The sequence below is a fragment of the Neobacillus cucumis genome, assembly GCF_023715505.1.
This window is the reverse complement of sequence record NZ_JAMBOH010000001.1, coordinates 288,358-403,700: the sequence shown is the minus strand read 5'-3', so window position 1 is coordinate 403,700 and position 115,343 is coordinate 288,358. Positions and strand designations below refer to the sequence as shown.

General features: G+C 38.7%; 129 protein-coding genes, 1 pseudogene and 1 riboswitch (2 of these 131 only partly in view). Of the genes and pseudogenes, 112 read left to right on the top strand and 18 right to left on the bottom strand.

Annotated elements, in window-relative coordinates; genetic code table 11:
• A protein-coding gene (locus M3226_RS02130; protein ID WP_251562109.1) for a tripeptidase T crosses the window boundary here: on the top strand, nucleotides 1-593 show its 3' portion. The gene continues 529 nt to the left of window position 1, outside the view; only the last 593 of its 1,122 coding nucleotides appear in the window; its start codon lies beyond the left edge, outside the window; the stop codon is at nucleotides 591-593.
• Between the two features lie 245 nt (nucleotides 594-838).
• A complete protein-coding gene (locus M3226_RS02125; RefSeq protein WP_251562107.1) occupies nucleotides 839-2,116 on the top strand; it encodes a DNA polymerase IV in 1,278 nt (425 codons plus the stop codon).
• A 229-nt stretch (nucleotides 2,117-2,345) separates the two neighbouring features.
• Here the strand turns inward: M3226_RS02125 and zwf are convergent, their stop codons facing one another.
• A complete protein-coding gene (zwf, locus tag M3226_RS02120; RefSeq protein ID WP_251562357.1) occupies nucleotides 2,346-3,812 on the bottom strand; it encodes a glucose-6-phosphate dehydrogenase in 1,467 nt (488 codons plus the stop codon).
• 235 nt (nucleotides 3,813-4,047) lie between these two features.
• Here zwf and rnz point away from each other — a divergent pair, with 235 nt between their 5' ends.
• The 3 genes and pseudogenes from rnz to M3226_RS02105 all read left to right on the top strand — a co-directional run.
• On the top strand, nucleotides 4,048-4,971 hold the full coding sequence (gene rnz / locus M3226_RS02115) for a ribonuclease Z (protein ID WP_251562106.1): 924 nt from the start codon (nucleotides 4,048-4,050) through the stop codon (nucleotides 4,969-4,971).
• A 152-nt stretch (nucleotides 4,972-5,123) separates the two neighbouring features.
• Nucleotides 5,124-5,324, top strand: coding sequence for a helix-turn-helix domain-containing protein (locus M3226_RS02110; RefSeq protein WP_251562104.1), 201 nt, complete (start codon nucleotides 5,124-5,126; stop codon nucleotides 5,322-5,324).
• A gap of 188 nt (nucleotides 5,325-5,512) precedes the next feature.
• Nucleotides 5,513-5,632, top strand: a pseudogene (locus tag M3226_RS02105) (IS3 family transposase); the annotation flags it as partial.
• 78 nt (nucleotides 5,633-5,710) lie between these two features.
• Here the strand turns inward: M3226_RS02105 and proC are convergent.
• Nucleotides 5,711-6,553: a pyrroline-5-carboxylate reductase gene (gene proC / locus M3226_RS02100; protein ID WP_251562102.1), complete on the bottom strand. Its 843-nt coding sequence runs from the start codon at nucleotides 6,551-6,553 to the stop codon at nucleotides 5,711-5,713.
• A gap of 209 nt (nucleotides 6,554-6,762) precedes the next feature.
• Here proC and M3226_RS02095 point away from each other — a divergent pair, with 209 nt between their 5' ends.
• The 3 genes from M3226_RS02095 (at nucleotide 6,763) to M3226_RS02085 (ending at nucleotide 12,109) form a co-directional block, all read left to right on the top strand.
• A complete protein-coding gene (locus M3226_RS02095; protein WP_251562100.1) occupies nucleotides 6,763-7,725 on the top strand; it encodes an MBL fold metallo-hydrolase in 963 nt (320 codons plus the stop codon).
• Nucleotides 7,726-7,759: 34 nt separating this feature from the next.
• Nucleotides 7,760-8,557: an SDR family NAD(P)-dependent oxidoreductase gene (locus M3226_RS02090; RefSeq protein ID WP_251562099.1), complete on the top strand. Its 798-nt coding sequence runs from the start codon at nucleotides 7,760-7,762 to the stop codon at nucleotides 8,555-8,557.
• A gap of 369 nt (nucleotides 8,558-8,926) precedes the next feature.
• Entirely contained in the window at nucleotides 8,927-12,109 is a 3,183-nt protein-coding gene (locus M3226_RS02085; RefSeq protein ID WP_251562097.1) for a DEAD/DEAH box helicase, read from the top strand.
• 42 nt (nucleotides 12,110-12,151) lie between these two features.
• On the opposite strand, the gene M3226_RS02080 is transcribed toward M3226_RS02085, so the two are convergent.
• Complete coding sequence (locus M3226_RS02080) at nucleotides 12,152-12,343, bottom strand: YqzH family protein (protein ID WP_251562095.1); 192 nt, start codon at nucleotides 12,341-12,343, stop codon at nucleotides 12,152-12,154.
• A 141-nt stretch (nucleotides 12,344-12,484) separates the two neighbouring features.
• On the opposite strand from M3226_RS02080, the gene M3226_RS02075 reads away from it, so the two are divergent.
• Nucleotides 12,485-13,744, top strand: coding sequence for a Y-family DNA polymerase (locus M3226_RS02075; RefSeq protein WP_251562093.1), 1,260 nt, complete (start codon nucleotides 12,485-12,487; stop codon nucleotides 13,742-13,744).
• 17 nt (nucleotides 13,745-13,761) lie between these two features.
• Entirely contained in the window at nucleotides 13,762-14,097 is a 336-nt protein-coding gene (locus M3226_RS02070) for a YolD-like family protein (RefSeq protein WP_251562354.1), read from the top strand.
• A gap of 164 nt (nucleotides 14,098-14,261) precedes the next feature.
• Here the strand turns inward: M3226_RS02070 and M3226_RS02065 are convergent, their stop codons facing one another.
• The 4 genes from M3226_RS02065 to M3226_RS02050 form a co-directional block, all read right to left on the bottom strand.
• Nucleotides 14,262-14,468: a CDGSH iron-sulfur domain-containing protein gene (locus M3226_RS02065; protein ID WP_251562091.1), complete on the bottom strand. Its 207-nt coding sequence runs from the start codon at nucleotides 14,466-14,468 to the stop codon at nucleotides 14,262-14,264.
• 86 nt (nucleotides 14,469-14,554) lie between these two features.
• Nucleotides 14,555-15,475 carry an alpha/beta hydrolase gene (locus M3226_RS02060; protein ID WP_251562089.1) on the bottom strand — a complete coding sequence of 307 codons (921 nt, stop codon included), beginning with the start codon at nucleotides 15,473-15,475 and terminating at the stop codon, nucleotides 14,555-14,557.
• Between the two features lie 222 nt (nucleotides 15,476-15,697).
• On the bottom strand, nucleotides 15,698-15,838 hold the full coding sequence (locus M3226_RS02055; RefSeq protein ID WP_176541399.1) for a hypothetical protein: 141 nt from the start codon (nucleotides 15,836-15,838) through the stop codon (nucleotides 15,698-15,700).
• A 75-nt stretch (nucleotides 15,839-15,913) separates the two neighbouring features.
• Nucleotides 15,914-16,819, bottom strand: coding sequence for a hydroxymethylglutaryl-CoA lyase (locus M3226_RS02050; protein WP_251562087.1), 906 nt, complete (start codon nucleotides 16,817-16,819; stop codon nucleotides 15,914-15,916).
• 179 nt (nucleotides 16,820-16,998) lie between these two features.
• Between M3226_RS02050 and M3226_RS02045 the strand changes: the two genes are divergently transcribed.
• From M3226_RS02045 to M3226_RS02035, 3 genes are all read left to right on the top strand, one after another.
• On the top strand, nucleotides 16,999-17,688 hold the full coding sequence (locus M3226_RS02045) for a CoA transferase subunit A (protein WP_098532460.1): 690 nt from the start codon (nucleotides 16,999-17,001) through the stop codon (nucleotides 17,686-17,688).
• A 24-nt stretch (nucleotides 17,689-17,712) separates the two neighbouring features.
• Nucleotides 17,713-18,381, top strand: coding sequence for a CoA transferase subunit B (locus tag M3226_RS02040; RefSeq protein ID WP_251562085.1), 669 nt, complete (start codon nucleotides 17,713-17,715; stop codon nucleotides 18,379-18,381).
• Nucleotides 18,382-18,482: 101 nt separating this feature from the next.
• Nucleotides 18,483-18,737: a YqkE family protein gene (locus M3226_RS02035; RefSeq protein WP_251562083.1), complete on the top strand. Its 255-nt coding sequence runs from the start codon at nucleotides 18,483-18,485 to the stop codon at nucleotides 18,735-18,737.
• A 24-nt stretch (nucleotides 18,738-18,761) separates the two neighbouring features.
• Here M3226_RS02035 and M3226_RS02030 read toward each other — a convergent pair whose 3' ends face one another.
• Both M3226_RS02030 and mciZ read right to left on the bottom strand, forming a co-directional pair.
• Entirely contained in the window at nucleotides 18,762-19,673 is a 912-nt protein-coding gene (locus M3226_RS02030; protein ID WP_251562081.1) for an aldo/keto reductase, read from the bottom strand.
• A gap of 63 nt (nucleotides 19,674-19,736) precedes the next feature.
• Nucleotides 19,737-19,871 carry a Z-ring formation inhibitor MciZ gene (gene mciZ / locus M3226_RS02025; RefSeq protein WP_251562079.1) on the bottom strand — a complete coding sequence of 45 codons (135 nt, stop codon included), beginning with the start codon at nucleotides 19,869-19,871 and terminating at the stop codon, nucleotides 19,737-19,739.
• A gap of 75 nt (nucleotides 19,872-19,946) precedes the next feature.
• Here mciZ and M3226_RS02020 point away from each other — a divergent pair, with 75 nt between their 5' ends.
• From M3226_RS02020 to lysA, 18 genes are all read left to right on the top strand, one after another.
• A complete protein-coding gene (locus M3226_RS02020; RefSeq protein WP_251562077.1) occupies nucleotides 19,947-20,501 on the top strand; it encodes an NUDIX hydrolase in 555 nt (184 codons plus the stop codon).
• Nucleotides 20,498-21,661, top strand: coding sequence for an endonuclease Q family protein (locus M3226_RS02015; protein WP_251562075.1), 1,164 nt, complete (start codon nucleotides 20,498-20,500; stop codon nucleotides 21,659-21,661). Before M3226_RS02020 ends, M3226_RS02015 begins: the two co-directional genes overlap by 4 nt.
• A gap of 153 nt (nucleotides 21,662-21,814) precedes the next feature.
• Nucleotides 21,815-22,462 (top strand): stage II sporulation protein M, encoded by a 648-nt coding sequence (gene spoIIM, locus M3226_RS02010; RefSeq protein WP_251562073.1) that lies wholly within the window; start codon nucleotides 21,815-21,817, stop codon nucleotides 22,460-22,462.
• A gap of 108 nt (nucleotides 22,463-22,570) precedes the next feature.
• A complete protein-coding gene (gene fur / locus M3226_RS02005) occupies nucleotides 22,571-23,032 on the top strand; it encodes a ferric iron uptake transcriptional regulator (protein WP_251562071.1) in 462 nt (153 codons plus the stop codon).
• Between the two features lie 121 nt (nucleotides 23,033-23,153).
• Complete coding sequence (locus M3226_RS02000; RefSeq protein ID WP_098533086.1) at nucleotides 23,154-23,381, top strand: YqzK family protein; 228 nt, start codon at nucleotides 23,154-23,156, stop codon at nucleotides 23,379-23,381.
• Nucleotides 23,382-23,386: 5 nt separating this feature from the next.
• The gene (gene xerD / locus M3226_RS01995; protein ID WP_251562069.1) at nucleotides 23,387-24,280 is read left to right on the top strand and encodes a site-specific tyrosine recombinase XerD; all 894 of its coding nucleotides are present in this window, start codon (nucleotides 23,387-23,389) and stop codon (nucleotides 24,278-24,280) included.
• A gap of 221 nt (nucleotides 24,281-24,501) precedes the next feature.
• Complete coding sequence (deoB, locus tag M3226_RS01990) at nucleotides 24,502-25,686, top strand: phosphopentomutase (RefSeq protein WP_251562067.1); 1,185 nt, start codon at nucleotides 24,502-24,504, stop codon at nucleotides 25,684-25,686.
• A 13-nt stretch (nucleotides 25,687-25,699) separates the two neighbouring features.
• Nucleotides 25,700-26,521: a purine-nucleoside phosphorylase gene (locus M3226_RS01985; RefSeq protein ID WP_251562065.1), complete on the top strand. Its 822-nt coding sequence runs from the start codon at nucleotides 25,700-25,702 to the stop codon at nucleotides 26,519-26,521.
• Between the two features lie 61 nt (nucleotides 26,522-26,582).
• Nucleotides 26,583-27,887: a pyrimidine-nucleoside phosphorylase gene (locus M3226_RS01980; RefSeq protein WP_251562063.1), complete on the top strand. Its 1,305-nt coding sequence runs from the start codon at nucleotides 26,583-26,585 to the stop codon at nucleotides 27,885-27,887.
• A gap of 157 nt (nucleotides 27,888-28,044) precedes the next feature.
• Nucleotides 28,045-29,217 carry a D-alanyl-D-alanine carboxypeptidase family protein gene (locus M3226_RS01975; protein ID WP_251562061.1) on the top strand — a complete coding sequence of 391 codons (1,173 nt, stop codon included), beginning with the start codon at nucleotides 28,045-28,047 and terminating at the stop codon, nucleotides 29,215-29,217.
• A 163-nt stretch (nucleotides 29,218-29,380) separates the two neighbouring features.
• Nucleotides 29,381-29,731: an anti-sigma F factor antagonist gene (spoIIAA, locus tag M3226_RS01970; protein ID WP_098533076.1), complete on the top strand. Its 351-nt coding sequence runs from the start codon at nucleotides 29,381-29,383 to the stop codon at nucleotides 29,729-29,731.
• The gene (gene spoIIAB, locus M3226_RS01965) at nucleotides 29,732-30,172 is read left to right on the top strand and encodes an anti-sigma F factor (protein WP_144563045.1); all 441 of its coding nucleotides are present in this window, start codon (nucleotides 29,732-29,734) and stop codon (nucleotides 30,170-30,172) included. It abuts the gene before it with no gap.
• A 12-nt stretch (nucleotides 30,173-30,184) separates the two neighbouring features.
• The gene (sigF, locus tag M3226_RS01960; RefSeq protein ID WP_098533072.1) at nucleotides 30,185-30,943 is read left to right on the top strand and encodes an RNA polymerase sporulation sigma factor SigF; all 759 of its coding nucleotides are present in this window, start codon (nucleotides 30,185-30,187) and stop codon (nucleotides 30,941-30,943) included.
• 88 nt (nucleotides 30,944-31,031) lie between these two features.
• Nucleotides 31,032-31,652, top strand: coding sequence for a stage V sporulation protein AA (locus tag M3226_RS01955; RefSeq protein ID WP_251562058.1), 621 nt, complete (start codon nucleotides 31,032-31,034; stop codon nucleotides 31,650-31,652).
• Nucleotides 31,642-32,064, top strand: a complete 423-nt coding sequence (locus tag M3226_RS01950) for a stage V sporulation protein AB (RefSeq protein WP_144563043.1) — start codon at nucleotides 31,642-31,644, stop codon at nucleotides 32,062-32,064. Before M3226_RS01955 ends, M3226_RS01950 begins: the two co-directional genes overlap by 11 nt.
• A gap of 105 nt (nucleotides 32,065-32,169) precedes the next feature.
• Entirely contained in the window at nucleotides 32,170-32,748 is a 579-nt protein-coding gene (locus M3226_RS01945; protein ID WP_251562056.1) for a stage V sporulation protein AE, read from the top strand.
• Nucleotides 32,732-34,222 (top strand): spore germination protein, encoded by a 1,491-nt coding sequence (locus M3226_RS01940; protein ID WP_251562054.1) that lies wholly within the window; start codon nucleotides 32,732-32,734, stop codon nucleotides 34,220-34,222. The genes M3226_RS01945 and M3226_RS01940 overlap by 17 nt, the downstream gene beginning before the upstream one ends.
• Before the next feature lie 171 nt (nucleotides 34,223-34,393).
• Nucleotides 34,394-35,698, top strand: coding sequence for a diaminopimelate decarboxylase (lysA, locus tag M3226_RS01935; protein WP_251562052.1), 1,305 nt, complete (start codon nucleotides 34,394-34,396; stop codon nucleotides 35,696-35,698).
• Between the two features lie 87 nt (nucleotides 35,699-35,785).
• Here lysA and M3226_RS01930 read toward each other — a convergent pair whose 3' ends face one another.
• Entirely contained in the window at nucleotides 35,786-36,649 is an 864-nt protein-coding gene (locus tag M3226_RS01930) for a DUF1002 domain-containing protein (protein ID WP_251562049.1), read from the bottom strand.
• A gap of 484 nt (nucleotides 36,650-37,133) precedes the next feature.
• Here M3226_RS01930 and M3226_RS01925 point away from each other — a divergent pair, with 484 nt between their 5' ends.
• Nucleotides 37,134-37,484: a GNAT family N-acetyltransferase gene (locus M3226_RS01925; RefSeq protein WP_251562047.1), complete on the top strand. Its 351-nt coding sequence runs from the start codon at nucleotides 37,134-37,136 to the stop codon at nucleotides 37,482-37,484.
• Nucleotides 37,485-37,504: 20 nt separating this feature from the next.
• On the opposite strand, the gene M3226_RS01920 is transcribed toward M3226_RS01925, so the two are convergent.
• Together M3226_RS01920 and M3226_RS01915 are read right to left on the bottom strand one after the other, a co-directional pair.
• Nucleotides 37,505-38,026, bottom strand: coding sequence for a DUF309 domain-containing protein (locus M3226_RS01920; RefSeq protein WP_251562045.1), 522 nt, complete (start codon nucleotides 38,024-38,026; stop codon nucleotides 37,505-37,507).
• A 151-nt stretch (nucleotides 38,027-38,177) separates the two neighbouring features.
• On the bottom strand, nucleotides 38,178-38,264 hold the full coding sequence (locus tag M3226_RS01915; protein WP_101650965.1) for a YjcZ family sporulation protein: 87 nt from the start codon (nucleotides 38,262-38,264) through the stop codon (nucleotides 38,178-38,180).
• A 208-nt stretch (nucleotides 38,265-38,472) separates the two neighbouring features.
• Here M3226_RS01915 and M3226_RS01910 point away from each other — a divergent pair, with 208 nt between their 5' ends.
• From M3226_RS01910 to M3226_RS01825, 18 genes are all read left to right on the top strand, one after another.
• Nucleotides 38,473-39,228 carry a segregation/condensation protein A gene (locus M3226_RS01910; protein ID WP_251562043.1) on the top strand — a complete coding sequence of 252 codons (756 nt, stop codon included), beginning with the start codon at nucleotides 38,473-38,475 and terminating at the stop codon, nucleotides 39,226-39,228.
• Nucleotides 39,229-39,816: an SMC-Scp complex subunit ScpB gene (gene scpB, locus M3226_RS01905; protein ID WP_251562041.1), complete on the top strand. Its 588-nt coding sequence runs from the start codon at nucleotides 39,229-39,231 to the stop codon at nucleotides 39,814-39,816. It begins immediately after the preceding gene.
• A gap of 102 nt (nucleotides 39,817-39,918) precedes the next feature.
• Entirely contained in the window at nucleotides 39,919-40,338 is a 420-nt protein-coding gene (locus M3226_RS01900) for a hypothetical protein (RefSeq protein WP_251562039.1), read from the top strand.
• 28 nt (nucleotides 40,339-40,366) lie between these two features.
• Nucleotides 40,367-40,855, top strand: coding sequence for a YpuI family protein (locus M3226_RS01895; RefSeq protein ID WP_251562037.1), 489 nt, complete (start codon nucleotides 40,367-40,369; stop codon nucleotides 40,853-40,855).
• A gap of 121 nt (nucleotides 40,856-40,976) precedes the next feature.
• The gene (locus M3226_RS01890) at nucleotides 40,977-41,867 is read left to right on the top strand and encodes a superoxide dismutase (protein ID WP_251562035.1); all 891 of its coding nucleotides are present in this window, start codon (nucleotides 40,977-40,979) and stop codon (nucleotides 41,865-41,867) included.
• 703 nt (nucleotides 41,868-42,570) lie between these two features.
• A complete protein-coding gene (locus M3226_RS01885; protein ID WP_251562033.1) occupies nucleotides 42,571-43,716 on the top strand; it encodes a D-alanyl-D-alanine carboxypeptidase family protein in 1,146 nt (381 codons plus the stop codon).
• Nucleotides 43,709-44,296, top strand: coding sequence for a nucleoside recognition domain-containing protein (locus tag M3226_RS01880; protein ID WP_251562031.1), 588 nt, complete (start codon nucleotides 43,709-43,711; stop codon nucleotides 44,294-44,296). Before M3226_RS01885 ends, M3226_RS01880 begins: the two co-directional genes overlap by 8 nt.
• A gap of 7 nt (nucleotides 44,297-44,303) precedes the next feature.
• Nucleotides 44,304-44,840, top strand: coding sequence for a spore maturation protein (locus M3226_RS01875; protein ID WP_251562352.1), 537 nt, complete (start codon nucleotides 44,304-44,306; stop codon nucleotides 44,838-44,840).
• 196 nt (nucleotides 44,841-45,036) lie between these two features.
• Nucleotides 45,037-45,774, top strand: coding sequence for a 23S rRNA pseudouridine(2605) synthase RluB (rluB, locus tag M3226_RS01870; protein ID WP_251562350.1), 738 nt, complete (start codon nucleotides 45,037-45,039; stop codon nucleotides 45,772-45,774).
• 98 nt (nucleotides 45,775-45,872) lie between these two features.
• Nucleotides 45,873-46,397 carry a thiol-disulfide oxidoreductase ResA gene (gene resA, locus M3226_RS01865; RefSeq protein WP_251562029.1) on the top strand — a complete coding sequence of 175 codons (525 nt, stop codon included), beginning with the start codon at nucleotides 45,873-45,875 and terminating at the stop codon, nucleotides 46,395-46,397.
• A 22-nt stretch (nucleotides 46,398-46,419) separates the two neighbouring features.
• Nucleotides 46,420-48,045: a cytochrome c biogenesis protein ResB gene (gene resB, locus M3226_RS01860; RefSeq protein WP_251562027.1), complete on the top strand. Its 1,626-nt coding sequence runs from the start codon at nucleotides 46,420-46,422 to the stop codon at nucleotides 48,043-48,045.
• On the top strand, nucleotides 48,046-49,230 hold the full coding sequence (gene ccsB, locus M3226_RS01855) for a c-type cytochrome biogenesis protein CcsB (RefSeq protein WP_251562025.1): 1,185 nt from the start codon (nucleotides 48,046-48,048) through the stop codon (nucleotides 49,228-49,230).
• Nucleotides 49,231-49,413: 183 nt separating this feature from the next.
• Nucleotides 49,414-50,130: a response regulator transcription factor gene (locus tag M3226_RS01850; RefSeq protein WP_251562023.1), complete on the top strand. Its 717-nt coding sequence runs from the start codon at nucleotides 49,414-49,416 to the stop codon at nucleotides 50,128-50,130.
• On the top strand, nucleotides 50,127-51,905 hold the full coding sequence (locus tag M3226_RS01845) for an ATP-binding protein (protein WP_251562021.1): 1,779 nt from the start codon (nucleotides 50,127-50,129) through the stop codon (nucleotides 51,903-51,905). The genes M3226_RS01850 and M3226_RS01845 overlap by 4 nt, the downstream gene beginning before the upstream one ends.
• A gap of 269 nt (nucleotides 51,906-52,174) precedes the next feature.
• Entirely contained in the window at nucleotides 52,175-52,726 is a 552-nt protein-coding gene (gene sigX / locus M3226_RS01840; protein WP_251562019.1) for an RNA polymerase sigma factor SigX, read from the top strand.
• Nucleotides 52,701-53,873: a negative regulator of sigma-X activity gene (locus M3226_RS01835; RefSeq protein ID WP_251562017.1), complete on the top strand. Its 1,173-nt coding sequence runs from the start codon at nucleotides 52,701-52,703 to the stop codon at nucleotides 53,871-53,873. Before sigX ends, M3226_RS01835 begins: the two co-directional genes overlap by 26 nt.
• Before the next feature lie 170 nt (nucleotides 53,874-54,043).
• Complete coding sequence (locus tag M3226_RS01830; RefSeq protein WP_251562016.1) at nucleotides 54,044-54,799, top strand: peptidoglycan DD-metalloendopeptidase family protein; 756 nt, start codon at nucleotides 54,044-54,046, stop codon at nucleotides 54,797-54,799.
• A gap of 129 nt (nucleotides 54,800-54,928) precedes the next feature.
• A riboswitch (FMN riboswitch) is annotated at nucleotides 54,929-55,061 on the top strand.
• A gap of 164 nt (nucleotides 55,062-55,225) precedes the next feature.
• Nucleotides 55,226-55,801 carry an ECF transporter S component gene (locus tag M3226_RS01825; RefSeq protein ID WP_251562014.1) on the top strand — a complete coding sequence of 192 codons (576 nt, stop codon included), beginning with the start codon at nucleotides 55,226-55,228 and terminating at the stop codon, nucleotides 55,799-55,801.
• Nucleotides 55,802-55,916: 115 nt separating this feature from the next.
• On the opposite strand, the gene M3226_RS01820 is transcribed toward M3226_RS01825, so the two are convergent.
• The gene (locus tag M3226_RS01820) at nucleotides 55,917-56,165 is read right to left on the bottom strand and encodes a ferredoxin (protein WP_144563023.1); all 249 of its coding nucleotides are present in this window, start codon (nucleotides 56,163-56,165) and stop codon (nucleotides 55,917-55,919) included.
• 265 nt (nucleotides 56,166-56,430) lie between these two features.
• Here M3226_RS01820 and M3226_RS01815 point away from each other — a divergent pair, with 265 nt between their 5' ends.
• The 5 genes from M3226_RS01815 to M3226_RS01795 all read left to right on the top strand — a co-directional run bounded on the left by M3226_RS01815 (nucleotide 56,431) and on the right by M3226_RS01795 (nucleotide 60,838).
• Entirely contained in the window at nucleotides 56,431-57,477 is a 1,047-nt protein-coding gene (locus tag M3226_RS01815; protein ID WP_251562012.1) for a helix-turn-helix domain-containing protein, read from the top strand.
• Entirely contained in the window at nucleotides 57,468-58,982 is a 1,515-nt protein-coding gene (locus M3226_RS01810; RefSeq protein ID WP_251562010.1) for a RecQ family ATP-dependent DNA helicase, read from the top strand. The genes M3226_RS01815 and M3226_RS01810 overlap by 10 nt, the downstream gene beginning before the upstream one ends.
• Complete coding sequence (locus M3226_RS01805; RefSeq protein WP_251562008.1) at nucleotides 58,979-59,587, top strand: CPBP family intramembrane glutamic endopeptidase; 609 nt, start codon at nucleotides 58,979-58,981, stop codon at nucleotides 59,585-59,587. Before M3226_RS01810 ends, M3226_RS01805 begins: the two co-directional genes overlap by 4 nt.
• Nucleotides 59,580-60,293 carry a LysM peptidoglycan-binding domain-containing protein gene (locus tag M3226_RS01800; RefSeq protein WP_251562006.1) on the top strand — a complete coding sequence of 238 codons (714 nt, stop codon included), beginning with the start codon at nucleotides 59,580-59,582 and terminating at the stop codon, nucleotides 60,291-60,293. Before M3226_RS01805 ends, M3226_RS01800 begins: the two co-directional genes overlap by 8 nt.
• A gap of 89 nt (nucleotides 60,294-60,382) precedes the next feature.
• A complete protein-coding gene (locus tag M3226_RS01795) occupies nucleotides 60,383-60,838 on the top strand; it encodes a DUF2663 family protein (RefSeq protein WP_144563018.1) in 456 nt (151 codons plus the stop codon).
• A gap of 32 nt (nucleotides 60,839-60,870) precedes the next feature.
• Here M3226_RS01795 and M3226_RS01790 read toward each other — a convergent pair whose 3' ends face one another.
• Genes M3226_RS01790 through M3226_RS01780 form a run of 3 tightly spaced genes read right to left on the bottom strand, consistent with a single transcriptional unit; the run spans nucleotide 60,871 to nucleotide 61,966 of the window.
• Nucleotides 60,871-61,440, bottom strand: coding sequence for a manganese catalase family protein (locus M3226_RS01790; RefSeq protein ID WP_235740302.1), 570 nt, complete (start codon nucleotides 61,438-61,440; stop codon nucleotides 60,871-60,873).
• A gap of 38 nt (nucleotides 61,441-61,478) precedes the next feature.
• On the bottom strand, nucleotides 61,479-61,739 hold the full coding sequence (locus M3226_RS01785; RefSeq protein ID WP_144563016.1) for a spore coat protein CotJB: 261 nt from the start codon (nucleotides 61,737-61,739) through the stop codon (nucleotides 61,479-61,481).
• Entirely contained in the window at nucleotides 61,736-61,966 is a 231-nt protein-coding gene (locus M3226_RS01780) for a spore coat associated protein CotJA (RefSeq protein ID WP_251562004.1), read from the bottom strand. The genes M3226_RS01785 and M3226_RS01780 overlap by 4 nt, the downstream gene beginning before the upstream one ends.
• Nucleotides 61,967-62,146: 180 nt before the next feature.
• Between M3226_RS01780 and M3226_RS01775 the strand changes: the two genes are divergently transcribed.
• The 14 genes from M3226_RS01775 to fni all read left to right on the top strand — a co-directional run bounded on the left by M3226_RS01775 (nucleotide 62,147) and on the right by fni (nucleotide 74,716).
• A complete protein-coding gene (locus M3226_RS01775; RefSeq protein ID WP_251562002.1) occupies nucleotides 62,147-62,515 on the top strand; it encodes a hypothetical protein in 369 nt (122 codons plus the stop codon).
• A gap of 74 nt (nucleotides 62,516-62,589) precedes the next feature.
• On the top strand, nucleotides 62,590-63,312 hold the full coding sequence (locus M3226_RS01770; RefSeq protein WP_251562348.1) for a metallophosphoesterase: 723 nt from the start codon (nucleotides 62,590-62,592) through the stop codon (nucleotides 63,310-63,312).
• 79 nt (nucleotides 63,313-63,391) lie between these two features.
• Nucleotides 63,392-63,973, top strand: coding sequence for a genetic competence negative regulator (locus tag M3226_RS01765; RefSeq protein WP_251562000.1), 582 nt, complete (start codon nucleotides 63,392-63,394; stop codon nucleotides 63,971-63,973).
• Nucleotides 63,974-64,172: 199 nt separating this feature from the next.
• Entirely contained in the window at nucleotides 64,173-65,453 is a 1,281-nt protein-coding gene (locus M3226_RS01760) for a Glu/Leu/Phe/Val family dehydrogenase (protein WP_251561998.1), read from the top strand.
• Between the two features lie 133 nt (nucleotides 65,454-65,586).
• Nucleotides 65,587-66,564: a YpdA family putative bacillithiol disulfide reductase gene (locus M3226_RS01755; RefSeq protein ID WP_251561996.1), complete on the top strand. Its 978-nt coding sequence runs from the start codon at nucleotides 65,587-65,589 to the stop codon at nucleotides 66,562-66,564.
• Between the two features lie 6 nt (nucleotides 66,565-66,570).
• Nucleotides 66,571-67,527, top strand: coding sequence for an asparaginase (locus M3226_RS01750; RefSeq protein WP_251562346.1), 957 nt, complete (start codon nucleotides 66,571-66,573; stop codon nucleotides 67,525-67,527).
• A gap of 96 nt (nucleotides 67,528-67,623) precedes the next feature.
• Complete coding sequence (prsW, locus tag M3226_RS01745) at nucleotides 67,624-68,316, top strand: glutamic-type intramembrane protease PrsW (RefSeq protein ID WP_251561995.1); 693 nt, start codon at nucleotides 67,624-67,626, stop codon at nucleotides 68,314-68,316.
• A 133-nt stretch (nucleotides 68,317-68,449) separates the two neighbouring features.
• The gene (gene sleB / locus M3226_RS01740) at nucleotides 68,450-69,196 is read left to right on the top strand and encodes a spore cortex-lytic enzyme (RefSeq protein ID WP_251561993.1); all 747 of its coding nucleotides are present in this window, start codon (nucleotides 68,450-68,452) and stop codon (nucleotides 69,194-69,196) included.
• A gap of 14 nt (nucleotides 69,197-69,210) precedes the next feature.
• Nucleotides 69,211-70,560 (top strand): germination protein YpeB, encoded by a 1,350-nt coding sequence (gene ypeB / locus M3226_RS01735; RefSeq protein ID WP_251561990.1) that lies wholly within the window; start codon nucleotides 69,211-69,213, stop codon nucleotides 70,558-70,560.
• 108 nt (nucleotides 70,561-70,668) lie between these two features.
• On the top strand, nucleotides 70,669-70,851 hold the full coding sequence (locus tag M3226_RS01730) for a DUF5359 family protein (protein WP_251561989.1): 183 nt from the start codon (nucleotides 70,669-70,671) through the stop codon (nucleotides 70,849-70,851).
• Between the two features lie 234 nt (nucleotides 70,852-71,085).
• Nucleotides 71,086-71,760: a (d)CMP kinase gene (gene cmk / locus M3226_RS01725; protein ID WP_251561986.1), complete on the top strand. Its 675-nt coding sequence runs from the start codon at nucleotides 71,086-71,088 to the stop codon at nucleotides 71,758-71,760.
• Between the two features lie 2 nt (nucleotides 71,761-71,762).
• The gene (locus tag M3226_RS01720) at nucleotides 71,763-72,344 is read left to right on the top strand and encodes a lysophospholipid acyltransferase family protein (protein WP_251561984.1); all 582 of its coding nucleotides are present in this window, start codon (nucleotides 71,763-71,765) and stop codon (nucleotides 72,342-72,344) included.
• 162 nt (nucleotides 72,345-72,506) lie between these two features.
• Nucleotides 72,507-73,646, top strand: coding sequence for a 30S ribosomal protein S1 (gene rpsA, locus M3226_RS01715; RefSeq protein WP_251561982.1), 1,140 nt, complete (start codon nucleotides 72,507-72,509; stop codon nucleotides 73,644-73,646).
• 11 nt (nucleotides 73,647-73,657) lie between these two features.
• Nucleotides 73,658-74,716 (top strand): type 2 isopentenyl-diphosphate Delta-isomerase, encoded by a 1,059-nt coding sequence (fni, locus tag M3226_RS01710; RefSeq protein ID WP_251561980.1) that lies wholly within the window; start codon nucleotides 73,658-73,660, stop codon nucleotides 74,714-74,716.
• 30 nt (nucleotides 74,717-74,746) lie between these two features.
• Here fni and M3226_RS01705 read toward each other — a convergent pair whose 3' ends face one another.
• The gene (locus M3226_RS01705) at nucleotides 74,747-74,893 is read right to left on the bottom strand and encodes a YpzI family protein (protein WP_215043164.1); all 147 of its coding nucleotides are present in this window, start codon (nucleotides 74,891-74,893) and stop codon (nucleotides 74,747-74,749) included.
• Between the two features lie 110 nt (nucleotides 74,894-75,003).
• On the opposite strand from M3226_RS01705, the gene M3226_RS01700 reads away from it, so the two are divergent.
• The 29 genes from M3226_RS01700 (at nucleotide 75,004) to M3226_RS01560 (ending at nucleotide 101,282) form a co-directional block, all read left to right on the top strand.
• A complete protein-coding gene (locus M3226_RS01700; protein WP_251561978.1) occupies nucleotides 75,004-75,612 on the top strand; it encodes a YphA family membrane protein in 609 nt (202 codons plus the stop codon).
• A gap of 177 nt (nucleotides 75,613-75,789) precedes the next feature.
• Nucleotides 75,790-77,100 (top strand): ribosome biogenesis GTPase Der, encoded by a 1,311-nt coding sequence (der, locus tag M3226_RS01695; RefSeq protein WP_251561977.1) that lies wholly within the window; start codon nucleotides 75,790-75,792, stop codon nucleotides 77,098-77,100.
• A gap of 20 nt (nucleotides 77,101-77,120) precedes the next feature.
• On the top strand, nucleotides 77,121-78,173 hold the full coding sequence (locus tag M3226_RS01690) for an NAD(P)H-dependent glycerol-3-phosphate dehydrogenase (protein WP_251561975.1): 1,053 nt from the start codon (nucleotides 77,121-77,123) through the stop codon (nucleotides 78,171-78,173).
• 759 nt (nucleotides 78,174-78,932) lie between these two features.
• Complete coding sequence (locus M3226_RS01685) at nucleotides 78,933-79,118, top strand: DUF2768 domain-containing protein (protein ID WP_098532975.1); 186 nt, start codon at nucleotides 78,933-78,935, stop codon at nucleotides 79,116-79,118.
• A 34-nt stretch (nucleotides 79,119-79,152) separates the two neighbouring features.
• Nucleotides 79,153-79,863: a hypothetical protein gene (locus M3226_RS01680; protein ID WP_251561973.1), complete on the top strand. Its 711-nt coding sequence runs from the start codon at nucleotides 79,153-79,155 to the stop codon at nucleotides 79,861-79,863.
• A gap of 356 nt (nucleotides 79,864-80,219) precedes the next feature.
• On the top strand, nucleotides 80,220-81,698 hold the full coding sequence (gene spoIVA, locus M3226_RS01675) for a stage IV sporulation protein A (RefSeq protein WP_251561971.1): 1,479 nt from the start codon (nucleotides 80,220-80,222) through the stop codon (nucleotides 81,696-81,698).
• A gap of 731 nt (nucleotides 81,699-82,429) precedes the next feature.
• Complete coding sequence (locus M3226_RS01670) at nucleotides 82,430-82,702, top strand: HU family DNA-binding protein (RefSeq protein WP_007084878.1); 273 nt, start codon at nucleotides 82,430-82,432, stop codon at nucleotides 82,700-82,702.
• Nucleotides 82,703-82,888: 186 nt separating this feature from the next.
• Nucleotides 82,889-83,455, top strand: coding sequence for a GTP cyclohydrolase I FolE (gene folE, locus M3226_RS01665; protein ID WP_251561969.1), 567 nt, complete (start codon nucleotides 82,889-82,891; stop codon nucleotides 83,453-83,455).
• A 34-nt stretch (nucleotides 83,456-83,489) separates the two neighbouring features.
• The gene (mtrB, locus tag M3226_RS01660) at nucleotides 83,490-83,726 is read left to right on the top strand and encodes a trp RNA-binding attenuation protein MtrB (protein WP_098533695.1); all 237 of its coding nucleotides are present in this window, start codon (nucleotides 83,490-83,492) and stop codon (nucleotides 83,724-83,726) included.
• 171 nt (nucleotides 83,727-83,897) lie between these two features.
• Nucleotides 83,898-84,674 carry a heptaprenyl diphosphate synthase component 1 gene (locus M3226_RS01655; protein WP_251561968.1) on the top strand — a complete coding sequence of 259 codons (777 nt, stop codon included), beginning with the start codon at nucleotides 83,898-83,900 and terminating at the stop codon, nucleotides 84,672-84,674.
• 30 nt (nucleotides 84,675-84,704) lie between these two features.
• Entirely contained in the window at nucleotides 84,705-85,409 is a 705-nt protein-coding gene (locus M3226_RS01650; protein ID WP_251561967.1) for a demethylmenaquinone methyltransferase, read from the top strand.
• 43 nt (nucleotides 85,410-85,452) lie between these two features.
• On the top strand, nucleotides 85,453-86,415 hold the full coding sequence (gene hepT, locus M3226_RS01645; RefSeq protein WP_251561966.1) for a heptaprenyl diphosphate synthase component II: 963 nt from the start codon (nucleotides 85,453-85,455) through the stop codon (nucleotides 86,413-86,415).
• 109 nt (nucleotides 86,416-86,524) lie between these two features.
• Nucleotides 86,525-86,971, top strand: a complete 447-nt coding sequence (gene ndk / locus M3226_RS01640) for a nucleoside-diphosphate kinase (protein WP_251561965.1) — start codon at nucleotides 86,525-86,527, stop codon at nucleotides 86,969-86,971.
• A gap of 165 nt (nucleotides 86,972-87,136) precedes the next feature.
• Nucleotides 87,137-88,309 (top strand): chorismate synthase, encoded by a 1,173-nt coding sequence (gene aroC, locus M3226_RS01635; protein ID WP_251562344.1) that lies wholly within the window; start codon nucleotides 87,137-87,139, stop codon nucleotides 88,307-88,309.
• A complete protein-coding gene (gene aroB, locus M3226_RS01630) occupies nucleotides 88,309-89,379 on the top strand; it encodes a 3-dehydroquinate synthase (protein ID WP_251561964.1) in 1,071 nt (356 codons plus the stop codon). Before aroC ends, aroB begins: the two co-directional genes overlap by 1 nt.
• Before the next feature lie 18 nt (nucleotides 89,380-89,397).
• Nucleotides 89,398-89,772: a chorismate mutase gene (gene aroH / locus M3226_RS01625; protein WP_098533685.1), complete on the top strand. Its 375-nt coding sequence runs from the start codon at nucleotides 89,398-89,400 to the stop codon at nucleotides 89,770-89,772.
• Nucleotides 89,773-89,809: 37 nt separating this feature from the next.
• Entirely contained in the window at nucleotides 89,810-90,898 is a 1,089-nt protein-coding gene (gene hisC / locus M3226_RS01620; protein ID WP_251561963.1) for a histidinol-phosphate transaminase, read from the top strand.
• A gap of 31 nt (nucleotides 90,899-90,929) precedes the next feature.
• A complete protein-coding gene (locus M3226_RS01615) occupies nucleotides 90,930-92,036 on the top strand; it encodes a prephenate dehydrogenase (RefSeq protein WP_251561962.1) in 1,107 nt (368 codons plus the stop codon).
• Nucleotides 92,037-92,098: 62 nt separating this feature from the next.
• Nucleotides 92,099-93,388: a 3-phosphoshikimate 1-carboxyvinyltransferase gene (aroA, locus tag M3226_RS01610; protein ID WP_251561961.1), complete on the top strand. Its 1,290-nt coding sequence runs from the start codon at nucleotides 92,099-92,101 to the stop codon at nucleotides 93,386-93,388.
• Nucleotides 93,389-93,492: 104 nt separating this feature from the next.
• Nucleotides 93,493-94,389 (top strand): hypothetical protein, encoded by an 897-nt coding sequence (locus M3226_RS01605; protein ID WP_251561959.1) that lies wholly within the window; start codon nucleotides 93,493-93,495, stop codon nucleotides 94,387-94,389.
• 26 nt (nucleotides 94,390-94,415) lie between these two features.
• Nucleotides 94,416-95,681 carry a tetratricopeptide repeat protein gene (locus M3226_RS01600; RefSeq protein WP_251561957.1) on the top strand — a complete coding sequence of 422 codons (1,266 nt, stop codon included), beginning with the start codon at nucleotides 94,416-94,418 and terminating at the stop codon, nucleotides 95,679-95,681.
• 36 nt (nucleotides 95,682-95,717) lie between these two features.
• A complete protein-coding gene (locus tag M3226_RS01595) occupies nucleotides 95,718-96,284 on the top strand; it encodes a ReoY family proteolytic degradation factor (RefSeq protein WP_251561955.1) in 567 nt (188 codons plus the stop codon).
• 112 nt (nucleotides 96,285-96,396) lie between these two features.
• The gene (locus tag M3226_RS01590) at nucleotides 96,397-96,861 is read left to right on the top strand and encodes a YpiF family protein (RefSeq protein WP_251561953.1); all 465 of its coding nucleotides are present in this window, start codon (nucleotides 96,397-96,399) and stop codon (nucleotides 96,859-96,861) included.
• Nucleotides 96,862-96,980: 119 nt separating this feature from the next.
• On the top strand, nucleotides 96,981-97,505 hold the full coding sequence (locus M3226_RS01585; RefSeq protein ID WP_285857686.1) for a QcrA and Rieske domain-containing protein: 525 nt from the start codon (nucleotides 96,981-96,983) through the stop codon (nucleotides 97,503-97,505).
• A gap of 3 nt (nucleotides 97,506-97,508) precedes the next feature.
• Complete coding sequence (qcrB, locus tag M3226_RS01580) at nucleotides 97,509-98,183, top strand: menaquinol-cytochrome c reductase cytochrome b subunit (RefSeq protein ID WP_098530418.1); 675 nt, start codon at nucleotides 97,509-97,511, stop codon at nucleotides 98,181-98,183.
• A gap of 58 nt (nucleotides 98,184-98,241) precedes the next feature.
• A complete protein-coding gene (locus M3226_RS01575) occupies nucleotides 98,242-99,018 on the top strand; it encodes a menaquinol-cytochrome c reductase cytochrome b/c subunit (protein ID WP_251561951.1) in 777 nt (258 codons plus the stop codon).
• Nucleotides 99,019-99,093: 75 nt separating this feature from the next.
• The gene (locus M3226_RS01570; protein WP_251561949.1) at nucleotides 99,094-99,690 is read left to right on the top strand and encodes a DUF1405 domain-containing protein; all 597 of its coding nucleotides are present in this window, start codon (nucleotides 99,094-99,096) and stop codon (nucleotides 99,688-99,690) included.
• Nucleotides 99,691-99,752: 62 nt separating this feature from the next.
• Complete coding sequence (gene ypjB, locus M3226_RS01565; protein WP_251561947.1) at nucleotides 99,753-100,547, top strand: sporulation protein YpjB; 795 nt, start codon at nucleotides 99,753-99,755, stop codon at nucleotides 100,545-100,547.
• A gap of 57 nt (nucleotides 100,548-100,604) precedes the next feature.
• Nucleotides 100,605-101,282: a zinc metallopeptidase gene (locus tag M3226_RS01560; protein WP_251561945.1), complete on the top strand. Its 678-nt coding sequence runs from the start codon at nucleotides 100,605-100,607 to the stop codon at nucleotides 101,280-101,282.
• A 264-nt stretch (nucleotides 101,283-101,546) separates the two neighbouring features.
• On the opposite strand, the gene M3226_RS01555 is transcribed toward M3226_RS01560, so the two are convergent.
• Nucleotides 101,547-102,431, bottom strand: a complete 885-nt coding sequence (locus M3226_RS01555) for a YitT family protein (protein ID WP_308211918.1) — start codon at nucleotides 102,429-102,431, stop codon at nucleotides 101,547-101,549.
• A 182-nt stretch (nucleotides 102,432-102,613) separates the two neighbouring features.
• On the opposite strand from M3226_RS01555, the gene M3226_RS01550 reads away from it, so the two are divergent.
• From M3226_RS01550 to M3226_RS01485, 14 genes are all read left to right on the top strand, one after another.
• Nucleotides 102,614-102,958 carry a nucleotide pyrophosphohydrolase gene (locus M3226_RS01550; protein WP_251561943.1) on the top strand — a complete coding sequence of 115 codons (345 nt, stop codon included), beginning with the start codon at nucleotides 102,614-102,616 and terminating at the stop codon, nucleotides 102,956-102,958.
• Nucleotides 102,959-102,962: 4 nt separating this feature from the next.
• Nucleotides 102,963-103,766: a 4-hydroxy-tetrahydrodipicolinate reductase gene (gene dapB / locus M3226_RS01545; protein ID WP_251561940.1), complete on the top strand. Its 804-nt coding sequence runs from the start codon at nucleotides 102,963-102,965 to the stop codon at nucleotides 103,764-103,766.
• 10 nt (nucleotides 103,767-103,776) lie between these two features.
• Nucleotides 103,777-104,199 carry a methylglyoxal synthase gene (gene mgsA / locus M3226_RS01540; RefSeq protein WP_144562980.1) on the top strand — a complete coding sequence of 141 codons (423 nt, stop codon included), beginning with the start codon at nucleotides 103,777-103,779 and terminating at the stop codon, nucleotides 104,197-104,199.
• On the top strand, nucleotides 104,186-104,911 hold the full coding sequence (bshB1, locus tag M3226_RS01535; RefSeq protein WP_251562339.1) for a bacillithiol biosynthesis deacetylase BshB1: 726 nt from the start codon (nucleotides 104,186-104,188) through the stop codon (nucleotides 104,909-104,911). Before mgsA ends, bshB1 begins: the two co-directional genes overlap by 14 nt.
• Nucleotides 104,899-106,026: an N-acetyl-alpha-D-glucosaminyl L-malate synthase BshA gene (bshA, locus tag M3226_RS01530; RefSeq protein ID WP_251561939.1), complete on the top strand. Its 1,128-nt coding sequence runs from the start codon at nucleotides 104,899-104,901 to the stop codon at nucleotides 106,024-106,026. Before bshB1 ends, bshA begins: the two co-directional genes overlap by 13 nt.
• A gap of 10 nt (nucleotides 106,027-106,036) precedes the next feature.
• Nucleotides 106,037-107,236 carry a CCA tRNA nucleotidyltransferase gene (locus M3226_RS01525; RefSeq protein ID WP_251561937.1) on the top strand — a complete coding sequence of 400 codons (1,200 nt, stop codon included), beginning with the start codon at nucleotides 106,037-106,039 and terminating at the stop codon, nucleotides 107,234-107,236.
• Nucleotides 107,221-108,198, top strand: a complete 978-nt coding sequence (locus tag M3226_RS01520; RefSeq protein ID WP_251561935.1) for a biotin--[acetyl-CoA-carboxylase] ligase — start codon at nucleotides 107,221-107,223, stop codon at nucleotides 108,196-108,198. The genes M3226_RS01525 and M3226_RS01520 overlap by 16 nt, the downstream gene beginning before the upstream one ends.
• A gap of 523 nt (nucleotides 108,199-108,721) precedes the next feature.
• Nucleotides 108,722-109,558 carry a 3-methyl-2-oxobutanoate hydroxymethyltransferase gene (panB, locus tag M3226_RS01515; protein WP_251562337.1) on the top strand — a complete coding sequence of 279 codons (837 nt, stop codon included), beginning with the start codon at nucleotides 108,722-108,724 and terminating at the stop codon, nucleotides 109,556-109,558.
• Nucleotides 109,555-110,403: a pantoate--beta-alanine ligase gene (gene panC / locus M3226_RS01510; RefSeq protein WP_251561933.1), complete on the top strand. Its 849-nt coding sequence runs from the start codon at nucleotides 109,555-109,557 to the stop codon at nucleotides 110,401-110,403. Before panB ends, panC begins: the two co-directional genes overlap by 4 nt.
• 27 nt (nucleotides 110,404-110,430) lie before the next feature.
• Nucleotides 110,431-110,814, top strand: a complete 384-nt coding sequence (panD, locus tag M3226_RS01505) for an aspartate 1-decarboxylase (RefSeq protein ID WP_251561931.1) — start codon at nucleotides 110,431-110,433, stop codon at nucleotides 110,812-110,814.
• 120 nt (nucleotides 110,815-110,934) lie between these two features.
• Entirely contained in the window at nucleotides 110,935-113,733 is a 2,799-nt protein-coding gene (gene dinG / locus M3226_RS01500) for an ATP-dependent DNA helicase DinG (RefSeq protein ID WP_251561929.1), read from the top strand.
• A gap of 48 nt (nucleotides 113,734-113,781) precedes the next feature.
• Nucleotides 113,782-114,627: a hypothetical protein gene (locus tag M3226_RS01495; protein WP_251561927.1), complete on the top strand. Its 846-nt coding sequence runs from the start codon at nucleotides 113,782-113,784 to the stop codon at nucleotides 114,625-114,627.
• Nucleotides 114,628-114,767: 140 nt separating this feature from the next.
• Nucleotides 114,768-115,241, top strand: coding sequence for a cell wall elongation regulator TseB-like domain-containing protein (locus M3226_RS01490; protein ID WP_251561925.1), 474 nt, complete (start codon nucleotides 114,768-114,770; stop codon nucleotides 115,239-115,241).
• A 31-nt stretch (nucleotides 115,242-115,272) separates the two neighbouring features.
• Nucleotides 115,273-115,343, top strand: partial view of a pyridoxal phosphate-dependent aminotransferase gene (locus tag M3226_RS01485; RefSeq protein ID WP_251562335.1) — the 5' end (the start) only. The gene runs 1,117 nt beyond the window's last position; only the first 71 of its 1,188 coding nucleotides appear in the window; its start codon is at nucleotides 115,273-115,275; the stop codon falls past the right edge of the window.

Below are 115,343 nucleotides of genomic sequence, written 5' to 3'. Positions count from 1 at the left end.
CTACACAAGCAAAAGTAAAAGCTGTCATCTACGGAAAAACAGCTCATGCCGGTGTAGCTCCTGAAAAAGGAGTTTCTGCGATTACAATTGCTGCGAAATCGATTTCGAGGATGCCATTAGGAAGAATCGATCAAGAAACCACTGCAAATATTGGCCGTTTTGAAGGTGGTCAAGCTACTAATATCGTTGCCGACCGTGTGGATATTTTAGCGGAAGCTCGTTCGCTTATCCCTGAAAAGATGCAGGCCCAAGTCAATAAAATGAAGGAAGCATTCGAAACCGTTGCCGAGGAAATGGGCGGCAGGGCAGAGGTCGATATCGAAGTTATGTATCCAGGTTTCAAATTTGGCGAAGGCGACCCAGTGGTAGAAATCGCGCGCAAGGCGGCGGCAAAGATTGGCCGCAGCTGTGAACTTCAACATAGCGGCGGGGGTAGTGATGCCAACGTATTTAATGGCTTTAATATTCCAACCGTAAACTTGGCTGTGGGTTATGAGGAAATTCATACCACAAATGAGCGTATGCCGGTTGAAGAATTATATAAGCTTGCTGAAATGACGATTGCCATTATCGACGTAGTAACGAATCAATAATCAAGCTATCTGAAGGAGAGCCAACTGGCCTCCTTTTTTGTGGGATAAGAAAGTATTAAAGTTTTTTCTTTGAGAATTGTCTAGCTCCAGCGCCTAGCCCCTCGAGGTCACAAGCCAATCCGTCCAAAAGGTTAAAAAGCAACCTTTCGGCCGGCTCGTCTTATGCTTGTCGGGGCTGATCAAGGCGCTTGCGCTTTTCGTAGTATAATAAAAAAGAGAACAAATGTTTTAAGGGTGTGTTCGTCATGAAGGAAATGTATCCGAAAAACGGACGAGTCATTTTACATGTAGATATGAATAGCTTTTACGCTTCTGTTGAAATGGCTTATGATCCTAAACTGAAGGGAAAGCCTCTTGCCATTGCGGGAAACGTTGAGGAGCGAAGAGGAATTATTGTCACCTGCAGCTACGAAGCGAGGAAGTTTGGTGTAAAAACAACCATGCCGCTTTGGGAAGCGAAAAAGCTTTGCCCGCAGTTAGTGGTGATGAAACCGAATTTCGAACGATACCGGGCTGCATCGACCGCCATGTTTGAAATACTTAGACAATATACGGAGCTTGTTGAACCTGTCTCGATTGATGAAGGTTACTTGGATATTACCGAAAGCTTTTCATTAGGAAGTCCAATCGAAATTGCTGAAAGTATCCAAAAAAGAATCTTACAGCAACTGGATTTACCGTGCAGTATCGGGATTGCCCCGAATAAATTTTTAGCAAAAACCGGTTCTGATATGAAAAAACCGCTGGGAATAACCATCATGCGCAAACGTGATATTCCTTCAGTACTGTGGCCCTTGAATACGAATGAAATGCATGGGGTTGGTAAAAAGACTGCGGAAAAATTACAAACAATTGGAATCCATACGATTGGCGACCTAGCTAAAGGAAATGAACTCCAACTAAAATCACTACTCGGAATTAATGGTTTACGGATAAAAGAAAGGGCAAATGGAATTGACTTTCGACTCGTTGATCCTGAATCAGTATCAGAATTTAAAAGTATCGGAAATTCCACGACGCTGCCTAGAGATATTAGCAAACAACAAGAACTGTTCCAAGTGCTTGATGGATTGGCGGAGACCGTTTCGACGAGATTAAGGCGCAAAACAGTTATGGCATCCGCTTTGGCGATTACAATCCGTTATAAAGACCGGAAGACAATTAGCAAAAGTATGAAACTTCTTAACCCGATTAATCATCACAGTGATATTTCCACGTTTGCGAAGCAGCTGTTTTTAAAGGCTTGGAATGGCGACCCTGTCCGTTTGTTAGGAATAACGGGGAATGACCTGGTTGAACAGGATCATGCCTATAAACAGCTCGATTTATTTTCTTTTGAAAAAGATGCTAAAAAAGAGCCGCTCTTAAAAACCCTTTCCAGCCTGCGTGAAAAATACGGAAAAGATATTATTGAAAGTGCCAGCACTCATAATCATGACCAGGCTGAAAATGTTGGTACGGGGACTAGCTTTAATAAGGATTTTTTACGCTCGTTTCCTGAAAATAAGAAGGAAGAGCACTAAAAAGCTCCACTTTGTTCAAAACAAAGGGAGCTTTTTCCGTTTAGAAAATTATAAAATTTTCGCTTGTGGATAACTGTTAATAAAAGGACTGTCGACGTCCAGCTCCAGCGCCTAGCCCTTCGAGGTCATAAGCCACTCAGGGAATAAAGGCAAAGAACGCCTTCTTTCCCTGAGCGTCTTATGCTTGTCAGGGCTGTTCAAGGCGCTTGCGCTTTTGTTCTATCCTGCATTATTTACAAATATCAACCTCTAAATCAGTAACAGGCCACCAGAAGAAGCCGTCTTTCTCGAGTAGTTCGTCTGCTGCCTTAGGACCCATCGTTCCGGATTCATAATTAGGAAATTCTGCTTTTGTTTTTTCCCAGACAGCTGAAATCTTATCTACAAAAGCCCAAGAGTATGCTACTTCATCCCAATGTGTGAAATTGGTAGCATCCCCTCTCATACAATCGTACAAGAGTTTCTCATATCCTTCCGGAGTATTCATTGCATGAATGCCCGTATTGGCAAAGCTTAATTTTACTTCTTGGGCATCAAGATGTCCACCCGCTTTTTTAGCGTTTAGATGCAGCGTGATACCTTCTTCCGGCTGGATGTGGATAACAAGGAGGTTCGGATTCAACATTTTTTCAGGTTGATAATATAAATTCATCGGGATGTCTTTAAATTGTACGACAATTTTCGTTGATTTAGCAGCCATCCTTTTACCCGTACGGATATAAAATGGTACACCCGCCCAACGGAAGTTATCAATCATAATCTTTCCAGCTACAAAGGTTTCGGTATTGGATTCTTTATCAACCATTGTCTCATCGCGGTATTTAGGAACTTTAACATCATCAATGGTTCCTTCACCATATTGGCCGCGGACAAAATACTGCTTTACTTCCTCACCCTCGACGGTTCTTAGGGATCTAAACACTCTAACCTTTTCAGACCTTACTTCGTCGGTGGTAAGACTGATTGGCGGTTCCATTGCAAGCAATGCCACCATTTGCATCATATGATTTTGCAGCATATCCCGAAGAGCACCACTTGTTTCATAATAACGTCCGCGCTCTTCGACCCCAAGTGTTTCACTTGAAGTAATTTGAATATTCGAAATATATCGGTTATTCCAAAGTGGTTCAAAAATAGCGTTGGCAAAACGAATTACCTCTATGTTCCGTACCATTTCTTTTCCTAAATAATGGTCAATTCGGTAGACCTCTTTTTCGGAAAAGGCACTTCTAATTTGTTTATTTAACGTCTTGGCTGATTCTAAGTCATGTCCAAATGGTTTTTCAATCACAAGGCGCTTATAACCTTTTACATCTGTGAGCCCATCTGATTTTAAGTGCAAGGCAATTGGACCAAAGAATTCCGGAGCCATCGCCAAGTAAAAGATTCGATTCCCCTCAAGGTCATAATTCTCATCAATTTGATCAGCAAACTTTTTCAATGATACGTATGAATTTGAATCTGCAACATCATGTGATTGGTAGTAAAAATGGGAAGCAAACTCATCTAGGTTCTCTTTGTTCCCTAAAGCCGAAATTACCGATTCCCTGACAGATTTCTGAAATTCGTCATTTGAAAGTGATCTTCTAGCAACACCAATCACGGCAAATTTGTCTAGCTTGTTCCGTGAAAACAATCGGTAAAGTGAAGGAAATAATTTTCGTTTGGCCAAATCTCCAGTTGCCCCAAATATCATTATTAATGAAGTCATGTTTTGCTCCACGTTTTATAACCTCTTTTCTAATAGCCTATTATGTATGGTTTGCTTTTATATAATTTATCTGTTTTTTTTAGGTTTCGCAAATATATTGAATTGCATGTAACAAAAATATTTTGTTTCGAATAATGAAGTTAGTCCTGAGTAAGCATAAAAAAAGAGTTTGTGATATAGTTATTCATAATGATATATGGAGAAGAGAGGAGCTTTTTATTTGGATTTATTTTTCTTAGGAACAGGCGCTGGGATGCCGGCAAAACTACGAAATGTTACGTCCATAGCCCTCAAATTACTTGAAGAGCGGGGGGCGGTCTGGCTATTTGATGTTGGCGAAGCAACACAGCATCAAATATTACATACCGCCATTAAACCACGGCGGATTGAAAAAATATTTATTACCCACCTTCACGGCGATCATATCTATGGGCTTCCTGGGTTGTTATCCAGCCGCTCCTTCCAAGGTGGAGAAACGGAAGTTACTGTTTATGGACCAAAAGGCATTAAAGAATATATTCAGGTTAGTCTTTCTTTAAGTCAAACGTATTTGAAATACCCATTATCTGTAATTGAAATTTCCGAAGGTATTATTTTCGAGGATGAGCAATTCACAGTGGAAGCACGGCGGTTGGACCACGGAATTCCTTCCTACGGCTATCGGATTGTTGAGAGGGACAGACCAGGTACACTGCTTGCAGACAAATTGAAGGCAGCGGGGGTACAGCCAGGACCCATTTTTAGAAAAATAAAAAATGGTGAATCGGTCACACTTGAAGACGGCAGGGTCATTGAACCGGACAAGTTTCTTGGACCTTCTCAAAAGGGGCGTATCGTCACCATCCTTGGTGACACCCGATATTGTGAAAATTCGCGGTGGCTGGCTCAGGATGCTGATTTCTTAGTACACGAAGCTACCTTTGCAAAAGGGGAGGAGCAGCTAGCATTTGACTATTTTCATTCGACAACAAGACAGGCAGCAGAGATTGCCAACCAAGCTGACTGCAAACGATTGTGTCTCACCCATATAAGCTCCAGGTATGACCGGCAGGCATGGCTGGAACTTGTTGACGAAGCACGAGAGGTTTTTCCGGAGACGGACATTGCCGAAGATTTTAAAGAATTTAATATCCCATCTAAGTAATAAAAAGTACTACCGAAAAATGTACTGCACCCCGAAAGTTAGAGTAAAATCTAACTTTTGGGGTGCATTTTTATATAGTGAAAAATTTAAGCTAATGTTAGTCCAATTAAGAGATGGGTTAAAGTTTATGAGAAATTTGGTGCCCAGGGTTAATGAGGAAGAAACATAAGGAAACTTATTCCACTCATTTCAAGCTGGATGTATTAAGATACATGGAGAGAACAGGTTCTTCAGAAACGGAAACAGCCCTTAAATGTGGGCTAACAAACCCTCCTATGATAGCTGCATGGAAGAAAGCTTATTTAGAAGGTGGTGCTGAGGCCCTCGACGAAAGGACAAACTCCCATGTCTGATAAAGCAAAGAATGGAAAAAGTAAAAACCTGCAGAAGAGAAGAAAATGACGTACGAACAAAAGTTGGAAAGAGAAAACGAACTTTTTACGGTTAGAGGTAGAACATTTAAAAAGTTGCGAGCTTTTGCAGTTGGATCCGGAAGGCTATCTCGAAAAGCACAAGAAATGTATTATGGGAAGCACTGTGCTCTTTTGAGGAATTAAAAAAGAGAATTGAAGAATATATCAATTTTTATAATAACAAGCGCATAAAGCAAAAATTGGCAGGCATGAGTCCGGTTCAATACCTCTCCATACCAGCCAATTAGCTGCTTAATATAAAACTCTAACTTTCGGGGGTCACCTCAAATTTCGGCCAGTGCTTTTCATATTAATAAATCCCCTTTTTATAGGGATTTTCCTACATTTAGTTCCGAGCTTAATGCTTTTCCCATTTTTTTTGATTGCTCAGTAGCAGCCCTTATACAAGAAATAAATGCTTGCTGTACCCCGTATTCCTCTAGAACATGGATTCCCGCTTCAGTTGTTCCGCCAGGGCTTGTCACTTCGCGCCGCAGCTGTTCAGGTGATTTTGAGGAATTCTTCACCATTTCAGCCGCACCGATAAGAGTTTGAACGATCAGTTCTTGGGCTATTTGTTTATCGAGGCCAATCTCATCTGCGCTATTTTCCATTGCTTCAATAAGATAATAAATATAGGCCGGACCACTTCCGGACAATCCGGTCACCGCATCGAGCTGCTCTTCTTCAACCAATTTTGCTAAACCAACCGTTTCAAAAAGACTCTGAATGGTTTCTAACTGCTCAGTTGTTACCCGTTCATTTACGGCAATAGCAGTAGCTGATTTTCCGACTGCTGCCGATGTGTTAGGCATCGACCGGGCTATAGAAAGTGGTTTTCTTGCTAGTGTTTCAATTGTACTCATTGATACACCTGCTAAAACCGAAACAATAAGCATGTCCTCTGTTAAATATTCGCGAATTTTGTCAACCGCACTATCTGCATCCTTTGGCTTCATCGCAAGCATAACGATATCTGCGCCTTCAAAAAGAGTATTCAACTCATACGTACTAGAGATGCCATATCGTTCCTCAAGGAGCTGCAATCTATTTTTATTGCCATGATTTGTCACCCAAATGTGTTTCTTATCAATTAGTTCATTCTCAATGATGCCTGAGATAAGGGCTTCCGCCATGGATCCAGCACCTATAATCGCAATCTTTTTCATTGTTACTCCTCCTATTGAAATGAAGTGATTATGCTTGAAGACAGCCTGTTTGTCAAGGTTAATTATAAGAATTTTTCATTTTTTCAATAAAGGTTCTTTAAAAATGACAATAAGTAAAAAAATGGCTAAAATTTAATTAATAAACTAAATAACATAATGTTCATTATTTTAAAATACATTTTTTTATCCAAGATAAGGAGTTTATTTAAATGACAGAATGGAAAGATGGAATTGCGAAGATCACATTGCCAACGCCGTTTCCAGTGGGAGATGTTAATGTCTATTTGATAAAGGGTGAGCGCTTAACACTTGTGGATGCCGGAGTAAAAACAGATGAGTGCTGGAATTCCTTTAAAAAGCAGCTTGCTGAATTAGGATTAAGCCCCAGTGATATTGAGCAAGTTGTCCTTACCCATCATCATCCTGATCATGTTGGGATGCTTGAATTTCTTTCTGATTCATTGGAGGTATTCGGACACCCCCTAAATGAACGATGGATCCATCCAACCGAAGATTTTTTTCAATTACAAGAAGAATTTTTTATAGAAACATACAGAGAGTTTGGTTTACCTGATGAATTTTTACCTTTTCTATCTAAGCTGCGTCATACTTTTAAATATTCGTGTAACCGCTCGTTGACAGGCCATTTAGTCGAGGGAATGAATCCTATCGGACTTAGTGAATGGAAGGTTTTGGAGACACCAGGTCATGCGCAAAGTCAAATTGCGCTCTTTCGAGAAAAGGATGGAATCCTGATTGCTGGTGATTTGATTTTAGCTCATATTTCACCTAATCCCTTACTAGAGCCCCCTCTGCCTGGTGAAACAGAAAGGCCGAAACCGCAGCTCCAGCATAATGATTCTATGAAAAAACTGTTATCCTACCCAATTCAATGTGTTTATACAGGTCATGGGGAGGAGGTCACTCAATTAGCTGAGCTAATTGAAAAGAGACTCACCCGGCAGCATGAACGTGCAATGACAGTGTATAGCTGGCTAAAGGAAGAACCGCTCACAGTCTTTGAAATCTGTAAACGTCTTTTTCCAACGGTCTATCAGCGTGAATTGATGTTAACGATATCGGAAAGTGTGGCCCAGCTTGACTATTTATCATCTATCGGGGAAATTATTAGTAGTACTAGTAAGCCTGTTTTCTATCAAGCAAGGGTTTAGGTAGTTAGGGCTGTAACTCTGATGGGGTGTTAAAATGGTGAGGGAACAATTGAAAGGTAAAAATATTGTCATTACAGGTGCTTCCGGCGGAATTGGCGCAGAAATTGCCAAGCTTTGTGCTGAGAGTGGCGCTAATCTTGTTTTGTTGGCACGGAGTGTGGATAAACTCGAGCAGCTTCAAATAAACTTAGAGGAATACCATCACATACGAGTTGATGTGTTCAAGCTTGATGTATCAGATACAGATCAAATTAAAGAGGTCTTTGAACAAATCTTTGAACAAATAGGCGACATTGATATTCTCGTTAATAATGCGGGATTTGGGGTGTTTCGTGAAGCCCATGAAGCCACGCTGGACGAAATGAAAGGGATGTTTAATGTTAATGTCATTGGCTTAATGGCATGCACCAGCATGGTCTTGCCGAAGATGAGGGAACGCCGCTTTGGCCATATTATTAATATTGCCTCTCAGGCAGGAAAGCTGGCGACGCCAAAGTCGAGTGTTTATTCGGCTACAAAGCATGCTGTTCTCGGCTATACAAATGCCCTAAGAATGGAGCTTGATGACTATAATGTCCAAGTGACATCGGTAAACCCGGGACCGATTGCGACTAACTTTTTTAATATTGCTGATGAACAAGGCACTTACGTGAAAAATGTGCAGAAGTTTATGCTGGAGCCTGGATATGTGGCTCAAAAAGTAGTTGATAGCATGCTGACTAAAACAAGGGAAATCAATCTACCGCGTTGGATGAACATGGGAAGCGTTGTTTATGTTCTATTCCCACGGCTGTTTGAGCGAATCGGAAAACGAGTGCTTAATTCTAAATAGCGTTGTATTAAGCTGCTTTTTCAAAAGAAGGCAGCTTTTTCATGAGATAAGAAAGTATAAAAGTTTTTGACTTTGAGAAATGTCTAGCTCCAGCGCCTAGCCCCTCGAGGTCATAAGTCAATCCGTCCAAAAGGTTAAAAAGCAACCTTTCGGCCGGCTCGTCTTATGCTTGGCTAGAGAAAGCTACTCGCTTACTGTACGCATTAAGGGCGACTAGTCTTTGACCCTGCTTTCGCCGGTCAGTCGACAAGTCGCTCTATATCGGGGCTGACCAAGGCGCTTGCGCTTTTCTTATTTCTCTTTTTTAGAAATGGTATAATGGATTAATTCTTAGATAGATAGAACTGTCTTCGGGAAGGAGTCAGGGATTTGAGTATTAAAATAAATCAAAAAATGATTAAAGATTTGTGCGGGACTGTCTCCTTTAAAAGAGGGGAGGCATTTTTTCGCTCTAATAAAGTATTGTTTGAACAATATGGACCTGAGCGGTATAAGGCAACCGTCTCCGGAACAGAGAATTTTTACGTGGTGATTGAAAAGGAAAACGATGAGCATTTTCTTTCCAGATGCAGCTGCCCTAAACTCGCATCTTTTCAAAAGGATTGTCAGCATATTGCCGCGGTTTTGTTAGCCATTCATGATTTTCAAATAAAAGGAACCAGCCCGGTTAGTTCTGCTGAGGTGAAACAAGGGGAATTGGCTGAAGGTATGCTGAATATTTTTCAAAGCAAACAAAGACGACCGAGCGGTCATCAGCTTCATTTTGAAAATAGAGCAGTTCTTGATTTGGAGTTTATTATTCAACCTATCATCGATAATATGGGATATCCTTCACTTGGAATTGAGCTGTTCATTGAACGGACTAAAGTACAGCATATCAGGAGTTTCCTTGAAGGAGTCCAATCAGGTCATTCCTGCCAGCTTTCTAGCGTGTTATTGTATGATCCCAGCCTGCATTGTTTTCAATCAGAGGCAGATTCGGTTATTCAGCATCTCATTCAGCTAATCCATGACGGGGCAGATTCTTCTGTTTTTAACAACACAGAACTGCTGCCGATTCCACCGTCTTCTTGGAAGCAGTTGCAAACTCTGTTAACGAGGGCGCCCCTCGTCAAGTTAGAACATGACGGGTTTACTTTTAATCCTCTACAAATAACAGAAGAACTGCCGCCCTTACAGTTTGAATTTTTGGAGGCTGAAACCACTGGCTATTGGTTAAAAGTAAAAGGGCTATCGCGTATGGTTGTTTTAAATGCCTATGGTTCCGTATTGTCTGCTGGTAAAATAATTAACTTAAATGCTGAGGATTGTCAGCATTTGGAAGAGATTAAACAGATGCTGGATATCTCAGGAACGAACCAAATTTTTATTCACCAAGAGCAAATAGCGCCCTTTTTCGAAAAGGTAGTTCCAGGTCTGAGAAGATTAGGTCATGTCCAGTTATCAACTACCCTTGCTAGAAAGTTTATGAAAACGCCGTTGACAGCGAAACTATACTTAGATCGGGTAAAAAATCGTCTGCTGGCCGGGCTGGAGTTTCATTATGAAAATCTCGTGATTAATCCTTTGGAAGATAACACTGTCTTTGCAGGCGTTCGGATGATCAGGGATAAAGAAAAGGAAGAGCAAATTTTAGAAGTAATGGAGGAAAGCTCTTTTGTTAAAACGGACAGCGGTTATTTTTTACACAATGAAGAATTAGAATATGAATTTCTTTACCATGTTGTCCCAAAGCTCCAAAAGCAGGTACAAATTTATGCGACGACTGCAGTAAGAAATCGAATCTTTAGAGGACCTGCCCCCCCGGCTCTCAGGGTAAGCTTGAAAAAAGAACGAACGAATTGGCTGGAATTTAAATTCGAGCTCGATGGTATTTCTCAGCAGCAAATCAAAGACGTATTAATCGCTTTAGAAGAAAAGCGTAAGTATTACCGTCTGCCGAGCGGCAGTCTTCTTTCGTTGGAGACAAGAGAGTTTGAAGAAATTCAGCGTTTCTTAAAAGAACTTCCCGTCCAGAGGGCTGAGATTGAAAACGTCTTTGAGGTTTCCATCATGCAGGGACTATCGCTGTTCGATTCGGTGGATGACAATAAGCTGCTAAGGCTGGAGGAATCATTTCAACAGTTTCTTGAAACATTAAGAAATCCCAACAGTCTAAGCTTTGAGGTGCCGGCTAGTTTGGAGGCTATTCTGCGTGACTATCAAAAACACGGTTATCGATGGATGAAGACCCTTGCCCATTATGGTTTTGGCGGAATTCTGGCGGATGATATGGGGCTTGGGAAAACACTGCAGAGTATTACGTTTATTTTATCGGAGCTTATCTCTATTCGGCAGCGAAAACAGCCGGTTCTAATCGTTTGCCCGTCCTCTTTATCCTATAACTGGTTAAATGAAATAATGAAATTTGCTCCGGAACTGCAAGCCATTGTTGTGGACGGAAATCAGCGGGAAAGGTACAGGATTCAAAGTGAGGCCATGGAAATGGATGTGGTCATCACCTCCTATCCACTGCTGCGGCGGGATATTCAATGGTATGAGAAACAATCCTTTCATACCATCTTTTTTGATGAGGCACAGGCCTTTAAAAACCCAATTACGCAAACGGCAAGGAGTGCAAAAAGACTTAGGTCCGACTATCGTTTTGCCCTCACCGGCACACCGGTTGAGAATGCACCAGAAGAATTGTGGTCGATTTTCCATGTTGTCTTTCCTGAATTATTTAAGGGATTAAGAGAATTTAGTCATCTTTCCAAGAAGAAGATCGCTCGTAGAGTGCGCCCCTTTTTGCTGCGGAGAATGAAAGAGGATGTAGCTTCTGAGCTTCCTGAAAAGCTCGAATCCCTAGAAATGGCAGAGCTTCTTCCCGACCAAAAGAAGCTGTATGCCGCTTATTTGGCGAAATTAAGGGAGGATACGTTGAAGCATCTTGATAAGGAGACGATTAGGAAAAATCGGATAAAAATTCTCGCAGGTTTAACCCGTTTGCGGCAGATTTGTTGCCATCCAGGCCTTTTTGTTGACGGTTATAAAGGGAGTTCTGCAAAATTGGATATGCTGCTCAGAATTGTGGAAGAGTCCAGGATGTCCGGGCGCAGGGTCCTGATTTTTTCACAGTTTACTAAAATGCTTGGATTAATCGGGCGAAATTTGAGCATGATGGGACTGCCTTTTTTCTACCTGGATGGTCAAACTCCCTCTCAAGAAAGAGTAGAAATCTGCCGCCGCTTTAATCAAGGTGAACGGGACTTTTTCTTGATTTCATTGAAAGCCGGCGGGACAGGCCTTAATTTGACAGGAGCTGATACCGTCATCCTGTATGATATATGGTGGAATCCTGCCGTTGAGGACCAAGCAGCCGACCGGGCCCATCGCATTGGTCAAAAAAATGTTGTCCAAGTGATTAAACTTGTTACTCGCGGGACAATTGAAGAGAAGATTAGCGAGCTCCAGGATAAAAAGCGTCACCTGATTGAAGAAATTATTCATTCTTCTGACGAAAAGGAAACTTCTCTTTTAACCGAGGAGGATATCCGTGAAATCCTTTCTTAATATACAAATGATTTGAAGCCCTTTTTTTAAAGAGGCTTCATTTTAATTCGTTAAAAATTCATAAACCACATCATTTACAACCTCATATAAATCCGCTTTGGGCTCTCCCTCTTTCAATTGAAGGATCCGTTTTGTTAACAGCTCCATATCCTGTTCGCTAATCGGGAGGGAATCCGTTTCGTAATATTGCTTAAAACAATTTTTTATCATTTTGACGACTAATTTTTTCTCCATCAACGACACCTCACCTCATTATAACGCTTTTCCCTATTGGAAACCGCTCAAAAATTTCCATTGAATACGAACGCATATTCGCTTAAAATATGAATAGACTAAAGAACGAGTGTTCGATACTTAAATTGTGAGGGAAAAGTCATGATTGATTACAGCGCAATGCCGAAAAATAAAATTTTATGTGTGGACATGAAGAGTTTTTATGCAAGCTGTTCCGCTGTTATGGAAGGTCTTGACCCTTTGAATTGTTATTTAGCCGTTGTGGGTGAGAAAAAGCGGCAAGGGAGTATCGTGCTTGCGGCTTCGCCTCGCTTAAAAAAGGAATTTGGCATCAAGACGGGTTCACGTCTGTTTGAAATACCAGATGACCCCAAGATTAAAATTGTCGAGCCCAAAATGGCCACTTATTTACGGATTTCAACTGAAATTACCCGTGTATTTAACCGCTATGTTCCAAAAGAAGCCATCCACGTCTATAGTGTTGATGAAAGCTTTATTAGAGTGGATGGTGCCGCTCATTTGTGGGGCGATGCCTGTACCATTGCCGAAAAAATAAAAAAAGATATTGAGCGGGAATTCCAGCTGCCATCTGCCATTGGAATTGGACCGAATATGTTATTAGCAAAGCTTTGCCTTGACCTTGATGCTAAGAAAAAAGGGGTGGCGGAATGGACATATGAGGATGTTCAGACAAAACTTTGGAACGTGTCACCACTGCGAGAAATGTGGGGGATCGGCAGACGTGTTGAAAAAACGTTAAATAGCATGGGCATTTTCACCGTTGGCCAATTAGCCCGTTATGATTTAAAAAAGCTGGAAAAGAAATTCGGGATTATGGGAAACCAGCTTTATTATCATGCTTGGGGAGTAGATCTATCTGATTTAGGAGCACCCATTATCGAAGGGCAAATCAGCTTTGGAAAAAGTCAAATTTTGTTAAGAGATTATAAAGAGGAAGAAGAGATTAAGTCTGTCATGTTAGAAATATGTGAAGAGGTCGCCAGAAGAGCACGTACCCATCGGAAAGCGGGAAGAACGATTAGTCTTGGAGTGGGTTATAGCCAAGATGAATTTGGCGGCGGCTTTCATCGTTCCCGAACCATCGGACAGCCAACAAATGTAACAATGGAGCTTTACCGTATCTGTCTCGAATTATTTAACGAACATTATAGTGGAAAAACGGTAAGGCAAATTTCAATCGCGATTGGAAATATGGTCGACGACCGGGAACTGCAGCTTGATTTGTTTGACATGGGGGCGTCTAAGCGGCGGGAGCTCGGGTATGTGGTGGATTCAATCCGCAGGCGTTTTGGGTCAGGTTCTTTGCTCCGGGCTGTTTCCTATACGGCTGCCGGAACGGCTAAACATCGAGCGAGATTGGTTGGGGGACATAAAATGTAATGAAAGAAGGAATACCTATGATTCGTGACCGCGGGAAAATCAAATGGACGTCCATGATGCTTCCTGAACACGTCAAATTACTTAGGGATTGGGTAAAAGAAGATCGATACGAGCAGAAAAGGGAAATGGATGAGCAGCAGCTGGAGCTTATGAACGAAACCTTGTCCGAAGCAATTGAGTTTAACCAGTTTGTTACGATTACCCATTATCGGAATCAAAACTATGAAATGGTAATTGGTAAAATCCATTATTGGGATCCATTAACGCAAAAGCTTCATGTGGTAGACAGTTTTGAAGAGGTACACCGAATACGGATTCCCGATATTGCTGATATTCGGTTAACTGATATGTAACATATAAGAAAAGCGCAAGCGCCTTGGTCAGCCCCGATATAGGGCGGCTTGTCTTGTGACCTCGAGGGCTAGACGCTGGAGCTAGACAATTCTCAAAGTCAAAAACTTTTATACTTGCTTATCTAATAAAAAGAGCGGCTTAGCAAAAAAGCCGCTCCAATTATCTATTCTTCCTTATTCACTCTAACTTGTGATTCAAACTTTCCCTTGTGAGAGCCGTCGCAGAATGGTTTATTATTAGATAAACAACAGCGGCAAAGAGAAAAGGATGGCTTAATAGAATAAACATTGCCTTCGCCATCAAGTAATTCCACATCACCGGTAATTCTCAGTGAACCATTATCATTGACCTTTATTTGAACCTTTGACATGTTAAACACCCCTTATAAAAATGTCGCCTTAACAATGAGAATAAATGGAATTACAAGGAAAGGCAACCAGAATATAGTCAGAAGTTTTAACTTGGAAGTGCATGGTCAACATATTTTTGCAAAAATTCATCAATTGCACGTTCATAATCCGCGCGATTTTCATTGAAAGACTGGGCATGACGTCCATTTTCCGCAATATAAAGCATTTTTGGACCTTTTTTTTGCTCAAATAAATCTTTTGACATAGAAGGCAAAATAAAATCATCTTTTTTACTATGGATAAACAATACGGGGTGTTTAATATTTTCAATCACCGCAATCGGAGAAACATGCCGTATCGAATATTTGTCGCGCAGGCGTAAAAATGCATCCCCAATTGGCAGCAAGAGGCCCGGGATGATTTTAAAGTCTTTTTTTATAAGATAGGCAAGCTGATCCTTGAAATCAGAAAATGGACAATCAACAATGTAAAAATCTGCCCCATCCTCTAATAGTCCGGCATACAAAAGCACTGTTGCCGCACCCATGGATTCACCGTGAATTCCAAGTTCAAGGCGAGGGCCTATCTCTGTTTTTAGCCAATCCACAACGGTTTTTAAATCGAACTTTTCATAGTGGCCAAAACTAGTTGTTTTTCCACCCGATTCACCGTGGCGGCGGTGGTCGTATATTAAGGTGTTAAAGCCGCGCTCTAAGAAAAGGTTTGCATATTTAATCGAGTTAATTTTGGTCTCCGTTACACCATGGGAAATAATCACATAACGATTCGTATCGTGCGGTTCAACAAGCAGTGCTTTAATCGTATATCCAAATGGAGAGGGAATGTCGACATCACGCTTTGGAAGTGACTCAAATTCTTTGGGATTATATCTTCCAGCTTCCTTTTCCCGCCTTAAAATTAATTCCTCGTCCTTCTTTTTCATATACATCAGACGGTTTGTAAAATACAAACCGAGAGATACCCAGAAAAACAACAAAACAAACAAAGCCCGGAATGCCTTTTTCATATTGGCACCTCCCACAGGAATAAAGATAGTGTTAAAATATGTAAAAAACTATACAGTGCCCATAAATTAACAGATTTAATTTTAACATAGAAAAAGCCGCTGACACCAAAACGCGGCTTTAGGTATTAAATTAGGAGTCCACTTTTCTATTTTTCTATTGTCCAGCTCCAGTACCAAGGGGCTCGTAGGTCTAAGCCCCTGTTCAAGGTGATTCCGCTATTCCTATTGTTCAGAATTTTGTCTTTTGGTAGGGTGAAGGGCTTTTTCAAGCTCTTCAGCAGCAATCATCCGTTTGCCGCCGCCAGCTGTATCCGCATAGTTTTTCCCGCTTTGACTGTTACCTTTCTCACGCTTCTGGCTCATGTTCAGTCCCCCTTCATGGTAGTCTCAATTATTAAGATGGTTGATGAGGTGACTGATTATTCATAGGAAAAGAATCTAAACAGTATGGGCGTGAAGGCGGTAATAGCCGGTTTCAATTTTTCTTGATAAATAAGGGATGACAACTTCAATGGCAGCGATTAATTTATCAAGGTCAACACCTGTTGCAATTCCCATTCTTTCAAGCATGTAAACAACGTCCTCGGTAGCAGCGTTTCCTGCAGCACCCGGAGCAAACGGGCAGCCGCCCAAACCGCCAGCAGATGTGTCAAACCGGTCAATTCCTGCTTGGAGGGCAGCTAGAATATTGGCAAGGGCAAGCTTGCGCGTATCATGAAAATGGGCGGTAATAAGAATTTCAGGGAAATTAGCTTTTAATTGGGAAAACAGAGAAAAAGATTCATTAGGTGCTGCCATACCAATCGTATCGGCTACACTTAATTCATCGACACCGGCAAGAACAAATTCACGGCAAAGCTCTAGGGTGTTTTTCTCACCGATTTTTCCTTCGTAGGGGCAATAGAAGGCCGTAGAAATACAGGCCCGGACAAAATAATTCTTTTCTTTTAATTCACGAATAATCGGCTTTAATTCCGTCATACTGTCCCGTGTTGTTTTATTGATATTTTTTAAATTAAAAGTATTGCTAACGCCAACAAACACGGCAACTGCTTGGCATTCGGTCGAGTAAACCCGATCAACTCCTCTCCGATTAGGGGCGAGAACGATGTTTCGCGTTTTCTCATCAAGACAATCGGCTGTAATTTCAGGAGCATCTCCCATTTGCGGCACCCATTTCGGTGATACGAACGAAGTCAGCTCCATTTCCTTTAGTCCGGCACTCTTCAAATTAGCAATAAATTGTTTTTTGATGTCAGTTGGGACTATTAACTTCTCATTTTGAAGCCCATCACGAGGTCCTACTTCGATGATCGTCACGTTTTTAGGTAAATTAAACATCATTTTCATCCTCCAATCTTCATACTTTCATTGTAGAGGTGTTATTTTCAGAAAAGCAACAGTTAATGGAATTTTGACAAAATTAGAGGAATTTCTTTCGAAAAGTAGAATTAATAAAAGGTCAAGGGGCAGCAAAAATATTTGGCCAATTTGAAACCTAAATCAAAGGGAGAGAGAAAAGGATGAAGAAAATTTGTACTTCCTTCCAGGAGGCGGTTGCTGATATCCAGGATGGGGCAACATTAATGGTCGGTGGATTTGGTTTATGCGGCATCCCAGAAAATTTAATTTTAGCCTTAGCTGAAAAAGGTGTTAAGGATTTAACCGTCATTTCCAATAACTGTGGGATTGATGAATGGGGCTTAGGATTACTATTAAATAATAAACAAATAAAAAAGATGATAGGCTCCTATGTTGGTGAAAATAAAGAATTTGAGAGACAGGTTCTAACAGGGGAACTGGAAGTAGAATTAACCCCTCAAGGAACATTGGCAGAAAAAATACGAGCCGGCGGTGCCGGGATTCCAGCCTTTTATACGCCTGCAGGGGTAGGAACACCAATTGCCGAGGGGAAAGATACAAAGTTGTTTAATGGCCGTGAATATCTGTTAGAAGAGGCGCTGACAGCTGATTTTAGCCTTGTAAGGGCATGGAAAGGCGATAAGATGGGAAACCTTGTTTATCACAAAACAGCCCGAAACTTTAATCCCATGATTGCAGCAGCTGGAAAAGTAACGATCGCAGAAGTGGAAGCGCTTTACGAAATAGGTGAATTAGATCCTAATTTTATTCATACACCAAGTATTTATGTTCAAACAATTATTGAAGGGAAACAGGAAAAACGGATTGAAAGATTAACCGTACAAAAATAAAGTGGGGGAAGGGAGCAACTAGCTATGGCAAATGATAAAGCCAACGTCAGAGAAAGAATTGCAATTAGAGCAGAAAAGGAAATAGAGAATGGCTTTTATGTCAATCTTGGTATCGGTATGCCAACCCTCGTTGCAAACTATATTTCAGACAATAAGCAAGTGGTATTACAATCAGAAAATGGTCTTCTCGGCATAGGCCCTTATCCTCGTAAAGAAGATGTGGACCCTGATTTAATCAATGCTGGGAAAGAGACCGTCACCGCGATTAGCGGGGCAGCTTATTTTGATAGTGCTGAATCGTTTGCAATGATTCGCGGGGGACATGTCAATTTGGCGATTCTCGGCGGGATGGAAGTTTCGGAACAAGGGGATTTAGCCAACTGGATGATTCCAGGAAAAATGATTAAAGGGATGGGTGGTGCAATGGACCTAGTCCATGGAGCCCGGAAAATCATCGTCATTATGGAGCACGTCAATAAAAAAGGCGAATCAAAAATATTAAAACAATGCACATTGCCGCTAACCGGAAAAGGGGTTGTGAATCGAATTATCACGGAGCGTGCGGTGATGGATGTTACAGATTCTGGATTAAGACTTGTGGAAGTGGCAAGCGGGTATACAGTTGAGGAGGTTGTTAATTCAACAGAGGCCGTCTTGTTGGTAGATGAAAATGTTAAATTAGAGGCTTATTAATTGTCAAAGCAGGCTGAGAAAACTCAGCCTGTTTTTTATACAATGTGTGTTTTTGTGAAGTGGTATAATAGAATAGGATTTTAATTATGGAGGAGTTTAGAATGAAAAAACTAAAAAGACAACTCAATCAATCTAAACCAAAAAAGGAAGATACCGCAGTAACACTCAAAGATTGGATTAATCCGGACTTAATGAAGCAGCTTAAAGAGCAGCAAGATCAGTTAAAGGCTGAAGAAGATAGAAAAAAAGCAGAGGAAGAACAACGGAAACGGGAAGAACGAAGATTAAAAGAAAAGAACAAATCATTTGAGGAACTACTAAACGAAAGTGGTATGAACTGGAAGGAATTTAAATAGACGGGAGAGCGAAAGCTCCCCTGTTTATCTGTGTTCCCTATAAACACTAGGCTTTGTAACCTCTTTAATGAACAATACTTCCTCTTTGGTCAGAGGGTTACTACTTATCGCAGCAGAATTACTCCTAATCTGTTCTGGGTTGCTCGCTCCAACAACAACCGAAGCCACGGCAGGGTTTGCCAAATTATATTGTAGAGCGACCTCTGTAAATGACCGAGCAGAAGCGACTTTTTCTTTTAAACTAGGCAAAATTTCTGATAAGTCTTCGTAACTGTAATCCAGATAGCCTTTTTCGGTTGCCTTGCTTAGCAGCTTGTCGCTTAACAGCCCTTTAGCAAGCGGCCCGCGTGTCACAACGCTTATCCCATGTTCATGTAAAAGTGGTAAAGTTTCTTCTTCTGGTCGTCGGTCTAATATGCTGTATTGCATCATAACCGACACGATACTAGATTTTTTTATATATTCGCGGATGACATTAGGTCGAATAGATGAGATGCCATAGCAGCGAATAAATCCTTCTGCTTTTAATTCTTCAAAAGCTTCAATGGTTTCTTCAATGGGGTCTTCAATTGTACCGCCATGTAGTTGATATAAATCGATATAGTCAGTTCCTAGACGCTTTAAACTGTTTTTTACTTCTTCCTTAATATAAGCTTTAGATGGATCCCAGGTCCAGCCAGTTTGATCCCAGTTCGGGCGGTTTCCTACCTTTGTTGCAAGAACGACCTGCTCACGGACAGGTTTTAAAGCCTGGCCGACAATTCTTTCATTTTCACCAAAATCATAGAGATCAGCGGTATCAAAATAATTAATCCCTTCTTCAAGTGCCGCCTCGATAATCTTTCTGGCTGCTTTTTCCTCTGTGCCGATGGACATACAGCCGAGCCCCAATTCCGTAACATACAAATCTGAATGACCTAGTTTTCTTTTTTTCAAAAGTAGCCCCCCTGTCCTTTCTCTACTATTTTATTAAAGAAAAGGGCAGACTACAAATCGAAGCTACTTTTTTTGTGAAATATCCTGAACCCATTCACTGACTAATACATAATCCTTGTTATATTCCTTTAACTTCTGCAGAATTTCCCAGGTCTTGCCGACAAGAATAATTCCTTGCTCATGGATATAGACTTTCATTACCTAACTCCCCCAATTAAAGTATGGTAAAATGTATGCGTATGTCTTTACGGAATAGAACAGGAGTTGACGGTAATGGACAACCTAACAGAAAAAACAATTAAGAGTGAAGAAATATTTTCAGGGAAGATTATCAGTCTTCATTTGCAAGATGTAGAGCTGCCAAATGGAAAGCATTCAAAGCGTGAAATCATCAAACACCCGGGTGCTGTAGCGGTTATAGCTGTTACCGATGAAAATAAAGTGGTAATGGTGGAACAATATCGGAAAGCATTAGAAAGAACGATTGTGGAAATCCCCGCTGGTAAACTCGAAAAAGGAGAAGAGCCTGAAATCTGTGCGCGGAGAGAATTAGAGGAAGAAACTGGCTATGAGTGCAGCAGTTTGGAACTATTAACATCTTTCTATACATCCCCGGGTTTTGCAGATGAAATTGTCCATGTGTATGTAGCAAAAGGGCTGACAAAAAAAGAGGATGCGGCAGGTCTTGACGAAGATGAGTTTGTTAATCTTGAAGAATTAACTCTTGAAGAAGCATTAAAATATGTAAAAGAACAAAAGATTTTTGATGCAAAAACAATATTCGCTGTTCAGTACTTACAATTACAAGAGGCGTTGAAACATAAATGAATCGCTATTATGTAGATTTACACATTCATATTGGCCGGACCTGGACAGGTAAGCCGGTTAAAATCACGGGTGCTAAATCACTGACATTTACCAATATTATTGAACATGCCCGGCATGAAAAGGGACTGAATATGGTAGGAATCATTGACAGTCATTCACCCGAAGTCATTTTGGAAATGGAAAGCCTTATACAAAGCGGGGAAATATGCGAACATCAAGACGGTGGGTTAATTTTTGGCGATTTAACCGTTATTCCAGGCTCTGAACTGGAAATATATGATGAACAATCAAATGGTCCCATTCATTTGCTTATGTTTTTTCCAAATCTTACGATTATGCGGGAGTTTTCTTCGTGGCTTTCGGGCCATTTGAAAAATATTCAACTGAGTTCTCAACGGATTTATGTAACAGGTCTGGTGTTACAGAAAAAGGTCAAAGATTTAGGGGGCATTTTCATTCCAGCCCATGTGTTTACACCATTCAAAAGTTTATATGGTAAAGGGGTTAATAAATCGCTGACAGAGGTTTTAAATCCGGATTTAATTGATGGGATTGAACTAGGGCTAAGCTCAGACACACACATGGCAGACCAATTAGGAGAGCTTCACAAATATACATTTGTAACCAACTCCGATGCCCACTCCCTAGCAAAAATCGCACGAGAATATCAAGTGATGGCTATGAAAGAGCCAACATTTTTAGAATTGCAAAAAGCGTTAAAAGGGGAAGGCGGCCGCCATATCATTGCCAATTATGGTCTTGACCCATTATTGGGTAAATATCATAAAACTGTTTGTGCGGAATGTCTAAACCCGTTAAACCATGATGATCAACTATGTGATCAATGCGGAAAAAATAAAGTTATTAAAGGTGTAGCAGATCGAATTCTAGAGTTAAAGACAGCGGATACTAGCCCCCCCGGGCGCCCGCCATATGTACATCAAGTGCCGCTTGAGTTTATTCCTGGATTAGGGCCGCGAATGTTAGAGAAGCTGGTTAATCATTTTGGCAGTGAAATGGCTATTTTACATGAAGTTCCATACGACGCTTTAACAGAAGTGGTACCTGCTAAAATTGCTGAGCTCATTATGAAAGCAAGAGAGGGCAATGTAACTCTTGCAGCCGGAGGCGGCGGTAAATATGGGAAAATTGCAGACTAAAATACAATTCACACCCGGCAGCCAGTTTGCCGGGATTTTTCATGGTTGAGGACTTTTCTTTTTTCTATTCCTACTAAAATTTTTTTCGTCATAGAAAAACTAGACTAGCATAGACTTTACTATTCGACCTTTCGTAGTAGGAGGAAATTAAAAATGAAAAAACGATTGTACCAGTCAGATGCCGCCAGTTATTTTCGTGAACATTCCTCAATCTTTTTATTTATTGTTATCTTATTTTTAATGGGAGTAATCTTTGGAGCTATTGTCGTCAATAGCATGAGCATTACCCAGAAGGAAGATTTATTCTATTATTTATCGCAATTTTTCGGCCAAGTTTCCGATGGAACAGTAACAGAGGACAACGATTTATTTTTGCAAAGCTTTTTTCACAACAGCAAATTTATTGGCCTTATGTGGATTCTAGGAATCTCCATTATTGGCCTTCCTATTATATTAATACTTTTATTCCTTAAAGGAATGGTTGTAGGTTTTACAGTGGGATTTTTAGTTAGTCAGATGGGATGGAAAGGCTTTCTGTTAGCCTTTGCCTCCATTCTTCCTCAGAATCTGATTATCATTCCTGTGTTTATATTGATGTCAGCATTCTCAGTCATTTTTTCAATGAGGATGATTAAACGGCAATTTATGAAGAAATATGCTCAGCCAATTATGCCATTTTTTAAACGTTATATTGTTGCCTTAATCGCAGCGGTATTATTCATTTCAGCTGCTTCAGGCGTAGAAGCGTATCTGTCTCCGTGGTTAATGAAAAGTATCATAAGTTCTGTTTCACTAAAATAATTATTAGTTAATATTAATTATTGTATCTTATTTATAATAATTTTATTTTGAATCTCTTTGACCATCTGTTATAATGGAAACTAACAGTGGCGAGGGAGGGCCTTCAGGATGGAAACTAGAATTGAGAGAATTAAGAAACAGTTGCATTCAGCGAGTTATAAATTAACTCCCCAGCGTGAAGCAACCGTTCGAGTTTTGTTGGAAAATGAAGAGGATCATTTAAGTGCGGAAGATGTGTACCTCCTCGTAAAAGAAAAATCGCCTGAGATTGGTTTAGCAACTGTTTATCGAACATTGGAATTGCTAACTGAATTAAAAGTTGTCGATAAAATAAATTTTGGTGATGGTGTCTCACGATATGATCTTCGTCAGGAAGGTGCTGCTCATTTTCACCATCATCTTGTATGTATTGAATGCGGAGCTGTTGATGAAATCCAAGAGGATTTACTAGAAGATGTAGAAGCCGTTGTTGAGCGCAGATGGAACTTTAAAATAAAAGATCACCGCTTAACCTTTCATGGTATCTGTCACCGCTGCTTGGATAAGAATAAGGATGAGGAAGCAGAATAATAAGAAACAGAAGTCCCTTTCACTGAAAAGGACTTTTTTCTTTTGTGTCAGAGCGAAGCAGGTATATATTTTGTCCATTTTGGCATACCTTTTAATAGAATAAGTATTGGGGGATGGAAGAATGGTCTCTTTTCTTAAAGTGGCGCTCCAGACATTAAAGGTATTTATCATTTTCACCGGGTGCACGATTCTCTTTTATTATGGTATTATGTGGGTATCTGAGGAGTATCAAAATTATCATCGCTATGATGAACCGGAAGGATCTGCGCTAAAGGTATCAAATGCAGTGAAAGAAGACAGTTCATCTGTAATAGACCGGCTGATGTTGTTTTACTTAAATGGGGAGTAATCGTGATGGAAAACCAGTTAAAAGTTTTTTTGGATTATTTAATAGTAGAAAAAGGTTTAGCAAAGAATACGATTATTTCGTATGAACGGGATTTGAAAAGCTATCTTCATTATTTAAAAAGTGTGGAAGTCATTCAATCTTTAAATGAAGTTCAGCGTATTCATATTCTTCATTTTTTAAATTTTTTAAAGGACCAAGGGAAGTCCTCCAAGACGGTGGCAAGACATATTGCCTCTATTCGGGCGTTTCATCAGTTTTTATTAAGAGAAAAGGCGGTAGACCAAGACCCCTCTGTTTTAATAGAAACGCCGAAACTTGATCGGGCACTTCCTAAGGTTTTGGATTTAGTTGAAGTAGAGAAATTACTTAATACCCCTAATCCAAATGATCACTTTGGTATAAGAGACAAGGCCATGTTAGAGCTCCTATATGCAACAGGGATGCGTGTAAGTGAATTAATAGCTTTAGAAATAGACGATGTTCATTTAACACTCGGCTTTATCCGGTGTATTGGAACGGGAAACAGGGAGCGGATTATTCCGATAGGAAAAACTGCATTAGCAGCAATCAAGCAATATTTTGAAAACGGCAGACCTTATTTTGTTACGGAGAAGCACAAGGATGATGCACTGTTCTTAAATCATCAAGGGCATCGATTAACGAGACAAGGTTTTTGGAAAATATTAAAAAAACTGGCACAAGAAGCAGGAATTGATAAAGAGCTTACCCCTCATATCCTTCGCCATTCTTTTGCTACACATTTGCTTGAAAATGGTGCCGATTTAAGAGCTGTTCAAGAGATGTTAGGACATGCCAATATTTCGTCTACAGAAATATATACCAATGTTTCGAAAGCAAGAATCAAGGATGTTTACAGTAAATTTCATCCACGAGCTTAATAGATTGATAGCCTAAAATTCATTTACAATCGTGTAAAAAGTCGTCCTAAATTTTAGCGGCTTTTTTCTTGTGTTTTTAGAAACTTAGAGTAAAATAAAGATGTCAGACTTCTGACGAATGATTTATTCAATGACTTTCATAAACCTATTTTTATGAGGACAACCTATAGCTGTCTGATTCTTATTTGCAAACGTTTTCTATGTCAAGGAGGTAGTAGTGTATGACTGCAAATACATACAAACGTATATTTATCATTGTAATGGATTCTGTTGGGATCGGGGAAGCACCTGATGCTGAAAAGTTTGGAGACAAAGGGGCCGACACATTTGGTCATATTGCTGAAAAAATGAACGGTCTGAATATGCCCAATATGGGAAAATTAGGATTAAGCAACATTCGTGAAATTAAAGGAATCACTAAAGCAGAAAAACCGTTAGCCTTCTATACAAAAATGATGGAGGCTTCAAATGGAAAAGATACGATGACTGGGCACTGGGAAATTATGGGCCTTAATATCCAAACACCGTTTCGTGTGTTCCCAGAAGGATTTCCGGACGAGCTTGTAACAGAACTAGAAAAACGAACAGGAAGAAAAATTATTGGAAATAAACCTGCAAGCGGAACCGAAATATTAGATGAGCTTGGCGAGGAACATATAAAAACAGGGGCATTGATTGTCTATACTTCTGCAGATTCTGTTCTGCAAATTGCGGCTCATGAAGAAATTGTCCCGCTTGAAGAGTTGTATAACATCTGTAAAATTGCTCGCGAATTGACACTTGATGAAAAATATATGGTTGGTCGTGTGATTGCCCGCCCATTTCTAGGTGAACCAGGCAGCTTTAAGCGTACGCCAAATCGTCATGATTATGCCTTAAAACCTTTTGATAGAACCGTAATGAGTGAGTTAAAGGACTCAGGATTTGATGTAATTGCGATTGGTAAGATTTCTGATATTTACGACGGAGAAGGGGTAACAAAATCTCTTAGAACCGTTTCGAATATGGATGGTATGGATAAACTTGTGGAAACTTTTGATATGGATTTCAATGGTATTAGTTTTTTAAATTTAGTTGATTTTGATGCATTATACGGCCATCGCCGTGACCCAGAAGGATATGGAAAGGCACTTGAGGAATACGATGCCCGCCTGCCCGAAGTGTTTGCAAAGATGAAAGATGATGATGTGTTAATGATCACAGCCGACCACGGAAATGATCCTATTGCTCCAGGAACAGACCATACACGTGAATATGTTCCATTACTGGTCTATTCTAAGAGTATGAACGGCGGCAAAGAACTTCCATTAAGGGAAACATTCGCAGACCTTGGTGCCACAGTTGCTGACAACTTCAATGTAAAGATGCCTAACTATGGCAAAAGCTTCTTACATGATTTGAAATAGGAGAGTGATAAAGATGAATATTGAAAGCATTCAAAATGCAGCACAATTTTTAAAAGAAAAATATCAAACAACACCAAAAGTAGGTCTTATTTTAGGTTCAGGTCTCGGTGTACTAGCGGAGGAAATAGAAAATCCCGTTAAAACACCTTACAACCAAATCCCTGATTTCCCAATTTCAACAGTCGAAGGCCATGCTGGACAGCTAGTTTTCGGTCAGTTAAATGGGGTAGAGGTTGTTGCGATGCAAGGCAGATTCCATTTCTATGAAGGATACAATATGGATAAAGTAACATTCCCCGTTCGTGTTATGAAAGAAATGGGGGTTGAAATGTTAATTGTCACCAACGCTGCTGGAGGGGTGAATGAAAGCTTTTCCCCTGGCGATTTAATGATCATAACAGACCATATTAATAATATGGGGACCAATCCATTGGTAGGGCCCAATGATTCTAATTTAGGTGTACGTTTCCCTGATCTTTCAGAAGCTTATTCCAAGGAATTACGCAGAATTGCCAGAGAGATTGCGGACCGGTTAAACCTTAATATCAAAGAAGGGGTATATTTTGGAAACCCTGGTCCGGTTTATGAAACGCCGGCAGAAATCCGAATGGTTCGTATTTTAGGTGGGGATGCGGTAGGGATGTCCACTGTTCCCGAGGTCATTGTAGCTCGTCACAGTGGGATGAAAGTTCTTGGGATTTCCTGTATTTCAAACATGGCAGCAGGGATCCTTGATCAGCCACTAACCCATAATGAAGTTATTGAAACAACAGAAAAAGTGAAAGCCGACTTCCTTTTGTATATTAAAGAAATTGTGAAAGGGATTGGTCAGTAACTAGAACGCTCCCTCTTAAAAAGGGCTTTCAAATGATTATAAAAAAATGTGGTGATAATTAATGAGAATGGTTGACTTAATAGAGAAAAAAAGAGATGGACAAGAATTATCAACAGAAGAAATTACATTTATTATAAACGGCTACACGGAAGGATCGATTCCCGATTATCAGGTTAGTGCTTTAACAATGGCCATCTATTTCAAGGGGATGACAGAAAAGGAGAGAGCAGATTTAACCATGGCAATGGTTCAATCTGGTGATCAAATCGATTTATCACAAATTCAAGGAATTAAGGTCGATAAGCACTCCACAGGGGGAGTTGGTGACACAACCACTCTTGTTCTTGGCCCACTTGTAGCTGCCGTCGGAGTGCCAATTGCAAAAATGTCCGGACGTGGTTTAGGCCACACCGGTGGAACCATTGACAAATTAGAAGCAGTTAAAGGATTCCATGTTGAAATTGAGAATGAAGAATTTATCGATTTAGTTAATAAAAATAAAATTGCGGTTATTGGACAGAGTGGAAACTTAACCCCTGCTGACAAGAAGCTATATGCACTGCGGGATGTTACCGCAACTGTCGATAGTATTCCGCTCATTGCAAGCTCGATTATGAGTAAAAAAATCGCCGCTGGAGCAGATGCCATTGTCCTAGATGTTAAAACAGGTGCCGGTGCCTTTATGAAGACATTGGAAGATTCTAAAGAATTAGCAAAAGCAATGGTACGAATCGGAAATAATGTTGGCAGAAAGACAATGGCGGTTATTTCGGATATGAGCCAGCCGCTTGGATATGCCATTGGAAATGCCCTTGAAGTAAAAGAAGCGATTGATACCTTAAAGGGAGAGGGCCCTGAGGACCTAACGGAGCTCTGTTTAACCCTTGGCAGCCACATGGTTTACTTAGCAGAAAAAGCAAGCTCTTTAGAAGAGGCTCGTCAAAAACTAGAGAATGCCATTAAAGACGGTTCTGCATTAGAAAAATTAAAAGTCTTTTTGAGTTCTCAAGGTGGAGATGCATCCATCGTTGATAACCCTTCTAAAATGCCACAAGCACAATATGTGTTTGAACTAGAAGCAAAAGAAGATGGCTATGTAGCTGAAATAGTGGCCGATGAAGTTGGAACGGCAGCTATGATCCTCGGTGCGGGCCGAGCCACAAAAGAATCTACGATTGATTTAGCTGTTGGCCTTGTTTTGCGAAAGAAAATCGGTGATCAAGTGAAAAAAGGGGAATCCCTTGTAACTATTTACAGTAACTTTGAAAATGTCGACGAAGTAAAAAAGAAGCTTTATGAAAATATCAAGATTTCATCCGCTAAAATAGAAGCTCCCATCCTTATCCACGGCGAAATAACAGAATAAAACCAAAGGGTGACAGGCACCATGTGATAATTTCACATGGTACCTGTCACCCTTTTCCATTTTATCAGCTTAATTAATTTGGAATTATAGGAAATAATTGTATAAAGTAAGGTGATTTGGAAAAAATGGAGATTATAAAGAATGGAGGGTTATGCGAATGAAACGATTTGTCTCTTTCATAGTGACATCTTTTTTACTAACTAGTTTATGGATTCCATCTGCATTTGCTGCTGAAGAGAAAAAGAATACTGATATTGTCAGCAATGTTAAATCCGCTATTTTAATTGAACGAGATACAGGCACAGTCCTATATGAAAAAAATAGTAACGAAGAGCTGCCGCCTGCGAGTATGACAAAAATTATGACGATGCTCCTCATTATGGAGGCAATTGACGAAGGCAAACTATCCTGGAATGAAAAAGTACGAACAAGTGAGTATGCAGCCTCTATGGGGGGCTCACAAATTTTCCTTGAACCAGGCGAAGAAATGACGACCAAAGAAATGTTAAGAGGAATTGCCATTGGATCAGGAAATGATGCCTCCGTTGCCATGGCAGAAAGAATAGCAGGTTCGGAAGATGCGTTTGTCGATATGATGAACGCTAAAGCAAAAGAGCTGGGATTAAAGCATACATTCTTTAAAAATACTACCGGGCTTCCGGTCAGCGGTCATTATAGCACAGCAGCTGATATGGCTATTATGGCAAAAGAACTGCTTAAATATGAAGGTATCACTAAATTTACAGGTATGTACGAAGCATACCTTCGTGAAAATACCGATAAAAAATTCTGGCTGGTTAATACCAATAAATTAGTGCGCTTTTATCCTGGTGTAGACGGATTAAAAACCGGTTTTACTGCCGAGGCAAAGTATTGCCTGACAGCGACAGCCCAAAAAGATGGAATGCGTGTTATTGCTGTTGTTTTTGGTGCACCAACTTCTAAGGAAAGAAATGCACAAGTCACGAAATTGCTTAACTACGCTTTTGCCCAATACCAAACACATCCAATGTTTAAAAGAAATCAAACCATTGCTTTGGTCAAGGTAAGCAAGGGCAAGGAAAAGAAACTAGAAGCAGTTACTAGTGAACCGATTTCCATCCTAACGAAAAAGGGTGAAAAAACACAGGATGTTAAGCAAAAAGTCATTCTTCAAAAAAATCTGAAGGCTCCTATTACGAAGGGGGACCAGGTTGGAAAAATTGAATTAGTTAAAAATGGAAAAGTAATTCTTGAAAGTCCATTAGTCGCCAGCAAGAGTGTGAAAGAAGCAGGCTGGTGGACACTTTATAAACGTGCATTTGGAATGTTTACAAAGTCAGGAAAGTAAATGATTATTCATCTATATGAAATTACTGGTTAACAACACTTGTCGAAACTTCAAACTACAATACTAATTTTAGCGAAATAGGACTAGTTTTGTATGTATAGAAGGATATTTTCATTAAAAAAGCGAATTGACTCACTATACCAGATTAAGGAGGACGGGAATAGTGAGTCTTAACATTGAAATGGAAACAAAACACGATGTTTTATGTATTCGCTTAAGTGGGGAGTTAGATCATCACACAGCGGATGACCTTCGTGAACAAGCCACAGCTGTTATAGAAAAAAATAATATTCGCCATATTGTATTAAATTTAGAACAACTCTCTTTTATGGATAGTTCTGGATTAGGAGTTATTTTAGGAAGATACAAACAAATAAAGCAAGTGCACGGTGAAATGGTGGTATGTGCGATTTCCCCTGCAATACAAAGATTATTCGATATGTCTGGTTTATTCAAAATCATCAAAATGGAACCGACTGAGGAATTTGCATTGCAAAGATTGGGGGTGGCCTGAGTGAAGAATGAAATGAATCTTCAATTCAGTGCTTTAAGTCAAAATGAGTCGTTTGCCCGTGTTACCGTCGCTGCTTTTATTGCCCAGCTTGATCCAACGATGGATGAGCTAACCGAGATTAAAACGGTCGTTTCAGAGGCCGTAACAAATGCGATTATTCATGGTTATGAAAATGATCCAAGCGGGATCGTTTATATTCAGGTAACGATTGAGGAAAGTCTGATTGATATGACAATTAAAGATGTTGGTTTAGGTATAGCAGATGTGGAGGAAGCTCGTCAGCCATTGTTTACAACAAAGCCGGATTTGGAACGTTCCGGTATGGGATTCACCATCATGGAAAATTTCATGGATGAGGTAGAGGTTCATTCACAGCCAGGCAGCGGAACCGAGGTTAGATTAAGGAAGCATTTAAAACTTAACAAAATGCTTTGCAATTAAGGAGACTTGCCGATGGATGTGGAGGTCAAGAACGATAAAAGTCAAACATACTTAAAAGATCATGAAGTAAAAGAGCTCATTAAAAAGAGCCAAGCCGGAGATCAAGAATCTAGAGATTTAATCGTTGAAAAGAATATGCGTCTTGTTTGGTCCGTTGTCCAGCGGTTTCTTAATAGGGGTTATGACCCTGATGACTTATTCCAAATTGGTTGTATTGGATTACTAAAATCGGTTGATAAGTTTGACCTTTCCTATGATGTCAAATTTTCCACTTATGCAGTACCAATGATTATTGGTGAAATCCAACGTTTTATCCGTGATGACGGAACTGTAAAGGTAAGTCGTTCACTGAAAGAAATGGGGAACAGAATTCGAAAAGCGAAGGATGAATTATCCAAAACGCTTGGAAGGATTCCGACTGTAAATGAGATTTCAGCTCATTTGGAACTTTCACCGGAGGATGTAATCCTTGCCCAAGAAGCAAGCAGGACACCATCATCCATTCATGAGACAGTATATGAAAATGACGGGGATCCAATTACCTTACTAGACCAAATAGATGACGGTAATGAAGGAAAATGGTTTGATAAGATTGCATTAAAAGAAGCGATTCGTGAACTTGATGAACGGGAAAGACTGATTGTTTATTTGCGATATTATAAAGATCAAACCCAATCTGAAGTGGCTGTTAGGCTGGGAATTTCCCAGGTACAGGTTTCACGGCTTGAGAAGAAGATATTACAACAAATGAAGGACCGCATGGATCTTTGATCCATGCGGTTTTTCATTTGCTTACATGAAAGGACCGAAGATTATCCATACTATTGATGTGGAAATCATTGTGTGGGAAGTGAATGTTTTGGAAAAAACAATCTACATCCGCATGCGGCATCGAGTTCATGTCCGGCCAGAGGAAAAGATTTACTTAAAGGATGTTGCCCAGATCATTGCCCCAGAAGCGGTCCTGTTTAAATTACAATCAATAATGATCTATCAAGTAACAGAGAAGGATCGGAATATAATCGTTATAGATGTGATGGAGGTAATCAAGAAGATAACAACCACATTTAAGGAAGCTGAAGTTCAATCCATTGGCCCAGCACAGACTATAGTGGAAGTAGTTTTTAAGAAAAAAAAGGTTTCATTGCCTATTTTTATCCTCATATGGTTTTTATTATTTTTTGGTTCTGCTATGACGATTATGAATTTCCATGATGATGTAAGTATGCAAAGCGTTCAGGAAAAAATATATACCATCATTACGGAAAAGAAGGCAGTAAAACCATTACTTTTCCAAATCCCTTATTCTATTGGTCTGGGCCTTGGAATGATTCTCTTTTTTAATCATGTGTTCAAACACCGTTTAAATGAAGAACCCAGTCCACTTGAAGTCGAAATCTTTAATTACCAGCTTGATTTAGATAATTACGTAGTAATCCATGAAAATAAGGAAAGTATGAAGCATATTGATGACGATTAAAATCCTAGCAGTTATCTTTATAGGTCTTGCAAGTGGATTAATGGTAGGCGCTGGTTTTGTTGCATTTTTAACTGTACTGGGGATTATCCCTAGACTGACACAACTTTCCAAATCAATGAAAATGATTCCGTTATATGAATGGGCTGTTGTGTTGGGCGTACTAGTCGGGGTGTTCGCAAGCTTAAGGGACCCTGCATTGCATGTCTCTGCCTATTTTTTAATCCCCTTAGGACTTACAGGAGGGGTATTCGTAGGCATGCTGGCGGCAGGGTTAACTGAAGTAGTAAATGTGTTTCCAATCCTCACTAAAAGGATCCGGCTAGATGGACAAATAATCATTCTAATCATGGCAATCGTGTTAGGGAAAATTTTTGGGTCAATTTTTCAGTGGCTATATTTTATCAATCATTAAAAAACTGAACATCAGCTGTGAATCAACTCTTATTTGAAAGTAAGATAATAAGGAATTTTAAATTTTATGGTCAATAACTCATTAATTAGGAAGGGACATCAGATTATGAGTATTCGGAGGCGCGTCATTTTAATTACTGACGGTGATGAATATGCAAAAAGGGCTGTTGAACATGTAGCCAAAGAGATTGGCGGACGTTGTATAACAAGCTCCTATGGAAATCCTTCCAAATTAACGGGACCGGAAATCGTTAAGTTAATTAAAAAAACACCGCACGACCCGGTATTAGTGATGTTTGATGACAGCGGAATTGTAGGGGAAGGTGCTGGCGAATCCGCTTTGAAATATGTTGCCACACATGAAGATATTGAAGTTTTAGGAGCTATTGCGGTTGCAGCAAGGTCCAGGCATGAGGAATGGACAAGAGTGGATGTAAGTATTGACCGGGATGGAATTTTAACCCCGTATGGTGTCGATAAATATGGAATACAAGAACTGGAACTCGGAAGGATTAATGGAGATACAGTATATTGTCTTGATGAATTAAGTATTCCTATTATCGTAGGAGTGGGCGATATTGGAAAAATGGCAAGGCAAGATTCATACAAGTTGGGTTCCCCAATAACCAAAAAAGCTGTAGAACTTATACTTGAAAGGAGTGGCTTTCGTGTCAAGGAGCGATGAGCAAAAATGGCCAATCCCTGAATCAGTAAATGAGATAGAAAATTATATGAAACAAAGAGTTGGGCTGGGCATCAGCTTTGACTTAGGCGTTAGGAAGCTGAACGTCCTCAAGAAAGATGTACAAATATATTACTGTAACGGTCTTTGTGATACCCGTTTTATTATCGAATTAATAGAAGAATTAGTCCAGCTAAACAACCATGAAAAACAATCAACGGACATTTACAAGCTTATTTATAATCGGCTTCTTAATCAATCCGTTCAGCCCATTCATAAATTAGATGAGCTCGTGGATTTAGTTCTTTCCGGCCAGATTGTCGTAGTTATTGAAGGTGAAAAAACGGCATTAGCCGTTGATGTAAGAAGTTATCCAGGACGGACGCCCCAAGAGCCGGATACAGAAAAGGTGGTCAGGGGTTCACGTGATGGTTTTGTTGAAAATATCATCCTAAATACGGCGCTAACGAGACGAAGAATTAGAGATGAACGCCTGCGTTTTGAAATGATCAAGGTAGGAGAAAGATCAAAAACGGATGTGGCAATAGGCTATTTAGAGGATGTCGCAGATGCTGATTTATTAAATATATTAAGAAAAGAAATAAAGGCGATTAAAGTTGACGGAATTCCTATGGGAGATAAAACGATTGAGGAATTCATTGTCAAACAGGGATGGAATCCCTTTCCGATGGTAAGATACACAGAAAGAGCGGATGTGGCTGCGGCACATATATTAGAAGGTCATGTCATTATCTATTGTGATACATCACCAAGTGTCATTATTACTCCAACAACGTATTTTCATCATGTGCAGCATGCTGAGGAATTTCGGGAATCTCCTGCAATGGGAACCTTTGTAAGATGGACAAGGTTTCTAGGAATATTAGCTTCTATCATATTGCTTCCACTTTGGTTACTATTTGTGGTGGAACCATCCTTATTGCCTGAAAATATTGCCTTTATTGGGCCGAATAAACAAACCAATATTCCAGTGGTTGTCCAATTGATATTGGCGGATTTTGGTATTGAATTTTTAAGAATGGCTGCTATACATACTCCAACCCCATTATCCACAGCAATGGGTTTAATTGCCGCCGTTTTGATAGGACAAATCGCGATTGATGTAGGGCTGTTTGTTCCGGAAGTCATCCTTTATGTGGCAGTTGCAGGTATAGGTACGTTTACAACGCCAAGTTATGAATTAGGTGTAGCGAATAAGATTGCGAGAATGATCCTAATGATTTTGGTTGCCCTGTTCCATATACCAGGATTTGTGATAGGGTGCACAGCGATGTTTTTATTTGTAGTTCATATGCGTGCGTTTAACACACCATACTTTTGGCCATTCCTTCCTTTTGAACCAAAAGGATTTATGCAAATTCTCATTCGCCGTGCCATTCCAGGCTCCCTGCTAAGACCAAGTATTGTTCGGCCTCGAAATCGTTTCAGGCAGCCGCCTGGTGCAAATGAGAAGTAATGGTTTTTTTTACAATTGCAGTTTTAATTAAGTTATGCTAAAGTTATTTTATTTAAATAAAGGATTAAACTAGTCAAAAAAAAAATAGGCAGCATCTTTTGCGGATTCTGTCTATTTATTTTTGAGTTTGTCTCATAGACTATAGTAGTGGAACGGAGAGAGGGAGAGGGAATGTATTTTTACGGATCAACAGGTGTAAATAAGAACGGGAATCTAGAAATAGGCGGAGTTGATGCCGTTGAGTTAGCACGGCAATACGGGACTCCTCTGTATGTTTATGATGTAGCCTTGATGAGAGAAAGGGCAAGAGGTTTTAAACAAACCTTTGATGAGTTAAATGTGACTGCTCAGGTAGCATATGCTAGCAAAGCTTTTTCGACCGTTGCTATGATTCAGTTGGCGGAAGAAGAGGGATTATCGCTGGATGTTGTATCTGGAGGGGAGTTATATACCGCTATCGTTGCTGGATTTCCTGTTGAAAGAATTCATTTTCACGGAAATAATAAAAGCAGAGAAGAATTAGAGATGGCTTTAGAGCACAAGATAGGCTGTATTGTCGTTGATAACTTTTTTGAACTCAACCTGTTAAAGGATCTATGCCGGGAAAAAAATGCGAATGTTAATATTCTATTAAGGGTCACACCTGGTATAGAAGCGCATACTCATGATTACATCTTAACCGGACAAGAAGATTCAAAATTTGGCTTTGATCTTCAAAACGGCCAGGCAGAAAATGCATTAAAAATGGCCATTGAAAATAACTTCTTTAATGTTCTTGGTCTGCATTGCCATATTGGTTCGCAGATATTTGAAACGACTGGTTTCTTATTGGCGGCTAAAAAAATTGTTGAAAAGCTTGAACAGTGGAAAAATGAACTTTCTTTTGAATCTAAGGTCCTAAACTTAGGCGGCGGCTTCGGAATTCGTTACACAAAGGAAGATGAACCGATTCTTCCCTCACAGTATGTTCGGGAAATCATTACCGAGGTAAAACACTTGACGGAGCAGCATTCCTTAAAAATGCCGGAAATATGGATTGAGCCAGGTCGCTCGCTTGTTGGTGATGCTGGTATTACCCTATATCAGGTTGGTTCATCTAAGGAAGTACCAGGTGTTAGAAAATATTTGGCGGTTGATGGAGGAATGAGTGATAATATCCGCCCGGCCCTTTATCAAGCAAAATATGAAGCAGTGCTCGCTAATAAACCATTAGCTAAGGCAAATCAAACCGTCTCTATTGCCGGAAAGTGCTGTGAATCAGGTGACATGCTGATATGGGACCTGCCGCTGCCTGAATCTGGGGAAGAAGATATTCTCGCAGTATTTTGTACAGGGGCATATGGTTATTCTATGGCTAACAACTATAACCGAATTCCTCGCCCAGCCGTTGTGTTTGTGGAAAACGGACGGGCTACACTTGTGGTGAAAAGAGAATCCTACGAGGACTTGGTGCGATTGGATTTGCCGTTAAAATAAGCACGCAATTCTAACCATTTAATGACTAGAACAAATTATAAAAGCTGCCGCAAACAATTGCGGCAGCTTTTCATTTCACTTCCATTCTTATGAAAAAATGGCTTTTATCGTATTAATCAACCAGATGAAAAATTGCTTGAGTTTTTCTAAAAACCCTTGCCCCTCATCGGATTGTAGAAATTTAGAAATTTGATCTTTTGCTTTATTAAGCTGGTCACTAACTTGGTTCCAGTCAATATTTAAATCAATCAGCTTATTAAAAAAGTCAATTAGACTGTTCAGTTCCGCATCTGAAAGGGTTACATTTAAATCTTTTGCGGCTTGTTCAATCATGCTTCGTAATTCTGCATCATTTTTTGGCTTATTCTTCGCAATTTCCTCTTTAACCTTTGCAATTAAGGCAGCTGCATTCTCAGCACCAATTGAGTCGCCTAATTTTGCGGTTTCCACCATTTCTTCATTCGCTGCTTGTTTTACATCTTCAGGTATCGTTTTATCCGCAGAAATTTCATATGCCTTAATAATTCCGGTTAAGGCAGCTGTTCCAGATACCGAAATAGGTGCAGTGATATAGATATTAGCATCTTTAACCCCAGCTGTAATTAGGGCATTGACATACATCTCATCCGTAACCCAGTTGATATTGTTTGTTTTAACCTTAATCCCAGCTCCCTTTGGGGCAATGGTTATGGCAGATGAAGAAATGGCCTTCGTTCCAATCAAAGATTTCGCGATGTACTTTCCTAAATACTGATGTTCTTCTTGATTTGTAACGGTAATTATTTGTACATCAGCAGGTGCACCCATCTCTTCTAATAAATTACTTTTTTGCGTTTCTGTTAGATTTTCTCCTAGAGTAACAATCATATCTCCTTCAGCCATGTCAGCAAAGCTATGAATAGGATAAAGGCTAATAAGTGATAAGAGTAGAAGAACGAATATTTTTTTCATTTCGGGCCTCCTTGAAGTTTTAAGCAAAACTGGAATATAAAATCCCTTTTACTAATATAACCTAAACCATTAATATAAACGTAATATTTTATCTGAAAGTTTCATAGTTTCGAAGCTTGGCATACATTCAACAACATTTAAAAGAGAAAATAGATTATTTTTGTTATATAGTGTAGAATGGTGGCAGGATAGAATGCTTTTGGAGGAACTTTCTGTTATGAAAAGTAACTGGTTATTATTTGGGATTCTAATTGGTCTCTCTGTAATCTGGGGATTGATTTACTGGATTTTTATTGTTCCTGGTAAATAATGGATACTTCAATTTGATGATTGCCCATTATTTATGTATTATGTTGTTTAGTGAAACACTATAAATTCAAATTACATATAATGAATAAATGTTTATTATTCAATATTTAGGAAAAAATATACTATTGTTAAACCAGACAGAAAAACGGTTTATTTAATATAATGAGGGATCAAAATGTTAATTCGATACAAGAAAACTTTCGAAAAGATTGCCATGGGCTTATTGTCCTTTATGCCGGATGAAAAGGACTTAAAGAAGCTCCAGGCAACGATGAAAAAATATGAATCCGAAGAAAATTGGCAGCTTTTTCTTTGGAAGGAAGAAGATATAATCGGCCTGCTTGGAGTCCTTTTTGATCATCCAGGCAATAAGATTATCGTTCAGCATATTTCTGTAAACCCATCCCATCGCTTTCAAGGCATCGGGAAAAAAATGGTGAAGGCATTAAAAGAAATGTATGCAGATAAAGTAATTATATCCAATGAAAACACAGCTTCTTTTATTGAAAAATGTGATGTTTGCTAAGATACGTAAAAGGCAACGGATTAGTCGTTGCCTTTTCTTAATTTTAGAGATTGATTTCTTTCTTCGAGTACACTAGTTCGATCCCGTAAGATGTGTCGATGAACTAAATGATCATTTGTAAGGTCACTCTTCATACCCCAAACAAACCCATTCTGCTTACAATACCTCCTGCATTGATCCAACAGGGCTTGATCCCCGATTGGCAGGTTAAAACTAATATATCTTTGTTGATTAGTGATGTTGGATAGCCGACTTGTTAATATATCTTGAAGCAAATGCGGGTCCAATCCAAGCTTTATGACAGAATCGGGCTGTGTCTTAAAAATGGTTATTGCTTTTTCTAATGTCCTTTTGGCCCCATTAAAGTTGTTTCTTCGGTGATGATAGGCCGAAACTGCTAATAAAATAAGGCCGACCCAGATGGAGTTTTTATTTTTTACATCATTTTTTTTCCAATATTCCTCAAGTATCTCGTGGCACTCAAAATAATCTCTGTCACCATGAAAGTGAGCTAAAAATTGGATATATTCTTTTGGGAACAAAAAATCCCCCCTTTATAGAATTATTTATGTTTAGTTTATCATATTGGGCTTGTCCAATTAACTAATAAAAAAGACCCGCCAAATAGACGGGTCCTAGTTTTTATTTTTAATATTGTCTAACTTTCGCGTCTTATCCGCGCTTTTGCACTTCTTAGTAAACCCAAGAAGCACCCACAATGATTAACAAAATGAATAAAACAACGATTAAAGCAAAACCTGCTCCAAATCCGCCATCCATATGAAAGACCTCCTTGAAAGTTTTTGTTCTTTTCTTTGTCATCATATGTGGGATAGTTGTCCAGTGTTATGGGCAAACACCCTAACTTCGTGATTAACCATCTAAAGGTTGATTTTTCTATTGGATAACAAACTTGAATCCTCTATACTAATAGTTGTCAGTAAGACTTATAAACAAAGTTAACTTTTTAGAATTTTGGTGAATGAAAATGCCTTATCAGGTAAAAATCGATGCATTTGAAGGGCCGTTAGATTTACTTCTTCATCTAATTAACCGGCTCGAAATTGATATTTATGATATTCCGGTTGCTGAAATTACGGAGCAATACTTACTATATATTCAAACAATGAATGAACTGCAGTTAGATGTTGCAAGTGAATTCTTGGTTATGGCTGCGACATTGCTTGCGATTAAGAGCAAAATGCTCTTACCGAAACATGAAGAGGTAATAGATGAAGTGGACCAAGAGATCTCATATGACGATGACCCGAGAGATGAACTGGTTGAACGCTTAATTGAATACCGAAAATATAAAGAAGCCGCCCATGACCTAAAAACCTTGGAGGAAGAGCGCGGGCTTATGTATACCAAACCCCCGAGTGATCTTTCTGATTTTACTAAAGGGATAAATCCTGAACCGACAGAATTAAATGTATCCTTGTATGATATGCTTGCTGCCTTCCAGAAACTATTGCGCAGAAAGAAATTGCAGCGGCCGATGTCCACAAAGATTGCTCGACAGGAAATATCGATTGAAAAAAGAATGAACGAAATAATGGATGAATTACACCACTTGCAGGGGAAGAAAAATTTTAATGACTTGTTTCCTTACCCACGGAAGGACCATATTGTTGTTACATTTTTAGCCATATTGGAATTAATCAAGAGAAAGGCGATAGATGTGGACCAGAAAGAAAATTTTGGTGATATATTTGTAGAAGCCGTGAAGGAAGGGGCTAATTAAGTGGAAATTATAAATTGGAACAGTATACTAGAGAGTCTATTATTTGCCGCTGGAGATGAGGGACTATCCCTAAAACAACTGGCGGAGGTATTAGAAGTCGATGAGCTGCATGCCAGCGAAATGATTGAGGACTTGCGTCAAGAGTACGACCGCGATGACAAAAGGGGCATTATGATCGTTCAATTGGCAGGAACATTTCAGCTTGCCACGAAAAAGGAAAATGCAGCCTATTTAAAAAAATTAGTAGATTCCCCCCATACTTCTACACTTTCACAAGCGGCTTTAGAAACATTGGCAATTATTGCTTATAAACAACCGATTACCCGTGCAGAAATTGAAGATATCCGTGGAGTAAAAACAGAGCGGCCACTCCATACCCTAATGGCAAAAGCTTTAATAAAAGAAGCTGGCAGAGCGGAAGGAACAGGCCGTGCTATTTTATATGGAACCACAAAAGAATTTCTAGACTATTTCGGTTTGAAAAACTTAAAAGAATTGCCACAGTTACCAGAAAAAGTCGAAGAGGAATATACTCAGGAAGAAGCGGACCTGTTTTTTGAGAAATTTCAGGAAACAATTAACTCTTAACTAAATCTTCAGGAGGAATTTATGCTAAAATAAATATAAATTTATAAAGCTTGTATGATTTAGATTTATTGTGGCAGCTAGTTGATAAGGAGAGGGAGTATATTGCTAATCAGAGAGTGTAAGGGATATGAATTGGAGAAGGAAAAATCAAATACTTCAGAGGACTTTTTTAACAGAAGCGAAGTTACGTTTTTTGAAGAAGGACAGGAAAAAACGCTTCATGTCTTATATGTAAGGTATTTTGATGAGCTCTTTCAAGAGTTTACTCCGTACAAGCAAGACCCTATTATAAATCAAGGAACTAATGCAGTTTATTTTAAGGATATTGTTGCACTTGTTTGTCTTTTAAAAAATCCAGGACTTCGAAGCCGAAAAAGATTATATATTAATTCTAAGCACGAGTTTGCTTCTTATTTTCAAGATATTAATTTTAATAAGTTACCTGAAGTATTTCTAGGTATCCAGCAAAATAAAGAGTTTGAACTCCATTCTCCACTTGAATTCATTTTGCAATCACATTAATCAGCACAGCTAATTTAGGAGGGTAATTATGGGAAATACATTGGTGAAAACACAGCTTAATGATGTAAGGGAATTCTTAACAAAATCAATATCAACACTTGAAGATTTTCTAAATGAAACGACCATCTCGCAATTAAATGTAGAAAATGACGAAGATCGGGTTTACGTTAAATTAATCTTGGCAAACATGCGCAAGTTGGTTGTTTATAGTGAAGAGGGGTTAGAGGCCTGCTCTGTCATTTTACAAAGCGAACCTTTTCAAAAAGCTGCAGCTGAAAAAACGCTATATAAGATTTATCATCAATGTATTGAAGAGTTTTTCTCACCAAAGAATGACGCTTGGTTTGAAAATAGTCGTTCGGCCTATACAGGCAGGAACTCGATTAAATATTATCGCAATGTATCGGATAAGATAACAGCACTTATTAAGAGTTTAGAAAGTGATTTCCAGAGAATAAGGGAAGAACTTGAATACTATGAAACAGATTATCGAACAAAAATGATTCAATCAAAATAAAACAATTAATCTAGAAACACTAAAGACTGTTCCCCTGTGAACAGTCTTTTTTCGTTCTTATTGAGTGCGGCTCCTCATACCCTTTAGAAGGATTACTTATAAGCTGAAATGAGGGAACCAAATGGGACGTTTTAGCCGATATGTTAACGACTTATTTGTTTGGAATGAGCAAATGAAACAATTTCTTCAATCTGAACAGGTTGGTCACGATGCTGAATTATGGGAAAAATTGGACGAATTTACGGAATTAATTGAAAGTACTAATCGGGAATTATCAAACGAGGAGCTGATCAATCTTCAAGGAAAGGCAGAAAATATTCATCAGCAAATGGAATATTATTTTAGGAATAAACAAGAAGTAGGTAAAATTTGGGTGGTGGAAAAAACACTTCCACCAGGTGGACATACATTACCGGAGCTTCCATACGCCTATAACGCCTTAGAACCATATATATCTGAGGAAATCATGAGGCTGCATCACGATAAACATCATCGTTCATACGTAGACGGATTAAACCGTGCCGAGATAAACCTGAAGAAGGCAAGGGAGATCAATGATTTTTCATTAATTAAGCATTGGTCAAGAGAGCTCTCTTTTCACGGATCAGGACATTATTTGCATACGATTTTTTGGAAAAATATGAGTCAAAATGGAGGAGGAAGCCCCCAAGGTATATTAAAAGGGGAGATAGAAAGTTACTTTGGCAGCTTTGAGGCATTCAAGCGTCAGTTTTCAGAGGCTGCCAAGCAAGTAGAGGGTGTTGGCTGGTCAATATTGGTCTGGAGTCCGAGAGCAAGGCACTTGGAGGTACTGCAAACTGAACGTCATATGCTCCTTACACAATGGGATACAATTCCCTTACTTGTCTTGGATGTTTGGGAGCATGCTTATTATTTACAATATAAAAACAATCGGAGTGAATATGTAGATAATTGGTGGAATCTCGTAAATTGGCATGATGCTGAAATGAGGTTTGAAAAAGCGGCAGATATCAAATGGCCTGCTTTCTAAATTAGAGACTCGCCAATCGGTGAGTTTTCTTTAGGAGATAAGAAAGTGTAAAAGTTTTTGACTTTGAGAATTGTCTAGCTCGAGCGCCTAGCCCCTCGATGATCTACAGCTTATCCAGTTGCGCTCCTTGGGACGCAAGACTAAGCCCCCCACTTAAGAAGGCAAAAAGCGCCTTCTTGCAGGGTACGTCTTAGCCTAGAGTCCCAAAGACAGTCGTCTCCACATTTAGACAATCCTTCCAAAAGGTTAAAATGCACCCTTTCGGCCAGCTCGTCTTTGCTTGGCTGCAGAAATCTATCGCTTTCTGTACGCATTAAGGGCAACTAGTCTTTGACCCTGCTTTTCGCTGGCCAGTCGATAAGTCGCCTTATTTATTGGGGCCGACCAAGGCGCTTGCGCTTTTCTAAAAAGATAAGAAAGTATAAATGTTTTTGACTTCGAAAATTGTCCAGCTCCAGCGCCTAGCCCCTCGAGGTCACAAGCCAATCCGTCCAAAAGGTTAAAGAGCAACCTTTCGGCCGGCTCGTCTTGTGCTTGTCGGGGCTGACCAAGGCGCTTGCGCTTTTCTTATTTAATGGTCATAACATAACTCGTCCCGCATAAACTTGTAGAAAAGCGAATGGTAGCTTGAACAGGTCCTGTTCAAGCAGCTGCAATAGACAAGCTTCTAATAGACAGATATAAAGGAGACGAGGTTAATCTGATGAGAATGATTTCAAAGCTAGTAATTATAACCCTCATGATCTCACTAATGATCGTAAACATTCCTCAAAAGGTTGATGCTTCCCTTGGTGTAAGTGCTGCGAGTGCCGTGTTGATTGAACAAAAATCTGGGCGGGTCTTGTTTGAAAAGGATGCACATACAAAGAGAAGAATCGCTAGTATAACAAAAATCATGACAGCCATACTTGCGATTGAATCAGGGAAAATGAATCAGTATGTAAAGGTTAGTGAGAAAGCAACAAGGGCTGAAGGGTCTTCTGTATATTTAAAACCTGGAGAAAAAATTAAACTTCAAGACCTTGTCTACGGCTTAATGCTGAGGTCTGGAAACGATACAGCAGTGGCAATTGCCGAATATATTGGAGGCAGTGTCGATGGCTTTGCCTACTTAATGAATCAGAAGGCAAGGGAGATAGGGATGTATAATACTCATTTTGCAAATCCACATGGACTTGATGATCATGAAGATCATTATTCAACAGCCTATGATATGGCCATTCTAATGCGGTATGCAATGCAGAATAAAACGTTTCAAAAAATATCTGGCACAAAAGTTTATCGGGCCCCGAACCCAACCGAAGACTGGGATCGGGTTTGGAAGAACAAAAATCGCCTTCTAACGAAATATAAATATGCAACTGGAGGAAAAACAGGATATACCAAACGGGCAAAACGGACACTTGTGACAACAGCAACAAAAGGCGATATGAACTTAATTGCTGTAACATTAAATGATTCGGATGACTGGAATGACCATATTTCAATGTACGAAAACGGCTTTAGTGGTTTTGATATGGCGGAAGTGTTAACAAAGGGTAAGGTGGACATTTCCAAAAATAAACTTTATAAAGGACATTTATATATCAAAAAGTCAATTGTCTATCCGGTTACCAGCGAAGAAATGGACCAATTTTCTATCAAATATAAATTAGAAAAACCTCGAGAAAGCTTAATCACCTCCCGAAAGGAAGCAATCGTGGGTAAGGCAGAAGTTTATTTGGCTGGGAAAGTAGTGGAAGAAGCTCCTATATATTTTGAAAAGGTGTTGAAAAAAGAGAAAAAGGGGTTGCTTGACACTATAAAACAAATGTTTCTTACAGTTATGGGTGTGAACGTCAATGGTTAACTATATTTGGGTAGCTATGACGATTATTGGGATTGTGTTCGCACTAATAAACGGTAACATGGAAGCGGTCAATAAGGCCGTTTTTGATGGAGCCAAAGAAGCAGTTACTTTATGCATCGGGTTAATCAGCGTACTTGTATTCTGGCTAGGTATGATGCGAATTGCCGAAGAATCAGGACTTCTCCAAAAACTCACAAAACTATTCCGTCCGATTGTAAAAAGAATATTTCCTGAAGTACCTGCCAATCACCCCGCAATGGGCTATATCTTATCCAATATGATTTCGAATATGTTTGGTTTAGGTAACGCGGCAACACCTCTTGGTATTAAAGCAATGGAAGAGCTAAAAAAATTAAATCGAGGAAAAACAGAAGCTTCTAGGAGTATGGTGACCTTTTTGGCCATTAATACAGCCAGCATTACTATAATTCCAACTACAGTAATAGCAATAAGAATAAATTATCATTCCGCATCCCCAACTGAAATTGTTGTTCCAACCATTATTGCTACCATTCTCTCTGCAATAGGTGCTCTACTGATTGACCGCTATTTTTATTATCGCAGAAGTCGAAAAGGATGATGAAGTTATGGGGTTCATATCAACTATTTCACTAACTTTTATTCCTTTACTGATAGGGATTATTTTACTATACGGAACGTACAAGCGAGTACCAACCTATGAGAGCTTTGTTGAGGGTGGGAAAGAAGGAATTAAGATTGCGGTATCAATCATTCCCTTCTTGGTGGGAATGCTTGTAGCTATATCCATTTTCCGTGCATCAGGTGCATTAGACGCCTTAATGAATTGGCTGAGACCATTAATGAAGTCAATAGGGGTTCCTGCTGAAATTGTGCCATTGCTTATTATCAGACCAATTTCAGGCACGGCAGCACTAGGGATGACCAGTGATTTAATTGCCGTTTATGGTCCCGATTCCTTTATTGGACGCCTTGCATCTGTCCTTCAAGGGAGTACCGATACAACCTTTTATGTTTTAACCGTTTACTTTGGTGCAGTGGGAATTAAGAAAATGGGAGATGCCTTAAAGGTGGGTCTTCTTGCAGACGTTGTCGGGATTATTGTATCTATTTTAATTGTCGTCCTAATATTTGGTACAACTTAATTTTACGATTATGGTATGTTCCAGTTTGGAACATGCTTTTTTTATTTCTAGTATTTAATTACTGTTACTTTGAAAAGTGGAGAAATTGTGTCATAATTCATTAGGATAGAATAGTGATTTTTTTTCGTATATTAAAAAGGAATAAATCTCTTTACTAACAACGATTAGCAACTAATAGAATATTTGAGGTGAAATGATGGAAAGATTGCAAAAGGTTATCGCTCGAGCAGGAATTGCCTCTAGAAGAAAGTCCGAGGAACTTATTAAAGAAGGCAAAGTAAAAGTCAATGGCAAAGTGGTAACAGAATTAGGCTTGAAGGTATCTCCTTCCGATAAAGTTGAGGTTAATGAAATACAGATTGAGAAGGAAGAGCCTGTTTATTTTCTTCTGTACAAGCCAAGAGGCGTAATTTCGAGTGTAAGCGATGACAAAGGAAGAAAGGTAGTTACAGATTATTTTTCTCATTATAAAGAAAGAATTTTTCCTGTTGGCCGGCTTGATTATGATACTTCAGGATTATTGATCTTAACAAATGACGGAGAATTTGCCAATTTGCTTATGCACCCTAAGAACGAAATTGATAAAGTTTATGTAGCTAAAACCAAAGGAATTCCATCAAGAGAAAATCTTAGGAAATTACAAAGAGGAATCCATCTTGAGGATGGAAAAACAGCTCCTGCCAAAGTAAAGCTGCTTTCGGCGGATAATAAGAAGCAGACAGCGATAGTGGAGATTGCCATTCATGAAGGCCGAAATCGTCAAGTCAGAAGAATGTTTGAGGCGATTGGTAATGAGGTCTTGAAATTAAAGCGTGAACGTTATGGATTTTTGACATTGACCGGCCTAAAAGCAGGAGAAGCAAGGGAATTAACACCACATGAGGTGAAGCAGCTGCGGGCACTTGCGATGGATCAATCAAAGAAAAATTCATAAAATTGTCACATTTGTTTTCTAGTGTTAACACTATGTTTTTGTTGTAAAATGCTATAATTTTAGACGAATGTCTTGAGTGATGTACGGGAGGGGAATCAATGAAAAAACGGCGGTTAGTCATTAGAACGCTTATTTTAGTTGTATTAGGTGTTGCCGTTGCCTATTCACTTTATGCTAATCTTACAAAAGATAATAAACAAAAAGTCGCGGTTGGGGACACAGCTCCGGATTTTGCGTTAGTTGATATGCAGGGGAATAAACATCGTCTTTCAGAATATCGTGGGCAAGGGGTATTTTTAAACTTTTGGGGAACGTGGTGCCCTCCGTGTAAGAAAGAAATGCCGTATATCAATAATCAGTACCTGCAATATAAGGACAAAGGTGTTCAGGTTTTGACGGTGGATATTCAGGAACCTGAACTTGCTGTAAATCAATTTGCTGAACGCCTTGGGCTAGATTTTCCAATAATGATTGATACTGAAAAGGAAGTTATGAATGTATACGGAGTGGACCTTTTACCCGCAACATTCCTAGTGGACAAGAACGGAAAAGTAGTCAAATATTATACTGGAGAACTAACTGAAAATAAGGTAAAGGAATTTATGGAGCAAATAAAACCTTAAGGGACCTAAGGGAGTTTTTACAATGAACGATGTTAAATGTGAATGCGGTCATGTGAATCCGCATGGAACCGTGCTGTGTGAAGCCTGTGGAAAAGTGCTGGATGAGCAAGAGAAAAATAATAAAGAACTTCTTGACATGCGCTATGAGGGAAGTGCACGCCGTTCACAAACATACAATAAAACCATTATTGATAAAATTTGGAACTTTTTTTCATCAGTCAAGGTGGGGATTTGGCTAATTGTGATTACACTGGTTACTTCTACCCTTGGAACCATCCTTCCGCAAAAGATGTATATTAATTTGCCTCCTGAAGTGTATTATGAACAGGAGTATGGCTGGTTCGGGAAGCTGTATTACCAGTTAGGGTTGCATGATTTGTATGGTTCATGGTGGTATTTATTGTTAATTGCAATGATTGGTATTTCTTTAGTTATTTGCAGTCTCGACAGAGTAGTACCGCTTTATAAAGCCTTAAAAGCACAAAGGGTTACAAGGCATGAAGGTTTTTTAAGACGTCAGCGGATTTTTGGTGTGACTGAGCATCCAGAAGAAAAGGATTTATCTGTTATCAAGAATCATTTAAAAGAAAGACGCTATCAGGTTCGCGAAGAAAATGGGGACTTGTTAGCAGAGAAAGGGCGGTTCGCTCGCTGGGGGCCGTATGTGAACCATGTTGGCTTGATCATCTTCCTATTAGGTGCAATGCTGCGTTTTATCCCAGGATTTTACGTAAACGAAGATCTTTGGGTTAAGGAAGGAGAAACTGCTGTTGTACCTGAGACTGGTGAAAAGTACTATCTAAAAAACAATCAATTTATCTTGCAGCATTATGATAAAGATAAAGATAAAACGTTTGAAAAGGCGATAGAACAAGCTGGTCAAGTTGTTAAAAATTATCAATCTAATGTTGTCTTATATGAACGGGTTAGCAAAAATCTTCCGGGTGAAAAACCGGAACTTAAAAAGCTTAAGGAATATAAAGTTAGAGTCAATCATCCATTAGATTTTAATGGCTATTCTGTTTTTCAGTCATCGTATCGCAGTGAGTTAAAAACAATGTCATTTGTGCTGGCGAATAAAAAGACAGGACAATCATTTGGAGAAGTGAACATTGATCTTGAGGATCCCAAAGCTACATATGATTTAGGAAACGGTTATTCTGTAAAAATCATTAATTATTTTCCGGATTTCGAATTTGATAAAAATAACGAGCCATCTACAAAATCAAGGCTCCCTAATAATCCTGCCTTCGTGTTCCAGATGGTTACACCGGATAAATCTAAACCGGAAACAAGTTTTGTTGCTATTAAACAAACGCTTGAGCCATTGGGAGAAAACACTTATAAAATGGCGTTTCAAGGAATTGAAACCAAAAATGTCTCTGGATTCACGGTTCGCAAGGATTCATCCTTATGGGTGATTATTTTAGGCGGTATTGTTTTTATGATTGGAGTAATTCAAGGGGCTTATTGGAACCATCGTCGGATATGGGTTCAAAATAAAAGTGGACAAATTTGGATAGCAGCCCATACGAATAAAAATTGGTATGGAATAAAGAGGGAAATTGAGACGGTTTTAAAAGATACCAAGCTTGACATCCCAGAAGATCAACTACAAAAGGAAAGTATGGATAAGGAGGGAGTCTAGTTGGCCACAATAAGTAGTAATTTATTATTTATTGCTTTTATTCTTTATTTAATTGCGACATTATTTTACGGTGGATCGATTAAATCGAAGAATGGAGCGAATGAAAAGGCAGAAACAAACACATGGGGGAAAATTGCTGTTTTCTTGACTATTATAGGTTTTATTTCTCAGCTCGGTTATTTTATTACCAGATGGATTGCAGCAGGTCACGCTCCAGTAAGTAATATGTTTGAGTTTACCACCTTTTTTGGAATGGCTCTTGTTGGTGCATTTATTGTTATTTATTTTATATACAGAACAACCTTACTTGGACTATTTACAATGCCTGTTGCTATATTAGTCATTGCTTATGCAAGTATGTTTCCAAGAGAGATTACACCATTAATACCAGCCCTGCAAAGTTATTGGCTCCATATCCATGTGACCACTGCGGCGATGGGAGAAGCCATCCTTGCAATTAGTTTTGCTGCAGGACTAATCTATCTTGTAAAGGCAATTGATCAAACAAAACCAAATAAACAAACCTTTTGGCTCGAGATTGTGATGTTTGCCCTTGTCACAGTTTTAGGTTTTGTGGCAGTTTCATCTATCTTTTCAGCTATGGACTACCATGAAAAATTTAATTGGATAGACAAACATGATAATCCGGTGTCTGTAGAGTACACAATGCCCGCCATTACAGGTCCGCATGATGGAGAATTATTAACAAAGAATGGTTTTAAACCATTAGTCGAAATGCCCGCTTTCATTAATGCTAAAAAATTAAATACCGTATTATGGTCCTTAATTGGGGGTCTAATCTTATACGGATTAATTCGCTCTGTGTTACGAAAACGGATTGCGGCTGCCCTTAAACCTCTTGTGAAAAATATTAAGCTGGATTTCGTTGATGAAATTAGTTACCGATCCGTATTAATTGGTTTTCCTGTATTCACTCTAGGTGCACTTATTTTTGCAATGATATGGGCACAAATGGCCTGGTCAAGATTTTGGGGCTGGGATCCAAAAGAAGTATGGGCATTAATCACTTGGCTTTTTTATGCAGCGTTTTTACATCTACGCTTATCCAAAGGCTGGCATGGTGAAAAATCTGCTTGGTTAGCCGTTATCGGTTTTGTCATTATTATGTTTAATTTGGTTGCCGTAAATCTTGTTATCGCCGGACTTCATTCCTACGCCGGATAAGGACAAGTGAAACATAGCCATATAGCCTTCACTTATATAAGTGGAGGCTTTTATAAAATCAAGAACTTTTTATAAAGAAAATATATTGTCAAATTATTGACACACTTTACAGGAGTAATTACCTTGAAAATGTAGCAAAATGCTGTTCCATTTTGTAAAATAAACTCCATGGGGGGATTAATAATGGAAAAAGACGTAAAAATATTGGTAGTAGATGATGAGGAAAGAATACGCCGTTTATTAAAAATGTATTTAGAGCGTGAAGAATATATAATCGATGAAGCAGAAGATGGAAATGATGCCTTATCCAAGGCATTTGCTAATGATTACGATGTTATTTTGCTTGATTTAATGATGCCTGGTAAGGATGGACTTGAAGTCTGCCGTGAGTTAAGAGAAAAAAAGGCCACTCCCGTTATTATGTTGACTGCTAAGGGAGAGGAAATCAACCGTGTACAGGGCTTTGAAGTTGGTACCGATGATTATATTGTGAAGCCATTCAGCCCAAGGGAAGTAGTTTTACGTGTGAAAGCATTGTTAAGACGCTCATCTCAAACAAGTTATTTGCAAACAGAAACAACGACAAAAGATGTCATTGTTTTTCCGCACTTAACTATTGATAATGATGCGCATCGGGTAACCGCCGATGGGAAAGAAGTTAGCTTAACACCTAAAGAATACGAATTGTTATATTTCTTAGCCAAAGCACCGGATAAAGTGTTTGATCGCGAGCAGTTATTAAAAGAAGTATGGCATTATGAGTTTTTTGGGGATTTACGAACAGTAGATACCCATGTAAAACGCCTTCGAGAGAAGTTAAATAAGGTATCAGAGCAAGCAGCAAGAATGATTGTTACCGTTTGGGGAGTGGGATACAAATTTGAGGTAACTAATGAATGACCTTTTTACGGAGTGTCGTAGGTAAACTCTGGTTTACGATTATTTTTTTAGTTTCATTTGTACTGTTCATCCTTACAGTAATGCTCCTTGAGCTTTTCCAAAATCACAACATTCTTGAAACAAAAAATAATTTAACCAACACTGCTGAAAAGATTGCCAATGTTTTGGAAGCACATCCAAATGATAAGTTCCCGCTAGGGCTAGAAATTTCTTGGGAGATTATAGATGATGTGACCAAAGTAGTAATTGTTAAAAATGATAATGAAGTCTATTATTCTCCAAATGCTGAAAAGGATAAAAAATTATCCCTAGATGATATCAAAAATGATCCAGACTTTTTAGCTGTGTTTCATCACAAAAAATCTGTTGAAAAAGTATCTAATCTATCATCAAAAAACAACAATCAGGATGCGAGCTATTCCATCATAGGTGTTCCTTTACATCTCCCAGGTGAAAAAGATGGAGCTGTCTTTATTTATCAATCACTTGAAGTGATTAAGGAAACATCTGATGAAACAACAAAATACATCTTGCTCGTTGCGGGCGTCGCAATTATTTTAACCACAATCTTTGCCTTTTTCTTGTCAACAAGAATAACAGCCCCGCTCAGAAAAATGAGAGAAGCTGCTTTTGAAGTAGCAAGAGGGAAATTTGATACAAAAGTTCCGATTTTAACCCATGATGAAATCGGTGAACTGGCGACAGCATTTAACCAAATGGGCAGACAATTAAAATTTAACATGAATGCGTTGAGCCAGGAAAAAGAACAGCTTTCTAGTATCTTAAGCAGTATGGCTGATGGGGTCATTACCTTTAACCGCGATGGCACCATCTTGATTACGAATCCTCCTGCAGACCGATTTCTGCAATATTGGTATTACGAAAAAGGTGGATTCACTGATGCTGAAGCCATTCCATCTCAAGTGATGGAACTCTTTCAAAAATCCTTGGAAACAGAAAAAGAGCAAATTGGTGAGATATCCCTTCAAGGTCGTCATTGGGTGATCTTAGTCAGTCCGCTGTATAGCAATCGCTTTATCCGAGGAGCAGTAGCCGTCCTAAGGGATATGACCGAGGAACGACAGTTGGAAAAAATGAGGAAAGATTTTATCGCTAATGTATCACATGAGTTGAGAACCCCTATTTCTATGTTACAGGGATACAGTGAAGCAATCGTTGATGATATTGCCGAAACGCAGGAAGAGAAAAAAGAGATGGCAAAAGTCATTTACGATGAATCCTTGCGTATGGGGAGACTTGTTAATGAACTATTGGATTTAGCTCGTATGGAGGCTGGACATATCCATCTATCTATAGAAGAGGTTAATCTTTCCGCTTTTATTAATCGGATTATTTATAAGTTTCAAGGTTTAGCTAAAGATAATGATATCCTTTTGTATTCAGAAGCGGAAAATGATAGTTCACCAGGCTTTTTTGACCCTGACCGAATCGAGCAGGTATTGACGAATTTAATTGATAATGCAATGAGACATACACCAAAAGGTGGAAAGGTAAAAGTATCCGTTGTTTCGGAAGACAGAGGGGTTAGAATGGAAGTAAAAGATTCAGGTTCTGGTATACCAGAAGAAGATCTCCCATTTGTTTTTGAACGTTTCTATAAAGCAGATAAAGCTCGAACGAGGGGCAGGGCAGGTACCGGTTTAGGACTTGCCATTGCAAAAAATATCATTGATGCCCATCATGGTACGATTTCTGTTCGGAGTAAAATGGGTATGGGAACGACTTTTTCCTTCTTCCTGCCACGAAAAAAGTAATATTAACAAAAATTTTGCCGATTGTTCTTGATTCACAAGGAACAATTAAAGCGGAAGCGCCTTGACGAGGCGCTGAAGCTTAATAATTATTAAAGTTTAACTACTTGCTCATCGCTAAAAGATGAGCTTTTTTATGTTTATTTATGAGTCTAGTGATCCGTGACCACCTGCAAATATCTTCCTTTTTATCTAAAAAAAGTCTATATTTATAGAAGTGAAACTTTCTTCATAAATACATCGACTAATATTATGAACGGGGAGGGGAATTGATGGACTCCGTTTTCGAAGAGCTTTATCAAAAATATCATCATGACGTGTTTCAATTTCTATTCTATATGGTTAGAAATAAGGAGCAGGCCGAGGACCTCGTCCAAGAGGTTTATATTCGAGTATTCAAGGCATATCATCGGTTTGAAGGTAAAAGCAGCGAGAAAACATGGCTCTTTTCTATTGCGCGAAATGTTGCGATTGATTATTTCCGTAAACAAAAGGGTTGGAAGGATCGATTACTTGAAAAATTTGATTGGTCAACCAATCAGGTGAAGGATGAGTATCTGATTCCGGAAGAAATTACGGTTCAAAATGAAGAAATTAAATGGATTTACAGATGTCTAGAATTTTGCACGGTAGATCAGAGATCTGTTATTATCCTCCGATATTTACAGGATTTATCCATATCTGAAACAGCTAAAGTTCTTGGCTGGACAGAAAGTAAAGTGAAAACTACTCAACATCGCTCCTTAAAAGTTTTGAAGAAGCATATGGAAATGTTTTATGAAAAGGAGGGATTAATAAGTGAAAAAGTCAGAGTGGAGCGATAGAGAACTAGAAGAACTATTAAGGCAAATGCCCAGAATTCATGATCATCGCGATCCTCGTGACATTTACCAAAATATTTCTCTTAAAAGAAAAAAGATTAGACCATGGTTGTTACCCAGTCTTGCTGCAACAGCGGCCTTACTTCTTTTCTTTATTCTAGTGCCAAAGTTTTTGGGTGGCATAAATATTTCTCAAGAAAATGCAGGAAGAAAATCTTCTTCCAGTGGAAATACAACAGCACAACAAGACAGTGCTGCTCTAAAAAAAGAGAATGCCTCTTCTCATGAAACGGGATCTTCTAAACAGACAGAGTTGCTAAAAACAAAAAACGTTAAGACAGCTATTTATGAAGATGATGTTGGTAATGGGACTGTACTAACTTACTGGATTCCGGATGCACAGGCTCAAATACTAATACCTGTTTCAATTATTGTAAATAAGAGCCAAGGAGAATCTTGGCTTACTAAATATACAGAATTAATGGCAAATTTACAAGAGGAGGAATGGGGTTTATCAGACTTCTATCCTCTAAATGCTACGATGAAACTCGATAAAAATGGAAATACAGTAGTAGTTGATGTTCCTCCTAATCACCAATATGGTCAAGGCTCCACAACTGAAATGAATTTTATTAATATTTTACAAAATGATATATCAACCAATAGCAATAGTAAAAAAATTAAGTTTACGACAAATGGCCGACCTGGTATAGAGTTGGGGAGTTTTGGCAGGATGAACGAAATCGATGTTACTGCTCAGAGTAAACATGCCTACTTTTTCTATTTCCCTGAGGGCAGTAAATTGCCATTTTTAACACCATCAGTGGAAACATATCATGATATAAACTCTGCTTTTGAAGCAATGAAAACAGATCAATTAAGGGGGTTAAAAAGTTCTTTACTGTCTTTACCTCCGATTAATATTGTATCGATTTCTAATAAAATTATGTATCTTTCATTTGATGGTAAGTCTAGTTTACTGGATAATCAACAGTCGATGGTATCCTTCGAGGCTGTATTGTTAACGGCAAAAGAGTTTGGAATTGAAAAAGTAATCATAAATGATCCTCCTATAACAAATCTTGGCACATTTGATCTAACAAAAGAAATTAAAGTTCCTATTGCTCCAAATTTGCGTAATATACCATAAAAAAATCAACCCTTGTGGTTGATTTTTTTATGAATAAAATTTGATAAGTCTCCAAATTATAACAAATATGCTTATGCTCCCCATAGAACTTTCAATTAGGTTCGTTCTAAATAGAATCCATTAAACATATGGTGTGGAGGAGAGACAATGTTAAGGAGGAAAAGAAAGGAATGCGTGACTACATAAAGAGATTTTTAATTGCCATTATTATGGCGCTTTGTGTCAGTTTATTATTTTTAGGTGGAAAACATTCGGAAGCAGCGGGGAAACAAGACCTGGGAGTCATCAATGACCACTGGATTTGGCCGGCAGACGGGATCATTTCAGATACATATGGAACAAGGCAGGGAAGTCATAAAGGAATTGATATTGCTGGAAGAATAGACACACCCATCCTTGCGGTCGAGGATGGTGTTGTGGAAAAGTCCTATTATTCTAATACATATGGAAATGTCGTCTTTATTAAGCATCCAAGTCATTTTGTGACTGTTTATGCGCACTTGAACAGGCGGAATGTAGGCAAAGGTCAATTGATCAAACAGGGTGATGTGATTGGAAAGATGGGAAGAACAGGACAAGCTACAGGGACACATCTACATTTTGAAGCACATCAGCGGGAATGGCGATATGATAAAAAATATGCGTTGGACCCTGAGCAGCTATTGGGTAAAGCGGATGTAGGCGAACCTGTCCAGGCAGGGATCGCAAGTATAGGGGAATCCGTGTTAGCAGCAAGTTCCCAGCTGCGTTTACATCAAAATGACAATGCTAATAGCTCCCCACTTTTGGAAAGGTACATTGTCAAAGAAGGGGACACCTTGTCCACAATTGCTCAAAAACAGAATACCACTGTAACAGCTGTGAAAAATCTAAATCATTTAACAACAGATCTAATTAAACCAAAGCAGATCCTAATTGTTCCTTAGTAATAGAATCCGCGGCCTCCAGCCCGCGGGTTCTTCTTATTTATATGACGCAAATCGTTAAGTAAGTAAGATTTTTTTTCTTAACAAAACAAATATTGTTTAGTATAATAAAGACGTAATTTAATATCGATCTATCTTCGGGGCAGGGTGAAATTCCCGATCGGCGGTATTAGAGCAATGCTCTTAAGCCCGCGAGCCTTTTGGGGCAGGATTTGGTGCGATTCCAAAGCCGACAGTATAGTCTGGATGGGAGAAGATGGAGGTTCTGCAGACATTCAAAAAATGTTGATGTTTTGAATGTTTATTAAGCGTGCCTTTGTAAACTCCTTCAAGTTATTTTTCTTGAGGGAGTTTTTATTTACCTGGGTCGTCTGTTTGCTGAACCTCTCTTCCTAAAATATGATGGATCAAAAAGGAGAGAGGAAAATGGTAAAAAGAAAGAAGTTAAATGTAAAAGCTTATGTATCAATTGGAATGTTGAGTAGTGTAGCCTATTTATTGATGCTATTAAATTTCCCGCTGCCGATATTTCCGAATTTTCTATTTGTTGACTTCAGCGACATCCCAGCGCTAATTGCGGCATTAGTTTTTGGACCGCTTGCCGGTATTTTAGTAGAATTATTTAAAAATATTCTTAATTATATTGCCACTGGGAGTCAAACAGGCGTACCTGTAGGTCATATTGCAAATTTTGTTGCAGGAATTGTCTTTGTCCTTCCAACATTATTTGTCTATAACCGACTTAAAACTAGAAAGGGTATGACCATTGCGTTAGTGGCCGGAACGGTCATCATGGCTGTGGTTATGAGTATCTTAAATTACATTTTAATCCTCCCTGCATACACGCTCCTTATGGGGTTTCCAGATATGAGAAATTTGGTCGTACCTGCAATTTTACCTTTTAATATCTTAAAGGGTATTATGATGTCAGTCATTTTCATGCTATTGTTTATTCGAATGCAAGTATGGATTAATAAATTTTCAGTAGTAAAAGGGGCATAAAAAAACTATAAAAAAACAACAAGAGCAGCCATCTGGTCGCTCTTGTTGTTTTTTATATAATAGAAAACCCCGTCTGTATAAGACGAGGTCAGATTAAAGCAGCTTTAAGATGGTTTTATTCGAACTTAGTTGGGTTACCTTCAAATGGTTCGTCAGCAACTTTGATTGAATCTGTTGGACAACCTTCAAAAGCATCCATCATGTCATCGATTAATACATCTGGAATTTCAACGATACCTTCATTATCGTCAAGCGTTACAAATGCAATACCTTCATCATCATAATCGTAAATATCTGGTGCTGCGGCGCCACATGCACCACATGCGATGCAAGTTTCCTTGTCAACGATTGTATACTTTGCCATGAAAAAAACCTCCCAGTTAAATAACAAATATTATGCTTCCCAGTTTCCTACTCAGATATGGATGGAAACGAATTACTCATTCCTATTGTAAAGCTGTATGGGCAACTTTTCAATAGAAAAATGATATTAGTGTAAGGGTTTAATGGTGCCATAACGTTGAAACTTCTTCATTATTAACCAACCAGTAATACAAAATTCATGTTAAAATAAAAAAAGGATAAAATGAGGATTTATGTCGATAATTGGGTAAAAGTGGTGGATAAAGATGCTGAAATTAGATACCGTAATTCTATATTGTTTAAAACAACTTAATAGCGAACGGACCATTTATTCCATCTATCACCTCTTAAATGGAAAAAAATCATCGCAAACCATTCAAGATGCCCATTTATTCTCCATCAAGGAATTCTTTGGTGTGTGTGAGACCTTAACAAGAGAAAACTTTGAACAAATCACAGAAGAATTATCTAGAAAAAATTTAATTGATGGCTGTGGTGAACAAAGGTACCGAGTAACGGTTGCTGGATTAGAGCTTTTAGAAACTGCATCAATGAATCATTATCTGAATGGCTGGACCTTTCACTCCTTTAGCACGTTGTTTTGGGAAAGATTATCGTTTTTTATTCAGGTCACTTCAAATCTTGTCTATGAGGAAGCCAAATACATCCCTATACAAAAAAATAAAGAGGTTCATAATTGGCTAAAATGGATGTTAAAAGAAATGAAAATACCAAGGAATGAATTAGGCACGGTTTTATATTCGGAATTGATCAACTGCTTTAAGGATGCTAAGGATATAGACCCGTCTGTTTTAGTGTTTCGATTAACTGGCTTTCAGCAAATAGGATTAACGGCAATCCAAGCGGCTAGGAAGCTTAATATAGACATTCACGATTATCAACTTGAATTTATAAATACGCTGCATTATATAATTCAGAAGGTTTTAAAGGATTCCAGTTCCTTTAATATGCTCTCTTTTCTAATAAAAGATTTAGAGAAGGGGGATGTGTTAACTTTTTCTTCAAGGAAGACTTGGAATCTTTTAATACAGGGAAATACGCCTGAAAAAATAGCAGATTTAAGAAATTTAAAATTAAGTACAATTGAGGATCATTTAGTTGAATTTGCATTGCATCTCGAAAATTTCTCTATCGATCCATATGTTGATAAAGCTATACAATTAAAGATTATTGAACTTTCAAGATCCATTGGAACGAGACAATTAAAACTGATTAAGGATCAATTGAAGACTGCAACTTATCTTCAAATAAGGTTAGTACTGGCGAAGTATGGTGATAGAAAATGGAATTAGAAATTCTTTTAAAAAAGTATTTTGGTTATTCTTCATTTAAAAAAGGACAAAAAGAGGTTATTACCACCATACTTTCAGGTCAGCATACATTAGCCATGCTCCCGACAGGAACAGGAAAATCATTGTGTTACCAATTACCTGGCTATCTTTTAAGTGGGCAAATTCTAATCATATCTCCATTACTTTCTTTAATGCAGGATCAGGTTGAGCAAATGAACCGGTTAGGAGAGAAAAGAGTAGTTGCGTTGAACTCTTTTCTTTCCTCAGAAGAGAGAAATAAAGTATTTCGTCATTTACGAGATTATAAGTTTATCTTTATTTCACCAGAAATGTTAAGGGTTCCTTTCGTTATAAATATCCTTCAGAAGCAAACCATTTCTTTATTCGTTGTAGACGAAGCCCATTGTATATCACAGTGGGGCTTTGATTTCAGGCCAGACTATTCCAAGCTAGGTGATATCCGGAAGAAATTAGGCAGTCCATTAACCCTTGCGCTTACAGCTACCGCAACCAAAAAGGTGCGTGAAGATATTGTAACGTCCCTCGGGCTTGAAAATGACGAAATAATAAAAATTGAATCGACCATTGATCGACCTAACATAGCCTTTCATTTTGAAAAATTAACTGATTATCATGATAAACAAAATCGTATTATTGAACTTGTATCACAATTGCAAAAGCCCGGTATTATTTATTTTTCTAGTAAAAAGGCTGCTGATCAGATGGCCTCTCTGTTGATGGAAAAAGGAATTTGTCAAGCAATGGCCTATCATGGAGGATTGGATGCAAATACTAGGGTGTTGATACAACAGCAGTTTATTCACAATCAGCTTGATGTTGTTTGTGCTACAAGTGCGTTTGGTATGGGAATAAATAAAGAAAATATCCGTTTTATTATTCACTATCATATGCCGATGCAGATTGAGTCGTATCTTCAGGAGATTGGAAGGGCAGGGCGAGATGGGCTGCCAAGTGTTGCCATCCTTATATATGCACCAGGTGATGAGCAGCTTCCGCTTCAGCTTGCTGAGAGTGAATTGCCATCTGAGCAGCAAATTGATTGGTTATTTACCAATTTAACCGAAAAGCATATGTTATCTGATGGCGAAATGGAATTAAAGCCGGAGTTAAGTATTCTCGGTGGGTTTTCAGAAATTCAATGGAGAATCATAAATGACTTCGTAAATAACCCTGACCGAAAAATTAAAAATCGTGAGAGATTAAAAACTTCACTGAAGGAGTTCGTGAGGGAAAGATTAGAATTAAAACTTAATAATATCGCACATATGAAAAAATTGATAAATGCCGACTCATGTAGACGTGAATTTATTTTACATTATTTTGCTGAAGAAATGATCCATAAAAATCCATCCTGCTGTGATATTTGTGGTGTGAATTTAAGAGACTTTCAAGCTCCCGCAAATACAATACCCATACCGGCTCGTGAAGAGAAATGGAAGGATTACCTTGCGAAAATTCTAAAAAATTGTGAGGTGAGTGAATGAAAAGAAAGTATAGTCAAATAATTACAGATCTAACAGATAAAGAGCTGCTATATCACTTATACCTTACACAAATCATCCTTTTAAGTATTTCTCTCATCCTGGGAGCAATATTATATGATCATTTTTCATATATTCAAAATATAAATTTGACTGATTACCATATTCTGACAATCGGAATTCCAGCAGGTGTACTCATTGTTTTAGCCGATGTTTTATTAATGAAGCTGCTGCCTGCATCCTTTTATGATGACGGGGGATTAAATGAGAGGATCTTTAAAAACAGACATGTATTTCATACATTCGTCATTGCTCTTTTTGTGGCGTTTAGTGAAGAATTGCTTTTCCGAGGAATTATCCAAACAAAGGTCGGACTAGTACTGGCTAGTGTGATCTTTGCCATCATTCATTATCGTTACCTTTTTAATTGGTACCTCTTTTTTAATATTATCCTGTTAAGTTTTTTGATAGGGTTTATTTACAAATGGACAGGTAATTTAGCCGTAACCATTATGATGCATTTTGTCATAGACTTTCTTCTGGGCGTATATATAAAATTTAGACTGACATCAGATGACATGAACAGGGAGGAACAGCTCTGTGAATAAAGAAGAACCATACAGAGATCAAGCGGAACGATTAAAAAAACGGATTCAAAAAATAAATGAAAAGGTGGATGGGAACAGTGATAAGCTGCCGCCAAGAGAACAGGTTCACAGACAAAAGAAAAAGAAAACAAAATGGAAGGTTAAATATCCGATAATCCGGCTATTAGTCTTGTGTTTTATTCTACTTCCTATCATCATTTTTAGTGTGATATCTTATCGGGATGAAGGCGTGAAAGTCAATGGTACACAAAAGACTTCTGGAAGTTCAGTTGGATATGAAACCATTAATCTTGAAAAGTCTATTGCTGATAATGAAGGCTCGAAAGATGAATCATCATTAACTAAAAAAGAAACCGACAAGATAACGGCTCCAGAGGAAAAAAGTGTAGAAACTTTCACACAGGATGAGTCTGCTGAAAGTTCTGCTGCAACTCCTGTGCTCACCACAAATCAAGGGACAGCCAATCAGCAGGTATCTGATAAAAATAGTCAGCCAATTGAGGCAGTAAAAAGTCGGACGACTCCAACTACGCCTCAAAAAACAAGTAAAACCATTTATCATACGGTAAAGCCTAAAGAGACACTAAATAAAATAGCAATAAGGTATTACCATTCCAAAAATGGTGTCACCATCATTAAGGAAGCTAATAGACTGCAAACTGAAAATATTTATGTTGGTCAAGTACTCAAAATACCTTTAAACTAGCCGATCTTTGATCGGTTTTTTTGCATTTACCACATAAATCTTTGGACAAGAACATAAATATATATATCTGAAATAGGGAGGGTGACAAGATGGATACACCAATCCAACACCTTGAATATACCGATCAAGCGACTAAGCAAATGTTAGAAAACGTGAGAAAGAGAAAGAAAAAATTCGATGATGTGAAAAAGTGGCATTATATTTCGATTTATGGAACGCTTTTTTTGACGTTTATCTTTTCACTTTATTTCTATATTATTTTTGTTAAACAATATTCTTATAACTTTATATCCATGTTGTCAGCAATATTAAATGACTCAGTTGCAGTTTATTTTTTGGCGTTCATCATAGTTGGGTTTGGGGCAATGAATCTGTTAAAACAGCAAAAGGAAAAAAAGGAAAAGGAATATCAAGAATTGAGATGCGAGATTGTGGATCGAAGTAAAGATTTGTGGAAGAAGGAGGAGGAATGGAAAAACCGCCATGTTGTTTTTGAAATAATGAAAAAGCAATATGATATTAACTTATATCATGAAAAAAAATAAGAAGCAGACCTTCAACTGCTTCTTATTACCAATTAAAAGATTTTCTTTTTGCCCTGCTCTTCTTTTAAGATTTCGACGGCCTCACGGAAGCGCTGTGAATGAATAATTTCTCTTTCCCGTAAAAATCTTAATCCATCATTTAAATCGGGATCATCGCTAATATTAATAATCCATTGATAAGTAGCCCGCGCCTTTTCTTCAGCTGCAATATCCTCATAGAGGTCTGCAATTGGGTCCCCTTTAGCTTGAATATAAGTGGCAGTAAATGGAACACCCGCGGCATTATGATAGAATAATGCTTTGTCATGGTCAACATAATGATCCTCAATGCCTGCGGCTTTTATCTGTTCAGGTGTAGCATCTTTAGTTAATTTATAGACCATTGTAGCAATCATTTCAAGATGAGCAAACTCTTCTGTTCCAATATCAGTTAGAAGGCCGATTACCTTGTCGGGAATTGTGTATCTTTGGTTTAAATACCTGAGTGCAGCAGCTAATTCTCCATCGGCACCGCCGTATTGCTCGATTAAATATTTCGCCAATCTTGGGTTACACGAACTAACTCGTACAGGATATTGCAGCTTTTTTTCGTAAATCCACATTATAGCCCCTCCCTTGAACGTTGTTTACTGCTTACACTTTAAACTTGCCATGGCCATGGTGTATCATCCCAGTTCCAAGGGTATCCAGAGTAGCTGTTCCCGTATTGCTGTAAAGGTCCAAACTGGCTTTCAAATAACTTTTTTATCCGTTTTCTCTCTTTGGCATAATGATTAAATTGATTAATGGCCTCTAGGTCATCATTATGCGTATCTAAATACAAGGTTAATTCAACTAATACAAAGTCCACTGTTTGAAGCTGTTCCATCAGTTGATAATATTCCGCAGGAACTTGTTTCATTGCGGGAGTCCCCCTTTACCTGGTTCAAGCGGGCCGAACCAGGGGTCATAAAAGGCCTTCCATAATGTCCCTGCCCTAAGTGCTTCTTGTGGCGTAAATTGAGGTAAATTTGGCGGCTGAAAGCCCATATATAAATTTGGTGGGGTGGAGTATGCTTTTTCAAGTATTGGCCTACAAGGGTCAAACGGACTAGCGTATGGATGATAGGTTCTTACATGTGTATTCATAGTCGCCCTCCCTTTATTCGATATCATTTAAACATATGAGATTAATTTAGATACATGACAAAATCTTTAATATAAAATGAGTTATTAAATGAAATTGCAGGAGTATATCATAAGAAGACTAAAACTCGTAAGAGGTAAAGAAAAACAATCCTTCTCATACACTATATGGGAGGGATTATTATGTTTAAAAGAATTTCGCTGCTTTTGATTATCTTTATATGTGGATATTTACTGATTGAATGGGTACCAATCGAACATCCATTTGTACTTTCAGATTTTGTAATTACCCTTGTCCTCAATCCTTTAAAGTTTATTGCAGCTGCATTGGCATTTTTTTTCGGGATTGTCTGCAGCGGTAAATTTATCCGAGAATTAAGAGATCGAACAGGAATAGGCTGGGTGAGGCATTTTAGATGGATGATACAGTTATTCACCGAATATATTGGTCTGCTTATCGTTTTTATACTTCTTTTCCAAATCGGCTGGGAGCACACACTTGTCTTTTTTAGTTTAAGTCTTCTTTATGGTATGATTTCCGTAGAACTGTAAGAGGAGGAGAGCAAGTGATTATATGGGGGACAATTGTGTTTTTGTTTGTGGGAGGTATCCTTCTCCTCTTATTTATGTTAAGAGAGGCCTTTTTAAATAAAGTAGTAGAGCATGAGTTAGCATTTCCAGACTTTCCTGCTTCTTTTGGCAAAGTATCCATTTTTTTTATTTCAGATATTCATAGACGGGTTATTTCAGATGTAATCATTCAAAATGTAAAAGGGAAAGCGGACTTTGTTATTATTGGAGGAGATTTAACCGAAAAGGGGGTACCATTTCCACAAGTAAAGGAAAATTTAGAGAAGTTAAAACAAATTGGCCCTGTGTATTTTGTTTGGGGAAACAATGATTATGAAGTGGATTTTCGGAAATTGGATGCTACTTTACTTGATATAGGTGTAAAAGTCTTGGATAATACAGCTGTAACTTTTGAGTCAAACCGTGGCGATCAATTATCTCTCCTCGGGGTTGATGACTGCAGCCAAGAGAGAGACCGGCTTGATTTTGCCCTAATGGATGCGGAAGAAGGCAGTTTTAAAATATTAGCTAGTCATATTCCAACGATTACAGAAAAGATCCGGCCAGAGCATAATATTCGTTTGGTACTGAGCGGACATACTCATGGAGGACAAATACATATCCTAGGGTATAGCCCTTTTGAAAAAGGTAAGATAAAAAAGCTTGAAAATACCATTCTTTTAATTAGTAATGGGTATGGAACAACGACTCTTCCTTTAAGGTTAGGTGCCCCTGCCGAAACACATCTTATTACATTAAAACGAGGAACGGAAAGATAGGGTGAGTAGACAATTCACCAATAGTCCCCTGCGGCATACACTAAAAAACAAGAGTTACGTCACGGCAGGGGGCAAAAGCATGCGCTTAGAACGCTTAACGGCCAATAAAATAAAAATTTTTTTAACCTCTGATGATTTATTTGAAAGAGGACTTTCAAAAGAGGATATTTGGAAGGATTCAAGTAAATGGAATCAACTTTTTCATGATATGCTCGAAGAGGCAAGTGAGGAATTTGATGTTGATATCCAGGGTTCTGTAGCTGTAGAAATTTTCTCTCTTCAGGCCCAAGGAATGATTTTAATCATTACCGTTGATGAGGTAAAGGACGATGAAGAGTTATTATATGATGGTTATATCGAAATGCAGGTAAGGGTTGAGGGATGCGATGATCTCTTATATGAGTTTAGTGAATTTGAGGATTTAGTCGGCCTAGCCAAAAGACTTTCCATTGTAGACATTTATGGAGGAAGTCTCTTTTGGATGCATAGTCGCTATTACCTTCTAATGGAGCATGTCGAAGCTGATAAAAAGGAAAAAGCGGCCTGTATTTTATCGGAGTTTGGAACTCCGTCCATTATAAGTTCATATGTACTTGCTGAATATGGAAAACCTGTCATGAAACAGTTTGCGGTTGAAACGATCATTCATTTTTTTAAATAACTTGTTAAAATCGGTATCATACTAAAGGGGCGAATGCCCCTTTAAAAATCCCCGTGTTCTTAAAGTTTTTTCGTTTAATAAAAGCGTTTACAAATATGGGTTAGGCGTATGTTTTCTTCTTGCATAAATCCATTAAACGTGTATACTTGTCTCTGAAAGAAGACACATTCGTAAAGCATTTTTTCTAGGAGGATTTCAAATGGTAGCCGAAAAAGCAAATGGTCAAACTAATCAAGAGGGAGAGCCGCACGATGTGTTGAAATCAACACAGACAGTTATACATAAAGCCCTTGAAAAGTTAGGTTATCCTGAAGAAGTATATGAGCTCTTAAAAGAGCCATTACGTTTGCTAACAGTGAAAATTCCCATAAGAATGGATGACGGTTCTATTAAAATATTCACAGGGTACCGTGCGCAGCATAATGATGCAGTGGGACCAACAAAGGGTGGTATTCGTTTTCATCCTGATGTAACTGAAACTGAAGTGAAAGCCCTTTCGATTTGGATGAGTTTGAAATGCGGGATAGTCGACCTCCCATATGGTGGTGGGAAAGGCGGTATTGTCTGCGACCCGCGTGATATGTCTTTTAGAGAGCTTGAAAGACTTAGCCGTGGCTATGTGAGAGCTATCAGCCAAATTGTTGGACCAACAAAGGATATTCCTGCTCCTGATGTATTTACTAATTCACAAATTATGGCCTGGATGATGGATGAATATAGCCGTATTGATGAGTTCAATTCCCCTGGATTTATCACAGGGAAGCCGCTCGTATTAGGCGGTTCACATGGACGCGAATCTGCAACTGCAAAAGGTGTAACCATTTGTATTCGTGAAGCGGCAAAAAAGAAGGGCATTCAAATTGAAGGAGCTAGGGTAGTTGTTCAAGGCTTTGGAAATGCGGGAAGTTATTTATCTAAGTTTATGCATGATGCTGGTGCAAAGGTAATTGGTATTTCAGATGCATACGGTGCACTGCACGATCCCAATGGTCTAGATATTGATTATCTTTTAGATAGACGGGACAGCTTTGGCACAGTAACAAAATTATTTAATAATACCATTACGAATAAAGAATTACTTGAGCTCGATTGCGATATTCTAGTTCCTGCCGCAATTGAAAATCAAATTACAGCAGAAAATGCCCATAATATTAGAGCGAAAATTGTGGTTGAGGCTGCGAATGGTCCGACCACCTTAGAAGCAACCGAAATTTTAACTGAGCGGGGAATTTTACTTGTTCCAGATGTATTAGCATCAGCAGGCGGCGTAACAGTTTCTTATTTTGAGTGGGTTCAAAATAATCAAGGGTATTATTGGACGGAAGAAGAAGTAGAAGAAAAGCTAGAAAAAGTAATGGTGAAATCATTCAAGAATATTTATGATACTGCACAAACACGCAGGGTTGATATGCGGCTTGCTGCCTATATGGTCGGGGTAAGGAAAATGGCTGAAGCCAGCCGATTTAGAGGCTGGATTTAATCTACCTCAACGATATTAAAGTTTTGTTTGTTGAAACTAAATGAAAAATCTCCTATCATGTTACGGTAGGAGATTTTTTTTGCAGTAAAATATCCTTTCATATAAGTATTCCGTTTTTAAGGAGTTGGGCTTAATGCATATAGAAGATATTATCATTATTGGCGGTGGTCCCTGTGGATTAGCAGCAGCGATTGCCTTACAAGAAATTGGGAAGAATCCTTTAATAATCGAAAAGGGTAATGTTGTAAACTCCATCTATCATTATCCCACCCATCAAACCTTTTTTAGTACAAGTGAAAAATTAGAAATTGGCGGTTTTCCCTTTGTTACAGATAGTTATAAGCCCAAACGGAACCAGGCGCTTGTGTATTATCGGGAAGTTGCTAAGCGTAAACAGCTGCGGATTAATGCCTTTGAAACAGTTTCATCAGTATCTAAACCTAAAGAGGAACAATTATTCCAGGTCAAGACGGATAAAGATACATATGAGACTCGTTATGTTGTGATCGCAACAGGTTATTATGACCATCCTAACTATATGAATGTGCCAGGTGAAAACTTACCAAAGGTTTTCCATTATTTTAAGGAGGCACATCCCTATTTTGATAAAGATGTTTGTGTCATTGGAGGTAAAAATTCAAGTGTCGATGCCGCACTTGAGCTAGTGAAGGCAGGAGCTCGAGTAACGGTCTTATACCGTGGCAAGGAATATTCACCGAGTATAAAACCATGGATTCTGCCTGAGTTTGAATCATTAGTAAGAAATGAGATCATCACGATGGAATTTCAAGCAGATGTAAAAGAAATTAGAGCTAATCAAGTAATATATGTTAAGGATGGGGAACTAAGGACCATACAAAATGACTTTGTCTTTGCGATGACTGGATACCATCCTGATCATGAATTCCTAGTGGAGATGGGTATTAAAATTGATAAAGAAACAGGAAGACCTTTTTATAACCCAAATTCAATGGAAACCAATATCAGCGGGATCTTTATTGCTGGTGTGATTGCAGCAGGAAATAATGCAAATGAGATTTTTATAGAAAATGGCCGTTTTCATGGCGGACAAATCGCACAAGCTATACTAGATATTGATGGTAAAGGGTGATGAATGATGAAAAAGGTTGTTCTATTAACAACCGGGGGGACGATTGCCAGCAAACCAAATAAAACCTCTGGAAAATTAGCTTCGGGAGCTATAACTGGTGAAGAACTGGCTGCAATGTGTAATCTGCCAAATGAAATAGAAGTAATTGTTGAATCTGTTTTTCAAAAAGCGAGTATACATATTACATTTGACGATTTAGTCGTTCTAAGGAATAAAATAGAGGATTACTTTAAGGATGAGACCGTTTCAGGTATTGTTGTCACCCATGGGACAGATACAATGGAGGAAACATCTTACTTTCTTGATCTAACCATTAACGACCACCGTCCTGTTGTTGTCACAGGCTCGCAGCGTTCACCGGAAGAGTTAGGCAGTGATGTGTTCATTAATTTGCGCCATGCTATCTATTCTGCTTGTTCACCGGATTTACATAATGTTGGCACAGTGGTTGTTTTTAATGAACGAATTTTTGCTGCCAGATACGTCAAAAAAGAACATGCCTCTAACATCCAAGGATTTAATGTATTTGGGTTCGGCTACCTTGGAATCATTGATAATGACAATGTCCATGTATTCCAGAAACCGATAAGAAGAGAGCATTATCAAATAAAATCCCCAATTCCTGATGTAGAAATTATTAAGTGCTATATCGGAGCAGATGGGAAATTTATTAAAGCTGCCCGAGAAGCAGGTGTTGCTGGAATCATTCTTGAAGGAGTGGGGCGAGGCCAAGTAGCTCCGAAAATGATGGAAGAAATCGAAAGGTCCATAAAGGCAGGGATAAAATTAGTCATTACAACCAGTGCTGAAGAAGGAGCTGTCTATACAACTTATGATTATGAAGGTAGTGCATATGACCTTTATAAAAAGGGAGTTATTCTTGGAAGTGATAATGATTCTAAGAAGGCAAGGATGAAATTAGCTGTTTCGCTAGCCAGCGGCCTAGAAAACATCAACTTTTAAAATGTGGTCTAACTCGGCAGCTGGAATGAATCTTTCGTTTTCTTTGCGGGCTATACATGGTACCATTAAGAAAAAGGATTGGAAAAGAGGTCCAGAATGCTTGGAATATTATCGGCCGCAATTGCTCCAGGTTTGGCCTTACTTAGTTACTTTTATTTAAAAGATGAATATGAACCAGAGCCTGTTTCCTTGGTTTTTCGGACATTTTTGTATGGAGTTCTGCTCGTTTTTCCAATTATGTTTATCCAACATGTTTTGGAAACGGAGCAGTTATTAAAAACCGATTTATTTGATGCCTTTTTTGGATCAGGCATTTTGGAAGAGTTCTTTAAATGGTTTATCCTATTTTATCTTATATATCAGCATGTTGAATTCGATGAACCGTTTGATGGTATTGTATATGGCGTATCCGTTTCCCTTGGTTTTGCAACTGTTGAAAATATCTTTTATTTAGTGGCTAATGGAATTGAGCATGCGATGACTCGTGCTTTACTACCGGTTTCAAGTCATGCTTTATTTGGCGTTATTATGGGCTTTTATCTTGGAAAAGCAAAATTTACTAAGGGTAATAAAGCAAAATGGATATTATTATCGCTGCTTTTGCCAATTCTTTTGCATGGATCCTATGACTTTATTTTAATTTCACTTGAAAACTGGTTGTATATTATTTTGCCATTTATGGTTTTCCTTTGGTGGTTTGGGTTGCGTAAAGTAAAAAAAGCAAAAATTTTAAGTGCCAATCATTTTAAAAAACAATATCCAGAACAAAAGGCACAAGCACCTGTTTAACCAACTTCAAATCATTTTAAAACCCTTCACATATTGTTGGAGGGTTTTTTTCTGCATGAAATGGAATAAAAACACCAATAAAACAAAAAATAGGTTTAATGTAAAAAAGATTCATAATGGGGGTTATTAATCCATGATAAAGAAAAGCATCCTAATCAGATTGTTCATCTTACTCTTTACATGCACGATACCAGTCTCTTTTTTGGAGGGGCAAAAGGTACATGCCTTTTCAAATCAAGTAATTCAAAGAGGAGCGGTAGGAGAGGATGTAATTGAGCTTCAATCAAGGCTCAAGTATATAGGCTTTTACCATGGAAAAACAGATGGGGTATTTGGATGGGGGACGTATTGGGCATTACGAAATTTCCAATATGAATTTGGTCTTCCAATTGATGGAATTGCAGGAGCTACAACCAAAGTAAAATTAACAAAAGCCACCAAATATAACAAACAAACCGCACAAAAATCTGCTCCACCTAAGGCTGCTGCAAAAAAACCGACAGCATTAAATACACCAAAAGGTTACTCACAAAATGATATTCGCTTAATGGCCAATGCTGTTCACGGTGAATCAAGAGGAGAACCGTATATTGGTCAGGTAGCAGTAGCTTCTGTAATTTTGAACCGAGTAAATAGTGCATCATTTCCAAACACAGTTTCCGGAGTGATTTTTGAACCTGGTGCCTTTACAGCTGTTGCCGATGGGCAAATTTGGCTGACACCAAATGAATCTTCCAAAAAAGCGGTAATAGATGCCATTAATGGATGGGATCCTACGGGAGAAGCATTGTACTACTTTAATCCAGCCACTGCCACAAGTGGATGGATTTGGGGCAGACCGCAAATAAAACGAATTGGCAAGCATATTTTCTGTAAATAAAGGGGTGAGTTCAATTGATTAGAGGAATGTTGATAGGCGTTCTCGCTGTCGGTATTGCGGGAACGGCTTATTGGGGTTACCAAGAACATCAGGAAAAAAATGCAGTACTAATCAATGCAGAAAACAATTATCAACGGGCATTCCACAATCTTTCTTATCGGATGGATTTATTAAATGATAAAATTGGGACTACACTTGCGATGAATTCCAAAGAATCCTTATCTCCCTCCTTAATAGAAGTATGGAGACTTACTTCGCAGGCACATAGCGATGTCGGACAGCTGCCGTTAACATTATTGCCGTTCAATAAAACAGAGGAGTTTTTGGCTAATATTGGAAATTTTAGCTATCGGACGGCAGTTAGAGATTTATCGAAGGAACCATTAACAGATAAGGAATATAAAACGCTTCAAGTACTTTACAAGCAGTCTGGTGATATTCAAAACGAGCTGCGAAATGTACAGCATATGGTTTTGAAAAATAATCTTCGTTGGATGGATGTGGAACTCGCACTTGCCTCCGGAAAAGAGAACACCGACAATACGATCATTGATGGTTTTAAGACCGTTGAAAAAACAGTCTCAGGCTATGAAGAATCAGATATGGGCCCTACCTTTTCCAATCTGCAAAAGAAGGATGAAAACTTTAAGAAAATTAAAGGGAAAACCATTACTAGAAAAGACGCTATCCAAATTGCGAAAAGGTATATAAAAATTGATGGAAATGCCAATGTAAAAGTCACGGACAATGGAAAGGGCTCTGATTTTGGTTTTTACAGTATATCCATCGAAAATAAAAAAGCAGGTCAAGAGGCAAGTATGGATATTACTAAAAAGGCAGGGCATCCGATTTGGTTTATTAATAATCGGGATATAAAAAAACAATCTTTGAGTTTAAATGATGCCAACAATAAGGCTGCAGCATTTTTGAAGGAGAATGGATTTGGAAATTTGGAAACATTTGAGAGCACTCAGTATGATAATGTTGGAGTATTTGATTTTGTTACAAATATAAATGGTGTGAGAATCTATCCAGAAGCAGTGAAAGTCAAAGTAGCACTGGATAATGGCGATATAATTGGTGTCTCCGCTGAAGAATACCTAAAATCATTTCAAACTCGGACAATTGAAAAACCTGCTCTCACTCTTGAACAAGCTCGGGCTAAAGTAAATCCAAAATTAAAGGTAATGGAACAACGTCAAGCGTTGATTACTAATGATATAAATCAAGATGTGTTGTGCTATGAGTTCTTAGGGACATTGGGCGATGATACGTACCGAATCTTTATTAATGCTAAAACAGGATTAGAAGAGGAAGTAGAAAAACTGAAAAATGCAGAAGCAACGTACGAAGATGTTTTATAGGGAAAACACGCCTATTTCCCTTTTTTATCAGTCCGTATTGTCTGACCAAAGAATAAATTAGGTAGTCTGCTCCAATACTAAGAACATATCCATATTGGGGTGATTGGCATGAAAAAGGTAGAGAGATTTTTAATAAAATTGGTGATAGTTCAATTTCTCTTTCTCTTTCTATCACAATTCCTGCTCCACCAGATGAATATCTTTCCGCAAATAAAGAATTTAACAAAGTATGAAGGAGTTAATGAAAATACATTAACCGATATTCTGCAAACCTTTCAGGGGAAAGACTAGCAACCCAAGGTATTGCATGAACAAATGAAATAGGAAAGTATAAAGACTTCCTCTAATCGGAAGGTTTATACTTTCCTATTTTTTTATGGATTATGGCTGGCAATTATAATATTAAAAATAGGTTTAAATCTGGATTTTTCTTTTATTAAAAAGATAAAAAAAAGAGGCATATCCTTATCTTGTGGTAAAATAAATAAGGTAGATGAGACGATCATGAGTGCATTAGGAGGATTTATGAAAAATAAAATATCAATTGCAATTGACGGCCCAGCCGCAGCCGGTAAAAGTACAGTAGCAAAAATTGTGGCAGAAAATCTTTCTTATATTTATATTGATACAGGTGCGATGTACAGAGCATTAACATATAAAGCTATCATTAACCAACTCGATCTGGAAGATGAAGCAGCATTATTGGCCACGCTCTTATCGACAGATATTGAACTGAAACCATCCACTAAAGGGCAATTGGTCTTTCTTGACAACCTTGATGTAACGGATTTGATTCGTTCTGCTGACGTAACCAATTCTGTGTCCTATGTCGCAAGACAGCCAAAAGTTCGACAAGAAATGGTGAAGAGACAGCAGGCATTTGCCACTGCTGGAGGTGTGGTGATGGATGGACGTGACATTGGAACGCATGTATTACCAAACGCAGAAGTAAAAGTATTTTTGCTAGCAAGTGTGGAAGAGAGAGCTGAAAGGCGGCATGCTGAAAATTTAGAGAAAGGCTTCCCTTCTGATTTGGAAAAATTAAAAGAAGAAATTGCTATGCGGGATAAGATCGACTCAGAAAGAGAAGTAGCTCCTTTGAAGAAGGCAAGTGATGCAATCGAAATCGACACAACCTCTTTGACCATCCCTGATGTTGTCGGAAAAATAATGACACTGGTGAATGAAAGGATTGGTTGAGTGTGACATTTTATGATTTTGCCAGATCGGTGGTTTATACCATCTTCAAACCATGGTACCGAATACAAGCAATTGGGGTAGAAAATATCCCGAAAGAGGGCGGAGTGCTACTTTGCTCCAACCATATCTCTGTAATTGACCCAATCGTTGTCGGAATTATGTGTCCTCGTCCAGTGCATTATATGGCCAAAGATGAGCTTTTTCAGGTCCCGGTACTTGGAGGAATCGTTAGAAAATGTAATGCCTTCCCTGTAAAAAGAGGATTCAGTGACCGAGAGGCTCTACGGACTGGTTTAAAGCTTTTAAAAGACGGACACGTATTTGGACTCTTTCCGGAAGGAACCAGAAGCAAAACCGGGGAACTAGGTAAAGGACTTTCAGGGGCTGGCTTTTTTGCATTAAGAACGGAAGCATATGTTGTTCCATGTGCCGTTATTGGTCCGTATAAAAGTCTCAAAAAATTAAAAATGGTTTATGGTAAACCAATCGATATGACTGAAATGAGGCAAACAAAAGCTTCGGCAGAGCAGGTTACTGAATTAATTATGTCAGAAATCGATAAACTTATAAAAGAGCATAAATAGGTTCTGCTTGACAAAAAAGGCTATTTGTAAGAAGTTAATAAAAAGAGATTTTTTTTGAAAATTCTATGTGTTATGTTTTATTTTATATATGGTGTATGCAGTCTGCTTCTCACCAAATCATATATAGATTTTTTAGAGTAAATGGAATAAGGAGGAATACATATGTCGGAAGAACTAAATCAAGTAGAAGTTAAAAACTTTGAAATCGGGGATAAAGTAACTGGACAAGTTACTAAGGTAGAGGAAAAACAGGTGCTTGTGAATATTCCAGGCAGTAAGCTTGATGGTATTATCCCAATCAGTGAACTATCAAGTCTTCATATTGAAAAGGCATCTGATGCTGTTCAAGAAGGCGATGAACTCGAATTAGAAGTGACTAAGGTAGAAGAAGATGCTTTAGTACTATCAAAACGGAAAGTGGATGCTGAAAAAGCTTGGGAAAGCTTAGAGCAAAAATTTCAAGCTGGAGAGGTTTTCGAAACAGAGGTTAAGGACGTTGTAAAAGGCGGACTAGTTGTGGACCTTGGCGTTCGTGGATTTGTTCCTGCATCCCTTGTTGAAGCTCATTTTGTTGAGGATTTCAGCGACTACAAAGGACGTACGCTATCATTTAAAATCGTTGAACTAGATAAGGAAAAAAATCGTTTAATCCTCTCACATCGTGCAGTTGTAGAAGAAGAAAAAGGAAAGTTAAAGCAAAACCGTCTTAGTTCTTTAGAAGTGGGACAGGTTATTGATGGAACCGTACAAAGAATAACTGATTTTGGTGCATTTGTAGATATCGGCGGAATTGATGGGTTAGTTCATATTTCTCAGTTATCCCATGAACATGTTAATAAGCCTTCTGACGTTGTCCAAGAAGGACAGCAAGTGAAAGTGAAAGTATTAAGTGTTGATCCGGATAATGAGAGAATTTCATTATCCATAAAAGAAACACTTGCAGGACCTTGGAGTGATATCTCTGAAAAAGCTCCTAAAGGAAGTGTTTTAAATGGAACAGTGAAAAGATTAGTTTCTTATGGAGCTTTTGTGGAAGTATTCCCTGGTGTAGAAGGACTTGTTCATATTTCTCAAATTGCTCATAAACATATTGGAACTCCGCATGAAGTTTTAAAAGAGGGTCAAGAAGTACAAGTGAAGGTACTTGATGTAAACCAACAAGATCAGCGTTTATCATTAAGCATAAAGGAATTGCTTGAAAAAGAGGCTGAGGAAAATTTTGATTACGAGCTACCTGAAGAATCTAAAGGGTTCCAGCTTGGAGAAATGATCGGAGATAAACTAAAGAATCTAGGAAAATAATGGTGATGTAAGTGTCAAGATCTGAACGAAAATGGGATCATATTCGCTTTGCCTTGGGAAATAGGCAAAATCGTTCTACAGTTTTCGATGATATCCAATTTATTCACCAAAGCTTACCAAATATCCAAGTGTCTGATGTTCGATTAAATGACGTAATTGGCGAACTTTCTTTAAGTTCGCCAATTTTTATCAATGCAATGACGGGCGGCGGCGGAGAAAAAACATATGAAATTAACAAGCAGCTAGCAATCGCAGCGAAGCATACCGGCGTTGCAATGGCTGTTGGATCACAAATGTCTGCTATCAAAGATAAACGTGAAAGATATACATATGAAATTGTCCGTAAGGAGAATCCAAATGGGATTGTCATCGCCAATTTGGGTAGTGAAGCGACAATTGAAAATGCTAAATTGGCCATTGATATGATTGGAGCCAATGCCTTGCAAATTCATTTAAATGTCATTCAAGAACTAACGATGCCCGAGGGGGATCGGGATTTTACTGATTCTTTAAATAGAATTGAAAAGATTTCCAGAGGTGTGGATGTGCCGGTTATTGTTAAGGAAGTCGGCTTTGGTATGTCTAGGGAAACGGTTGAATCCTTATTTTCTGCAGGTGCTGCCTTTGTCGATGTGGGAGGTTCTGGGGGAACCAATTTTGCCGAAATAGAAAATAAGCGCAGGGAACAGTCGCTGCCGTTTTTTAATAATTGGGGGATCCCTACACCGATTTCAATCATTGAGGCAGCAAGCGTTTCTAATGGTATTCCCATTATTGGGTCCGGTGGTTTTTCCTCAAGCTCAGATATTGCAAAGGGTTTAGCGATTGGCGCCAGCGCTATTGGTTTAGCCGGTTTCTTCTTGCAAATACTTGTAGAGGAAGGATTGGATGTTTTAGTCGAAGAAATTAAAAACCTTCATATGGAATTAACGATGATTATGACTGCATTAGGTGCAAAGTCTATAGCGGACTTAAAGAAAGCACCCATCATTATTTCAGGTAAAACCTATCACTGGTTAACTCAAAGAGGTATCGATACCAAACAATATAGCAATCGTAAAATGAAATAAAGCTCTCGCACCTGCGAGAGCTTTTACCATTTATTCGTCATATTTCCCATCATTAAGATCTCTAGCTTCCTCTGGACTTGATAACTTTGTTGAGCCAGGATAATGCAAAGCTTGATCACGGTCTTTCCCAGCACGCCCGCTTGCGGCCAGCTTTTTTTCTTGGCGGTCTTTTCCCATTTATGTTCCACACCTCCTCTTAATAAGATGATTCACGATTCAAATATTATTCAAGGAAGTATGAAAGTACATAAAGATTACCAATAATGAAAATAATAGGAGGTGTATGTATGGGTGGTTTAATGTTTTATTGGATTTCCTGGTCATTTTGGGTTTATCTCACATTTTTGGCCGATAAGAAAAATTTATATCGGCGAAAACTATCTGCAATTATTTTAATCGTGCTCCTATTATCCAATATTCAGTTTAATCTTGGCGAATTTGACATTCATGCCAGTGGATTGTTTTTATTAATGATTTGCTATATATTTATTAGCCAGGAAAAAAGAGGAGCAATATTTTATTTATTTATCTGTTCCTTGATTGTGTCGATTGGGTATGTCGCTTTTCATTTGTTTGAGATTTTTGACCCGGTCTGGATTATTTTTAAAAAGGAATGGATGTTGGGAATTTGTTTCGGATACCTCGCCATCCTGCTTCAGAAAACCTTAAAAGGAAGATTACTGATTACAATTTGCGGAACAATGCAAGGAGAGTTTTTGTATGCCTATACCTTAAGTGAATTTCCCTTTCCATATGAGATAAGCGGGTCTGAATATCTAGATGCCTGTGCATTAATATCTGCTTTACTAGTAGGCTGGAGTGCAATCGAAAATGCAAGTACATTTATCCAAACACACTATCACTTTTTTGAAAAAGGAAAACAAAAATCTTCATAAAATGGGTTGAGTGGAGAATCCTTTCCATTGCGGGAAAGGATTAACATTGTTAAAATAATTGAAGTTAGGCCCTTCTTGTTAACAGAAGGGTTTCTTTACTTACGTGAGAACTTTCAATTTGAATAATGCTAACTAATAACACAATTGTGAAATATATCAGAAAGGATGGCGATTTTAATGGTGAAACCTGTTATTGCCATTGTAGGAAGACCCAACGTTGGAAAATCGACTATTTTTAATAGGATTGTCGGTGAGCGTGTTTCCATCGTCGAAGACATACCTGGAGTAACTAGAGATCGGATTTATAGTTCAGGTGAGTGGTTAACACATGATTTTAATGTAATTGACACCGGTGGAATTGATATTGGTGACGAGCCATTTTTAGAGCAGATCCGTCAACAGGCAGAAGTGGCCATTGATGAAGCTGACGTGATTATCTTTTTAACCAATGGTCGTGAAGGGGTAACAGCGGCGGACGAAGAAGTAGCAAAAATTCTCTATAAATCCAAAAAGCCAATCGTATTAGGGGTTAATAAGATCGATAACCCTGATATGCGTGAGTTTATTTATGATTTTTATTCATTGGGGTTTGGAGAACCGATCCCGGTCTCAGGGTCACATGGACTAGGTCTAGGTGATTTATTAGACGAGGCAGCCAAACACTTCCCTAAATCTAAGCCAATAGAATATGATGAAGATGTGGTTAAGTTCTCTTTAATTGGGCGCCCAAATGTTGGAAAGTCTTCCTTAGTGAATGCCATTTTAGGAGAAGACCGTGTCATCGTCAGCGATATTGCCGGTACAACACGTGATGCTGTCGATTCACCGTATACTTATAATGGGCAAAGATATGTCATTATTGATACAGCAGGGATCAGAAAAAAAGGAAAAGTGTATGAGACTACAGAAAAGTATAGTGTACTCCGTGCATTAAGGGCTATCGAACGTTCTGATGTGGTATTAGTGGTCATTAACGCAGAAGAAGGAATTATTGAGCAAGATAAGAAAATAGCAGGCTATGCTCATGAAGCAGGACGAGCTGTTGTGATTGTAGTTAATAAATGGGACGCAGTTGAAAAAGATGAGAAAACAATGAAGGAATTGGAACAAAAAATAAGAGAACACTTCTTATTTCTTAGCTATGCTCCGATTGTTTTCTTATCAGCAAAAACTAAAAAGCGAATTCATACTCTTATGCCTGTGATCAATACTGCCAGTGAAAACCATTCAATGCGTGTTGAAACAAGTGTGTTAAATGATGTGATTATGGACGCGGTTGCGATGAATCCGACACCGAGCGATAAAGGAAAACGGTTAAAGATTTATTATGCAACCCAAGTAGCTGTCAAACCTCCAACCTTTGTTGTGTTTGTGAATGAACCTGAATTAATGCATTTTTCCTATGAGCGCTTTCTTGAAAACAGGATAAGGGATGCTTTTGGATTCGAGGGGACCCCAATCAAGATTTATGCTCGAGAAAGAAAATAATAAAAGGCGGGTGAAGGGTTATGCAGGAGGATAACAAAACAGCAGTAACTGTTATTGGTGCAGGAAGCTGGGGAACAGCCCTTGCAATGGTACTTGCAGACAATAGCCAAGAAGTACGTTTATGGAGTCATAATGAGAATCAGGTAAAGGAAATAAATCAATTTCATACTAATCAAAAATATTTACCTGAAATCAAACTTCCTGACTTAATTGTCAGTTATGCCTCGCTAAAAGATGCCTTAATGGAAGTTGAAAACATTATTTTGGCGGTTCCGACAAAAGCGATCCGCGAAGTGCTAGGTAAGATTCGGGCAGTCCAGAAGGCACCGCTAACCATTACACATGTTAGTAAGGGAATTGAGCCTAATTCCCTGTTGCGGATAAGCGAAATCATAAAAGAAGAAATGCCTAAAGAGCTTCTAAAGGATGTCGTTGTTCTTTCAGGCCCAAGTCATGCTGAAGAAGTCAGTCTTAGACATCCAACAACCGTTACCGTCTCATCGGAAAATATGGAAGCAGCTGAACGAATTCAGGATTTATTTATCAATCAAAATTTCCGTGTATATACAAATTCAGATGTGATTGGTGTGGAAATTGGCGGTGCATTGAAGAACATTATCGCCTTGGCTGCAGGAATCACAGATGGACTTGGTTATGGTGATAATGCAAAGGCAGCCTTAATGACTAGAGGACTAGCTGAAATAGCCCGTCTCGGCACAAAGATGGGTGCCAATCCATTAACGTTCTCCGGCTTAGCAGGAATTGGCGACCTAATTGTAACATGTACAAGTGTTCATTCAAGGAACTGGAAAGCGGGTAATCTGCTTGGTAAGGGAAAAACCTTGGATGAGGTTCTCGATAATATGGGAATGGTTGTCGAGGGTGTAAGAACTACCAAAGCGGCCTATCAGCTCGCACAAACGTATGATGTTCAAATGCCGATTACATCTGCCCTTTACAATGTCTTATTTAACGGCAAAAATCCAAAAGATGCCGTCGATGTTTTAATGTCACGCGGCAGAACTCATGAAATGGAAGATTTAGTAAATGTTCTTGAAGAAAAATCCCTTTGAAGAGTAAAAAAGTGCATTTTTATTAAGAAAATAGGCGTTCTCCTGATGCGTTTTTTCTCTAGGTTGCATACAATGCAACGAAGCAACCTGGTAGTAGACGTTGGTGAATGGGTTATTTAGTCCAGAAAATGGCTGAAGTAAAGAACTCGCCCCTCTTTACTTCAGTTTTTTTGTGTTCTAGGATATTATAGATTTAGTAATTATAAATACTTTTTACAGGTAAATACACGTCCAGCTCCAGCGCCCAACGGCTAGTGTCCTTCGCTCTTTTCCCTGCGATAAGTCAACATCGAATCGCTTGCGCTCTTCGTGTTGTCTAGCTCGGCGCCTAGGGGCTCGGGTTCATAAGCCAAACCGTCAAGAAGGCTAAAGATCAGCCTTCTCGCGGGCTCGTCTTATGCCTGTCGCTCCTGGTCAAGGCGCCTCCGCCCTTCTCAGTTTTCTTTTATCTCAGTCAAAGCGCTCCAGGCCATACGCCGCTAAACGGGCGCTTGCGCTTTTGTTATCGTTAAGGAAATAATAAAATTTTCGCTTGTGGATAACTATTAAAAAACGGACTATCGACGTCCAGCTCCAGCGCCTAGCCCCTCGGTGGTCTACAGCCGCTCAGGGAATGAAGGCAAAGAATGCCTTCATTCCCTGAGCGTCTTATGCTTGTCGGGGGGCTGTTCAAGGCGCTTGCGCTTTTGTTCTTTTTAAAAAAATTTTTTTATAATAATAGCTATGTTATAATTAATCTTCGAAAAAGGGGGAATAAAATTGTCGCCAGCCATGATAAAAATGTGGATATCCATTGCGGGTATGGCTCTTATGTTTCTTGCCATTATAACGATTTATTTGAGCCGATATAAGTTAAAAGGAATCTTTCGAATGATAACAGCTATTATTGCTTATTTATTTATGATTGTAGCAGGATTGACCTTACTGATTGTTTTCTTCACTTGAATTTTCAACTATACATAAATCTAAAGGTGATTTTATGAAAAGAAAAATGTTGTTTAGCTTTCTACTGATTACAGCAGTACTTTTATCTGGCTGCATGTATCCGCAAGAAGAATTAACGCAAAATCAGGTACCATATAAAGACCAAATCAAAGCCGTACAGACGGCAGTTGATGACTTTCAAAAGGATAATGGCGGGATACTGCCCATTAAAACTAAGGATGCGAAAACACCGATTTATCAAAAGTACCCAATTGATTTTAATAAGATTGCTCCAAAGTATATAGCTGAACCACCGGGAAATGCTTATGAGAGCGGTGGTATATTTCAATATGTGCTTATAGATGTGGAGACCAATCCTACCGTTAAATTGTTGGACTTAAGATTGGCGGAAACCATTCGTGATATAAAACTAAGGATCAAAACAAATGGTTATCCACCATATAAAGAACAAATTGCCAAAAATGTATTTTCACTCGAATATTCTAAACTTGGATTTAAGAAGGCTCCGTACGCTGTTAGCCCATTTACTAATCAAAACCTTTCATTTGTCATAGATGGTAATGCCGAGGTTTACGTTGATTATCGGCCCGATCTCTATCAGGCCCTAAAAAAGACGGGGAAGGAGCCGAAACCTGGCGAAGATATACGCTCTATATTAGTTGATAATTCCATGTTTGTTCCTGCCTATTCCCTGCCCTATACAATTGATCCTAAGTCAAAAGAACCTGTGTTTTTAGAAAAATAAGAATGTTGATTGCTCCTATTCTCTACTGATAGAAGATGGTCTGCTTTAATTTTTGTCATAACCCTTTTCCTATGAAATATATTGTAGGAGAAGGGTTTTTTATGCTTAATCATATAATGGCGATATGGACCAAATGTTCTCTCCATATCCGTTAACCATAGTTAGAAACCCTCCATACAACTAAATGCTCAGAGAAAGTCAGATATCAGCACATCTTTGTGAAATTTTAACAAGGGGGTAAAAATTTTAGAAAAGTGTCATAACAAGATAGGACAACGTCATAAATATATACTGTCCAAAAATACCTAATATGGATGATATTATCCCACTTTACTCTATGATCGGGAGGGGATCACTTGGAAAAGGTTGATATTTTTAAAGATATTGCCGAGAGAACCGGCGGTGATATTTATCTAGGAGTAGTCGGTGCAGTACGAACAGGTAAATCGACTTTTATTAAAAAGTTCATGGAGCTTGTTGTCTTACCGAATATAAACAGTGAAGCTGAAAGATCTCGGGCACAAGATGAGCTTCCGCAAAGTGCAGCAGGTAAAACGATCATGACAACTGAGCCGAAATTTGTCCCAAATCAGGCGGCCACTGTGCATGTTGATGAGGGGCTTAATGTAAATATCAGGCTTGTAGATTGTGTGGGATACACAGTACCAGGCGCTAAGGGCTATGAAGATGAAAATGGACCTAGGATGATTAATACGCCATGGTATGAGGAGCCTATTCCATTCCATGAAGCGGCTGAAATTGGCACTAGAAAAGTGATCCAGGAACATTCAACTATTGGGGTTGTAGTAACGACTGATGGAACAATTGGTGAAATTCCTAGAAGTAACTATATTGAGGCAGAAGAACGAGTCATAAATGAGTTGAAAGAAGTTGGCAAACCGTTTATTATGGTGGTCAATAGTGCTCAGCCATATCACCCTGCCACTGAAACACTAAGATCAAGCCTATCAGAAAAATATGATATTCCTGTACTTGCTATGAGCGTAGAAAGCATGCGCGACAGTGATGTTCTCAATGTCCTTCGCGAGGCACTTTACGAGTTTCCGGTACTTGAAGTTAATGTAAACCTTCCAAGCTGGGTCATGGTGCTTAGAGAAAATCATTGGCTTCGTGAGAGCTATCAGGATGCAGTGAAAGAAACAGTTAAAGATATCAAGAGATTACGAGATGTTGACCGTGTCGTTCAACAGTTTAGTGACTTTGAATTCATTGATAAAGCCGGATTAGCTGGTATAGAGATGGGTTCTGGTGTTGCTGAAATCGATTTAATGGCTCCTGATGAGTTATATGATGATATTTTAAAAGAAATTGTCGGTGTGGAAATCAGAGGTAAGGATCATCTGCTAGAATTAATGCAGGATTTTGCCCATGCCAAAGCAGAATATGACCATATTGCCGATGCATTAAAAATGGTTAAACAAACTGGCTATGGGATTGCCTCACCAACACTTTCTGATATGAGTCTTGAAGAACCAGAAATCATCCGTCAGGGTGCTAGATTCGGTGTAAGACTTAGAGCGGTAGCTCCATCGATTCATATGATTAAGGTCGATGTAGAATCAGAATTTGCTCCGATTATCGGTACGGAAAAACAAAGTGAAGAGTTAGTCCGCTATCTAATGCAGGACTTCGAGGATGATCCACTATCAATTTGGAATTCTGACATTTTTGGAAGGTCTTTGAGTTCTATTGTTCGAGAGGGGATTCAAGCTAAACTCTCTTTAATGCCGGAAAATGCCAGATATAAATTAAAAGAAACATTAGAGAGAATTATTAACGAAGGTTCTGGCGGATTAATCGCGATTATCCTCTAACATTTGGGCTCCATTTTGGAGTCCTTTTTTTAATTGGTAAGAAAATAAAAAAGTTTTTACCTAGTGAATTGTTTAGCTCCAGCGCCTAGCCCCTCGAGGTCACAAGCTTATCCAGTTGCGGCTCCTTGGGACTGAAGTCATAAGCCACCCCCTGAAGAAGGCAAAGAACGCCTTCTTACAGGGTGCGTCTTATGCATTCGTCCCAGAACAGTCGCCTCCACATTTAAATCAATCCGTCCAAAAGGTTAAAGAGCAACCTTTCGGCAGGCTCGTCTTGTGCTTGGCTACAGAAAGCTATCGCTTTCTGTACGCATTAAGGGCGACTAGTCTTTGACCCTGCTTTCGCTGGCCAGTCGACAAGTCGCCCTATATCGGGGCTGACCAAGGCGCTTACGCTTTTCTTATTGCTGCTACATATGTGCAAAAATAAGTCAAATATAGCAGTATATTGATGAACAAAAGAAAGAATTACCATTATTTCATGAAATCTTCTTGATATGCGGAAATGATTATGATAATCTTTTAACAGAATTACGTTATAGTGCTTGAACCCTTTATTTTATTGGGTTTTTATTAAAAAAATAGATTTAGGTCACCAAAGTAGTAAAAATGGATTACTTTGGTAATAAAACCTTGCTATGACGTATAGAAATTAGAAAAATTGTTTAGAAATGTAGATAAGTAATCTTATTTACGAATCTTGATAATTTCTTCGGGAGGAGGTGAATGGCATGAACAAGACAGAACTTATTAATGCAGTTGCTGAAGCTAGCGAGCTTTCAAAAAAGGACGCTACAAAAGCGGTTGATGCTGTTTTTGATGCGATTTTAGATGCTTTAAAAAATGGTGATAAGGTACAACTAATTGGTTTTGGTAACTTTGAAGTACGTGAACGTGCTGCTCGTAAGGGTCGTAACCCACAAACAGGTGATGAAATCGAAATCGCTGCTAGTAAGGTACCAGCTTTCAAACCAGGTAAAGCGCTTAAAGATGCAGTTAAGTAATTACATAAATGATTGCTTTAAGCAGGTAGCTTAGGCAAAAAGGTCATGGAGAAGTCCATGGCCTTTTTTCTACTTAAAGGGTAAACATCAACGGTAGGCATCTATTTTTTTGCTTGGAATGAAATGATTGTGCTAATATGTAGTTGGTGTTTATACTTAAAAGATATACTTTAGGAGGAATTCGGTATGTCGGAAGTCAATCGTGCCCAAATAGAAGAGGCGGTACGTTTAATATTAGATGCAATTGGTGAAGATCCAAATCGTGAAGGTCTACTTGATACACCTAAAAGAGTGGCAAAAATGTATGAGGAAGTTTTCAGTGGTTTAAATGAAGATCCAAAGCATCATTTTGAGACCATTTTTAGTGAAGATCACGAAGAACTTGTTTTAGTGAAAGATATTCCGTTCTACTCAATGTGCGAACATCATCTAGTCCCTTTTTTTGGTAAAGCACATGTTGCTTATATTCCACAAAATGGCCGTGTCACAGGTCTTAGTAAATTAGCTCGTGCTGTAGAAGCAGTTGCTAAAAGGCCGCAACTGCAGGAACGGATTACTTCAACAATAGCAGATAGTATGATGGTAAAGCTTGACCCTCGCGGTGTAATGGTTGTAGTAGAAGCCGAACATATGTGTATGACAATGCGAGGTGTAAAAAAGCCTGGTTCCAAAACAGTTACAACAGCTGTCCGCGGAATTCTTGCTGATGATGCAGTGGCACGATCTGAAGTCCTATCTTTAATTAAATATTGAAATTAATTATTTCTTGACATATGGGGTGGTCAAATTGGAAAAACGTAATCCACAAAATAGCGATTATGTTGTGATTAAAGCTCAAGATGATGGAGTCAGTGTAATTGGCCTAACAAGGGGCTCTGATACCAGATTCCATCATTCGGAAAAGCTTGATAAAGGAGAGGTCCTTATTGCTCAGTTTACGGAGCATACCTCTGCGATTAAAATTCGTGGTAACGCTAAAATTCTCACTCAATTTGGTGAAGTTGAGAGTGAAATTAGAAAATAACCGCGTTTTAGAATGGTAAGTGATTATTTTGTGAATTCCTGCTCACTTCAGACCTTTTATGTTATAATTGGGTCTGCCTTGTTTTATTTTTCTCTTTAGGTGGGCATGAAAATTTCATTCAAATAGACAATATAAAATACATATAGTGATTACATCGGGGAAGCAAGGGTGATGACAGTGCACGACATTCGACAAAAATTTACAACGATAAAAGAGCAGGTCGAAAAGAGGGTTTTTGATTCCTACTTGCTTGAATTTATTGAAACCCCAAAAATAGATGAGGAAAAGCTGTTAGTCCTCGTTTCTTTACTGGAATCATTAGAACTCTCTTTTAATCAGATACAATACTACACATTGTCAACCATGTTAATCCAAATTGCCCTTGATACCCATGAATATATATCAAGCGAGACTATAGATGAGAAAAAACGACAACTAACTGTACTTGCTGGAGACTATTTTAGCGGACTATATTATCAAATTCTTGCGGAAGCAGAAGATATTAACATGATAAAATCTCTTTCAGCAGGAGTAAAAGAAGTAAACGAACATAAAATCCTCGTATATCAAACTGACCTCGATGGAATAGAGAGTCTAATGTCAGGAATTAGAAAAATCGAAAGTTCTTTACTGTCAAAGGTAGCCGATTATTTTAAAGTAGAGTTATGGGATGATTTTCTTGGTGACCTTTTATTATTTAAAAGGCTATTAATTGAGAGAAACGAATATTTTCAATCGGGATGCAGTATCTTATTTCAATCATTGAATAAACTCCTTTTCACTGAAGCAAAATTGGAAGACTTAACTAAAGAAAAACAACAGCGTTTAATACAGACATGCGATGAATATATAGAACGTTTAAAACAAGCTGTAGAAAAACAACTTCCTAACTTAAATGACTTTCTTGCAAAAAGGGTCACAGCGTTGTTGGGTCAGTATCAGCCATAGGCAAAAACTTTTGTGGAAGAAGGGTAAAACATGCAGCAATCGAAGGAACAGCGCGTTCATAATGTGTTTGAAAAGATATCTGATAACTATGATAAAATGAACTCAGTTATTAGTTTTCAGCAACACATCAAGTGGCGGAAGGATACCATGAGAAGAATGAATGTTCAACCGGGTTCAAAAGCTCTCGATGTCTGCTGCGGAACGGCTGATTGGACCATTGCCTTAGCTGAAGCAGTTGGCCCGACAGGAAAAGTGACAGGTTTAGACTTTAGCCAAAACATGTTGAATGTTGGGATAGAAAAAGTTAAGGATTTAGGACTGGAACAGGTGACATTAATTCATGGAAATGCAATGGAACTCCCTTTTCCTGATAATAGCTTTGATTATGTTACGATTGGCTTTGGCTTAAGGAATGTACCTGATTATCTGCAGGTATTAAAGGAAATGTATCGGGTTGTTAAACCAGGCGGGATCGCAGTTTGCCTGGAAACGTCACAGCCTACCTTAATTGGCTATAAACAGCTTTATTATTTTTACTTTCGTTTTATCATGCCTTTGTTTGGAAAACTTTTGGCGAAAAGCTACCGGGAGTATTCATGGCTCCATGAATCTGCCCGTGATTTTCCAGGGATGAGAGAGCTTGCCAAGCTGTTTGAAAAAGCAGGGTTCAATGAAGTGAAATATAAACCATATAGTGGTGGTGCCGCCGCTGTTCATATAGGTAAAAAAATCTAATTCATCAAAAATGAAGACGGGATGAAAAGCAGGGTGAATACAAATGAAATTAAAAATGATGTATTCATTTTTGAATTCGGATATTAACATAATAGAAAAAGAACTCGAAGAGACCATCCAGCCGGAGTCTCTTCTTTTGAAACAAGCTTCTATGCATACATTACAAGCTGGAGGAAAACGAATTCGTCCCGTTTTTGTTTTGCTTGCAGGTAAATTTGGTGATTACGATATTCAGGTACTGAAAAATGTAGCGGTCGCATTGGAATTAATTCACATGGCGTCACTGGTTCATGATGATGTGATAGATGATGCTGATCTTCGCCGGGGACAACCAACTGTAAAATCAAAATGGGATAACAAAATAGCGATGTATACAGGTGACTTTGTTTTTGCCCTTGCCCTCGAATTGATGACAAATATTAAAAGACCTGAGGCCCATAAAATTTTGGCGAACACGATTGTCGAAGTAACTGTGGGGGAAATACAACAAATAAAAGATAAATATCGTTTTAAGCAAAACCTTAGAGATTACCTTAGGAGAATAAAAAGGAAGACTGCCCTGTTAATTGCAGTAAGCTGTCAATTAGGAGCTGTTGCTGCAGGGGTAGAAGAATATTATCATAAGAAACTATTCCGATTTGGTTATTACGTTGGAATGTCCTATCAGATTATTGATGATATTTTGGATTTTACCTCGACTGAAAAGGAACTAGGAAAGCCAGCCGGAAGCGATCTTCTACAAGGAAATATTACTGCCCCTGCCCTGTTTGCTATGGATGATCCTCATACACTTTGTGAAATTGAAAAGGTACATGAAAATATGGAACTCGAGGAAATAGGACGGATCATCTCCCTAATTAAACGATCAGGTGCGATTGAAAAATCCTATGCATTAAGTGATCAATATCTAGATAAGGCTTTAACAGTACTAGAAGAGTTACCAGAAAATAAAGCGAAAAGGACATTGCGAGATATTGCTAAATATATAGGCAGACGAAAGTTCTAATTTCTTTGCCGGCGTCAGCTTGCTAAATATTCAAAAAAATGATAACATTTTCATGGATTGTTCAAAACTAACAATCAATATACATAATATTTTTTTAGGAGTGGAAACCATGGAAAAAACATTTTTGATGGTAAAGCCTGACGGAGTTCAGCGTAACCTTATTGGGGAAATTGTAGCTCGCTTTGAAAAGAAAGGCTTCCAATTAGTCGGGGCAAAATTAATGAGTATTCCAAATGAGCTTGCTGAAGAACATTATGGGGAACATAAGGAGCGTCCATTTTTCGGGGAATTAGTTGATTTCATCACTTCAGGACCTGTTTTTGCGATGGTTTGGCAGGGTGAAAATGTAATTGCAACAGCTCGTCAAATGATGGGTTCTACTAATCCTAAGGACGCGGCCCCAGGAACGATCCGCGGTGATTTTGGCCTTACTGTGGGAAAAAATGTTATCCACGGCTCTGATTCTCCGGCTAGTGCGGAACGTGAAATTGGATTATTCTTTAAAGAAACTGAAGTAGTTGATTATTCTAAGTTAGTGAACGAGTGGATTTACTAATGTAACTTGAAAGGCACTTGTATAATATATACGAGTGCCTTTTTTTGTATCCGATTACAAAATTTTATCCTTATTTTCTGAATAGTTATACTATGTTTATTTTGCTCAATATGTTATATTGATAAATAATTCTTTAATGAGTTGAAGGGGGAAAGAGCGATGGGAATGAGATATTTAACAGCAGGAGAATCCCATGGGCCGCAGTTAACGACAATTTTAGAGGGCTTACCAGCAGGCATGCCGCTGGAAGCTTCAGATATAAATAATGAGTTAGCCAGACGGCAAAAAGGCTATGGCCGGGGAAGACGCATGCAAATCGAAAAGGATACTGCAGAAATAGTTTCAGGTGTTCGTCATGGACAAACCCTTGGTTCACCGATTGCATTAGTGGTAAAGAACAATGACTGGAAGCATTGGACCAAGATTATGGGAATTGAGGCTTTAGAGGAAGGGCAAGAAGATGAAATCAAGCGGAAGGTGACAAGGGCACGACCTGGTCACGCGGATTTAAATGGGGCCATTAAATACGGCCACCACGATATGAGAAATGTATTAGAGCGTTCTTCAGCACGGGAAACAACGGTTAGAGTTGCAGCCGGTGCAGTCGCGAAAAAGCTATTATCACTGCTTGGTGTAGAGATTGTAGGGCACGTTGTCGAAATAGGCGGGGTGAAAGCCTCCGTAGACCCTAACCTTGCGATAGAAACATTAAAAGAAGTCACTGAATTATCTCCAGTTCGCGTTGCAGATCCCAAGGTGGAGCAAGCAATGATGTCAGCTATTGACGAAGCAAAGCAAAATGGAGATTCCATCGGCGGGGTCGTCGAGGTGATTGCAACAGGTATGCCTGCAGGTATTGGAAGTTATGTTCATTATGATCGAAAATTGGATGGGAAATTAGCAGCAGCTATTATGAGTATTAACGCCTTTAAAGGTGTTGAAATAGGAATTGGCTTTGAAGCGGCAAGCTTGCCTGGAAGTCAAGTGCATGATGAAATTGGATGGGATAAAGAAGTTGGTTATTACCGTAAGACCAATCGGCTTGGCGGTTTTGAAGGCGGCATGACGACCGGGATGCCACTCGTCGTTAGAGGAGTTATGAAGCCAATTCCAACACTATATAAACCGTTGATGAGTGTCGATATTGAAACAAAGGAGGCATTTGCGGCCAGTGTTGAGCGGTCTGACAGTTGTGCAGTACCGGCGGCGGCTGTTGTTGCTGAGCATGTAGTAGCATGGGAACTTGCTAACGCACTTATTGAACAGTTTAATAGTGATCGGTTTGATACCCTTGTCGATGAACTTAATAGACATCGGGAATACGCGAGGGAGTTCTAATGGAAACTATTCAAATTCAAACAGAATCCAAGGAATATCCTGTATTTGTGGGAGACGGGTGTAGAAATGAACTTCCTGTATTCTTGACAAATCATTTCCCTGATCTTACAAGAATACTAATTATTACGGATGAAACAGTTGCAAAGCTTCATCTTGAAACATTACTTCAAGTGCTGAAACCTTGGGAACCGATCATTTTTACGGCACCTGCAGGTGAAAAAGCAAAGACCTTTGAGGTATATTATGATGCCCTGACAACCGCCCTAGCCAGTCGTTTAGACCGCAAATCGGTTGTTCTCTCCTTTGGAGGAGGGGCGGTTGGAGATTTGACCGGATTTGTTGCAGCTTCGTTTATGCGCGGTATTCCTTTTATTCAAGTGCCTACCACCATTCTTGCACATGATAGTGCCGTTGGCGGAAAAGTTGCGATCAATCATCCGCTTGGGAAAAATATGATTGGAGCTTTTTATCAGCCGGAAGCAGTATTTTATGATCTTGAATTATTAAATACACTTCCCATTCATGAAATTCGATCTGGATTTGCGGAGGTTATTAAACATGCCCTTATAGCGGATCCTCATTTTTATGATTGGTTAAGGTTAAATATTGATAATTTAAATGCGATAACAAAAGAACAATTATCCGCTTCTCTTGTACAAGGGATAAAGATTAAAAACAAGTTCGTATCGCAGGATGAAAAAGAAACAGGAATCCGTGCTTTTTTAAATTTAGGTCATACCCTTGGACATGCGATCGAAGCAGAAATGGGTTATGGAAATTTCACGCATGGTGAAGCAGTAATGATTGGGACGATTTTTGCCTTAAAGTTAAGTAATAACTTATTAGGTTTATCGTTTAATATAAGTGAATTCATTGACTGGGTTACAGAATTAGGCTATGAAACAACCGTACCTAAAAAATTATCCTTTGAAAGCTTGATAGCGAAAATGAGACAGGATAAAAAATCTGTTGGGGATGCGATTCGTTTTGTTTTACTTGAACAAGTGGGGCATCCTTTACTCCAGGAAGTATCTGAAGAGGTATTATGGCAAGAGTTGACAAGATTTTAATATAAGGGAGAATGTTTTATGATCAGAGGTGTGAGGGGTGCCACGACGGTTACTGCTAATTCTGAAGAAGCAATTATTGCAGCGACAGAGGAACTTTTTGCTAAATTAATTGAGGTAAATCAAATTCAGCCTGATTCCGTCGCCTCCGTATTAGTTTCAACAACGGAAGATGTTGATGCCGCGTTTCCGGCTAAGGCATTGCGGAAATTCCCAGGCTGGACCTATGTACCAGTAATGTGTATGCGAGAAATGCCTGTTCCTAACTCCTTGAAGATGTGTGTTAGAGTAATGATGCACGTCAATACAAGTGTTACACAGGAAAAGATTGTCCATGTTTATCTAAATGATGCACAAGTGTTAAGACCTGATTTAAACAACAGCGTTGCATTATAAAATTAACAAACTTTTGAAAGCGAACGGGGTGGAGAAAATGAGATGGAAAGAACAGTTATTAACACTAACTCCATATCAACCAGGAAAGTCTATTGATGCAGTAAAGAAACAATTTAATCTCGAACAGATCGTTAAACTAGCCTCAAATGAAAATCCATTTGGGTGTTCAGATTCTGTTCATTCAGCCCTAAATTCGAATCCAACCAGTCTGGCTATTTATCCTGATGGCTATGCGACAAATTTAAGAGAAACACTTGCATCCTTTTTGGAGGTTGAAGAGAACGAGCTCATATTAGGTAATGGCTCAGATAATTTAATTCAAATGATCTCAAGGGCTCTATTACATCCAAATGCCAGTACAGTAATGGCTCATCCAACCTTTTCGCAGTATAAGCACAATGCGGTAATTGAAGGAGCGATTATTAAGGAAATCCCTCTTATAAACGGGGAGCATGACTTAGACTCTATGTTAGAGGCCATTGATGAACAGACTAATGTTATTTGGCTGTGCAGCCCTAATAATCCGACTGGTACATATATTCCGGAGAATAAATTAGTCCCATTTCTAGAAAAAGTTCCTCCACACATTCTTGTGGTTCTTGATGAGGCTTATTATGAGTATGTAGTGGCCGAGGATTATTATAATTCTATTAGTTTGACCCGTAAGTTCGATAACCTAATTGTATTAAGAACGTTTTCAAAAATTTATGGTTTAGCAGCCTTAAGGATTGGCTATGGGGTAGCTAATCCAGCAATTATCAAGGCCTTAGAACCTGCTAGGGAGCCATTTAACGTTAATTCTTTAGGCCAGCTAGCAGCAAGTGCGGCAATTAAGGATCAGCAATTTGTCGAAGATTGTAAAGAAAAGAACAGGCAGGGAATTGCACAATTTTATAAATTTTGCGATCAGCATAATCTAGAATATTATCCTTCCCAGACCAACTTTATCTTAATAGATTTCAAAGTAGACGGAGATAAGATTTTTCATTATTTACAAGAGAGAGGATTTATTGTCCGTTCCGGAAAAGCACTCGGCTTCCCGACCTCAGTAAGAATAACGGTGGGCTCCGAAGCACAAAACGATGGTGTTTTAAAGGTACTAAGCGAATTTCTTGGGGCAAATTAGAAGCAGTTTTCTCTAAATAGGGGGATGGACATTGAAGGGCCGGGTTTTTGTTATTGGCTTAGGATTAATAGGTGGATCCTTGGCATTATGTATTAAGAAGGAACATTTCGATTCGGAGATTGTTGGATTCGATATTAACTACGAACAGGCAAGACTAGCAAAAATGCTTGGTGTCATAGATGAAATAGCAGAAAGTATTCAGGATGGAGCAATTGGAGCTGATTTAATTATAATTGCTGCTCCAGTTAATGAAACTAAGGAAATCATTCACCTCCTTTCTGAACTTCCACTTAATCCAGAAGTGATAGTAACTGACACAGGAAGTACAAAGGGGAAAATTGTTGAGAGCAGTCTAAGTTTAACAAAAAAGGGGTTTACTTTCATTGGCGGCCATCCTATGGCTGGCTCGCATAAAAGCGGTGTCTCAGCAGCAAAGGAAATTTTATTTGAAAATGCTTTTTATTTATTAACACCAGAAGACCATATTGAAAACTCTAAGGTGGATACTCTAAAAGAGTGGTTAATCGGGACACATGCTAAATTCTTAACAATTACTCCGGATACACATGATTATCTTACAGGAATCGTCAGCCATTTTCCGCATATTATTGCTGCATCAATTGTTCGGCAAACCGAAAGACTCTCTGAATCAGAGGGTCTAATCCCCCGCCTTGCTGCGGGAGGTTTTCGTGATATTACAAGGATTGCTTCCAGCAGTCCTAAAATGTGGAAAGATATCTTGCTTCACAACCGTGAAATATTAATTGAATTACTCAACCAATGGCTCTCAGAAATGAATGAGGTCAAAACACTGTTAGAACAAGAAAACAGTACTGCTATATACAATTATTTTAATCAAGCCAAGCAGTTCCGCGATGGGCTTCCCCAGAAAGAAAAAGGGGCTATTCCTTCATTTTATGACTTGTATGTGGATATTCCGGATTATCCTGGGGTGATCTCAGAGATAACCGGTTATCTAGCAAAGGAACACATTAGCATCACCAATATTCGTATTTTAGAAACGCGCGAAGATATTAATGGAGTTTTAGTGATTAGTTTTCAAACAGAAGAGGATCGTCAAAGAGCTGAGCGATGTATAGCAAGTTATTCCAACTTCGCAACTTCAGTGGGTACTTAAATGGTAAAGAAAATCTGCTGACTAGTACGCTGATAAATCTTGAAATAAAAAAGGTGATTTAGATGGAAACATTAAAACTTAATACCAACGTCAATCGTTTAGTTGGTGAAGTAACAATCCCAGGTGATAAATCTATATCTCATCGCTCTGTCATGTTTGGTTCTATCGCCCATGGCGAAACAAGGGTAACTAATTTTTTGCCGGGGGATGATTGTTTAAGTACAATCTCATGCTTTCGTAAATTAGGCGTAACGATTGAGGAATCAGAGGATGAGCTTCGAATTATTGGAAATGGCTTTGAAGGATTAACAGAACCTTCTGAGGTTTTGGATGTAGGAAACTCTGGAACAACGATTCGATTATTGATGGGCATTTTAGCAGGCAGACCCTTTTTCTCATCACTCGTGGGAGATGAATCGATTGGTAAGAGACCAATGACAAGGGTAACGGTCCCATTGACCCAAATGGGTGCTAAACTTGATGGACGAAAAAATGGTGATTTTACACCAATTTCTATCCGTGGCGGTCAATTACAGTCTATTGAGTATCAGCTTCCAGTTGCAAGCGCGCAGGTTAAATCTGCATTAATTCTTGCTGGACTCCAGGCAGATGGAGTGAGCACGATTATTGAGCCTGCTGAGACTCGGGATCATACAGAAAGAATGATTCGACAATTTGGCGGTGAAATTACAAAAGATAATCAGACCATTAGGGTAAAAGGCGGACAAAATCTGACAGCATCCACTATTCATGTTCCTGGTGATATATCTTCTGCTGCGTTTTTCCTCGTTGCAGGTGCCATAATTCCTGGCAGTGAGATTGTCTTAAAAAATGTTGGGCTAAATCCAACTAGAACCGGGATTATCGAGGTTATGCAAAAAATGGGTGCGGAATTAGAGATTGTCCAAGCAGAGACCAATGATTTTGAACCGGCTGGGGATCTCATCATCAAAACTTCTAATCTGAAAGGGACAGTAGTGGAAGGCAATTTAATTCCTAGACTAATTGATGAAATTCCAATCATTGCCCTCCTTGCAACACAAGCGGAAGGGACAACCATCATTAAAGATGCTGAAGAATTAAAGGTAAAAGAAACAAATCGTATTGATACAGTCGTTCAAGAGTTAAGGAAATTAGGGGCTGATATTGAAGCGACCGATGACGGAATGATTATCCATGGGAAATCAAAGTTAACCGGTGGAAAGGTTTCAAGTCATGGAGACCATAGAATTGGCATGATGCTTGCTATTGCTGCTCTTTTATCTGAGAATACTGTAGAACTTGAAAGATTCGAAGCGATTTCGGTTTCTTACCCGAACTTTTTTACACATTTAAATATCTTAACCCGCTAAGGCTGCCTTTTAGGCAGCTTTTGCTTTTTTTATGACTGCTAAAAGGAATAGATTCACAATTCTTCGCATAGCTTGTCTTAAGAAAAGTAAATAGGTGGTGGAAGATGTATATTATTGAAAATGCCAATATACTTAAAGACAATCAGATAACTACATGTTCGCTTTTCATTTCTAATGGACAAATAAAGATGGTCCAAAAATGTACATCCCATGATCGGTATATGAGAATGAATCTAGATCCTTATATTATGACTCCTACCTATGTCCTTTTAAATTCAACTATTCCTTACAAAGGCTCCTTTGAAGGTTTAAAGTCCTACTTGACTGAACATTTTTTATTAAAAGGATGTACCACCATTTTTACTTATGTTGAGCTATTATACGAAAAGGAACTGTCAGATAAAATAAATGAAATAAAGACAGCCCTAATAAGCAGTCCGATTGATTTTACTATCGGGGTAAAAATTCCCCCTAAACTAATAACCCCCTCATTCATGAGAAGTTGTAAAAAATATAAAATCCCGGCAATTTTTGTTGATTTGAGTGAACTCGAAGAATTAGAAGGAATTCCGTGGGGCTGGATTAGGGAAGCGATGTTTCCCTTTAATAGTCCTTTAATTCCAATAATTTCTTTACCAGAAAAGAAGGAAGCGAGGATGGTTCTGTCGAAATGGAAGGATATAATGATAAAAGAAAAAATTCCATCCCTATTCGAGGCGATGGAAGAAAATAATCCCCTGCCCATTTCTATTCAAAATAAGCTTGGCCTTTACCCCCAAAAAGGCAGCCTTATGACAAGTACAGAATTAAGCTATAATTTATATCTAAAGGATAGAGAAATCAGGAAGGTTGATGAAGGAAGTTTATTTCATTATCATAGTAATAGACTTGTTGTAACAGTTAACAAAGGAAAGGTGATCCGCTCTGGCGATAAAGTTTTATTTAGTCCTGGTAGTGGAGAATATGTTAAGGTGCGAACCCCATCTTATTTTTCTTTGTAAATCTGGGGAAGTAGAGGTATTGGTGAATGGAACGTGTAAATAAAATTATTCAAATGTTAGAAAACGGCCAACATAAAGAGGCGTTAGATGAATATAATGATGTATTACAAAGCGGTAATCCGGAAGAAAAATTTCTTCTCGGCGAAGAACTTTACCACTACGGTTTTTTAGAAGAGTCAAAGGCATTAATTGAAAGTTTGCTAAAAACCTATCCTGAAGAAGGCGAGCTCCTTGTCCTGCTGGGTGAAATATTAGTTGAGGCAGGTGAAGAGGAAGAAGCGATTCTTGTACTAGAGAGAATTTCAGAACAAGATGCCCATTTTGCACAGTCACTCTTATTACTAGCTGATCTTTACCAAGTTCAGGGTCTTTATGAAGTATGCGAAAGAAAGTTATTAAAAGCAAAAGAACTGTTGCCTGAAGAAGTTATTATCGATTTTGCCTTAGGGGAACTCTATGGTGAGCAGGGTGAAGTTATTAAAGCGAAGAATGCATACGAGCGAGTTTTAAGGGAAGAGGATGAAATTGCAGGAGTGAATATTCATGGAAGAATGGCTGATCTATTAAGTGCTTCAGGAGCTTTTGAAGAGGCCCTTACTTATTATGATCAAGCATTGACAGAGAAGATTGAGATTAATACTCTATTTGGTTATGCTTTTACAGCTCTTCAAGCAGGATATAACCGTACAGCAATTGAAAAGTTCAATGAATTAAAAGAGTTTGATCTGGAGTACCATTCCCTTTATCTACATCTTGCTAAGGCGTATGAACGGGAAGAAGAACTCGAAAATAGTCTACAATCTATTAAAGAGGGTATTAAACAAGATGAATTTAATAAGGAGTTATTTTTCTTCGGCGGCAAAATCTGTTTAAAGCTAGGGAATGAAGAGGAAGCAGAGCAATATTTTCGTGAGGCTCTTGCACTTGACCCAGGATTTATGGAAGCGGCGATTACTTTAAATAAGCTTCTTTTCCGGCAGGAACGTTACGAGGATGTAATCGAATTGATCTCACAGCTAGATATACATGGTGATGAGGAACCGCAGCTGCTTTGGGATGCAGCCGTAGCAAACGATAAACTTGAATTATACTCTTCAGCATTAGACAAATATGAAAGTGCATATACTTTTTTTAAGAATAATGAGGCATTTTTACAGGATTACGGATATTTTCTTGTAGAAGAAGGAAAAAACAAACGTGCCGCCGAAATTTTTAAACAGTTGTTAATGGGGGATCCAACGAACGAAGAATATCTGGATTTGCTTGAACGTCTTACCGATGTGAATACTTAAAAAAAAAAGCTGATTATGCAGAGGAGGGAAACTATCATGACAACCCCTGTTTCTGTCAACGAGAAGAAGGATTTTATTCGCTGGTTTTTAAATCATTATCAATTAAAAAGAAGAGAATGTGTTTGGATTTTAAACTATCTAATGAGCCACGACCAATTAATGGAAAAGGTACATTTTGTTGAGCAAGCACAGTATTGTCCCCGTGGTTTGATTATGTCAACACACTGTGTTGATAAAGTTCCGTTTCGCTTTTATAAAGAAAATGTCATGACAACAGATGCAGAAAAATCCTTTCATGATATTCGCTTGAATCGAGACGAGGATATTTTTATTCAGTTGAATTTTCACGCCTCCAATCAGGCACATCAATATGCAGCAGTTTTGGAGGAAAATCCATTTGTTCCAAAGCATCTACAGGTAAACGAAAAAGATGGCGTGGTCGCGGAACAATTATTGCAATACAGCATTGAACGTTTTCAACGGGAAAAACTATTGGAGCTAATTGATGAAGCTCTTGATAAACAGGATCAGCCATTATTTAAAGCTCTAACCGAGAAATTAAATAAATTATCTCAAACTCAAAAAAAGGGAAGTCTGCGCTAAGCCGGCTTCTTTTTTTTTGAGTGGTTTCATTTAAAATATTCTACTTTATCTTTTATAATTTTGGGAGATAATGTTATGATAGAACTAGTGAATCAAAAAGGTTGGTGTAATAATGAAATGGATACCTCAGGAGGTTGAAACATACTTAAATGCAAAAGAGTATGTTGATACCGCGGTTATTCCAGTTTACTCTTTAGCGTTTGGAGAGGAGATGAAACAGTCTGCTGCTGCATTTGAATTTATATCGCTTTTGACAGGATATCTTGAAAGGCAGTTTACAGGAAGGATTTTATTATTCCCTCCGTTTACCTATCTAAAAAGCGATAATATGGAAAATGTAATCAGCGAGTTGTTAAAATGGGAAGATAACATTTTACAAAGTGAATTTAAGCACGTATTTTACATAACTTCTGAGCTGGATTGGCGATTGTATGAAAACAAAGTAGGCGGGTCGTTAATTTGGCTGCCATCGCTACCGTTTGGAAACATGAGTGAACCTCAAAAAATAGAGGTGGTTGAAAGTCAAGTCAAGCAGTTATTATCGATTTTTACACAGAAATGGAGTAATAACGCGTAAAACAACCCATATTATATGTTTTTAAAATAGTATGATATTGACCTTGCTACAAGATTGATATATCATTGTTATGTCCTAGTTTTATATGTGTTTAAATTGTGTCCGTTGGACTGAAATTTATGAACAAGGGGGGGATAAGCTTGAGTAAAGAGCGCGTTTCAAGACGTCAATTTTTAAACTACACTTTAACAGGTGTAGGCGGATTCATGGCAGCCGGTATGTTAATGCCGATGGTTAGATTTGCTGTTGATCCTGTTTTAAAAGGTGAAGCAGCTGGGGATTTCATTGCAACAAAACAAAAGGTTTCTGAATTAACGGATGAACCAGTTCGTGTTGACTTTACCTTTAAACAAAAGGATGCATGGTATGAGTCAGAAGTTACGAACACTGCTTGGGTTTATAAAGATGGTGACAAAATTGTAGCCCTATCACCAATTTGTAAACACCTGGGCTGTACTGTGGGCTGGAATACGAACAAGGAACATCCAAATCAATTCTTCTGTCCATGCCACTATGGACGCTACGAGAAGGATGGTACGAATATTCCAGGTACACCGCCGTTAGCACCGCTTGACGTATACCCATACAAGGAAAAAGGCGGCTTCCTATACTTAGGAAAAGCTGCACCACGGAAGGAGGCGTAATCATTGTTAAACAAAATTTACGATTGGGTAGATGAACGTTTAGATATTACGCCGCTGTGGCGCGATATCGCAGACCATGAAGTACCCGAGCATGTAAACCCTGCGCATCACTTTTCAGCGTTTGTTTATTGCTTTGGCGGTCTGACATTTTTTGTTACTGTTATTCAAATACTTTCCGGTATGTTCTTAACCATGTATTATGTGCCGGATATTAAAAATGCTTGGGAATCGGTTTATTATTTGCAAAATGAAGTTGCATTTGGACAAATCGTACGTGGTATGCATCACTGGGGAGCCAGTTTAGTACTTGTAATGATGTTTTTACATACGTTACGCGTCTTCTTCCAAGGTGCCTATAAAAAACCTCGTGAATTAAACTGGATTGTCGGAGTTCTTATTTTCTTCGTCATGTTGGGATTAGGTTTTACGGGATATCTATTGCCTTGGGATATGAAAGCGCTGTTCGCTACAAAAGTAGGTTTGCAAATTGCTGAGGCAACACCGTTCATTGGTTCTTACGTGAAAGTTTTACTTGCAGGACATGAACATATTGTTGGTGCTCAAACATTAACTCGATTCTTTGCGATCCATGTGTTCTTCTTGCCTGCAGTGCTGTTTGGGTTAATGGCAGCACACTTTATCATGATTCGCAGACAAGGTATCTCTGGACCGCTTTAAAATCAGTTTTTTTCTGACATTGTAAGTGCTATTACAGAAAAAAGGAGGGGATTGCTCAATGCATCGCGGTAAAGGTATGAAGTTTGTTGGTGACTCACGTGTTCCAGCACCAGAAATGCGTACACCAAAGCTTCCGAAAGATTACTCTGAATATCCTGGTAAAACAGAAGCGTTCTGGCCTAACTTTCTCTTGAAAGAATGGATGGTAGGAGCGGTATTCCTTGTCGGTTATTTATGTTTAACAGTAGCCCATCCGGCTCCGCTTGAAAGGATAGCGGATCCAACGGATACGGGATATATTCCATTACCAGACTGGTATTTCTTGTTCTTGTATCAATTATTAAAATACTCATTCGCATCTGGTCCATATACGGTTATTGGTGCAATGATTATGCCTGGATTAGCTTTTGGAGGGTTATTATTAGCACCGTTTCTTGATGTGGGTCCTGAACGACGTCCTAGAAAGCGCCCAGTCGCAACTGGGTTTATGTTGTTAGCTCTCGCAGCTACTGTGTTCTTAACATGGCAATCTGTTGCAACCCATGACTGGGCGGCTGCAGAACGACAAGGTAAAATTGTCGAAAAGGTTGAGATTGACAAGACAAGTGCAGGATATAAAATTGCAAGTGCAAACACTTGTATTACCTGTCACGGTGACAGCTTCCAAGGCGGGGCTGGCGCTCCAACTCTAATTGGTACAGGCTTATCTGCAGAAGAAGTGGCTAAGATTGCTAAACAGGGTAAAGGCGGAAAGATGCCAGCAGGTGTTTTTAAGGGTTCAGACGCTGAACTTAAAACGCTATCTGAATATATCTCTGGTCTTGGCAAAAAATAATTGAATGAATTAAAAGCTGACGGGAATCGTCAGCTTTTTTCTTGATGAAGACTTATATGCAAAGGGGGAGTATGCGTGAGGTGGATTTACCCTCTCCTGTCTAATCGATCTGTGATGCAGCTATTACTTCTAGTAAATATTGCGGGGACTATTTATGGATATTACTGGTATGGGTGGCAATTAAAGGAAACTCCGCCGGTTTTTCTTGCCTTTGTACCTGATAGTCCAACAGCAAGCTTATTTTTTGTCTTTGTCCTGCTGGCATTTTTAATTAAAAGAAATTGGCCGTTAATTGAAGCACTAGCGATCGTGACTTTATTTAAATACGGGATATGGGCTGTTGTTATGAACATACTTGTTTTCATTGTGCAAGGAGAACTGGACTGGGTAGGGTACATGCTAATTTTCTCTCATTTTGCAATGGCCGTCCAAGGGTTACTATATGCACCATTCTATCGCATTAAGGGGTGGCACTTAATTGTGACTGCGATTTGGACACTTCACAATGATGTGATTGATTATGTTTTTTTCATGCTGCCAAGCTATCAAATGCTAGATAAATATATACCGCAAATTGGTTATTTTACATTTTGGCTTTCCTGTATCTCGATTGGCCTTGCCTATTATTTAGCTATTAGGCCTGGTCGCTTTAAACTAAAAATTAATAGTTGAAAATGGTCTAACCTTGTCCAGCCTTACATACATTTTATTAGTAATGAAAGGGGGGACAAGGTTTGAAATTCAAATGGTTATACTTTTTAGCAATGATCATGATGCTCACTCCCATAACTGTTTATGCCGAACAGCAATCGCCAATGGAGAAGCTCGATGATATCTCTGATGAAGCTCTCCAAATGGTGAAGTTTCAAAGATATGAAGATGCCAAAAAAATGCTTGATTACTTTTCTGACCAGTTTACCAGTATTAAAGGGACAGAAGAACCACTATCAATGGATGAGGTTAGAATTGTTAATACCTCCCATGATGAAGCAATGGAAGCTGCAGTTAGTCCCAACATGAAATATGAAGAAAGACTAAATAAACTAACGAAGTTCCGTCTTGTTATTGATGCATTAGCAACGAGTCATCAGCCTTTATGGACAGAAATGGAAGATCAAATAATGACTGCGTTTCACCAGGCAAAAGAAGCAGCGGTAATGGGGGATACGGCCCATTTTCATACAAATTTTAACACCTTTTTATCCTTATATAATGTCATTTATCCGAGTATGAAAATAGATGTACCTGTGGAAAATATTCAAAGATTAGATGCACGTATTGATTTTATTAATGAATATCGTTCACAAGTAGTTAGTGACGCAAAAAGCCAGCAAGAGCTTGAGGCACTTGACACTGACTTAAAAAATCTTTTTGCCAATATGGAAGAGGATGAAGCAGATCCATCATTATGGTGGGTAATTATTTCGACTGGTAGTATTATTATCATGACATTATCCTATGTAGGCTGGAGAAAATATCAGGGAGATAAGGAACCCAGGAAGAATCGATCCAGAGACTTAAAGGATTGACGTGTCTAATCGGCTAAACATATACTAATAACATCACGGGCTGATTTGGAGGTCATTATGTATCTTATATACTTTGCAATTATTGTTTTAATTCCTTTGTGGGCGCAAATAAGAGTAAAGAATACTTTTGCCAAATATTCACGTGTACCAACATCAACCTATCGAAGAGGTGCTGATGTTGCTAGAGAAATCCTCAATGCAAATGGCCTTTATCATGTAGCGGTAGAGGAGGGGCGAGGTTTTTTAAGTGACCATTATGATCCTAGAAACAAAACCGTCCGTCTCTCACCAGAAAATTATCATGGGAATTCTATTGCAGCAGCTGCAGTTGCTGCCCATGAATGTGGACATGCCATTCAGGACGGTCAAGGGTATGCTTTCCTAAAGTTCCGTCACGCGTTAGTACCGGTCGCAAATCTTGGTTCAAATGCATCATGGATTCTGATTATGATTGGTATCTTTGCTCATTTAAGCGGGTTACTTTTGCTCGGGATTGTCTTTATGGCCGCCGCAGTTCTCTTTCAACTGGTTACCCTGCCAGTTGAATTTAATGCCTCGAATAGAGCCATGAATCAGGTCGTTTCTCTTGGATTAATTGGTAATCGTGAACATAGAGAAGCTAGGAAGGTATTAAACGCAGCAGCCCTTACCTATGTAGCTGCAGCGGCTGTAGCAGTTTTAGAATTACTAAGACTTGTTTTGATTTTTACAGGGATGAATAGAAACGATGATTAGAAAAGCGGAAGCGCCTTGACTAGGGGGGCTTATGACCCCGAGCCCTTGGCGCTGGAGCTAGACAATTCTCGTAGTTAAATTTATATTTTATTATAAGCAAAAACGTCCTCACAAAGAGGAGACTGCAAAACACAAGATTTAATTACTGAAGCACGATATTTAGAGGAATAGTAAAAGGGTGAGACACTACCAGTGATAGGTACTTACCCTTTTTTTATTTATTTTTTGACTTTTGCAGTGCCCTCACAAAGTGGGGACATTTTTTTATTCGTCAATCGGCATTTTATTCTCATCAAGGGTAAAACCTTCACCATGGACATCATGGACCACGGAGATGGAGACAAAGGCATGTGGGTCTACTGAGGTAATCAAATTCTTTAGCCGGATAATTTCATTTTTAGCTACTACACAATATAGCACCTCACGCTCATTTTTTGTATATGAGCCATACGCTTTAAGCACAGTTACGCCGCGGTCCATTTCGGCCATTATTTTCGCCGCTATTTGCTCGTTTTGATCCGATATGATCATAGCGCCCCTCGCTGAGTAGGCTCCTTCTTGAATAATATCAATCACTCTAGCACCAACAAAAACAGCTACTAGCGTGTACATTGCTTGTTTATAATTTAAATATGTAAACCAGGAAATGGCAATAACGCACGCGTCAAATAGAAACATTGTTTTTCCCATGTTCCAGCCAGCATATTTTTGGACGAGCCTAGCAATAATATCAACGCCGCCAGTTGTACCACCAAATCGGAAGATAATCCCTAACCCAATCCCTGTAAAAGCTCCAGCAAACAATGCAGCTAATGTTAGATCGTGTTCTAGAGGCATTTCGATCGTATAGCGTTGAAATATCCATAAAGAAATCGAAACCCCGACCGTTCCTATGATGGTGTATAAAAAAGCATTCCGGCCCAATAGCTTCCAACCTATAAAAAACAAAGGAATATTAAGGAGTAAGTTCGTATAAGAGGGATCCCATTTAAACAGAAAATAGAAAAGAAGTGTGATCCCTGTGAATCCACCTTCCGCTAGTTTATTCTGCATATTAAAATTAACAAGTCCAAATGACATAATGGCAGAACCTAAGAGAATAAAAAGAATATTTTTTATTTTTAGTCCCAAAATCGTAATAATTGTCACCTCTTCCTTTATTTCTCTATTATGGCGGTTCTAATTATAACCAATTAGGATATTAAGAGCAATGAGAAGGAGGAAAACCGCTTGGTTAAAGCGAAAACATTTGTAAATCAAGCGTAATTTAGCTAACATTAAAGGTATATTAATAAGAGCAAATAACCCGTTTATGAAAATGAGGTGGAGAAATGACTAACGGGAAAACGATGAAGGAGCTTCAAGCGGAAGTAGATACATACATAAGCCAGTTTAAAGAAGGATATTTTAGCCCACTCGCTATGCTTGCAAGACTAACAGAGGAGCTCGGTGAACTGGCAAGAGAAGTAAACCATTTTTATGGAGAAAAACCGAAAAAGTCGACGGAGACGGAGAAAGCAATTGAAGAAGAACTTGGGGATCTCCTTTTTGTAATGATTTGTTTTGCTAATTCCTTAAACATAGATTTGGAAGAGGCTCATGATTATGTAATGAATAAATTTAATACAAGAGATAAAAACCGATGGACAAGAATTGATCAAGAAAGTGTGGAGTGAAGAAATGAATACGATTAAAATTGTAATTGCAGGCCCGCGCGGTCGTATGGGTAGTGAAGCGGTAAAGTTAGTCACTAATACAGAACACTTTGAATTAGTTGCTGCGGTCGATCATAAGAATGATGGAATGATGCTGAGTGATGTTGAAGGATTTCAATCGATTCCAAGTGTTCCAGTTTATTCTGATATTGAAAAATGCCTGCAAAATATCGAAGCGGATGTTTTAATTGACTTAACGACACCAGAAGTAGGCATGTACCACGCAAAAACAGCTCTTGAACATCATGTTCGGCCTGTTGTCGGGACAACTGGATTTACCAAACAGGATTTGGACGAGCTAGAGGGGCTGTGCTTAGAGAAAGAACTTGGCTGTATCATTGCACCAAATTTTGCAGTGGGTGCAGTACTTATGATGAAATTCTCCCAAATGGCCGCTAAATACTTTGCTGATGTTGAGATCATTGAAATGCATCATGACCAAAAGCTTGATGCACCATCAGGTACTGCTGTAAAAACAGCCGAAATGATATCAGCTGTAAGGGAAGGAAAAAAACAGGGGCATCCAAATGAAAAGGAAACCATTACAGGAGCAAGAGGCGGCAACTACGATGGAATGCATATTCACTCTGTTCGTTTACCGGGACTGATTGCCCATCAACAGGTTTTATTTGGTTCTGACGGGCAGACTTTAACAATTCGTCACGATTCCTATAACCGTGGGTCCTTTATGTCAGGTGTTAAGGTTGCAGTTGAAACCGTTATGAAAAATAATACTTTTGTTTATGGACTTGAAAATATATTAGATTAGGGGCAAGGATATGAATATAGCATTAATAGCACATGACCAAAAGAAAAATGATTTAGTTCAATTTGTAACAGCTTATAGAGGCATTTTTGCCAAACATACCTTATTTGCCACTGGAACGACAGGCTCTCGGATTAATGAGGCTACAGGATTAGATGTAACCCGTTTTAAATCAGGACCATTAGGCGGAGACCAAGAAATTGGTGCGATGATTGCCAAAAATCAAATGGATGCCATTTTCTTTTTCCGGGATCCATTAACCGCTCAGCCTCATGAACCAGATGTAACGGCTTTAGTTAGACTTTGTGATGTCTATTCTATTCCTTTGGCTACTAATATGGGTACCGCTGAACTGCTCATAAGAGGGTTAGAAATGGGATTGTTGGAATGGAGAAATGTAGCTAAAGAGAATGGTGATGTTAATGGAGTTAAATAAATTACATATCCTAGCATTTGGTGCGCATGCGGATGATGTTGAAATCGGCATGGCTGGTACCATTGCGAAATTTGCGGAAGAAGGAAAAAGAATTGGTATTTGTGATTTAACTGATGCTGATCTCTCTTCCAATGGGAATGTAGTGTTAAGAAAAGAGGAAGCTAGTAGAGCAGCAGATATTTTAGGTGTATCTGTCCGAACTTCGCTAGGTTTTCCAGATAGAGGGTTATTCTTAAAAGAAGAGTATATTCAAAAGGTTGCGGAGATGATTCGAAGATACAAGCCGCAAATTGTGTTTGCACCCTATTGGGAAGATCGGCATCCAGACCATGGAAACTGTGCCCGGATCGTGGAGGAAGCGGTATTTTCTGCCGGGATAAAAAAATACCGTACCTCAGAATGGAACGAACCACATCGCGTGCAAAAGCTGTATTTTTATATGATTAATGGATTTCATAAACCTGACTTTACCGTTGATATTACACCAGTGATTGATAAAAAGCTGGCCTCCTTAAGGGCTTATAGAAGTCAGTTTGAATTAACTGCTGAAAGTGTTCAAACACCGCTTGTGAATGATTATATCGAAACGGTCGAGTCAAGGGAAAGAATGTTTGGAAAACTTGTTGGAGTGTCTTATGCTGAGGGGTTTAAGACAAAGGTTCCGCTTGTTTTGAAACACGATTTACTAGGAGAAGAACCATGCGGAAACTAAAAATTGGAATTACCTGCTATCCGACTGTTGGCGGCTCGGGAGTGGTAGCAACGGAATTAGGAAAAATGCTGGCTGAAAAGGGGCATGAAATTCACTTCATCTCTTCAAGTCTCCCTTTTCGTTTAAATAAGATGTATCATAATATCCATTACCACCAAGTCGAAGTTAATCAATACTCGGTTTTTCAATACCCGCCTTATGATATAGCACTAGCTAGTAAAATGGCCGAAGTTGCTAATCGTGAGAATTTAGATATTCTTCATGTTCATTACGCAATTCCTCATGCCGTTTGTGCGATTTTGGCAAAACAAATGTCAACTCGGGATATAAAGATTGTCACAACTTTACATGGTACGGATATAACGGTTTTAGGGTACGACCCATCCTTAACAGATGCGATTAAATTCGGAATTGAAAAATCAGATATTGTTACCGCAGTTTCGTTTGCTTTGGCGAATCAAACTTATGAGCTAATCAATCCTGATAAACAGATCGAAACAGTATATAATTTTATTGATGAAAGGATTTACCATAAAACTGCAAATACATCCTTAAAAGAGCAATTACAAATTAAAGATGATGAAAAGGTAATAATTCATGTCTCTAATTTCCGCCCTGTAAAAAGAGTTACTGATGTCATAAAAACTTTTGCCCAAGTTTCTGCTGATATGCCGGCTAAATTACTGCTGGTAGGTGATGGTCCTGAAATGACAATAGTTTGTAAACTAGTAAGACAACTCTCCCTCGAAGAAAAGGTTATCTTCCTAGGAAAACAAGAGAATCTAGAGGAATTATATTCTATTAGTGATTTAATGCTGCTATTATCTGAAAAGGAAAGCTTTGGTCTTGTTGCCCTAGAAGCTATGGCTTGCGGTGTCCCTTGTATCGGTACAAATGTTGGAGGTATTCCAGAAGTTATCCAACAGGGTGTTTCTGGGTTTATTTGTGAGGTTGGCGATCTCGAGGATATCTCACGAAAAGCTATTTCACTACTTAGCGATTTGGACCTTCATCAAAAAATGTCTTTAAAGGCCTTGGAAACAGTTAAGACTAAATTTAGGGCAGACAGAATCGTTGAACAATATGAGCAGTTATACTGGAAGCTATTGAATTAAGGTGAATGAGATGAACGAGCCCTTTTTATCAGCTATTCCTATTATTAATAAGCTTGAGGCTGCTGGTTTTCAAGCCTATTTTGTAGGCGGCTCTGTAAGAGATTATCTATTAAACCGGCCAATCAGCGATGTAGATATTGCTACATCGGCCACACCGAAAGAAGTTAAAGAAATATTTCCACGAACAGTCGATATTGGGATCGAACATGGAACAGTGCTGGTCCTTTATCAGAACAGATCATACGAGGTTACCACCTTTAGAACAGAGGGAGAATATCAAGATTATCGTAGACCTAAAGAGGTCTCTTTTATACGGATACTTGATGATGACCTAAAGCGCAGGGATTTTACCATGAATGCGATCGCAATGGATCGAAATGGACAGCTTATTGACCCTTTTAATGGGCAGGCTGCTATTCAGAATAAGGTAATCCAGACTGTAGGATCTGCTAAAGAGCGTTTCCACGAAGATGCATTAAGGATTATGAGAGCTGTACGATTTGTCAGTCAGTTGTCTTTTGCAATTGAAAGTGACACCCTTCAAGCGTTAACTAAGCTTGTTCCATTGTTAAAAAACATAGCGGTAGAACGAATTAGAGCAGAGTTTGAAAAGATGCTGGTTGGGGAAAATGGTAATAATGCCATTAGGATACTACTTGAAACACAATTATATGCGTATCTGCCAGGCTTAAAAAACCATAAAAGTCAACTAGAAAAGGTAATCTGCTTTCCGTTTAAAGGGTTAAATAAACTAGAAATGTGGTCATTACTGTTGTTCACTTTATTGCTAAAAGATAAAGAAGTTGAGGTCTTTTTACGAGAATGGAAGCTTCCTGTTAAAGATATCAAACAGATTCAACAAATCTTGTTTTATTTAGAAAAAAGGATGGAACAGGAATGGTCAATCTACGACTTATATTCAGCGGGGAGAAACACCGTTAGCTCTACAGAAAAGCTTTATAGTGTTCTAAAAGGTCATACCGAGGAGGATTCTCTTTCATATTGGCTACAGATTTATGATGAGCTGCCAATCAAACAGCGCAATAATATGGATGTAACGGGCAGAGATATTATCGAATGGTTTCAATCAGAAGGAGGACCATGGTTAAAAGATACACTTTTAAAAATTGAGTATGCCATTATAGCGGGAGACATCCAAAACGACAAAGAAAAGATTAAGGAGTGGCTAATCAGGTGCAGTCAGAAATAAGAAAGAAACTGCTCGATGCCTTCACAGATGCTGGCGAATCCTTTCTCTCAGGCCAGTATTTAGCAGAACTAATTGGCTGCTCAAGAACGGCAGTTTGGAAGCATATGGAGGACTTAAGAAAAGAAGGCTTCACATTGGAAGCCGTAAGAAATAAGGGATATCGGATTGTTAAAACACCGGAGCGAATAACAGCCGATGAAATTAGACTTGGCCTAATAACTAACTTTATCGGAAAGAATATTCATTATGAAGAAAGTGTGGAATCTACTCAAAAAATTGCTCACCAGCTTTCAAATGAAGGTGTGCCAGAAGGGACCGTTGTGATTGCCGAAGAACAGCGGTCAGGTAAAGGAAGATTGAACAGAAGCTGGCATTCACCAAAGTATAGTGGTATTTGGATGAGTTTAATTCTAAGACCGAATATTCCCTTAACAAAAGCCCCACAGTTGACTCTATTAACTGCAGTGGCCATCGTACAGGCAATTGAAGAAGTCACAAAGTTACAGCCTGTTATCAAGTGGCCGAATGATATTTTACTGAATGGTAAAAAAATAACGGGTATTTTAACAGAGCTTCAGGCAGAGGCAGATCGGATTCATTCTGTCATTATTGGTATAGGGATTAATGTCAACCAAAAAAGAGAAGACTTTCCGTCCGAGCTTTATGACACCGCTAGCTCCCTTTTGATTGAAAACGGCGCTCCCATTTCTCGTGCTGAATTAATAAAGATTGTTTTCAAGCATTTTGAAAAATTATATTTGCTCTATTTAGAGCAAGGATTTTTCCCCATCAAACTTTTATGGGAAGGATATGCTGTTAGCATCGGGAAAAACCTCAAGGCAAGAACTCTAACTAATGTCATTGAAGGAAAAGCACTGGGAATAACCGATGATGGTGTTTTAAAATTGGAGGATAAGACAGGGTTTATTCACCATATTTATTCAGCAGACATTGAGATTTAAAAATTAGATACTTTTATCAGCGCAAGGACCAAAGAGTTCTTGCGCTTTTCTGTTGTCCAGCTCCAGCGCCTAGGAGCTCTAAGATCTAAGCTTATCCAGTTGCGGCTCCTTGGGACTCAAGACATAAGCACCCCTTGAAGAAGGCAAATAGCGCCTTCTTACAGTGTGCGTTTTATCTCTACCCAGAACAGTCGCCTCCACATTTAGGTCAATCCGTCAAGTCGGCTAAAAAGCTTCCTTCTCGACGGCTCGTCTGTAGCCTTGCGCCCCTAAACAAGGCGCTTGCGCTTTTCTGTTAACATGCTATAATTTCCTTGGGCAGTATCTCCTTAGAACTGCACCTTTTAGGAATTAATACTCACAATTTAAAAAGGTTTCTGCCTAGATCCGTATAACGGACCGGGACAGAGGGATGAACATGCACATGAGTAATGATGAGATCCTCTGCCTTAAGAAGGATCTTTTTTATTTGCTCTCTATTGGCGTTTTATCACCTCTCCCAATATTAAAGGAGGGAAAAATGATGAAGCATACCACTGACTTCTTAAAAATGAAAGAAAACAATGAAAAAATTGTCATGCTTACCGCTTATGACTACCCATCTGGAAAACAAGCAGAACAGGGCGGAGTTGACATGATCCTGGTTGGGGATTCACTCGGAATGGTTGTTCTAGGATATGACTCAACCATCCCTGTAACAATGGAAGATATGCTTCACCATACAAAAGCGGTAAAACGCGGAGCAAAAGATACCTTTATCGTGACAGATCTGCCATTCCTAGCCTATCACCTTTCCGTTAGAGATACCCTGATTAATGCAGGCAGGCTGATGCAAGAAGCTGGGGCCCATGCCGTGAAACTCGAAGGGGCAGATGGCGTGTTAGAAAAGATTTTTACTTTGACACAAGCTGGTATTCCTGTTTGTGGACATCTAGGTTTAACACCACAATCTGTTGGCGTATTAGGCGGTTATAAGGTTCAGGGAAAAGATGCACATGCGGCCCAAAAGTTGCTAAATGATGCAAAGAAGGTTGAGGAAGCCGGTGCATTTGCTATTGTCCTTGAATGTGTGCCTAAACAGCTGGCTGAGGAAGTAGCTAAATCGATTTCAATCCCTGTGATTGGTATTGGAGCAGGGATGTATGTAGATGGACAGGTTTTGGTTTATCATGACATTTTAGGCTATGGTGTCGAGAGGGTGCCTAAATTCGTGAAGCAATACCATTCCGTAAATCCGTTTATGATTGAATCGATTCAAGCCTATACGTCTGAAGTAAAAAATAATCAATTTCCTGAAGATAAACATTCTTTTACCATGAAGGAAGAGGAACTGAAGGTTCTTTATGGAGGTAAAAAATGAAGGTCATAACTACCATTAAAGAGATGCAGAATGAAATAGTTAACCATAAAGGGTTGGGACAATCCATCGGCTTTGTCCCTACTATGGGCTTTCTCCATGAGGGGCATTTAACACTTATTTCTAAAGCAAGAAATGAAAATGATATCGTTGTGTTGAGTATTTTTGTCAACCCATTACAATTTGGTCCGAAAGAGGATTTTTCCACCTATCCCCGTGATTTTGAACGAGACCGCGCCCTAGCTGAAGGAGAAAAGGTAGACTATCTCTTTTATCCTTCAGTAGAAGAAATCTATCCACAAGTGCCATCGGTTAAAGTGGTAGTACAGGAACGAACTGATGTATTATGCGGGAAATCACGGCCTGGTCATTTTGACGGTGTTGCCACAGTCATTACCAAGTTGTTTCATATCATAATGCCTACACGGGCTTATTTTGGTAAGAAAGATGCCCAGCAAGTTGCAGTGATTGATGGATTAATTTCCGATTTTAATTTTCCAGTTCAGTTAATACCCGTTGAAATCGTTCGTGAAGCGGACGGATTAGCGAAGAGTTCACGAAATGTTAACTTATTACCGGAAGAAAGACAACAGGCTCCCGTAATATATAGAAGCCTGCAAGAGGCAAAGAATGCAATTGACGATGGTGAAAAAAATCCGGCTGTTGTAACTAATAGAATCAAGGAATTGGTTACAAATGACTCTATTGGGGAAATTGATTATGTCGAAATACTTTCCTATCCACAATTAAAACCATTGGAAAGAATAGAAGGTTCCTTTATAATTGCTGTTGCGGTGAAATTTTCGAAGGTAAGGTTAATCGACAATATTATTATTCAAATAGATTAGTAGGGTTTCACTAGAGGAGGAATGAACTTGTTTCGTACTATGATGAATGGAAAAATCCATCGTGCTACTGTTACTGAGGCTAATTTAAACTATGTTGGAAGTATTACGATAGATGAAGATATTATTGATGCTGTTGGAATGGCAGCCAATGAGAAGGTACAAATCGTGAACAATAATAATGGTGCTAGGTTAGAAACATATATTATTCCAGGTAAAAGAGGCAGCGGAGTAATTTGTTTAAATGGTGCCGCTGCTCGGCTTGTTCAAGTGGGTGATTCGGTGATCATTATTTCTTATGCATTGGTACCGGATGAAAAAGTTAAAACCCATATTCCAAAAGTAGCTATAATGGATGAGAATAATCAGATTAAAGATCTTCTCCATGCAGAACCAGCACATACCATTATGTAAGGTCCCCATTTTTTGGGGATTTTTTTATTATTTTAAAAATCCTGTAGACAGTGGTAGAATTTAAATCATTATGGAAAAGTTATGTTGCCGTTTAATGAACGAAGGTTTGGGGTGTAACAAATGTTAAATAAATTTGTTGTGATTGATTTAGAGACTACGGGTAATACACCCAAGAAGGGTGATAAAATTATTCAATTTGCGGCTGTGGTGATAGAAAACGGAAAAATCACAGAACAGTTCTCCTCGCTGATCAATCCACAAAAACCAATTCCAGTCTTTATAGAAGAACTGACTGGAATTAATGATGAAATGGTCCAGGATGCACCATTATTTACCGAAATATCCGAAAAGGTTCAATCTTTGTTAGAAGGGGCCTATTTTGTTGCTCATAACGTATTATTTGACTTATCCTTTCTTCAAGAAGAATTACTCCAAGCAGGATCAGAAGGGTTTTATGGGTCTGTCTTAGACACCGTGGAGATGGCAAGAATTCTCTATCCAACAGCTGACAGCTATAAGCTTTCAGATTTGGCAGAGAAAGAGAAACTTACCCATGACAGGCCGCATCAGGCAGATAGTGATGCCTTGGTGACAGCGGAACTTTTTTTAATCCTATTGAAACGTCTATCTTTATTGCCGACAGTTACTCTTAGACAGTTAACTCAGTTATCTGGGGGATTAAAGAGTGACCTGCAGTTGTTTCTCGAAGACATGATGGATACATTTGAAGCTTCAAACATTTTAGATTCTATAGAAATTGTAAACGATATTGCGTTAAAGAAGAATCATACTGAAAAGGAAACCCATATCTTAAATAAAGAAGAGTGTAAATATCCTGAAAGTGAAGAAGAAAAGGTTGAAATCATCCGTCACGGCTTTAAGTCTTTTATAAAGCGAGTGGGGCAATTTAAAATGATGGATACCGTCTATCAATCCCTGCAACTTTCAAGGCATACACTGATTGAGGCCGGAACTGGTGTAGGTAAGTCGCTTGGTTATCTTTTGCCGTTAGCGTATTTTGCCAAGCAAAACAAACGGCCCATCATTGTCAGTACCCATACTATTCAACTGCAGGAACAACTTTTAAATAAAGAGATTCCCTTTTTGAAAAACATTCTTCCATTTAAGATAGATGCCGTTCTGTTAAAAGGGAGACATCAGTATTTAAATTTAGAAAAATTTCACCAGACGTTAATGGATGAAAACGATAATTATGATACTACCTTAACGAAAATGCAAATCCTAGTTTGGTTAACGGAGACGGAAACTGGTGATCGAGATGAATTGAATCTATCGAGTGGAGGCCAATTATATTGGAACAAAATAAAGGAAGAACCGTCGATATTATTTGAGGATAAGGGCTGGCAAGAAAGGGATTTTTATCAAAAAGCAATAAGGAATGCAAACTCGGCTGATATCATTATTACAAACCATTCATTATTATTAAGTGATATTAAAGGTGCAGGTTCCATTTTACCTGCATCTGATTATGTAGTGATTGATGAAGGTCATCATTTGGAGAAAGTTGCGAGTAGGTTCTTTGGCTATTCATTGGACTATTTGTCTACCCGATTGCTAATTAGTCAATTTGGAACTTATGAGCAAAAACAACTCTATTATGAAATGGAACAACTGACATCACGACTTCCTTCATCAGGAACAAAGCTTTTTACTCCCTTTGAATTAAATCAGCTCGTTTTAAATCTACATTACGAGATGGATGAATTTTTTAAATTAATGGCCCTATATGCAAAAACAAAGGCAGCTAATAAAAAAGGGATAAATCGGATAAAAGTTCGGTATACCACAACCGACTCTTGCAGAGAAAGAAAAGCGCTTGTCCACAGTGCCGAGAGAATGTCCTTTTTAATTAAGGATGTACTCAATGCTATTGACAGACGTCTTAAATCGTTAACAGTACAAAAAGATTCTTTATCCATACCTGAGCTAAATAAAGTGGAGGATATCTCTGGATTTGCAGTGGAGCTTGCTGAATTGCGAAACATATTGGTTAGCTGTTTTATTAAAAATTCTAAGGAAGTAATGTGGATTGAAATGGATATCCGTTCACCGCAAAATGTGACAACTTTTTTAGCTCAGCCAGCTACCGTTGCGGAGCAGTTGAAGGAAAAGTTCTTCGACACCAAGAAAGCAGTAATCCTTACTTCAGCAACCCTAACGGTGAATCGTTCTTTTGATTATATCATGAGTGAAATGGGCCTTGAGGCAAACTCTACAGTTCAAGTGAGTATTCCCTCACCATTTGTGTATAAAGACCAGGTTCAACTTCTTATCCCTGATGATTTACCAGAAATCAATTCTGTATCACTTGAAGAATACGTTATTGCTATTACAGAACATATCATTACTATAGCTGAGGCAACAAAAGGAAGGCTGCTAATTCTTTTCACTGCTTATGACATGCTAAAAAAAACGTACGAACTAATTAAAGAAAGTGGTTTTCTTAATGAATATGTATTAATTGCTCAAGGTATCTCAAGTGGTAGTCGTTCAAGATTGACAAGAAATTTTCAGCGCTATGAAAAGGCCATTTTATTAGGAACAAGCAGCTTTTGGGAAGGAGTGGATATTCCAGGAGAAGACTTATCTTGCCTTGTCATTGTCAGGCTTCCATTTAGCCCTCCTGATGAACCTTTGACAGAGGCAAAGTGTCAGTTGATTGTCCAGCAGGGAAGGAATGCTTTTTCTGATTATTCACTACCAGAGGCCATACTTCGTTTTAAACAAGGCTTTGGCCGGCTCATTAGGACTGAAACGGATCGCGGGGTAATCATTGTATTTGATAGAAGAATCGTTACCACGCAGTATGGAAAGTCCTTTTTGCAATCAATACCTCCTGTTCCAATCAAAAAGGGAAAAATGGAGGATTTAGCGGAGTTTATTCAAAAATGGCTATGATAAAATTTGGAAAAAGACACATCCTATAACTATCTGGGAGGAATGTGTATGAGAATATTGCTTATGATTTTGGCTTTATTGATTCCAAGCAGCATGGCGGTAAGAGCAGAAACGACTTTGCCTACAGAGGTTGAAAAAATTGATGTGAAGTTAGCAGAGCATCAAGCGGCAGTTACCTTTTTAGGCCTCACTACTGGTGAAGCCACACTTGTACAGGGTCCAAATGGAGAAAATATTTTAATTAATATCGGAGGGCGAGGAGAATTATCTGAGTTAGAAGGATGGCTTTCTCTTTATAATGTAAAAGAGCTCTCTACTTTAATTCTAACGAATAATGGTGAAAAGATTTCGATTGAGAAAATCGATAAGCTATGGAAAAAATATAATATTAGAGAAATTGTCACCACGCCCGAAGTTTCTTCGTTATTAACGAGAGAACAGTCAGAGCAAATACCCATTACGGTTTGGAATGAAGGGACAAAGAAAGAAATCCTGCCTGGTATGTTTGCATATGTTCAATTCCTAGGAAATCAAAAAAATGAAGGTATGGATTTGATGCTGCGCTTTTTTAAGCATAACCTCTTTTTGATGACTTCGTTTAGTCAACGGGCGGAACAAGAATTATTAGCTAAGAACTTGGAGGATATTCATGTTTTTAAAATACCTTACACTCTTACAAAAGACTCATTATCTGATCAGTTAATTCAAACGCTAAATCCACAAATATCAATTCTGTTCGGAGCAGAGGAAGATCAACTGGATCAGGATTTGCTGCGAGACCTGCAAGGTATATGGTCTGAAGTGTATTTTACAAAAAAACATGGGACCGTCACCATTAAATTTACGGAAACAAATTATGAGATTATTACCATTCCTCTAAAGGAAGCGGAATAGTTTTTTCGAAAAAAATGAAAAAAATTTTCTAATTTAATGAAGATTGATAACACATCTTGATTTATCCTGTTATAATAATTAAATAGATTCTGTAACATTAGAACCAACTATATATCGTACATAAAGAAGTGAAGATAAAAATGAAAAAGTGGATAATAATTCCCATTATTGTAGTACTTGTCATTGCCGGAGTGCTCGTAAAAGTCTATTTTTCTTCTGTTGAACCCGTTAAAGCAGCCGAAAAAAGAGCTGTATCACTTGCCAAGGATAAAGTGCAATTGAGTAAAGTGGATGACTTTCATATATACAATGGGATTGAGACCGTTGATGTGATTGAAGGGAAAAATAAAAACGGAAGTAAAGTAATTGTTTGGATTCCTGAGAAGAGTAAAAAGGTTTACATTAAAAAGGCGAAGGATGGCATCACAAGAGAAGAAGCAATTCAAAAATTATTGCAGGAAAAACAACCTAAGAAAATTATTTCAGTACGGCTGGGTATGGAAAAAAATATTCCGTTATGGGAAATCTACTACCGTTCTGAAAATAATTTAATAAATTATTACTATGTTCACTTTGAAACCGGTGAATGGCTAAAAAAAATTGAAAATCTATAGCTTGTGGAGACTGGAGGAAAGAGATATGGCAATCAAACTTGCAAATCGAGTAATGGCACTTACGCCATCTACTACGTTAGCTATTACAGCAAAAGCAAAGGA

Coding starts and splice junctions, on each gene's coding strand:
- panB (WP_251562337.1), top strand. CDS start 108,722: ATGAAGCATACCACTGACTTCTTAAAAATGAAAGAAAACAATGAAAAA.
- M3226_RS01780 (WP_251562004.1), bottom strand. CDS start 61,966: ATGAATACACATGTAAGAACCTATCATCCATACGCTAGTCCGTTTGAC.
- M3226_RS01775 (WP_251562002.1), top strand. CDS start 62,147: ATGTTTAAAAGAATTTCGCTGCTTTTGATTATCTTTATATGTGGATAT.
- resB (WP_251562027.1), top strand. CDS start 46,420: ATGAACGATGTTAAATGTGAATGCGGTCATGTGAATCCGCATGGAACC.
- M3226_RS01975 (WP_251562061.1), top strand. CDS start 28,045: ATGAAACGATTTGTCTCTTTCATAGTGACATCTTTTTTACTAACTAGT.
- sleB (WP_251561993.1), top strand. CDS start 68,450: ATGATAAAGAAAAGCATCCTAATCAGATTGTTCATCTTACTCTTTACA.
- M3226_RS01650 (WP_251561967.1), top strand. CDS start 84,705: ATGCAGCAATCGAAGGAACAGCGCGTTCATAATGTGTTTGAAAAGATA.
- M3226_RS01945 (WP_251562056.1), top strand. CDS start 32,170: ATGAGTATTCGGAGGCGCGTCATTTTAATTACTGACGGTGATGAATAT.
- resA (WP_251562029.1), top strand. CDS start 45,873: ATGAAAAAACGGCGGTTAGTCATTAGAACGCTTATTTTAGTTGTATTA.
- M3226_RS01880 (WP_251562031.1), top strand. CDS start 43,709: ATGGTTAACTATATTTGGGTAGCTATGACGATTATTGGGATTGTGTTC.
- der (WP_251561977.1), top strand. CDS start 75,790: ATGGTGAAACCTGTTATTGCCATTGTAGGAAGACCCAACGTTGGAAAA.
- M3226_RS02110 (WP_251562104.1), top strand. CDS start 5,124: ATGAGGAAGAAACATAAGGAAACTTATTCCACTCATTTCAAGCTGGAT.
- panC (WP_251561933.1), top strand. CDS start 109,555: ATGAAGGTCATAACTACCATTAAAGAGATGCAGAATGAAATAGTTAAC.
- M3226_RS01575 (WP_251561951.1), top strand. CDS start 98,242: ATGCATCGCGGTAAAGGTATGAAGTTTGTTGGTGACTCACGTGTTCCA.
- M3226_RS01730 (WP_251561989.1), top strand. CDS start 70,669: ATGAAAAAGGTAGAGAGATTTTTAATAAAATTGGTGATAGTTCAATTT.
- sigX (WP_251562019.1), top strand. CDS start 52,175: ATGGACTCCGTTTTCGAAGAGCTTTATCAAAAATATCATCATGACGTG.
- M3226_RS02070 (WP_251562354.1), top strand. CDS start 13,762: ATGATTCGTGACCGCGGGAAAATCAAATGGACGTCCATGATGCTTCCT.
- M3226_RS02075 (WP_251562093.1), top strand. CDS start 12,485: ATGATTGATTACAGCGCAATGCCGAAAAATAAAATTTTATGTGTGGAC.
- fur (WP_251562071.1), top strand. CDS start 22,571: ATGGAAACTAGAATTGAGAGAATTAAGAAACAGTTGCATTCAGCGAGT.
- M3226_RS01560 (WP_251561945.1), top strand. CDS start 100,605: ATGTATCTTATATACTTTGCAATTATTGTTTTAATTCCTTTGTGGGCG.
- M3226_RS01785 (WP_144563016.1), bottom strand. CDS start 61,739: ATGAAACAAGTTCCTGCGGAATATTATCAACTGATGGAACAGCTTCAA.
- M3226_RS01755 (WP_251561996.1), top strand. CDS start 65,587: ATGCATATAGAAGATATTATCATTATTGGCGGTGGTCCCTGTGGATTA.
- sigF (WP_098533072.1), top strand. CDS start 30,185: ATGGATGTGGAGGTCAAGAACGATAAAAGTCAAACATACTTAAAAGAT.
- M3226_RS01595 (WP_251561955.1), top strand. CDS start 95,718: ATGACAACCCCTGTTTCTGTCAACGAGAAGAAGGATTTTATTCGCTGG.
- M3226_RS01885 (WP_251562033.1), top strand. CDS start 42,571: ATGAGAATGATTTCAAAGCTAGTAATTATAACCCTCATGATCTCACTA.
- M3226_RS02020 (WP_251562077.1), top strand. CDS start 19,947: ATGGACAACCTAACAGAAAAAACAATTAAGAGTGAAGAAATATTTTCA.
- mgsA (WP_144562980.1), top strand. CDS start 103,777: ATGAATATAGCATTAATAGCACATGACCAAAAGAAAAATGATTTAGTT.
- M3226_RS02035 (WP_251562083.1), top strand. CDS start 18,483: ATGAAAAAACTAAAAAGACAACTCAATCAATCTAAACCAAAAAAGGAA.
- M3226_RS01890 (WP_251562035.1), top strand. CDS start 40,977: ATGGGACGTTTTAGCCGATATGTTAACGACTTATTTGTTTGGAATGAG.
- M3226_RS02045 (WP_098532460.1), top strand. CDS start 16,999: ATGAAGAAAATTTGTACTTCCTTCCAGGAGGCGGTTGCTGATATCCAG.
- rluB (WP_251562350.1), top strand. CDS start 45,037: ATGGAAAGATTGCAAAAGGTTATCGCTCGAGCAGGAATTGCCTCTAGA.
- bshB1 (WP_251562339.1), top strand. CDS start 104,186: ATGGAGTTAAATAAATTACATATCCTAGCATTTGGTGCGCATGCGGAT.
- prsW (WP_251561995.1), top strand. CDS start 67,624: ATGCTTGGAATATTATCGGCCGCAATTGCTCCAGGTTTGGCCTTACTT.
- proC (WP_251562102.1), bottom strand. CDS start 6,553: ATGAAAAAGATTGCGATTATAGGTGCTGGATCCATGGCGGAAGCCCTT.
- M3226_RS02080 (WP_251562095.1), bottom strand. CDS start 12,343: ATGGAGAAAAAATTAGTCGTCAAAATGATAAAAAATTGTTTTAAGCAA.
- M3226_RS02040 (WP_251562085.1), top strand. CDS start 17,713: ATGGCAAATGATAAAGCCAACGTCAGAGAAAGAATTGCAATTAGAGCA.
- dapB (WP_251561940.1), top strand. CDS start 102,963: ATGAATACGATTAAAATTGTAATTGCAGGCCCGCGCGGTCGTATGGGT.
- M3226_RS01600 (WP_251561957.1), top strand. CDS start 94,416: ATGGAACGTGTAAATAAAATTATTCAAATGTTAGAAAACGGCCAACAT.
- M3226_RS01805 (WP_251562008.1), top strand. CDS start 58,979: ATGAAAAGAAAGTATAGTCAAATAATTACAGATCTAACAGATAAAGAG.
- M3226_RS01980 (WP_251562063.1), top strand. CDS start 26,583: ATGAGAATGGTTGACTTAATAGAGAAAAAAAGAGATGGACAAGAATTA.
- rpsA (WP_251561982.1), top strand. CDS start 72,507: ATGTCGGAAGAACTAAATCAAGTAGAAGTTAAAAACTTTGAAATCGGG.
- M3226_RS01585 (WP_285857686.1), top strand. CDS start 96,981: ATGAACAAGGGGGGGATAAGCTTGAGTAAAGAGCGCGTTTCAAGACGT.
- M3226_RS01590 (WP_251561953.1), top strand. CDS start 96,397: ATGAAATGGATACCTCAGGAGGTTGAAACATACTTAAATGCAAAAGAG.
- M3226_RS01910 (WP_251562043.1), top strand. CDS start 38,473: ATGCCTTATCAGGTAAAAATCGATGCATTTGAAGGGCCGTTAGATTTA.
- M3226_RS01680 (WP_251561973.1), top strand. CDS start 79,153: ATGAAAAGAAAAATGTTGTTTAGCTTTCTACTGATTACAGCAGTACTT.
- mciZ (WP_251562079.1), bottom strand. CDS start 19,871: ATGAAAGTCTATATCCATGAGCAAGGAATTATTCTTGTCGGCAAGACC.
- M3226_RS02050 (WP_251562087.1), bottom strand. CDS start 16,819: ATGATGTTTAATTTACCTAAAAACGTGACGATCATCGAAGTAGGACCT.
- cmk (WP_251561986.1), top strand. CDS start 71,086: ATGAAAAATAAAATATCAATTGCAATTGACGGCCCAGCCGCAGCCGGT.
- M3226_RS02090 (WP_251562099.1), top strand. CDS start 7,760: ATGGTGAGGGAACAATTGAAAGGTAAAAATATTGTCATTACAGGTGCT.
- M3226_RS01950 (WP_144563043.1), top strand. CDS start 31,642: ATGACGATTAAAATCCTAGCAGTTATCTTTATAGGTCTTGCAAGTGGA.
- M3226_RS01525 (WP_251561937.1), top strand. CDS start 106,037: ATGAACGAGCCCTTTTTATCAGCTATTCCTATTATTAATAAGCTTGAG.
- M3226_RS01670 (WP_007084878.1), top strand. CDS start 82,430: ATGAACAAGACAGAACTTATTAATGCAGTTGCTGAAGCTAGCGAGCTT.
- M3226_RS01495 (WP_251561927.1), top strand. CDS start 113,782: ATGAGAATATTGCTTATGATTTTGGCTTTATTGATTCCAAGCAGCATG.
- M3226_RS01930 (WP_251562049.1), bottom strand. CDS start 36,649: ATGAAAAAAATATTCGTTCTTCTACTCTTATCACTTATTAGCCTTTAT.
- deoB (WP_251562067.1), top strand. CDS start 24,502: ATGACTGCAAATACATACAAACGTATATTTATCATTGTAATGGATTCT.
- spoIIM (WP_251562073.1), top strand. CDS start 21,815: ATGAAAAAACGATTGTACCAGTCAGATGCCGCCAGTTATTTTCGTGAA.
- M3226_RS01700 (WP_251561978.1), top strand. CDS start 75,004: ATGGGTGGTTTAATGTTTTATTGGATTTCCTGGTCATTTTGGGTTTAT.
- M3226_RS01760 (WP_251561998.1), top strand. CDS start 64,173: ATGGTAGCCGAAAAAGCAAATGGTCAAACTAATCAAGAGGGAGAGCCG.
- zwf (WP_251562357.1), bottom strand. CDS start 3,812: ATGATATTTGGGGCAACTGGAGATTTGGCCAAACGAAAATTATTTCCT.
- M3226_RS02055 (WP_176541399.1), bottom strand. CDS start 15,838: ATGAGCCAGAAGCGTGAGAAAGGTAACAGTCAAAGCGGGAAAAACTAT.
- M3226_RS02000 (WP_098533086.1), top strand. CDS start 23,154: ATGGTCTCTTTTCTTAAAGTGGCGCTCCAGACATTAAAGGTATTTATC.
- M3226_RS01850 (WP_251562023.1), top strand. CDS start 49,414: ATGGAAAAAGACGTAAAAATATTGGTAGTAGATGATGAGGAAAGAATA.
- M3226_RS01925 (WP_251562047.1), top strand. CDS start 37,134: ATGTTAATTCGATACAAGAAAACTTTCGAAAAGATTGCCATGGGCTTA.
- folE (WP_251561969.1), top strand. CDS start 82,889: ATGTCGGAAGTCAATCGTGCCCAAATAGAAGAGGCGGTACGTTTAATA.
- bshA (WP_251561939.1), top strand. CDS start 104,899: ATGCGGAAACTAAAAATTGGAATTACCTGCTATCCGACTGTTGGCGGC.
- lysA (WP_251562052.1), top strand. CDS start 34,394: ATGTATTTTTACGGATCAACAGGTGTAAATAAGAACGGGAATCTAGAA.
- xerD (WP_251562069.1), top strand. CDS start 23,387: ATGGAAAACCAGTTAAAAGTTTTTTTGGATTATTTAATAGTAGAAAAA.
- aroB (WP_251561964.1), top strand. CDS start 88,309: ATGGAAACTATTCAAATTCAAACAGAATCCAAGGAATATCCTGTATTT.
- M3226_RS01770 (WP_251562348.1), top strand. CDS start 62,590: ATGTTAAGAGAGGCCTTTTTAAATAAAGTAGTAGAGCATGAGTTAGCA.
- M3226_RS01895 (WP_251562037.1), top strand. CDS start 40,367: ATGGGAAATACATTGGTGAAAACACAGCTTAATGATGTAAGGGAATTC.
- ndk (WP_251561965.1), top strand. CDS start 86,525: ATGGAAAAAACATTTTTGATGGTAAAGCCTGACGGAGTTCAGCGTAAC.
- M3226_RS01820 (WP_144563023.1), bottom strand. CDS start 56,165: ATGGCAAAGTATACAATCGTTGACAAGGAAACTTGCATCGCATGTGGT.
- M3226_RS01985 (WP_251562065.1), top strand. CDS start 25,700: ATGAATATTGAAAGCATTCAAAATGCAGCACAATTTTTAAAAGAAAAA.
- aroH (WP_098533685.1), top strand. CDS start 89,398: ATGATCAGAGGTGTGAGGGGTGCCACGACGGTTACTGCTAATTCTGAA.
- M3226_RS02015 (WP_251562075.1), top strand. CDS start 20,498: ATGAATCGCTATTATGTAGATTTACACATTCATATTGGCCGGACCTGG.
- M3226_RS01790 (WP_235740302.1), bottom strand. CDS start 61,440: ATGTGGATTTACGAAAAAAAGCTGCAATATCCTGTACGAGTTAGTTCG.
- M3226_RS01490 (WP_251561925.1), top strand. CDS start 114,768: ATGAAAAAGTGGATAATAATTCCCATTATTGTAGTACTTGTCATTGCC.
- M3226_RS02060 (WP_251562089.1), bottom strand. CDS start 15,475: ATGAAAAAGGCATTCCGGGCTTTGTTTGTTTTGTTGTTTTTCTGGGTA.
- M3226_RS02065 (WP_251562091.1), bottom strand. CDS start 14,468: ATGTCAAAGGTTCAAATAAAGGTCAATGATAATGGTTCACTGAGAATT.
- aroA (WP_251561961.1), top strand. CDS start 92,099: ATGGAAACATTAAAACTTAATACCAACGTCAATCGTTTAGTTGGTGAA.
- M3226_RS01705 (WP_215043164.1), bottom strand. CDS start 74,893: ATGGGAAAAGACCGCCAAGAAAAAAAGCTGGCCGCAAGCGGGCGTGCT.
- M3226_RS02095 (WP_251562100.1), top strand. CDS start 6,763: ATGACAGAATGGAAAGATGGAATTGCGAAGATCACATTGCCAACGCCG.
- M3226_RS01810 (WP_251562010.1), top strand. CDS start 57,468: ATGGAATTAGAAATTCTTTTAAAAAAGTATTTTGGTTATTCTTCATTT.
- M3226_RS01550 (WP_251561943.1), top strand. CDS start 102,614: ATGACTAACGGGAAAACGATGAAGGAGCTTCAAGCGGAAGTAGATACA.
- M3226_RS02125 (WP_251562107.1), top strand. CDS start 839: ATGAAGGAAATGTATCCGAAAAACGGACGAGTCATTTTACATGTAGAT.
- M3226_RS01830 (WP_251562016.1), top strand. CDS start 54,044: ATGCGTGACTACATAAAGAGATTTTTAATTGCCATTATTATGGCGCTT.
- M3226_RS01815 (WP_251562012.1), top strand. CDS start 56,431: ATGCTGAAATTAGATACCGTAATTCTATATTGTTTAAAACAACTTAAT.
- hisC (WP_251561963.1), top strand. CDS start 89,810: ATGAGATGGAAAGAACAGTTATTAACACTAACTCCATATCAACCAGGA.
- M3226_RS01605 (WP_251561959.1), top strand. CDS start 93,493: ATGTATATTATTGAAAATGCCAATATACTTAAAGACAATCAGATAACT.
- M3226_RS01825 (WP_251562014.1), top strand. CDS start 55,226: ATGGTAAAAAGAAAGAAGTTAAATGTAAAAGCTTATGTATCAATTGGA.
- M3226_RS01750 (WP_251562346.1), top strand. CDS start 66,571: ATGAAAAAGGTTGTTCTATTAACAACCGGGGGGACGATTGCCAGCAAA.
- M3226_RS01690 (WP_251561975.1), top strand. CDS start 77,121: ATGCAGGAGGATAACAAAACAGCAGTAACTGTTATTGGTGCAGGAAGC.
- hepT (WP_251561966.1), top strand. CDS start 85,453: ATGAAATTAAAAATGATGTATTCATTTTTGAATTCGGATATTAACATA.
- dinG (WP_251561929.1), top strand. CDS start 110,935: ATGTTAAATAAATTTGTTGTGATTGATTTAGAGACTACGGGTAATACA.
- M3226_RS01915 (WP_101650965.1), bottom strand. CDS start 38,264: ATGGATGGCGGATTTGGAGCAGGTTTTGCTTTAATCGTTGTTTTATTC.
- M3226_RS01765 (WP_251562000.1), top strand. CDS start 63,392: ATGCGCTTAGAACGCTTAACGGCCAATAAAATAAAAATTTTTTTAACC.
- aroC (WP_251562344.1), top strand. CDS start 87,137: ATGAGATATTTAACAGCAGGAGAATCCCATGGGCCGCAGTTAACGACA.
- M3226_RS01875 (WP_251562352.1), top strand. CDS start 44,304: ATGGGGTTCATATCAACTATTTCACTAACTTTTATTCCTTTACTGATA.
- M3226_RS01795 (WP_144563018.1), top strand. CDS start 60,383: ATGGATACACCAATCCAACACCTTGAATATACCGATCAAGCGACTAAG.
- M3226_RS01845 (WP_251562021.1), top strand. CDS start 50,127: ATGACCTTTTTACGGAGTGTCGTAGGTAAACTCTGGTTTACGATTATT.
- M3226_RS01655 (WP_251561968.1), top strand. CDS start 83,898: ATGACAGTGCACGACATTCGACAAAAATTTACAACGATAAAAGAGCAG.